The sequence below is a fragment of the Flavobacterium frigoris genome, from assembly GCF_900111075.1.
Classification (GTDB): domain Bacteria; phylum Bacteroidota; class Bacteroidia; order Flavobacteriales; family Flavobacteriaceae; genus Flavobacterium; species Flavobacterium frigoris.
The window spans coordinates 57672-173014 of sequence record NZ_FOFZ01000006.1 but is presented as its reverse complement, the minus strand read 5'-3'; the positions used below and the strand labels follow the sequence as shown (position 1 = coordinate 173014).

The 115343-nt window shown below is 34.1% G+C and carries 102 protein-coding genes, 1 tRNA gene and 1 pseudogene (2 of these 104 cut by a window edge); 58 read left to right on the top strand and 46 right to left on the bottom strand.

Going from position 1 to position 115343, the window contains the following annotated elements; all coding sequences use genetic code 11:
- The 6 genes from recQ to BMW63_RS10170 all read right to left on the bottom strand — a co-directional run.
- On the bottom strand, positions 1-1611 hold the 5' portion of the coding sequence (gene recQ / locus BMW63_RS10200) for a DNA helicase RecQ (protein ID WP_074723363.1). The gene continues 501 nt to the left of window position 1, outside the view; the window shows 1611 of its 2112 coding nt (coding positions 1-1611); it begins with the start codon at positions 1609-1611; its stop codon lies beyond the left edge, outside the window.
- Positions 1612-1726: 115 nt separating this feature from the next.
- A complete protein-coding gene (locus BMW63_RS18135) occupies positions 1727-2125 on the bottom strand; it encodes a DNA primase (RefSeq protein WP_074723362.1) in 399 nt (132 codons plus the stop codon).
- 9 nt (positions 2126-2134) lie between these two features.
- Positions 2135-3106 carry a deoxyhypusine synthase family protein gene (locus BMW63_RS10190; RefSeq protein WP_074723361.1) on the bottom strand — a complete coding sequence of 324 codons (972 nt, stop codon included), beginning with the start codon at positions 3104-3106 and terminating at the stop codon, positions 2135-2137.
- A 92-nt stretch (positions 3107-3198) separates the two neighbouring features.
- Complete coding sequence (locus BMW63_RS10185) at positions 3199-4599, bottom strand: type III PLP-dependent enzyme domain-containing protein (protein WP_074723360.1); 1401 nt, start codon at positions 4597-4599, stop codon at positions 3199-3201.
- 291 nt (positions 4600-4890) lie between these two features.
- Entirely contained in the window at positions 4891-5970 is a 1080-nt protein-coding gene (gene aroB / locus BMW63_RS10175) for a 3-dehydroquinate synthase (protein WP_074723358.1), read from the bottom strand.
- Positions 5971-6214: 244 nt separating this feature from the next.
- Positions 6215-8590, bottom strand: coding sequence for an O-antigen ligase family protein (locus BMW63_RS10170; RefSeq protein WP_074723357.1), 2376 nt, complete (start codon positions 8588-8590; stop codon positions 6215-6217).
- 157 nt (positions 8591-8747) lie between these two features.
- Between BMW63_RS10170 and BMW63_RS10165 the strand changes: the two genes are divergently transcribed.
- From BMW63_RS10165 to BMW63_RS10090, 16 genes are all read left to right on the top strand, one after another.
- Positions 8748-9917 (top strand): proline dehydrogenase family protein, encoded by a 1170-nt coding sequence (locus BMW63_RS10165; protein ID WP_074723356.1) that lies wholly within the window; start codon positions 8748-8750, stop codon positions 9915-9917.
- A 645-nt stretch (positions 9918-10562) separates the two neighbouring features.
- Positions 10563-11042 carry an RrF2 family transcriptional regulator gene (locus tag BMW63_RS10160; protein ID WP_074723355.1) on the top strand — a complete coding sequence of 160 codons (480 nt, stop codon included), beginning with the start codon at positions 10563-10565 and terminating at the stop codon, positions 11040-11042.
- A gap of 21 nt (positions 11043-11063) precedes the next feature.
- A complete protein-coding gene (locus BMW63_RS10155) occupies positions 11064-11390 on the top strand; it encodes a HesB/IscA family protein (protein WP_074723354.1) in 327 nt (108 codons plus the stop codon).
- Between the two features lie 77 nt (positions 11391-11467).
- Positions 11468-11821, top strand: a complete 354-nt coding sequence (locus BMW63_RS10150) for a 4Fe-4S binding protein (protein WP_074723353.1) — start codon at positions 11468-11470, stop codon at positions 11819-11821.
- Between the two features lie 65 nt (positions 11822-11886).
- Positions 11887-13335, top strand: coding sequence for a Fe-S cluster assembly protein SufB (gene sufB, locus BMW63_RS10145; RefSeq protein WP_074723352.1), 1449 nt, complete (start codon positions 11887-11889; stop codon positions 13333-13335).
- Positions 13336-13384: 49 nt separating this feature from the next.
- Positions 13385-14143, top strand: a complete 759-nt coding sequence (sufC, locus tag BMW63_RS10140) for a Fe-S cluster assembly ATPase SufC (protein ID WP_073351077.1) — start codon at positions 13385-13387, stop codon at positions 14141-14143.
- An 11-nt stretch (positions 14144-14154) separates the two neighbouring features.
- On the top strand, positions 14155-15456 hold the full coding sequence (sufD, locus tag BMW63_RS10135; protein ID WP_074723351.1) for a Fe-S cluster assembly protein SufD: 1302 nt from the start codon (positions 14155-14157) through the stop codon (positions 15454-15456).
- 5 nt (positions 15457-15461) lie between these two features.
- Positions 15462-15791 carry an iron-sulfur cluster assembly protein gene (locus BMW63_RS10130; protein WP_074723350.1) on the top strand — a complete coding sequence of 110 codons (330 nt, stop codon included), beginning with the start codon at positions 15462-15464 and terminating at the stop codon, positions 15789-15791.
- Between the two features lies 1 nt (position 15792).
- The gene (locus BMW63_RS10125) at positions 15793-16308 is read left to right on the top strand and encodes a DUF2480 family protein (protein ID WP_074723349.1); all 516 of its coding nucleotides are present in this window, start codon (positions 15793-15795) and stop codon (positions 16306-16308) included.
- A 345-nt stretch (positions 16309-16653) separates the two neighbouring features.
- Entirely contained in the window at positions 16654-17586 is a 933-nt protein-coding gene (locus BMW63_RS10120) for a WD40 repeat domain-containing protein (RefSeq protein WP_083380429.1), read from the top strand.
- Positions 17587-17619: 33 nt separating this feature from the next.
- The gene (locus BMW63_RS10115) at positions 17620-18714 is read left to right on the top strand and encodes an Mrp/NBP35 family ATP-binding protein (RefSeq protein WP_074723348.1); all 1095 of its coding nucleotides are present in this window, start codon (positions 17620-17622) and stop codon (positions 18712-18714) included.
- Positions 18715-18771: 57 nt separating this feature from the next.
- On the top strand, positions 18772-19350 hold the full coding sequence (locus tag BMW63_RS10110; RefSeq protein WP_074723347.1) for a NifU family protein: 579 nt from the start codon (positions 18772-18774) through the stop codon (positions 19348-19350).
- 187 nt (positions 19351-19537) lie between these two features.
- The gene (lipA, locus tag BMW63_RS10105; RefSeq protein WP_074723346.1) at positions 19538-20416 is read left to right on the top strand and encodes a lipoyl synthase; all 879 of its coding nucleotides are present in this window, start codon (positions 19538-19540) and stop codon (positions 20414-20416) included.
- A gap of 114 nt (positions 20417-20530) precedes the next feature.
- The gene (locus BMW63_RS10100; RefSeq protein WP_074723345.1) at positions 20531-20941 is read left to right on the top strand and encodes a BrxA/BrxB family bacilliredoxin; all 411 of its coding nucleotides are present in this window, start codon (positions 20531-20533) and stop codon (positions 20939-20941) included.
- A 186-nt stretch (positions 20942-21127) separates the two neighbouring features.
- Positions 21128-21460: a tetratricopeptide repeat protein gene (locus tag BMW63_RS10095; protein WP_073351316.1), complete on the top strand. Its 333-nt coding sequence runs from the start codon at positions 21128-21130 to the stop codon at positions 21458-21460.
- Between the two features lie 73 nt (positions 21461-21533).
- Positions 21534-22490 carry a PSP1 domain-containing protein gene (locus tag BMW63_RS10090; protein ID WP_074723344.1) on the top strand — a complete coding sequence of 319 codons (957 nt, stop codon included), beginning with the start codon at positions 21534-21536 and terminating at the stop codon, positions 22488-22490.
- 426 nt (positions 22491-22916) lie between these two features.
- On the opposite strand, the gene BMW63_RS10085 is transcribed toward BMW63_RS10090, so the two are convergent.
- Positions 22917-24704, bottom strand: coding sequence for an ABC transporter ATP-binding protein (locus BMW63_RS10085; protein ID WP_074723343.1), 1788 nt, complete (start codon positions 24702-24704; stop codon positions 22917-22919).
- Between the two features lie 215 nt (positions 24705-24919).
- Here BMW63_RS10085 and BMW63_RS10080 point away from each other — a divergent pair.
- From BMW63_RS10080 to BMW63_RS10030, 11 genes are all read left to right on the top strand, one after another.
- Positions 24920-24994, top strand: a tRNA-Val gene (locus BMW63_RS10080).
- A gap of 111 nt (positions 24995-25105) precedes the next feature.
- On the top strand, positions 25106-25684 hold the full coding sequence (pnuC, locus tag BMW63_RS10075; protein WP_074723342.1) for a nicotinamide riboside transporter PnuC: 579 nt from the start codon (positions 25106-25108) through the stop codon (positions 25682-25684).
- Positions 25668-26669: an AAA family ATPase gene (locus BMW63_RS10070; RefSeq protein WP_074723341.1), complete on the top strand. Its 1002-nt coding sequence runs from the start codon at positions 25668-25670 to the stop codon at positions 26667-26669. The genes pnuC and BMW63_RS10070 overlap by 17 nt, the downstream gene beginning before the upstream one ends.
- Before the next feature lie 20 nt (positions 26670-26689).
- Positions 26690-28282: an AAA family ATPase gene (locus BMW63_RS10065; protein ID WP_217643728.1), complete on the top strand. Its 1593-nt coding sequence runs from the start codon at positions 26690-26692 to the stop codon at positions 28280-28282.
- Positions 28270-29241 (top strand): hypothetical protein, encoded by a 972-nt coding sequence (locus tag BMW63_RS10060; protein ID WP_074723340.1) that lies wholly within the window; start codon positions 28270-28272, stop codon positions 29239-29241. The genes BMW63_RS10065 and BMW63_RS10060 overlap by 13 nt, the downstream gene beginning before the upstream one ends.
- The gene (locus BMW63_RS10055) at positions 29234-30988 is read left to right on the top strand and encodes a hypothetical protein (RefSeq protein ID WP_074723339.1); all 1755 of its coding nucleotides are present in this window, start codon (positions 29234-29236) and stop codon (positions 30986-30988) included. The genes BMW63_RS10060 and BMW63_RS10055 overlap by 8 nt, the downstream gene beginning before the upstream one ends.
- A complete protein-coding gene (locus BMW63_RS10050; protein WP_074723338.1) occupies positions 30981-31562 on the top strand; it encodes a hypothetical protein in 582 nt (193 codons plus the stop codon). Before BMW63_RS10055 ends, BMW63_RS10050 begins: the two co-directional genes overlap by 8 nt.
- Positions 31549-32904, top strand: coding sequence for an AMP-binding protein (locus tag BMW63_RS10045; RefSeq protein WP_074723337.1), 1356 nt, complete (start codon positions 31549-31551; stop codon positions 32902-32904). The genes BMW63_RS10050 and BMW63_RS10045 overlap by 14 nt, the downstream gene beginning before the upstream one ends.
- A gap of 556 nt (positions 32905-33460) precedes the next feature.
- Positions 33461-34357 (top strand): 3-hydroxyacyl-CoA dehydrogenase, encoded by an 897-nt coding sequence (locus BMW63_RS10040; protein WP_074723336.1) that lies wholly within the window; start codon positions 33461-33463, stop codon positions 34355-34357.
- Between the two features lie 238 nt (positions 34358-34595).
- Entirely contained in the window at positions 34596-34775 is a 180-nt protein-coding gene (locus BMW63_RS10035) for a transposase (RefSeq protein WP_083380427.1), read from the top strand.
- Between the two features lie 286 nt (positions 34776-35061).
- The gene (locus BMW63_RS10030) at positions 35062-35979 is read left to right on the top strand and encodes a bestrophin family protein (RefSeq protein ID WP_074723335.1); all 918 of its coding nucleotides are present in this window, start codon (positions 35062-35064) and stop codon (positions 35977-35979) included.
- Here the strand turns inward: BMW63_RS10030 and BMW63_RS10025 are convergent.
- On the bottom strand, positions 35976-38234 hold the full coding sequence (locus BMW63_RS10025) for an acyl-CoA dehydrogenase family protein (RefSeq protein ID WP_074723334.1): 2259 nt from the start codon (positions 38232-38234) through the stop codon (positions 35976-35978). The genes BMW63_RS10030 and BMW63_RS10025 overlap by 4 nt on opposite strands.
- A 196-nt stretch (positions 38235-38430) precedes the next feature.
- On the opposite strand from BMW63_RS10025, the gene BMW63_RS10020 reads away from it, so the two are divergent.
- Positions 38431-39432: an LLM class flavin-dependent oxidoreductase gene (locus BMW63_RS10020; protein ID WP_074723333.1), complete on the top strand. Its 1002-nt coding sequence runs from the start codon at positions 38431-38433 to the stop codon at positions 39430-39432.
- A 6-nt stretch (positions 39433-39438) separates the two neighbouring features.
- Here BMW63_RS10020 and BMW63_RS10015 read toward each other — a convergent pair whose 3' ends face one another.
- From BMW63_RS10015 to BMW63_RS10005, 3 genes are all read right to left on the bottom strand, one after another.
- On the bottom strand, positions 39439-40371 hold the full coding sequence (locus BMW63_RS10015; protein WP_074723332.1) for a transglutaminase-like domain-containing protein: 933 nt from the start codon (positions 40369-40371) through the stop codon (positions 39439-39441).
- A gap of 22 nt (positions 40372-40393) precedes the next feature.
- The gene (locus BMW63_RS10010; RefSeq protein ID WP_074723331.1) at positions 40394-41245 is read right to left on the bottom strand and encodes a substrate-binding domain-containing protein; all 852 of its coding nucleotides are present in this window, start codon (positions 41243-41245) and stop codon (positions 40394-40396) included.
- A 141-nt stretch (positions 41246-41386) separates the two neighbouring features.
- On the bottom strand, positions 41387-42904 hold the full coding sequence (locus BMW63_RS10005; protein ID WP_074723330.1) for a succinate CoA transferase: 1518 nt from the start codon (positions 42902-42904) through the stop codon (positions 41387-41389).
- A gap of 170 nt (positions 42905-43074) precedes the next feature.
- Between BMW63_RS10005 and BMW63_RS10000 the strand changes: the two genes are divergently transcribed.
- The gene (locus tag BMW63_RS10000) at positions 43075-43881 is read left to right on the top strand and encodes an AraC family transcriptional regulator (protein WP_074723329.1); all 807 of its coding nucleotides are present in this window, start codon (positions 43075-43077) and stop codon (positions 43879-43881) included.
- 342 nt (positions 43882-44223) lie between these two features.
- Here the strand turns inward: BMW63_RS10000 and BMW63_RS09995 are convergent, their stop codons facing one another.
- From BMW63_RS09995 to BMW63_RS09980, 4 genes are all read right to left on the bottom strand, one after another.
- Positions 44224-44772, bottom strand: coding sequence for a GNAT family N-acetyltransferase (locus BMW63_RS09995; protein WP_245744929.1), 549 nt, complete (start codon positions 44770-44772; stop codon positions 44224-44226).
- Positions 44773-44885: 113 nt separating this feature from the next.
- Positions 44886-45755: a nucleoside phosphorylase gene (locus BMW63_RS09990; protein ID WP_074723327.1), complete on the bottom strand. Its 870-nt coding sequence runs from the start codon at positions 45753-45755 to the stop codon at positions 44886-44888.
- A 105-nt stretch (positions 45756-45860) separates the two neighbouring features.
- Entirely contained in the window at positions 45861-46190 is a 330-nt protein-coding gene (locus tag BMW63_RS09985; RefSeq protein WP_074723326.1) for a translation initiation factor, read from the bottom strand.
- Between the two features lie 150 nt (positions 46191-46340).
- The gene (locus BMW63_RS09980) at positions 46341-47291 is read right to left on the bottom strand and encodes an isopenicillin N synthase family dioxygenase (protein ID WP_074723325.1); all 951 of its coding nucleotides are present in this window, start codon (positions 47289-47291) and stop codon (positions 46341-46343) included.
- 172 nt (positions 47292-47463) lie between these two features.
- On the opposite strand from BMW63_RS09980, the gene BMW63_RS09975 reads away from it, so the two are divergent.
- The 3 genes from BMW63_RS09975 (at position 47464) to BMW63_RS09965 (ending at position 51805) form a co-directional block, all read left to right on the top strand.
- Entirely contained in the window at positions 47464-49440 is a 1977-nt protein-coding gene (locus BMW63_RS09975) for an alpha-ketoacid dehydrogenase subunit alpha/beta (RefSeq protein ID WP_074723324.1), read from the top strand.
- Positions 49441-49508: 68 nt separating this feature from the next.
- The gene (locus BMW63_RS09970) at positions 49509-51257 is read left to right on the top strand and encodes a DUF885 domain-containing protein (protein WP_074723323.1); all 1749 of its coding nucleotides are present in this window, start codon (positions 49509-49511) and stop codon (positions 51255-51257) included.
- Positions 51258-51580: 323 nt separating this feature from the next.
- The gene (locus BMW63_RS09965; RefSeq protein WP_074723322.1) at positions 51581-51805 is read left to right on the top strand and encodes a hypothetical protein; all 225 of its coding nucleotides are present in this window, start codon (positions 51581-51583) and stop codon (positions 51803-51805) included.
- 86 nt (positions 51806-51891) lie between these two features.
- On the opposite strand, the gene BMW63_RS09960 is transcribed toward BMW63_RS09965, so the two are convergent.
- Positions 51892-53436, bottom strand: a complete 1545-nt coding sequence (locus tag BMW63_RS09960; RefSeq protein WP_074723321.1) for a hypothetical protein — start codon at positions 53434-53436, stop codon at positions 51892-51894.
- A 154-nt stretch (positions 53437-53590) separates the two neighbouring features.
- Here BMW63_RS09960 and BMW63_RS09955 point away from each other — a divergent pair, with 154 nt between their 5' ends.
- The 7 genes from BMW63_RS09955 (at position 53591) to acs (ending at position 63807) form a co-directional block, all read left to right on the top strand.
- Positions 53591-54766: a 2-isopropylmalate synthase gene (locus BMW63_RS09955; RefSeq protein WP_074723398.1), complete on the top strand. Its 1176-nt coding sequence runs from the start codon at positions 53591-53593 to the stop codon at positions 54764-54766.
- A 12-nt stretch (positions 54767-54778) separates the two neighbouring features.
- Positions 54779-55897, top strand: a complete 1119-nt coding sequence (gene leuB / locus BMW63_RS09950) for a 3-isopropylmalate dehydrogenase (RefSeq protein WP_074723320.1) — start codon at positions 54779-54781, stop codon at positions 55895-55897.
- 67 nt (positions 55898-55964) lie between these two features.
- A complete protein-coding gene (ilvD, locus tag BMW63_RS09945; protein ID WP_074723319.1) occupies positions 55965-57638 on the top strand; it encodes a dihydroxy-acid dehydratase in 1674 nt (557 codons plus the stop codon).
- A gap of 40 nt (positions 57639-57678) precedes the next feature.
- Positions 57679-59373, top strand: a complete 1695-nt coding sequence (gene ilvB, locus BMW63_RS09940) for a biosynthetic-type acetolactate synthase large subunit (protein ID WP_074723318.1) — start codon at positions 57679-57681, stop codon at positions 59371-59373.
- 4 nt (positions 59374-59377) lie between these two features.
- Complete coding sequence (ilvN, locus tag BMW63_RS09935) at positions 59378-59905, top strand: acetolactate synthase small subunit (protein ID WP_074723317.1); 528 nt, start codon at positions 59378-59380, stop codon at positions 59903-59905.
- Between the two features lie 10 nt (positions 59906-59915).
- Entirely contained in the window at positions 59916-61385 is a 1470-nt protein-coding gene (gene ilvC, locus BMW63_RS09930) for a ketol-acid reductoisomerase (RefSeq protein WP_074723316.1), read from the top strand.
- Positions 61386-61899: 514 nt separating this feature from the next.
- The gene (acs, locus tag BMW63_RS09925) at positions 61900-63807 is read left to right on the top strand and encodes an acetate--CoA ligase (protein ID WP_074723315.1); all 1908 of its coding nucleotides are present in this window, start codon (positions 61900-61902) and stop codon (positions 63805-63807) included.
- A 6-nt stretch (positions 63808-63813) separates the two neighbouring features.
- On the opposite strand, the gene BMW63_RS09920 is transcribed toward acs, so the two are convergent.
- Positions 63814-64536: a hypothetical protein gene (locus BMW63_RS09920; RefSeq protein ID WP_074723314.1), complete on the bottom strand. Its 723-nt coding sequence runs from the start codon at positions 64534-64536 to the stop codon at positions 63814-63816.
- A gap of 321 nt (positions 64537-64857) precedes the next feature.
- Here BMW63_RS09920 and BMW63_RS09915 point away from each other — a divergent pair, with 321 nt between their 5' ends.
- The 7 genes from BMW63_RS09915 to BMW63_RS09885 are packed head-to-tail and all read left to right on the top strand — an operon-like array spanning position 64858 to position 70269.
- Positions 64858-65985: an NAD(P)/FAD-dependent oxidoreductase gene (locus BMW63_RS09915; protein ID WP_074723313.1), complete on the top strand. Its 1128-nt coding sequence runs from the start codon at positions 64858-64860 to the stop codon at positions 65983-65985.
- Positions 65986-65991: 6 nt separating this feature from the next.
- Entirely contained in the window at positions 65992-66705 is a 714-nt protein-coding gene (locus BMW63_RS09910) for a methyltransferase domain-containing protein (RefSeq protein ID WP_074723312.1), read from the top strand.
- Positions 66702-67754 carry a type III polyketide synthase gene (locus BMW63_RS09905; protein WP_074723397.1) on the top strand — a complete coding sequence of 351 codons (1053 nt, stop codon included), beginning with the start codon at positions 66702-66704 and terminating at the stop codon, positions 67752-67754. The genes BMW63_RS09910 and BMW63_RS09905 overlap by 4 nt, the downstream gene beginning before the upstream one ends.
- 20 nt (positions 67755-67774) lie before the next feature.
- Positions 67775-68203, top strand: coding sequence for a 3-hydroxyacyl-ACP dehydratase FabZ family protein (locus tag BMW63_RS09900; protein ID WP_074723311.1), 429 nt, complete (start codon positions 67775-67777; stop codon positions 68201-68203).
- A gap of 37 nt (positions 68204-68240) precedes the next feature.
- Positions 68241-69515: a beta-ketoacyl-[acyl-carrier-protein] synthase family protein gene (locus BMW63_RS09895; RefSeq protein WP_074723310.1), complete on the top strand. Its 1275-nt coding sequence runs from the start codon at positions 68241-68243 to the stop codon at positions 69513-69515.
- An 11-nt stretch (positions 69516-69526) separates the two neighbouring features.
- Complete coding sequence (locus BMW63_RS09890) at positions 69527-69781, top strand: acyl carrier protein (RefSeq protein ID WP_074723396.1); 255 nt, start codon at positions 69527-69529, stop codon at positions 69779-69781.
- Entirely contained in the window at positions 69778-70269 is a 492-nt protein-coding gene (locus BMW63_RS09885; protein WP_074723309.1) for a 4'-phosphopantetheinyl transferase family protein, read from the top strand. The genes BMW63_RS09890 and BMW63_RS09885 overlap by 4 nt, the downstream gene beginning before the upstream one ends.
- Positions 70270-70278: 9 nt before the next feature.
- On the opposite strand, the gene BMW63_RS09880 is transcribed toward BMW63_RS09885, so the two are convergent.
- The 7 genes from BMW63_RS09880 to BMW63_RS09850 all read right to left on the bottom strand — a co-directional run bounded on the left by BMW63_RS09880 (position 70279) and on the right by BMW63_RS09850 (position 78862).
- Complete coding sequence (locus BMW63_RS09880; protein WP_074723308.1) at positions 70279-70875, bottom strand: 3'-5' exonuclease; 597 nt, start codon at positions 70873-70875, stop codon at positions 70279-70281.
- A 2-nt stretch (positions 70876-70877) separates the two neighbouring features.
- Complete coding sequence (locus BMW63_RS09875; protein ID WP_074723307.1) at positions 70878-72794, bottom strand: DUF294 nucleotidyltransferase-like domain-containing protein; 1917 nt, start codon at positions 72792-72794, stop codon at positions 70878-70880.
- Positions 72795-73193: 399 nt separating this feature from the next.
- Positions 73194-74249, bottom strand: coding sequence for an NAD(P)-dependent alcohol dehydrogenase (locus tag BMW63_RS09870; protein ID WP_074723306.1), 1056 nt, complete (start codon positions 74247-74249; stop codon positions 73194-73196).
- A gap of 50 nt (positions 74250-74299) precedes the next feature.
- Entirely contained in the window at positions 74300-75394 is a 1095-nt protein-coding gene (locus BMW63_RS09865; RefSeq protein WP_074723305.1) for an alkene reductase, read from the bottom strand.
- 136 nt (positions 75395-75530) lie between these two features.
- A complete protein-coding gene (locus BMW63_RS09860; protein ID WP_074723304.1) occupies positions 75531-75971 on the bottom strand; it encodes a TlpA family protein disulfide reductase in 441 nt (146 codons plus the stop codon).
- Between the two features lie 503 nt (positions 75972-76474).
- Complete coding sequence (locus tag BMW63_RS09855; RefSeq protein WP_074723303.1) at positions 76475-77149, bottom strand: NAD(P)H-dependent oxidoreductase; 675 nt, start codon at positions 77147-77149, stop codon at positions 76475-76477.
- A 345-nt stretch (positions 77150-77494) separates the two neighbouring features.
- On the bottom strand, positions 77495-78862 hold the full coding sequence (locus BMW63_RS09850) for an NAD-dependent succinate-semialdehyde dehydrogenase (RefSeq protein WP_074723302.1): 1368 nt from the start codon (positions 78860-78862) through the stop codon (positions 77495-77497).
- Positions 78863-79343: 481 nt separating this feature from the next.
- Between BMW63_RS09850 and BMW63_RS09845 the strand changes: the two genes are divergently transcribed.
- Positions 79344-79775: an FKBP-type peptidyl-prolyl cis-trans isomerase gene (locus tag BMW63_RS09845; RefSeq protein ID WP_074723301.1), complete on the top strand. Its 432-nt coding sequence runs from the start codon at positions 79344-79346 to the stop codon at positions 79773-79775.
- A 111-nt stretch (positions 79776-79886) separates the two neighbouring features.
- Here BMW63_RS09845 and BMW63_RS09840 read toward each other — a convergent pair whose 3' ends face one another.
- Positions 79887-80960: a type I restriction endonuclease gene (locus tag BMW63_RS09840; protein ID WP_074723300.1), complete on the bottom strand. Its 1074-nt coding sequence runs from the start codon at positions 80958-80960 to the stop codon at positions 79887-79889.
- Between the two features lie 208 nt (positions 80961-81168).
- Positions 81169-81855 (bottom strand): hypothetical protein, encoded by a 687-nt coding sequence (locus BMW63_RS09835; RefSeq protein WP_074723299.1) that lies wholly within the window; start codon positions 81853-81855, stop codon positions 81169-81171.
- 507 nt (positions 81856-82362) lie between these two features.
- Between BMW63_RS09835 and BMW63_RS09825 the strand changes: the two genes are divergently transcribed.
- Complete coding sequence (locus tag BMW63_RS09825) at positions 82363-83574, top strand: multidrug effflux MFS transporter (RefSeq protein ID WP_074723395.1); 1212 nt, start codon at positions 82363-82365, stop codon at positions 83572-83574.
- Positions 83575-84027: 453 nt separating this feature from the next.
- Here the strand turns inward: BMW63_RS09825 and BMW63_RS09820 are convergent, their stop codons facing one another.
- The gene (locus BMW63_RS09820; protein WP_074723297.1) at positions 84028-85302 is read right to left on the bottom strand and encodes an NAD(P)/FAD-dependent oxidoreductase; all 1275 of its coding nucleotides are present in this window, start codon (positions 85300-85302) and stop codon (positions 84028-84030) included.
- Positions 85303-85855: 553 nt separating this feature from the next.
- On the opposite strand from BMW63_RS09820, the gene BMW63_RS09815 reads away from it, so the two are divergent.
- The gene (locus tag BMW63_RS09815; protein ID WP_074723296.1) at positions 85856-86461 is read left to right on the top strand and encodes an outer membrane beta-barrel protein; all 606 of its coding nucleotides are present in this window, start codon (positions 85856-85858) and stop codon (positions 86459-86461) included.
- Between the two features lie 232 nt (positions 86462-86693).
- Here BMW63_RS09815 and BMW63_RS09810 read toward each other — a convergent pair whose 3' ends face one another.
- The 15 genes and pseudogenes from BMW63_RS09810 to BMW63_RS09740 form a co-directional block, all read right to left on the bottom strand.
- Entirely contained in the window at positions 86694-87191 is a 498-nt protein-coding gene (locus BMW63_RS09810; RefSeq protein ID WP_074723295.1) for a hypothetical protein, read from the bottom strand.
- 140 nt (positions 87192-87331) lie between these two features.
- Positions 87332-87655, bottom strand: a complete 324-nt coding sequence (locus tag BMW63_RS09805) for a LytR/AlgR family response regulator transcription factor (RefSeq protein WP_074723294.1) — start codon at positions 87653-87655, stop codon at positions 87332-87334.
- Positions 87656-87822: 167 nt separating this feature from the next.
- Complete coding sequence (locus BMW63_RS09800) at positions 87823-88221, bottom strand: response regulator (RefSeq protein WP_074723293.1); 399 nt, start codon at positions 88219-88221, stop codon at positions 87823-87825.
- An 18-nt stretch (positions 88222-88239) separates the two neighbouring features.
- Positions 88240-91641, bottom strand: a complete 3402-nt coding sequence (locus BMW63_RS09795) for a chemotaxis protein CheB (protein WP_074723292.1) — start codon at positions 91639-91641, stop codon at positions 88240-88242.
- Positions 91642-91656: 15 nt separating this feature from the next.
- Positions 91657-92067, bottom strand: a complete 411-nt coding sequence (locus BMW63_RS09790) for a response regulator (RefSeq protein WP_074723291.1) — start codon at positions 92065-92067, stop codon at positions 91657-91659.
- 472 nt (positions 92068-92539) lie between these two features.
- On the bottom strand, positions 92540-92965 hold the full coding sequence (locus BMW63_RS09785) for a response regulator (RefSeq protein ID WP_074723290.1): 426 nt from the start codon (positions 92963-92965) through the stop codon (positions 92540-92542).
- A 1258-nt stretch (positions 92966-94223) separates the two neighbouring features.
- A complete protein-coding gene (locus tag BMW63_RS09780; protein ID WP_074723289.1) occupies positions 94224-94838 on the bottom strand; it encodes a hypothetical protein in 615 nt (204 codons plus the stop codon).
- A gap of 247 nt (positions 94839-95085) precedes the next feature.
- The gene (locus BMW63_RS09775; RefSeq protein ID WP_074723288.1) at positions 95086-95751 is read right to left on the bottom strand and encodes a tetratricopeptide repeat protein; all 666 of its coding nucleotides are present in this window, start codon (positions 95749-95751) and stop codon (positions 95086-95088) included.
- Positions 95752-95924: 173 nt separating this feature from the next.
- Complete coding sequence (locus tag BMW63_RS09770; RefSeq protein WP_074723287.1) at positions 95925-97037, bottom strand: pyridoxal phosphate-dependent aminotransferase; 1113 nt, start codon at positions 97035-97037, stop codon at positions 95925-95927.
- A gap of 203 nt (positions 97038-97240) precedes the next feature.
- Positions 97241-98401 (bottom strand): alpha/beta fold hydrolase, encoded by a 1161-nt coding sequence (locus BMW63_RS09765; RefSeq protein ID WP_083380425.1) that lies wholly within the window; start codon positions 98399-98401, stop codon positions 97241-97243.
- A gap of 243 nt (positions 98402-98644) precedes the next feature.
- Positions 98645-98848: pseudogene (locus BMW63_RS18425) on the bottom strand (DEAD/DEAH box helicase); the annotation flags it as partial.
- Positions 98849-98955: 107 nt separating this feature from the next.
- Positions 98956-99657 carry a hypothetical protein gene (locus BMW63_RS09755; RefSeq protein WP_074723285.1) on the bottom strand — a complete coding sequence of 234 codons (702 nt, stop codon included), beginning with the start codon at positions 99655-99657 and terminating at the stop codon, positions 98956-98958.
- Positions 99658-99816: 159 nt separating this feature from the next.
- Positions 99817-101154 (bottom strand): DEAD/DEAH box helicase, encoded by a 1338-nt coding sequence (locus BMW63_RS09750; RefSeq protein ID WP_074723284.1) that lies wholly within the window; start codon positions 101152-101154, stop codon positions 99817-99819.
- A gap of 134 nt (positions 101155-101288) precedes the next feature.
- Complete coding sequence (locus BMW63_RS09745; protein ID WP_074723283.1) at positions 101289-102833, bottom strand: DEAD/DEAH box helicase; 1545 nt, start codon at positions 102831-102833, stop codon at positions 101289-101291.
- Between the two features lie 108 nt (positions 102834-102941).
- Entirely contained in the window at positions 102942-103472 is a 531-nt protein-coding gene (locus BMW63_RS09740; RefSeq protein ID WP_074723282.1) for a DUF6155 family protein, read from the bottom strand.
- 102 nt (positions 103473-103574) lie between these two features.
- Between BMW63_RS09740 and BMW63_RS09735 the strand changes: the two genes are divergently transcribed.
- From BMW63_RS09735 to BMW63_RS09725, 3 genes are read left to right on the top strand one after another with little or no spacing between them, the layout of a single operon-like run.
- Positions 103575-103859, top strand: coding sequence for a DUF3817 domain-containing protein (locus tag BMW63_RS09735; protein WP_074723281.1), 285 nt, complete (start codon positions 103575-103577; stop codon positions 103857-103859).
- Complete coding sequence (locus tag BMW63_RS09730; protein ID WP_074723280.1) at positions 103852-105108, top strand: mechanosensitive ion channel family protein; 1257 nt, start codon at positions 103852-103854, stop codon at positions 105106-105108. Before BMW63_RS09735 ends, BMW63_RS09730 begins: the two co-directional genes overlap by 8 nt.
- Before the next feature lie 26 nt (positions 105109-105134).
- Positions 105135-105683: a GNAT family N-acetyltransferase gene (locus BMW63_RS09725; protein WP_074723279.1), complete on the top strand. Its 549-nt coding sequence runs from the start codon at positions 105135-105137 to the stop codon at positions 105681-105683.
- 119 nt (positions 105684-105802) lie between these two features.
- Here BMW63_RS09725 and BMW63_RS09720 read toward each other — a convergent pair whose 3' ends face one another.
- On the bottom strand, positions 105803-106186 hold the full coding sequence (locus BMW63_RS09720) for an acyl-CoA thioesterase (RefSeq protein ID WP_074723278.1): 384 nt from the start codon (positions 106184-106186) through the stop codon (positions 105803-105805).
- Positions 106187-106254: 68 nt separating this feature from the next.
- Here BMW63_RS09720 and BMW63_RS09715 point away from each other — a divergent pair, with 68 nt between their 5' ends.
- The 6 genes from BMW63_RS09715 (at position 106255) to BMW63_RS09690 (ending at position 111939) form a co-directional block, all read left to right on the top strand.
- Positions 106255-106662, top strand: a complete 408-nt coding sequence (locus tag BMW63_RS09715) for a glyoxalase (RefSeq protein ID WP_074723277.1) — start codon at positions 106255-106257, stop codon at positions 106660-106662.
- Positions 106663-106895: 233 nt separating this feature from the next.
- On the top strand, positions 106896-107609 hold the full coding sequence (locus BMW63_RS09710) for an esterase family protein (RefSeq protein WP_074723276.1): 714 nt from the start codon (positions 106896-106898) through the stop codon (positions 107607-107609).
- A gap of 56 nt (positions 107610-107665) precedes the next feature.
- Complete coding sequence (locus BMW63_RS09705) at positions 107666-108613, top strand: ATP-grasp domain-containing protein (RefSeq protein ID WP_074723275.1); 948 nt, start codon at positions 107666-107668, stop codon at positions 108611-108613.
- A gap of 138 nt (positions 108614-108751) precedes the next feature.
- A complete protein-coding gene (locus tag BMW63_RS09700; protein ID WP_074723274.1) occupies positions 108752-109858 on the top strand; it encodes a carboxylate-amine ligase in 1107 nt (368 codons plus the stop codon).
- Positions 109859-109903: 45 nt separating this feature from the next.
- Complete coding sequence (locus tag BMW63_RS09695) at positions 109904-110734, top strand: type 1 glutamine amidotransferase (RefSeq protein ID WP_074723273.1); 831 nt, start codon at positions 109904-109906, stop codon at positions 110732-110734.
- A gap of 14 nt (positions 110735-110748) precedes the next feature.
- On the top strand, positions 110749-111939 hold the full coding sequence (locus BMW63_RS09690) for a hypothetical protein (RefSeq protein ID WP_074723272.1): 1191 nt from the start codon (positions 110749-110751) through the stop codon (positions 111937-111939).
- A gap of 5 nt (positions 111940-111944) precedes the next feature.
- Here BMW63_RS09690 and BMW63_RS09685 read toward each other — a convergent pair whose 3' ends face one another.
- The 3 genes in view from BMW63_RS09685 to BMW63_RS09675 are tightly spaced (at most 56 nt apart) and all read right to left on the bottom strand, a layout consistent with a single transcriptional unit that may run on beyond the window.
- Positions 111945-112634, bottom strand: coding sequence for a DUF4240 domain-containing protein (locus BMW63_RS09685; RefSeq protein ID WP_083380424.1), 690 nt, complete (start codon positions 112632-112634; stop codon positions 111945-111947).
- 56 nt (positions 112635-112690) lie between these two features.
- Positions 112691-114346 (bottom strand): M1 family metallopeptidase, encoded by a 1656-nt coding sequence (locus BMW63_RS09680; RefSeq protein WP_074723271.1) that lies wholly within the window; start codon positions 114344-114346, stop codon positions 112691-112693.
- Positions 114347-114396: 50 nt separating this feature from the next.
- A protein-coding gene (locus BMW63_RS09675; protein WP_074723393.1) for an ATP-grasp domain-containing protein crosses the window boundary here: on the bottom strand, positions 114397-115343 show its 3' portion. 268 nt of this gene lie beyond the right edge of the window; the window shows 947 of its 1215 coding nt (coding positions 269-1215); the start codon falls outside the window, past its right edge; its stop codon occupies positions 114397-114399.

The window sequence follows — 115343 nt, the reverse complement described above, 5'->3', positions numbered from 1 at the left end:
TTTAGAGATTTCATAACGCAATTTGCGGAGGGTTTCAAAAAGAGAGTTGGCTGCTGATTTACTTTTGGTTGCTTTAGTTTCTGTTTTTTCGGTGTTGACTTTTATAACTGTTGTCAATTGTACTTTGTCTCCTTCAAATAAAACTTCACGTGCTAATGCGGTCAAGCGAATTTTATTTTGTCGGTGAAAAGCAATTTCACACAAGCCTTGATTGATTAATTGAATAATATACTGATTCCAGTCGTACCACGATATATCACTCCCTACGGCGTAGGTTTTTAGGTTTTGATATTCATTTTCGAATATATAAGCATTCTTTGAACCTCTCAAAAAATCAATAATAACGGGCAGTGGCTCTGATTCTTTCAGACGAATAATGGCCGATAAGGCTTTCTGTGCGATGATCGTTCCGTCAAAAAATTCAGGTGGATTTTTACAAATGTCGCAGTTTCCACAATTTTCAGTTACTAGTTCGCCAAAATAAGACAGTAGTATTTTTCTCCGACAACTTAATGCGTCCGCATACTGTTTCATTCGTTCGAGCTTTGCCAGTTGTACTTCTGCATTTAATCCTTGGGAAGCAAATTTCTGTAATTGGATAACATCTCCATAACTTTCGAATAAAATAGTTTCAGAAGGTAGGCCATCGCGGCCAGCTCTTCCTATTTCCTGATAATAGCCTTCAATGTTTTTGGGCAAATTATAATGTATGACCCAGCGAACATTTGATTTGTCGATTCCCATACCAAAAGCAATAGTAGCACAAACAACTTGGCAATCATCATTAATAAAGTCGTCTTGAGTTTGCGATCGTACCATAATGTCTAAGCCGGCATGATATGCTTTTGCGTTGACTCCTGATTTTTTAAGTTTTGCTGCAAGTTCTTCTGTTGTCTTTCTGCTTAAGCAATAAATAATTCCTGATTCGGTAGGCTTATCACTGATGAAATCAATTATTTGTTTGACTCTGTCGAGTGCTGGGCGTACTTCTAAACTAAGGTTCTTTCGATCAAAAGAAGAGATAAACGATTTAGGATTTACTAAGTTTAATTGTTGGCTAATGTCCTTACGTGTAGCTTTATCTGCTGTGGCAGTTAAAGCTAAAATTGGAGTAGAAGGGAAGCGATTTTTTAAATATCCCAAGTTAGTATAAGCAGGTCTAAAGTCATGTCCCCAAGAAGAAATACAATGTGCTTCATCAATTGCGATAAGGCTTATGGTGATCTGGCTAAATGCATTTTCTAAATAAGACAAGCTTTCTGGAGCTACATAAACCATTTTGACTTTATTTTCTTTTAGGTTTTGAATGTGTAATTGCTGTTCTTCATTAGATTGACTACTGTTAATAAAACAAGCCTGAATTCCATTTGCTTTTAAACTATCTACTTGATCTTTCATTAAAGCAATTAGCGGTGATATTACTATTGTAATTCCCTGAAATAAAAGTGCAGGCAATTGAAAACAAATCGATTTTCCGCCGCCCGTAGGCATAATTGCTAGGGTATCTTGACCGGATAAAATAGTATTTATAATTTGCTCCTGGTTGGTTCTGAATTTTTCAAAACCAAAATTTTCTTTTAAAGAGTCATGTAATATTTGGGATGTGATCATTTAATGAATGGTGCCTTTGATTTTAATTCGATATAAATAATAAAAATACATATTTTATTAATCTGCTAAAAAAAAGGAACTCGATTAAGAGTTCCTTTTGTATTTTTAAGTGAAGTTAATCTTCATCATCGTCGTCCTCGTCATCAGAATAATCAGACTTGTCTGAATCTTCATCGTCTTCATCAACATCCGGTTTATCGCGATTGTCATCGTCATCATCGTCATCATCGTTGTCATCATCTAAATCAAGTCCTTTTATTGGAATGATTGGTTCGATTTCATCATCGATTTCATCATCTTCGTCATAGTTTTCAATTCGATCAGCTAACTTGGTACTTACTTTCACTAAATAATTAGTGTCATCTGTGTGTACTTCAACTGCTTCAATTAATTCATTTTTAGCGTTTCTAAAACGAACGATATTTGAATCATCATAACCATCAGGAAATTTTTCCACCAAAAGGTTTAAAATTTCATTGGTTAGCTTTGCGTAATCAACAATTACTCTTTTCATAAGGATACTCTATAAATCTAATAAATAAGCAAAAATAAGAGGGGCCACAATTGTAGCATCTGACTCAATAATAAACTTAGGTGTTTTTATATCTAATTTACCCCAAGTAATTTTTTCATTCGGTACTGCTCCAGAATACGAACCGTAACTGGTAGTTGAATCTGAAATCTGGCAGAAATAACTCCAAAAAGGTGTTTCTGGCATTTCCATATCTTGGTACAACATTGGAACCACGCAAATTGGGAAATCTCCAGCTATACCACCACCAATTTGGAAAAATCCTACTCCATTAGCGGAATTTTTAGGATACCAATCTGCTAAAAATGTCATGTATTCTATTCCAGATTTCATCGTAGAGACTTTTAAATCTCCTTTAATGACATAGGAAGCAAAAATATTTCCCATAGTACTATCTTCCCATCCTGGACAGATAATTGGTAAGTTTTTTTCTGCTGCAGCATACATCCAACTGTCTTTCAAATCAATTTCGTAATATTCTTCTAAAACGCCTGATAAAAGCATTTTGTACATAAATTCATGCGGTAAATAACGTTCTCCTTTGTCATCAGCGTCTTTCCAAATTTTGTAGATGTGTTTTTGCAAACGACGGAATGCTTCATGCTCAGGAATACAAGTATCTGTTACTCGATTTAACCCTCTTTCAAGTAAGTCCCATTCTTGTTCTGGAGTCAAATCACGGTAGTTTGGTACTCTTTCGTAATGTGAATGAGCTACCAAGTTCATGATATCTTCTTCTAAATTTGCACCTGTACAAGATATAATTTGTACTTTGTCTTGACGAATCATTTCTGCAAAAATCTTTCCAATTTCGGCAGTACTCATCGCTCCAGCAAGAGTTACCATCATTTTAGCTCCATTTGCTAGCTGTTGTTCATAGCCTTTTGCTGCATCTACTAAAGCCGCAGAATTGAAATGCAAATAATGCTTTTCTATAAACTGACTTATAGGTCCTTTACTCATTTTATTTGGTTTAAAGATTTAAAAATCAACTCATTGAATGGTTAGATTCAAATATAATAATTTTTAAATTGACTAATTGTGTATTTATTTGTTTATTTTTTGTCGTAACCTAAAATTTTTAATACGTCATCGGCTGTTTGTTGTTCTGAGAATACTTCGGTTGCTATGATTCCATTTTCATCTCTATTGATTAAGATGTGTTTGGGTTGTGGAATTAAACAGTGATGCAAACCTCCGTATCCGCCAATCGTTTCTTGATAGGCCCCTGTATTAAAAAATCCAATGTATAATGGTTTTTCCTTATTGTATTTTGGTAAATAGATGGCATTCATATTTTGCTCAGAATTGTAATAATCATCACTATCACAAGTTAAACCACCTAGTAAAACCCGTTCGTAAGTTTCATTCCAACGGTTGATTGCCAACATAATAAAACGTTTGTTGATTGCCCAAGTATCAGGTAAAGTAGTGATAAAAGAAGAATCAATCATGTTCCATTTTTCTCTATCATTTTGTTGCTTTTGATACAAAATTTGATAAATAGCGCCTCCGCTTTCTCCTACGGTAAAAGAACCAAATTCAGTAAAGATATTTGGAACGTCAACTTCAGCCTCATCACAGGCAATTTTAATCTGATTGATGATTTCATCAATCATGTATTGATAATCGTATTCAAACGCTAATGAATTTTTTATAGGAAATCCACCACCAATATTTAAACCATCCAATGTAGGACATTCTTTTTTTAATGCGATGTACACTTTAATACATTTCACTAATTCATTCCAGTAGTAAGCCGTATCGTTGATTCCTGTATTGATAAAAAAGTGCAACATTTTAAGTTCCAATTTATCATTATCCTGAATTTGTTTTTTGTAAAAACTAACAATGTTTTTATACCCAATTCCAAGACGGGAAGTATAGAACTCAAATTTTGGTTCTTCCTCGGCAGCAATACGAATTCCAATTTTGAACTTTCCGTTAATTTCTGCCTGAAGTAAATCCAGCTCTTCAAAATTATCAATAATAGGAATGGTATTTTTATGCCCGTTATTAATTAACCTTGCAATATTTTCGATGTATTGGTCTCTTTTGAAACCGTTACATATAACATAAGTGCTTTTGTTTATTTTTCCATTAGCCATCAAATTTTCAACAATATTAATATCGAAAGCAGAAGAAGTTTCAACATGAATATTATTTTTAAAAGCTTCATTCATAATGAATTCAAAATGGGAGCTTTTTGTACAATAGCAATAATAATACTTTGCCTCATATTTATTTTTCTCCATCGATTTACGAAACCAATTTTTGGCTTTGTTGATGTTATTTGAAATTTGAGGTAAATAGGTGAATTTTAATGGAGTACCATACTCTTCAACGAGTTTCATCAAATCAATATTGTGAAACTTTAGATTGTCTTTGTTTAAAGTAAATTCTTCTTGTGGAAAGTAATACGTTTGATTGATTAGATCGGAATATTTTGTATTCATGTAGCTTTTAGTATTGTAGATTAATTAAATTGGTATTAAGAATTAAACTAATTTTCAAACCCTAATGTTTGCATAAATAATCTGAAGTTTTTCGTGATCTACTTTTAAATGGTTAGACAGATCAAAACAAAAATATTCTTTGATCGAATAAAAACGCTTCAATATCCTTAAAAAAGATTTATTGTTTAGGTTCTCATTTGAACTGTAATTCTCTTGTTTTTGATTGTTTTTCATTGCGGCAAATGTAAAAAATAATATATACGTAATCCAATCCTTTTAACTAAAAAATATTTAAGATTTATAATCGTTAAATGCTTTAAGAATTAATTCATTTTCAACAGATTGATTTATTTTTATTCTACCAATGCCTTCTATCAAGGCAAATTGTATGGTACCATATTCATTTTTCTTGTCATGAATGAGTAATTCTAGAATGGGTTCGATGTCATTTTCAAGAAATACGATATCATCAAAGATAGACTTTATTGTAGTTTTAATTTGAATATACTCGCTTTCACTTATCAATTCTTTGTCGAAAGAGATATAACTTTCCAGAATCATTCCTACTGCAATGGCTTCTCCATGTAATAAGGTGGTTTTACTTTCACTCTCAAGAAAATAACTTTCAATCGCGTGACCCAGTGTATGACCAAAGTTTAATGATTTCCGGATATTTTTTTCAGTAGGGTCTAATGTTACTATTTCGTTCTTAATTGTAACGGAACGGTAAATTAGCTCGTCAAAATCGGCAAAGTCAATTGCTTTCAGATCTAAAAATTGTTCCCAATATGCTTTATCGAAGATCAAACCATGTTTTAGCATTTCGGCAAGACCGGAGCGCATTTCATTTCGCGCAAGCGTTTCTAGATATTGTGTATCTATAAGTACCATTATTGGCAAATTAAAAACACCTATTTGATTCTTTAAATTTCCTAAATCAACTCCGTTTTTTCCTCCTACAGAAGCATCAACCATTGAAAGCAAGGTTGTAGGAATATTGATAAAATCAATACCTCGTTTAAAGGTTGAGGCTACAAAGCCACCTAAATCAGTAACAACACCGCCACCAAGATTTATGACGAGGCTTTTTCTATCAGCGCCAAGTTCTGTTAGTACGTTCCATATTTGAACGCAAGTCTCAATATTTTTATTCTCTTCACCAGCCTCAAATTCGATAATTTCAATTATCAACTCTGTTTCTAAGTAGGGCAAAAAAATTGGCAAGCAAAATTCATTGGTATGAATGTCTACAATTACAAAAACTTTGGAATATTTATTTTGGTTTAAATGTAAATTTAAAGCTTCATATCCTTTTTCATTGAAATGAATAGGATGATTACTTGCTTCGATTGTTTTTAATAAATTTGACATGTTTTACTATTTTATATGCAATATCGAATATTACAACTTCAGTTCTTAGATAATTTTTTATACATCAATAATTAATTGGTATAATTTGCGAATTTAAGGTTTTTCTAAATAATATTTTATCAGATTCATTTTGAATTTAGTAAAATAACAAATTCCATTATTCTGTTTAATTATTGTAAATTAATTAATTTTTCTTTTACCAATGATTTATTTTTATCAGAAAATTTATCAAATGGATCGTTTATTATTTACAAAGTTTATTTAAAAGAACTTCTGTATTGGGATACTTTTTATCAAAAGCTATTGTCAAATATTTGCATCCGTTTTCTTTGTCCTTTAGATTCATATAACAACCAGCTAATAAATATTCAGTCTTTCCACTTTCTAAATTAGGATCATTCAAAGTTTGTTTTAAATACTTTATTGCTAAATCAATTTTATTTAATTTATAATAACAAATACCGATGTCCTGTAAAATAACTCTTTTTTCAGGATTTTCTTGAGATGCCATTTTATAGAATTCAATTGCTTTTTCAAATTTTAGTTGATCCCCCAATTTTTTTGCCTCAACCATATAATTTATCTTAGCCAAAGGTGAAACTGGATTATCTTGGGGTAGTAAATTATCGCTGTTTTTTACTCCTTTCAATCGTTCGGTTAATATTCTTTTTCGCTTTAAAAGGGCAGTGTCTTTTGGGAAAGAAAGTAATCCTTGATCAACAAATACTATAATTTTCTTTATTTTATAATTGGAATTATATAAGGCCGAAGCAGTATTTTTCCAGTTACTCGGCATTTTTCTATAGCTAGAAAATAAGTTATGAATTTTTAGTATTTCAAGTGTATCTTTTTTCTTTGAAGCCATAGTTAAAGCATCTAGGAAATAATTACTATTTCTAGGACGCATGTAAAAAGCATTTTTTGCATATTTATAGGCATCATCATTATTCCCTTTTGATTTTTCAATTTTATGTAAATACCAATCTGGTATGCCTAAATAAGGGTTAATGTTTTTGGCCACATTAAAGTACTCTGCGGCTTTTATATAATTATCTTCATTATAATAGGCAATTGCTAAATGTTCAGCAAAGGATTCAGCATAGATTCCAACATTAGGGAACTTCGGGAATCTGTCGTTAATTTCAGTCGAATTAATTTTACTGTATTTAATTTGATATTCAAGTTGATAAGTCCTTAAAGTTACAAAAGTAAAATATATTGTAAGTAGAGACAGAACTATAACTCCTATTGAAAAAAACGAATTTTCAGCTTCTTTGTTTTCTTCAACTTCCTTTTTTGAATCATTTAAGATTGTAAAAGCTAAAAGGACGGCAAAACTAAATTGCATTGTAGATCGATATAGCGGAAAATTGAAGAGTGCATCTATACCATAACTAACCAATACTAATGTTGTTACAATTGCAACATTTTTATTAGTTGAGTCGTTCTTCCTAACTATCTTTTTTAAATTCCTAACTAATAAAAGTATAAATAGCAAGAGATATACTAATCCGTTAAACACGCCCGTTTCTGCTGCAATTTCTAGAAAATCATTATGAGTATGTGACGAAATAAATGCATCATCTATATATGCTTTTTCATAGGTCAAACTTTCAATTTTCCAGTTGCCTATTCCAACACCTAACACGGGATTTTTTTTAATAATAGATAATGCGGTGTTCCAATAGGTTAATCGTGCATTTATTGAAGCTTCTTTTTTGTCAACGATTTGTGTAACTCTGCTTGTCACTGATTCAAAACGATCTTTACCATTATTGTATTTAAATACTGAATTTGTTATTATAAAAGATGCAATTAATGCTATACCTATATATACAACATTAATAAAACTGGACTTTTTTAACGTGTTTGTTTTTAAGTAATAAACTATGAATAGTAGGATTATAAAAAACATACTAATATATGCGGCTCTAGCACTTATTAGTAAAATAGTTAAAGCAGCTAAGAAGAGAGACAGGGTTAGAACCCATTTTTTTATTTTTGAAAAATGAGTAATTCCTATTAGTATGAATGGAATTTTTATACTCAAACTAGCGGCATAAACATTTATATTCCCAGTATTTCCCTTTAAATTAGAAATCGCAGTGAAAATAGCATTAGTTTTAATTTCTTTGAATAAATGAAAAAAGGTAAAGGATGTTTGAAGAAACACACTTATACCTACTATAAATGAAACTTTATAGATCAAATACAGTCTTTTATAAAATAGTACATATAAATTGAAGAACATAGTTAATACAACCAGAAGCTCGGTAAAACTGACTATAGCTATTGAAATGTTTTTTGCAGTAAATAATGTAATTCCGCAAAAGAATAGAAATACGATATAAGTTTTAAAGACCGAATCTTTTTTTAAAGCCCCAATCAAATTCTGCGAAAGCAAAGAAGGGTTTTTATATAAATAGACAACAATTATGCAGTTTAAAACAGATAAGTAAAAAAATTGAGTACCAATAATCTCTATACTTTTAAAATCAGGTAAGAAATCTAATACTAAATAACAACTAAAGAAAAATAAAGACATAAAATCATAATAAGTACTATTTGGAGAAACGGAATCTGATTTTATAGAAGTAGTAGAATTATTTTTCTTATTCATTTTTATTTTTTAAAATATTAGTACAAATCTATAAATTATTAATTTTAATAAGAAGTTTATTGAAAATATTGTCAAACAGGGATTGTATTTTTTATTATTATTAATTTGATAAATATTTATAAAACTCTCTTTATATTTGTGAAAAAAACATCGTTAAATGGACAAAATATTCAATAATACGCAAGTGGCCTTCGCTTTAAAAAGTGATACAGAACTAGATAGAGCTTACTTTCTTTTTAAAATGATATCCAACCAACCATTGGTACGAATAGGAGCAGCGGTTACTAATTTTGCATTAAATGTTAATCTTCCAGTGGAAGGTTTGATACGCGCTACCGTTTTCGATCATTTTTGTGGAGGAGTAAATGAAAATGACTGCCTTTCTGTTGTTGATAGAATGTATACCAAAGGAGTATCTTCGGTATTGGATTATTCAGTAGAAGGGAAAGAGGAAGAAGATCAATTTGACGCTGCCTTGGCGATGACTTTAAAAACTGTAGAATTTGCCAAAGAACGTCAGGCAATACCATTTGCGGTTTTTAAACCAACGGGCCTTGGTCGTTTTGAATTGTATGAAAAACTTGGAGCAAAACAAACATTAACTTCAAAAGAGCAAGAAGAGTGGGATCGAGTAGTGGCTCGTTTTGATTTGGTTTGCAGTGAAGCACATAAAAAAGATGTAGCGTTACTTATTGACGGAGAAGAAAGTTGGATGCAAGATGCGGCTGACGATTTAGTTACTGAGATGATGCGCAAATACAATAAAGAAAAAGCAATTGTTTTTAATACGCTACAAATGTATCGTTGGGATCGTTTGGATTATTTAAAAAAGTTGCATGATGTGGCAAAAAAAGAAGGCTTTTTTATCGGAATGAAGTTAGTTCGTGGTGCTTACATGGAAAAAGAAAACAACAGAGCTGAAGAAAAAGGATATCCAACACCCATTTGTTCGTCAAAGGAAGCTACAGACGCTAATTACGACGCAGCAGTGCATTATATGATCGATCATATAGACAACATGTCTGTTTTTGCTGGTACTCATAATGAAGAAAGTACTTATAATTTAATGTCGCTGATGGAAGCAAAGGGAATACCTACTAAGGATGACAGAATTTGGTTTGGTCAATTGTATGGTATGAGTGATAATATCAGTTATAACCTAGCGGATCATCATTATAACGTTGCCAAATATTTGCCCTTTGGTCCCGTAAAAGATGTTATGCCATACCTCATTCGTCGTGCAGAGGAAAATACTTCAGTAGCTGGTCAAACTAGTCGCGAGTTAGGACTAATAAAGACAGAACGCAAAAGAAGAAAAGACAAGTAGTTTTTAAATCTCTTTCATTAAAAAAAGCTCCAATTTTTCAAAATCGGAGCTTTTTTGTATATAATTACGTTTAATTACTAGCTCTTCTAAGTATAGTTATTAGTATATAAGTAGGAGATATTATCCTATTATATTGATGATTTTGAGTATAATGCATCACTTTTTTGTTTCATTTTTTTTATAATCGAAAGTACTTGCTTGTTTCATAGCTAATAAAAATAACGTAGTTCGTTTAATTATTTATCTATAATAGTTAGCACAATTCCTTTGCTTTTCTATTATTTTTTTAAGTCAAGTTCTTCTTTGGACAGTTGACTGTATCCTGAAAAAATAACCTTCAAGGTCAATTTAACTCTTTTTTTTACCGAGGTACTGAATTAAGGTTAATCGTATGATTAACAAAAGGTTATTTTCATAGATTAATAAGCGTTGTTAGTCATTTAACAGATTGCTCTTTGTTACAATAAAGAGGTTTCAAATGAAGAGATACTTTTTATAGTAGTTTTTACTAAACCTATCAATATACTTTTTAGTATAAATTAATATATACTTTTTAGTATATATTGAAAAACAACGTTTACATTTGTCTTATAGGTTTATTTTAAATATTAAAAATCCATTATTAAAACATAAAACTTTTAAACAATGAAAATAACAGCACAAGACGAATATGGCTTAAGACTATTAGTCCAGATTGCAAAATGTAATGATCAGTCCGGCTTGAGCATTCCTCAGCTCAGTGAAGCGGAAGGATTATCGCAACCTAATGTTTCTAAATTGACCCGAATCCTTCGTATGGAAGGTTTAATTAATAGTACCAAAGGACATGTTGGAGGATATGTATTAGCCAGACCTGCAAATATGATAACAGTAAACGACATTTTGAATGCCTTAGGCGGGCGGTTATTTGACGAACAATTTTGTGTTAATCATGTTGGCGTAATGAAAATATGCAGCAATTCGACAGATTGCTCCATTCGGTCGCTTTGGACCATAGTTCAATCTGCAATAGATAAGTTACTAGATACCATCACACTATCTGATTTGTCCCATGGTGAAAAAGAAGCTACAGTTACTTTTAAAAGTTTATTTGAAGAAATAAGTGGAGAAAATAAAGAATTATAATAATCATTAATTAGAAATAGAATGATAACAGTTTCAGAAAATGCAAAAGAACACGCATTAAGTTTAATAGCAAACGAAAACAGCCCAGAAGGAACCTTTATTAGAGTAGGTGTGGATGGTGGCGGATGTTCCGGTCTTACTTATAAACTCGTGTTTGACAATGTGATTACAGAGAGCGATAAGGTTTTTGAAGACAAAGGAATAAAGATTGCCGTTGACAAAAAAAGCTTCCTTTACTTAATAGGTACGGAGCTCGATTATGTGGGAGGCTTAAACGGAAAAGGATTTGTATTTGTTAATCCAAATGCAAGCAGAACTTGCGGTTGTGGAGAATCGTTTGGCGTTTAATATTAGATTTAAGGTTTAAAGCTTGTAAGTGTTTCTTGGAAAAGCTTTCGACTTTTCAACAATATAAAAAAAGAAAAATGGCAATTATAATTACAGACGAATGCATTAATTGTGGCGCTTGTGAACCAGAATGTCCGAATAATGCAATCTACGAAGGCGGCGATGAATGGCGCTTCGCGGATGGAACAGCCATAAAGGGAATGTTTACCTCAAAAAGCGGATTGACTGCCGATGCAAATGAACCGCAAGAACCTGTATCCAATGATGTTTATTACATAGTAGCCGATAAATGCACTGAATGTGTTGGTTTTCATGATGAGCCTCAATGTGCTGCAGTTTGTCCTGTTGATTGCTGTGTAGATGATGAAGATTGGCGCGAAAGCGAAGAAGAATTATTTGCCAAAAAAGATAGTTTGCATTTAATAATTTAATCAAAATGATTTTTGGGATTGGGAATTACCGATGAACAAAATAACAATAGTAAAATTTAAATAGTATGAACGAGGTTTTAGAACAAAAGCTCAGCACGGAATACAAATACGGGTTTGTTACCGATTTTGAAGCTGACAACGCACCAAAAGGATTGAATGAAGATATTATTCGTTTTATTTCTGCCAAAAAAAAGGAACCCGAATGGATGTTAGACTATCGCTTAACAGCTTTCCGTCATTGGATAACAATGAAGGAGCCAGACTGGGCTCATGTTTCTTACCAAAAACCAGATTTTCAAGATATCATATATTACTCAGCTCCAAAACCAAAAAAAGTACTAAACAGTTTAGATGAAGTAGATCCTGAATTATTGAAAACATTTCAGAAACTCGGTATTTCAATCTTAGAGCAAGAACGCCTTACAGGTGTGGAAAGTAGAATAGCGTTGGATATTATTGTGGACAGCGTTTCGGTCTCAACAACATATAAAGAAACATTAGCAGAAAAAGGAATTATTTTTTGTTCGTTTGGCGAAGCAATTCAGGAACATCCAGAATTGGTACAAAAATACATGAGCTCTGTTGTTCCCTACACCGATAATTTTTATGCAGCACTAAACTCCGCTGTATTTACAGATGGCACGTTTTGTTATATTCCAAAAGGAGTTCGTTGTCCGATGGAACTTTCCACTTATTTCAGAATAGAAGCGGCTGGAACTGGTCAGTTTGAACGCACCTTAATTATTGCTGATGAAGATTCATATGTGAGTTATCTTGAAGGCTGTACGGCACCGATGCGTGATGAAAATCAATTGCATGCAGCCGTTGTAGAGCTCGTGGCACATAAAGATGCACAGATAAAATACAGCACCGTACAAAACTGGTATCCAGGTGATAAAGACGGTAAAGGAGGTATTTTCAACTTTGTTACAAAACGTGGTATTTGTTTGGAAGAAAATTCTAAAATCTCTTGGACACAAGTAGAAACAGGTTCTGCAATTACATGGAAATACCCATCGGTGATTTTAAAAGGCGACAATTCGATAGGTGAATTCTATTCTGTTGCCCTGACCAATAACTATCAGCAAGCCGATACTGGAACAAAAATGATCCACATTGGTAAAAACACTAAAAGTACTATCATATCCAAAGGGATTTCGGCAGGTTACAGCAACAACAGTTACAGAGGGTTAGTCCGTATTGGAAAAGGTGCAGACAATGCCCGTAATTTTTCACAATGCGATAGTTTATTGATGACTGATCAATGCGGAGCACATACCTTTCCATACATCGAAATAAAAAACAACACCGCCATTGTCGAGCATGAAGCAACAACTTCAAAAATTGGTGAAGACCAATTATTTTATTGCAAACAAAGGGGTATTGATAATGAAAAAGCCATTGGTTTAATTGTAAATGGCTATTGCAAAGACGTATTAAGTCAATTGCCAATGGAGTTTGCTGTTGAAGCTCAAAAATTGTTGGAGGTTTCCTTGGAAGGCTCAGTAGGATAAGGAGAGATCTTTTATAACCTATAAATTTTAACTCATAAATTTTAAAAAAATGCTATCAATAAAAAATCTACACGCGTCAATTGACGGGAAAGAAATATTAAGAGGAATTAATCTAGAAATAAAAGCGGGAGAAGTACATGCTATTATGGGCCCTAACGGTTCTGGAAAAAGCACTTTATCTGCAGTACTTGCAGGGCGTTCCGAATACGAAGTTACAGAAGGTGAAATAATCTATAACGGTATAAATTTATTAGAACTAGAAGCCGAAGATAGAGCTAGAGAAGGCATATTTCTTGCGTTTCAATATCCCATTGAAATTCCGGGGGTAAGCAATATTAATTTTTTAAAAACAGCTATTGGCGAAATTCGCGCTTATAAAGGTTTGGAACCTCTGGCAGCAAAAGAGTTTTTAACTCTGATGAAAGAAAAGCAAAAGTTGGTTGAGATAGATAAAGCACTTATCAGTCGCTCTATAAACGAAGGTTTTAGCGGTGGTGAAAAAAAACGAAATGAAATATTTCAGATGGCGATGCTGGAGCCAAAACTTTCCATACTTGATGAAACCGATAGTGGACTTGATATTGATGCCTTACGAATTGTTGCTAACGGCGTGAATAAATTAAAATCGAAAGATAACGCAACCATTGTTATCACGCATTATCAAAGGTTGTTGGATTATATTATCCCCGATGTTGTTCACGTTTTATACAATGGAAAAATTGTGAAAACAGGGCCAAAAGAATTGGCTTTAGAACTAGAAGAAAAAGGATACGATTTTATTAAAGAAGTAGAAGAAGTAGAAGCTTAATTTAGTACAAAATGGAAACAGCAATTAAAACCAGTACGATAAAAGGAAAATTGATTTTTGAATTTGAGACATCAAAATTATTTTTATTCGGCAATACACAACTTCGTGATCAGGCTATGGAAAGCTTTTACAAACAAGGTATTCCAACCAGAAATCACGAAGAATATAAATATACTCCTATCAGTTCAATATTAAAAGGGGAATTTGATTTCTCGACCAATAAAAACTGTACCGATGAGCAAATTGAGCCGCTGAAATTTTTAAAAGAGGCTTATAATGTAATTATCGAAAACGGCATTTTTGTGGAAGGATTATCCAATTTAGAAAATCTTCCAAAAGGGGTAACGATTTGCAGTTTAGTAAATGCGGCAACTAGCAATTCTGCTCTTTTTGAAAAACATTATGCGCAATATGCAGATATTAAAACGGATCCATTCATAGCGTTAAATACCGCAATGACTAAAGATGGCGTGTTTATTCATATTGCAAAAAATGTGATAATTGAAAAACCGATACACGTCATTCACATTTCAACAGCATCCAAAAGTACCATTATTCATCCACGTAATTTAATCGTTGTGGATGAAAATGCGCAAGCAAAAATTATTGAATCGTTTGAAACGGTTGATTCTAAAGCCAAAACATTCAGTAATGCAGTAACAGAAATTGTAGTCGATAAGCACGCTATTCTTGATCATTATAAAATTCAGGATGAAAATGAGTTGGGTTATTTAATGAATACCACACAAGTAATTCAAAAGAAACAAAGCGTATTTTCTACCCATACTTTTACCTTGAGTGGCGCATTAGTTCGCAATAATTTAACTTTAGTGTTAGATGATGAACATATCGAATCGCATTTGAACGGATTGTATATAACTGCAGGAAATCAAGTAGTTGATAATCATACTGTCGTAGATCACCGCAAGCCAAACTGCAACAGCAACGAGCTTTACAAAGGTATTATTGACGGAAAGTCAACCGCTACTTTTAATGGAAAAATATTTGTTAGAAAAGATGCTCAAAAAACAAATGCATTTCAATCCAACAAAAATATTTTACTAAGCGAAGACGGAACAATCAATACAAAACCGCAATTAGAAATTTATGCCGATGATGTAAAATGTTCGCACGGGACATCCACCGGAAAATTAGATCAAGAAAAAATATTTTACCTACAGGCTCGTGGAATAGGTCTAACAAATGCTAAAAAATTATTGATGCACGCCTTCGCTTCGGAAGTTGTGAACACTGTAAAAATTGAGGCTTTGTGTGACTATATTGAAGGAAAGATTGCTAAAACATTTGAATAAAAGATATGGCAGCAGAAATTATTACACAAAATATGGAGCTTGCGCAAAAGGCTATCAATACCCTTAAAACTTGTTACGACCCGGAAATTCCAGTTGATATTTGGGAGTTAGGATTGATTTACGAACTCAATATTGATATAGAGAACAATCTTACTATTCTAATGACTTTAACATCACCATCCTGTCCTGTAGCTGAAACCTTGCCCCCTGAAACAGAACAAAAATTACGTGAAATAGAGGGAATTAAATCAGCAAAAATAACAATGACTTATAGCCCGCCTTGGGAAAAAGAAATGATGAACGAAGAGGCAGAACTCGAATTAGGATTTATGTAAAATGGAAAAAGAAATAATTAATAAAGTAGCATTAAGTGGCATCATCACCATTGACCTCGAAACGTTTTGCCCTCAAGGTAATCGTGCAGTATTGGATATAAAAGAGCATTTATTTCAAGGTTTAATATTGAAAGAAAAAGACTTTAGGGAATTTGTTAAGAATGAAGATTGGAGCAAATACACAGATAAGTATGTTGCCCTTATTTGCTCTGCCGATGCTGTTGTTCCAACTTGGGCTTATATGTTGTTAGCAATTCAATTAGAGCCTTACGTAAAAAAGGTAGTGTTTGGCGATTTAGAAACACTGGAAACCATTTTGTATAATGACATCCTTAACAAACTAAATTTCGATGAATATAAAGATGCTCGCATCGTGATCAAGGGTTGTGGCCATCTGCCAGTTCCTAAAGCGGCTTATGTCGAAATCACTAGGCTTTTACGACCAATTGCAAAAAGTGTTATGTATGGCGAAGCTTGTTCTATGGTGCCGTTATACAAGCAGCCCAAACAAATTTAAATTTGGAAAACGATTAAATACCATATTCTTTAAATAGGAATAGAATAGCTACTCAAAAATCAAAAAAACCATAATCTCCTTCCTGAATTTAGTAATAAAAGGAATTAAAAATGGAATAGTATTAAAAGAAATAAAAAAAGAGAGAGAGGAACTAATTATTGATAATCATTCCAAAATTATAATATGCTGGGATTATAACACAATAATAACCGTCAGAAGTAGCTATAGTTTCGAAATAACGAAATAAAAGTAGCCCGATACAAAAATAATTAATTAGAATTTCAATAATCCACTAGGTTACAGCTTTACAAATAAAATAGTGTGGGCATAATTTTTTAAAATAAAATGGAGACAATAAAAAAAATAAACATTGGTATAAAACATATCGCAACACTTACTGGCCATAGCGGCTGTGTATATGCGATGGATAAAGGCACATCTGAACATACTGTTTTTACAGCGGGTAGCGATATGTTTATCGCGTTATGGAATTTAGAAACTCTGCAAGCCGAAAAATTTTCAGCATCTTTACCTGCTGCTGTTTATGCTATTTGTCATATTCCTGAAAAAAAATTATTGCTTGCGGGAACAACAACCGGAAGTGTTCACATCCTTGATTTAGAGAAAAAGGAAGAAATAAAAATGCTGCAACATCATACGGCACCGATTTTTGATATCAAATATTCCTTAGAAACCAATTGCTTTTATACAGCTGGTGGCGATGGTAATTTTGCCGTTTGCTCACTCGATACTTTGTCATTGATTAAAATGAAAAAACTATCCAAGGAAAAAGTACGCAGCATTGATTTTAATTATACCACTTCCGAAATAGCGGTTGCACTAGGGGATTGTAATATTCTTGTATTTGATCTGCATACATTGGATTATAAAAAAGATTTTATTGGGCATGGACTTGCATCAAATGTTGTGCGTTACAGCCCTGATGGTAAATTTCTTTTGACTGGAGGAAGAGATGCACATTTAAACATATGGCAAGTAGGAAATTATGATTTACTAAAGTCAATTCCTGCACATAATTGGGCAATTTACGATATCGTATTTAGTCCCGATGCTACACTTTTTGCCACTGCCAGCCGTGATAAAACCATCAAAATTTGGGATGCAAAAACGTTTCAATTATTAAAACGCATCACCAAAGAAAATTTTGATACTCATACACACTCGGTAAATAAATTGATTTGGAGTACTTATAATAATTATTTGGTTTCTGTAGGTGATGATAGATTGGTTATGGTAAGAGAAGTAAATAGTTTTTAGAACAAAAAATTAAAGAAATAAAAGGAGGCCAAAATGAATATTACAAAAGAACAAGTTTTAGAAGCTTTAAAAAATGTCGAAGATCCTGATTTAAAAAAGGATTTGGTAACCCTTGGTATGATTAAGGATTTAGAAGTAGAGGGAAAAAACGTGAGTTTTACTGTAGTACTTACAACGCCTGCCTGCCCAATGAAAGAATTGATTCACAAGGCTTGTGTAAATTCGATTTTGCATTTTATAGATGAAGAAGCAAATGTAAATGTGAAAATGATTTCCGATGTTTCCTCTCGAAAAAGCGGTGGACCTTTGTTACCAAATGTTAAAAATATTATAGGAGTAGCATCTGGTAAAGGTGGTGTTGGGAAATCAACCGTGGCTTCAAATCTGGCTTTGGCTTTGGTAAAAATAGGTGCATCGGTTGGTTTGGTAGATGCTGATATTTATGGACCTTCACAAACCATTATGTTTGATGTGATGGATGCAAAGCCACAAATTAAAGCGATTAATGGTGTAAATAAAATGATTCCCGTAGAAAGTTTTGGTGTCAAATTATTATCAATCGGGTTTTTTGTAGATACTTCCCAAGCACTAGTCTGGCGTGGACCAATGGCATCAAAAGCGGTTGTCCAATTGTTTCAGGAAGCAGAATGGGGGGAATTAGATTATATGATTATTGATTTACCTCCCGGAACTGGCGACATTCATTTATCACTGGTTGGTACCGTTCCTTTGAACGGAGTTGTAATTGTAAGCACCCCTCAATTTGTGGCTTTGGCTGATGCCAAAAAAGGAGTTGGAATGTTTCAATTACCGTCGATAAATGTACCCGTTTTAGGTATTGTAGAAAATATGGCCTATTTCAGTCCGCCCGACGAGCCGGAGAAACGCTATTATATTTTTGGTAAAGACGGAGCAAAAAAACTTGCCGAAGAATTAGAAGTTCCGTTGTTGGGAGAAATACCATTAGTACAAAATATTTGTGAATCTGGTGATCTAGGTCGCCCCGCTGTGCTGCAGGAAAACACACCCCAAGCTATTGCCTACATGGAAATGGCACGTAAAGTGGCACAACAAGTGTCTATCCAAAATGCAAAAGCACCAGCTCAAGTGGCAGATGTTAAATGGTAAGATCACTAAAATAACACCTATCCTTTTTTCGATAAAAGGTTAAATAAATATAAAAAAATGAACGCACCAATCTCCATTTATACCGAAATGACGCCTAATCCCGTCACAATGAAATTTGTACTGACCTTTTTATTAATCGATGAGGAAGGAGAAAGTATTGAATTCCGCACAAAAGAAAAGGCAGCCATTTCTCCTCTTGCCACAAAAATATTTGAACTTCCTTATGTAAAAGGCGTTTTTATTACTTCCAATTTTATTACCGTAACCAAGGACGAAAGCTTTGAATGGTATGAGGTAATACCGGAAATTAAGGAGCTAATTAAAGCAAAGCTTGCCCTAAAAGAACCTCTTCTCAATGGCGAATTAATTGAAGAAAAATCAGAAGTACCGGTAAACATTTCTGGGGATATTGAACAAAAAATAATTTCAATTCTTGATGAATATATTCGGCCAGCCGTTGAAGGAGATGGTGGCGCCATTAATTTTAAATCTTTCGAAAACGGAACAGTAACCGTGATGCTCAAAGGTTCTTGTCACGGCTGTCCTTCGACCAATACTACTTTGAAAATGGGTGTCCAAAACATGCTGCGGGAAATGCTTCCCGAAGTGAAAAATGTAGTTACGGAAACCGCATAACAGCTATACCAAGGCAACAGTATTAGATATAGTATAAATTACGCGATTATCACTTAACAATATAAATGATGAACTAATATATTATACCGTTTTACCCTTTTTTTTAGTCTAGGATAGAACAAATGTTTAACCGGAACCAAAAATAAAAGGGTTGCTTTTATTTTAATAATTCCCAATTTTTTTAAAAATGTTACATAACGATATTAAAATAGTAGAAGAGCCAAGGTATAAAACCAAACCAGATTGGCTGAGAGTGAAACTGCCAATGGGCGAAGAATATAAAAAGGTTCGAGAAATCGTATCTACTCATAAATTACATACCATTTGCGAAAGCGGCAGTTGTCCTAATATGGGTGAATGTTGGGGAGCAGGTACCGCCACCTATATGATTCTAGGAAATATATGCACCCGTTCCTGCGGATTTTGTAATGTGGCTACCGGTCGTCCGTTGCCGGTTGATTTAAAAGAACCGGAGCGTGTAGCAGAATCCGTGCGACTAATGAATGTGAAACATTGCGTAATTACCTCGGTTAACCGTGATGATTTAAAAGATGGCGGCTCCATTATTTGGGTAGAAACGATTAATGCGATTCGCAGAGTGAGTCCTGAAACAAAATTTGAAACGCTTATCCCAGATTTTATGGGCAGTTGGGAAAACCTTCAACGTATTATAGATGCACATCCCGACATCGTTTCTCATAATACAGAAACGGTTCGCAGGTTAACAAAACAGGTTCGTGTGCAGGCAAAATATGATCGAAGCCTCGAGGTATTACAACGACTGAAAGAGGCCGGAATGAAAACTAAATCAGGAATTATGCTTGGATTAGGAGAAACCGAACAGGAGATTTATGAAACAATGGATGATTTACGTGCAGTAGGCTGCGATGTATTAACAATGGGGCAGTACTTGCAACCTTCACCAAAACATTTGCCGGTTGTAGAATTTATTCATCCTGAAGTATTTGCTAAATATAAGGTAATAGGTCTCGAAAAAGGGTTTCGTTATGTGGAAAGTGGCCCTATGATTCGTTCTTCCTATCATGCTGAAAAGCATATTTTTTAACCAATGTTTTTAAATTGATTATTCATTCGAATGATTCCTATTTTAAATTAAAAAAATCACAGAGTTTATTAGGGTTCTCTTTAAAACCTTGAATTTTATTTTAAATATCACACTATGTATCCAGAACAATTAGTAATACCAATGAAGGAAGAACTTACATCTGCTGGTTTTGAAGACCTGCGCAACGCTGAGCAAGTAGATGCTGCCATTAATTCAAAAGGTACCGTTTTAGTAGTTGTCAATTCAGTTTGTGGATGTGCTGCTGGTGCCGCACGACCGGGAGTAAAACTTTCGTTGGACGCAAGCAAGCGCCCTGACCGAATCACAACTGTATTTGCAGGTTTCGATACTGAAGCCACTGCAGAAGCACGCAAACATTTTTTCCCATTTCCTCCTTCATCACCTTGTGTAGGCCTATTCAAAGACGGAGAATTAGTCCATTTTGTAGAACGCCACCATATTGAAGGAAAGTCGGGAGCGATGATTGCCGAAAACCTAAAGGCCGCTTATGAGGAGTATTGTTAATCAACAAAGAAAAAAATTAGCTTCTAATTTTAACGCGATAATTACCGATTTATCGTTTGGCATTTTTAAAGATTAAATGTTATTTGGAATCTAATAAATAAGCAAATTGTATTCATCAACTGGGCTTGGAATTATTTTGCAAAAGATTTTTTATTGTGGTTACTACTTTCACCAAAAAAAAAAATAATGAATAATAGAATTGAACAATTACAGGAATTTTTAAAGGAAGATAGCAACGACTCTTTTCTGAAATACGCATTGGCATTAGAATATGTTTTGGTTAAAGAAAATGATACCGCTGTAAATTGCTTTTTGAAATTGATAAATGATGATGAAAATTATGTAGCGAGTTATTATCAATTGGGGAAATTATATGAGTCGCTGAATGAAGTAGACAAAGCAGCTGAAACTTATAAAAGAGGAATTGAGATTGCCAAAAAAATGGGGAATAAAAAAACGTTATTGGAATTACAAGAAGTTTACAATATGCTTCTAGGGATTGATGAAGACGAATTTTGATTATCTTTCTTTTATTAAACTGAAATTTCAAACTTTCAAACGCGCTCGAGAGGAAATTAATATATAAGTCAATATGAAAAATTATTCAACAGAAGGTCCTTCTGTTCTAAGTGGAATCAAAACTAGCGATTCATACTATTCTTATGGTCACAGCCAATCCGATGTATATGACTGGCTATCGGATATTGTTGTACCACTTGATGATAAAGTTTACACTATTATTGAGATAAAATTCAAAGGATCCCGAAAGGAATTTTATCTTAACCATCAAGACATAGATTTAAAAAATGGAGAATTAGTTGTAGTTGATGGCAATAAGGGTGGTTATGATGTTGGGCATGTTTCCTTAACTGGTGAACTGGTAAGCTTGCAGCTCAAGAAAAAAAATGTGAATAAGGAAGATATCTTTAAAAAAATTCAACGGAAAGCTACTCCCTATGATGCAACTAAATGGAAACGTGCCAAAGAGATGGAATTTGATACGATGCGTAAAGCACGCGTGATAGCCACAGAGCTCGGTTTATCAATGAAACTAACCGATGTAGATTATCAGGGTGATAAAGCTAAAGCCACATTTTATTACACTGCCGAAGGACGTGTGGATTATCGGGAGTTAATTAAATGCCTTTTCGAAGCCTTTCATGTGCGGATAGAGATGTGTCAAATTGGGTTACGTGAAGAAGCAAATCGAATTGGCGATATCGGTCCTTGTGGAAGCTATTTGTGTTGCCAAACCTGGTCAACTAATTTTAAAACCGATTCTCCTTGGGTAGGTCCTCACAAAAAAAAATCATTATATAAGCGACAAGGTGATAAATTTGAATGCTACATCAATGATGAAAGCGAAAATAATCAACTAATCAAATCGGATGCTTGGCAAAATGGCGCACAAACACAAAAAAAGCCTGAAGTTGCAAAGCCACTATCCTACGTAAATGTTGTAGGTCAGGATAGCATAACCCGTTTTGATACTAAAGGGAGTGAGCTTAAAAAAAACAATTTTAAGAACAAGAAACGCAAACCAGAATAATAAATTTAAAAAAATTACTGTGGCAGGACATAAAGTTAATTGAAGTTGGAAAAATGAGTCAGACAATTTATCTTTTAAAATTATGATCATACCCATCTACGACCAAAAACAACCTTTACGGGAAACAACATTCGAGATGAAATAATAATAAATGCAATACACCACTGTGCACACACCAAATGTTTTATTGCAAACTCGGTTTTAACAGGGATAATTATTGAACCAGTATTTTTATAAAATATAAATTATTAATACGATGTCACAAACCAATTATCAGTCAATTTTTTTTTAGTTTCACTTTCTAATTGCTACTTAAAATCAAAGGTATCGTATTTCTAATTGATTCTGATTTCCAGACTTATTAGCGTTTTTTGAATTTGGACTCTTGACAACTCACTCTCCTTTGTAGAGGGTTAGGGGAGAAGATTAAGAATTACTAAACTGTAAATTACTCAAATTTTTATATTTTCCGTTTTCTAAAGTCATTAATTCTTGATGCGTACCTTGTTCAGTTATTTCGCCATTGTCAAGTACTAATATTTGATCAGCAGTACGTATAGTAGAGAGACGGTGAGCGATAATTATACTTGTTCTTCCCTGCATTAAAATTTCTAAAGCTTCTTGCACTAATCTTTCACTTTCACTGTCCAGTGAAGACGTTGCTTCATCGAGGATCAATATACTTGGATTTTTAAGTAACGCTCTCGCAATTGCAATACGTTGTCTTTGACCTCCAGAAAGTTTAATTCCTCGTTCTCCCACAATGGTTTCAAATTTTTCAGGAAAACCTTCGATAAAATTGAAAGCATTGGCTTGCTTGGACGCCAAAAGAATTTCCTCTTCTGTAGCATCTGGTTTTCCGTAAGCAATATTTTCTTTTATTGTTCCTCCAAAAAGAATCACATCTTGGGGAACAATACTCATATTGCCTCGAAGATTTTCTAATTCGAAATCATAAATATTTTTTCCGTCAATTAGTATTTCACCAGAATCAATATCATAGAAACGCAATAATAAAGAGGCAATAGTTGATTTCCCCGTTCCACTAGGTCCAACGATGGCAATTTTTTGACCAAAATTTGCCGTAAAATTGACGTTCTTCAATACTTTTATTTCCTTTCTTGAAGGATAACTGAAGGCTACATTTTTAAAAGTAACATTTCCTTTTATTTTTTGAATCGAAGAGGTATTTTGTTTTGAGTTGATTTTTTCTGGAGTTTCCTCCAATAATTCAAAAACACGCTCGGTGGCACCAATCGCTTTTTGGATTTGCGCATACAATTCGGCAATTCCACCAAAAGAAGCTCCTACAAACGTAGAGTACAATACAAAGGAGATCAATTGTCCCACACTCATTTCTCCGCTGATGCTTAATCGAACACCAAACCAAACTACGGCTACGATAGCTCCAAAAAGACAGAATATAATAAAGGATGCAAAGTACCCTCTGTATTTTCCGCCTTTGATGGCTAACTTCACGACTTCTTTTATTTTTCCGTCATAACGGGCAATTTCGTACCACTCATTGGCAAAAGCCTTAACAATACTAATTCCTTGCATCGTTTCCTCAACGATAACTTGACTTTCAGCTACTTGGTCTTGAACGTTTTTTGAAAATTTTCGAATAAACCGACCAAAAACAACTGCAGCAACAGCCACTAAGGGAACAACTGACAACATTAATAGAGTTAGTTTGATACTTTCGGTGGCTAGTAACGCAACTCCACCCACAATTAAAATTAACTGTCTAAGGAATTCAGCAATGGTAGAAGTTAAAGTATCTTGAATTTGTGTAATATCGGAACTGATTCTACTATTTAATTCACCAACACGCTTTTGCGAAAAGAAAGACATCGGCAGTTTTACTAAGTTGCTGTATAAAGACAGTCTTAGGTTGGCCAAAGTATGTTCCGTAAAATTGATGAACAGGGATAATCTGAAAAACGAAAAAATGGATTGCATAAAAAGAATCCCAATCAGTAATAAAGCAATGTTATTGGCATCAGTATAGCTTTTATTCTTCACACTGTCAATCAACATACCCATTAATTTGGGGAAAGCCAATGCTGTGGCTCCTGTAAGTAATAAAAAAACTAATCCTACATAAAACTTCCAGCGGTGATTGTCTGCATATTTAAATATAAGAGTTGCTTTGTTGAGAGAACTTGCGGTAATTTTTGATTTTGGTAAATCATTTTCTTTGAACCTTGCCATTATTTGCTGTTTATAATACAAATGTAATACTATAGTGATTCATTACAAAGAAATAGTGATAAGGACTATTTGCATTAATGCGCTGTAAGTGAGTACGAAAGGGATTTTGGTAAAAATATTACTAATTTATTTTCATTTTTTGCTTGTAAATATAAAATCTAGGCTTATATTTGCACTCGCAATAAGGAACAAGAAATTATTCGAATTGTGAAATAGGGCGATTAGCTCAGTTGGTTCAGAGCACCTCGTTTACACCGAGGGGGTCGGGGGTTCGAACCCCTCATCGCCCACAAAACTTCTCAAGAAATTGAGAAGTTTTTTTTTGCTTTATATTTTCTTGTAACTTTTAGACTTGATCAATTATAAATTAATTTCATTCTCCTATCTTTATCGGATATAATATGAATACAACAATCGAAGTTTTAGGCGCAGTCTTTGGGTTTTTAGCTGTTTATTTTACAATCAGACAAAATATTTTGTGTTGGTACTTTGGCTTAGTTCAGGTAACATTATACTGTTTTGTTTTCTACACATCGAAATTGTATTCTGATATGATGTTGCATATTATTTATATATTTCTTCAATTTTTTGGTTGGTATAGTTGGAAGTATGGCGGGACTAATCAAAGTAAATTACGAGTTAAATCAATTACCAAAGCTACTTTATGGATCGTCGTAACGGTTTTAGGAACTCTAATTTTAGGATATATGATGCAATTGAATACGGATGCATCCTTTCCGTATGCTGATGCTTTTACAACGGTTGCGAGTCTAGTTGCTCAGTATTTGATGATAAAAAAAGTATTGGGGTCTTGGCTATTTTGGATCGTAGTTGATATAGTCGCCATTGGAATTTATGCCTACAAAGGTTTGTATTTTACAACTATATTATACGCAGTATTTTTAGTAATGGCGATTATCGGTTATTTTGAATGGAAAAAAGCATATCAAGAAGAGCTTACATATGAAGGACAATTATAAAGTTGGATTGACATTGGGTAAATTTGCGCCTTTTCATAAAGGGCATCAATTAATTATAGAAACTGCAATTAAGGAAACAGATGAATTAATAGTACTAATTTATGATGATCCTATAATTAATATTCCTTTAGCGACCCGAGCTGCTTGGATAAGGAATATATATCCCGAAATTGTAGTAATTGAAGGTGTGAACTCACCAAATGATAGTGGATATTCAACTGAAATTATGAAAATTCAAGAAGACTATGTCATGTCTGTTTTAAATAACCGCACTATTTCACATTTTTATTCGAGCGAGCCATACGGTGTACATATGAGTACTGCTTTGAATGCAATCAATCGACAGGTTGATTTAAGTAGAAATATTATTCCCATATCTGCTACAAAAATCAGAGGGAATTCATTTAAAAATAAAGAGTATATTCATCCTATAGTTTATAAAGATTTGATTACTAAAGTAGTATTGCTTGGTGCGCCGTCTACTGGAAAAACGACTTTAGCAGAAAAACTAGCAAAACATTTTGAAACCCAATGGATGCCTGAATATGGTAGAGAATATTGGGAAAACAATCAAATAAATAAAAGGTTGACCTTAGAAGATCTTTTAAAAATAGCTGAGATTCACATTGAAAAAGAAGATGCGTTGGTGTTACAATCCAATCAGTTTTTGTTCTCAGATACAAATGCAATTACGACCTATTTATTTTCAATGGATTACCATGGAAATGCCCTTGCAGGTTTAGAGAATTTAGCAAAAGTAGCTGAAAGTAGGCACGATATAATCTTTTTATGTGATACTGATATCCCTTATGAGGATACTTGGAATCGATCTGGTGATGTGAAAAGGAGTTTGTTTCAACAAAAAATAATCGAAGATTTGGACGCTAGAAATCTACGTTATTTTATGCTTAGTGGTACGGTTGACGAGAGAATTGAACAGGTCTCAAAAATTTTGTCTGCTGTAGAAAACAATAAATTTAACTAACTTACAACCAAAATAAAACCATGTCTGATTTATTAAACAAAACTATGGGTTTTTTTAAGAAAGTCCCAGAATCGCCTACCAATCCGCAAGATGTTACAAACAACAAAAAATTTCAAATAGAAGATCTTTATTCAAGTGATGATTCGCAAAATGAATCTATCGCTACCATTAGCCTAGATGAAAAATTACGTCAAGCCTATTTTTGGATTACCAATACGGCCATTATTAGTCCATATTATGATATAGAGTTTAACGATGGTGACCCTAAAAAGTTTTTATTTGGAGATAGTAAAGTCCCTGTTCATTTACCTACTGATCAAAGCTACTCCAGCTTCGTATTAATGCCTTTATTGAATTTAGCAGCAAGAGGTAAATGTCTCATTGTTGGTGGTCCTGGGCGTGGAAAAACAGCTACATCTGTGTTGATGGCTTTGTTGGCAGGATATGATAATAAGGATGTAATGCGTGCCATACAACACGGTCAACCGCAAATGACAATTTCTGATTTGCTAGGTCATCCGTTACCTTCGGATATGGTAAAGGCCGAAAAAACTTCAGATATTAGAATTGCTTGGCGAAAATGGTTGGGTATGCGTGTAAAAATTATTGATGAATATAATCGAATTCCTACTAGGACACAATCAGCTTTATTAACAGTTTTAGCAGATAATTATGCTGAGATTTTCGATCAGATTTATGAATGTCCTGACGGTGCATGGTATTTAACAGCTAATGATGATGCCGGAGGAGGGACTTATCAAGTTATCGAAGCCTTGAAAGATCGTATTGATATTGTAATTAGAGCCATGCATTTTAATACTCGTTTTATCGATGATTTATTGCAACGTATTGAGCTCCATTTTAAACCAGAGGAAATTATTCCAGAAGAAATTATTTTTACGGAAGAAGAGTTGGATACAATCAATAAACAGATTAGAGGAGTTCAAATTGAGCCTGCGTTACGAAAGCGTATTGAGTTTTTTTGTCGCCAATTTGAATTTTTTGAGCCCGCATCCAATCGTTTAGAATACATGACAAAGGACACCGCAAAATTGTCTGGAATGGATATGCGTTCTCTTTTTAGAAAAGAAACCGGAAAAGACCCGATTAAAGATTTAGGATCGCAAGCCAAAAATGGATTGTCAGTTCGAAAGATCATGACGCTATTGATGTTCTCTAAAGCATTGGCTTATTTTAGAGGGAATAACAAAGTAGAATTAGAAGATATAAGACAAATTTTGCCTTTCGTTTTGCACGATAGTTTGACACCACATTTAGAATCTCCTTTTTTTGATCAAATTGGTAATGAGGTTTATCGCGTAGATCGAATTGTATGGTTACGCAACTTGTTTGATTTGTCTTGTGATGAGTATGTTAGCCAAGATCTAGATAGAAATGATCCTGTTGATCAATTTGAAGCTGAATTTAAAAAAGGATTAGAAAATATTTCCTCTAAAGAAATTGATGGTAGGCTTTTAAATATTGAAAAGCAATTACAAAAATGGTCTGAAGAAAAAAAATTATACGGTTATAGAGCAGATGATATTTTAAAATTAAAGTACCTACATCAGCGTTATACCAATTATAAGAGATGGCTACAATGGAAAAAATAAGCCTCCCTCAACTTATTGTAGAGTTAAAAGACAATAGTGCATTGTACAACCAATGGTACAATGAGAACGAAATGAAGTATGGCAATTTACCCTCTCAAAACATCACCAGTTGGATGGTAGAAGTTGTGGAGCCAATTGTAGCGGCATTTGTAGCAGTAAACTCGGCTCCAGAAAAAATTCATGAAGTAGTGAAAGCGCTTTATATTGAATCGTTGAAGTTAATTGGAAGCGGGCAGGCTATTCGCTACAAGGATGAATACAAAAGCGCATGGTTGTTAATGGTTCATATGCCTAATTTGGTTCAGAGATTTCCAATAAAAATAATTTCATTACTAAATGAAGTACTCTTAAACATTCATACCTACGCATCCGAAAAATCGATTGATTGGTGTGACCTCATGCAGAAGACCTGCTCTGAAATCAAAACAATAGAAGATTTTAAAATTGTAGGACGTATATGTGCTTGGAAGTGTGGTTTGGCACATTTAAGAAGTCGATTAGAAAGTGATTTTGATGAGCTTTCAGAGGATCTACAGCAAATTATTACTGTAGCTATAGGTTTTGATAAAAATTCAAACCAAATATTTGAAACTATTTGGCCCAATAAGAGCGTCAATTTTCAAGGTGTGCAAGGTGGATTTATAGGGATGGATGGTTTTTTTGAAAACCCTCCAATGCTTGCCAAAATAGAGGAGCATGTTTTTGTTACCGATTCTAAAAGTAGCTACGCTCTTTTTGCAGACCAATATGGTAAGGTTTTAATTCCTGCCCATACAGTAGATTCGACCTATATTTTATCTAATTCTGAGCGATTAAAAAATTTAGAAAAGTGGCTTATAAAAAATAATATAGAAATAGATTCAGAGATTATTACATCGTCAGTAAAGACAAAAGACACTTTGTTTTATACCCTGCAAAATTCTTATTTTATATATCTATTTAGTATTGCAAATGTATAATCAATCCGAAATAGAAAAAACAGCAGCGGTATGGAAATCGCATTGGCAACAAGCTAAGCTAGAATGGAACCCTTTGTTGCGTTTGCAAGAGCCTATTTGGTGTTTGTCTAATCAAGAAGCCCAAAAGGAAGGGCTTACAGGTAGTTTTGCCATGATTCGATTAACAGATCATCGTATTGTTATTAATCTGGAAGAAATTGTAGCCCTTGGTATTTCTACTTATTTTATTGAAGTACTAGCTCATGAAATAGGGCATCATATTTTGGCACCGGCTAATTTATATGACAATGCTATTTTACTGAATCGTATTCGTTATGCTTTGCCTGGAATTGAGGATAGAGCACCAATGGTATCTAATTTGTACACTGATTTTTTGATCAATGATAAATTGCAACGCATCAATAAATTAAGAATATCAGAAGTTTATAAAGCGATAAATTCAGAGGATAATTTTTCGGAATTATGGACACTAATGATGCGAACCTATGAATATTTATGGAGATTGAATCGTGGTGAACTAGCTGTAAATTGGTCGTTTCATAGTAAAAAAATAGATGCTGATGCTTCATTATTAGCTTCATTAATTAGAAGTTATTCAAAAAACTGGATTCAAGGTGGCGGTCGTTTTGCGGTGTTGTTATATCCTTATTTAATGGATGACAAAACGTTTAATGACGCTCGTAAAAAGATTTTGATACTATTAGATGCTGAGGATGCGGGTTCTGGAGCTATTGAAATTTCGGGGATGACTAAACTCGATTTAGAAGGTTACGATGGCGTAATCGATATGCGGAAGGAAGCTATTGGTTTAAAAAATGATAAAGGGAATAAAGATAATTTAGGAATAGAAAAAAGCAAAGTTGGTGGATCTGGACCTAGAAATAGCTATATGGGACCTGGGAATTATATTGATTTGATGAAACAGGTTAATCCAAATGCTGATGAACAACGTTTGATTAATGCTTATTATAAAGAAATTGCTTTGTCTCATTTGATTGATTTTCCTGTAGAAATTTCAGAAAATGTATCTTTAGATCTACCCGAAGGATTAGAAACTTGGGATATTGGCGATCCAATTGAAGAGCTAGATTGGTTACAATCGTCCATAGCTTCACCAGTATTTCTCCCAGGAATAACTACTCAAAAACGAACCTACGGATCCGATTCTGATCATAATATTTCAGAGCATCCGTTAAATGTTTATATTGGTATCGATTGTTCTGGTTCGATGATGAATCCAAAGCTAAATTTCTCATGGCCAGTGCTTGCAGCTACAATTATAGGATTATCTGCTTTGCGTGCAGGAGCATCCGTTATGGGTTGTCTTTCAGGTGAACCTGGGACTTATTTAGAAACAGAGGGTTTTATTACTGATGAAACAGATTTACTCACCACGATAACGTCTTATTTAGGCACGGGTTATGCCTATGGAATGGAACGATTACGAAAACCATTTGAAACGGAACCGAATAAAAAATCACATATTGTAATTGTTACCGACAATGATATTTTTAGTATGTTAGATTCTGATACAGAAACAAATCAAACTCATTGGGAACTAGCTGAAATCGCTTTAAAAAATGCAGGTGGTCACGGAACAATGGTGTTACATTCGCAACCTGATTATCAAAAAGATATGGTAATCCGATTAAAAAAAATGGGTTGGAATGTTTATTACGTTACAAACGAAACAGAACTTTTGAAATTTGCATCAGATTTTTCACAACAAAATTATGCTTATGCCTAAATACGATCTTTTTGAACTGGTTACACATTTAAAAAAGTGTCCCGAAATTTTCTTAAAACCTTCCAATTTATTATCAAGGGATGGATTAGATTCTATTGCTCTGATTTCGGATACTTACAGAATGGTGAGTGCTATTTTTTTGAAAAAGGAGTTAAATGTACCTGCGAAGATTAATTTTAATAGTATTGATGATAACTATTGGAAGGCGATTCATATTTCTTGTTGGTTATTGTATCATCATAGTTTTAGAAATAAACCTGCTTTAGAAAATAAATTACGCCTTTTTTGGTTTGAAGGATTATACCATGTTACTCAATATGTAAAATATAAGGAATGGATTACTGATGAGGAACGTGCGGAAGAAATGGTTCGCTTGTTATTGCTTTGTTTTGAAATACTACCAAACGGAGAAAGTATTGCTGAGGCTGCAGATAAATTATCTTCTATAAGTAGCGTTGATCGTCAAAAAGTTTTAAGACAATCGTATGAAGCGCATGAAAGAATAATGAATATTAAAAGAGAAATGGCCGAGAAGAAAGCCCGTGAAGCAGCAAACACATATGGACGAGAGTAGTAATCCACAAATAGCATTAAATGATGAGGAACGATTTCCGTTGCTTGATGATTTAAGTTTTTTAAATAAACTTAGACAAGATGAGTTTGCTCCAAAATTTAATTTTAAAAGCGGCGACCGATTAAATGCGGCAAACCTCTTAAAAGTTAAAGCCCACAAAAAGAGCTATTACGATCAAAAAATATTTTGGACAGAAGGGAGCTCTCCGATATGGTTGTCAGACTATTTGCAATGGTGTGTTAAAACAGTTCCTTTTTATCAGAATAAAAATAATACCTTAGAATCTTTTTCAACTATTGCTAGAGAAGATATTAGAAAGCATCCTCATTTATTTGTTTCTAATGAAGCCAATTTAGCTGAATTATTGGTTTATTACACATCTGGTTCGACCGGACCGAAGTTAGATGTTCTTTTTGATACCGCTACCCAAGCGAAATGGCTTCCGCAAATAGAGTCTGTACTAGAAGATTTTCGTATTTCTATAAAAAAAGGTAAAAAAACGACTGCAATTGCGCTAATTTGTGCCCAAGAAAAAACATTAACCTATGCCTCTTTATCGACCTATTTGGAGGGAGCAGGTATTTTAAAAATAAATCTAAATCCTGCAGATTGGAATCAACCAGAAGATGCAAAGAAGTATCTTGAGAAATACAATCCACAAATCCTTACTGGTGATCCAATAGCATTTACAGCATTAATGGATTTAGAACCTAAATTATCTCCAAGTGCGATGATTTCTTCAGCAATGAAATTAACTAAAGTCACAAAAAATAAATTAGAGAGCTATTTCAGATGTCCCGTAATAGATCTTTATTCGATGACAGAATGCAGAAACATAGCTTATGCGACCGAAAAAGGACATAAAGTCATTCGACCCGACCTATACTTAGAAGTTTTTGATGAACATAAAGATATTCCACTACCTTATGGAGAAAGGGGGGAGCTGGTAGTTACTGGTGGGAGCAATCCTTTTTTGCCATTAATACGCTACAGGACAGGTGATTTTTGTAGTTTAATAATAGAAAATGGTGCTCCCTATCTAATAGATTTAGAAGCTCGAAATCCAGTAGTTTTTTTTACCAAATCAGCTTTAAAAATCAATAATATTGATATTTCCAATAGTATGTCTCAGTTTCCTTTGGCAGGTTTTAAAATGCACCAAAGAAAAGATAAGTTAATTCAGTTTGTAGGATATTCTAATGAGATAATCGCTGAAGAAATTATTGCTGTATTGAATGGAATTTTTAAAAATGATATTACTCTCGACGTAAACATTCAAAAAATTTCTCAAAATAATACTGTAGAAAAAACCCAGTATTCATCGGAGCTGATATCCAATTAAGAGCCATTAAAATTAAAGAAAGGACTGGATTAAAAAATTGATATGTTTTATAAAAATGATTAATTAAAAGCATTAGCAGTCAGTCTGTTTCTCTAGAGTTTATTTTTTTAAAGGTCAACGCAGTTGTAGTCAAGTAATACTTATCAAATTCTGCATGAAATGATTAGTAAACAGTTACTCATCGCAAAAAAAATCTCAAGAAATTGAGGGGTTTTTTTTGCTTTATATTTTCTTGTAACTTTTTATATTTGATCCGTTTTTATAACTGATTACAGTAGTGTAATACTAATTTTATTCTAAAAAATGATATTGCAATTCAGTAATTCTGAACTCTTTAAAAAATACCCTGATGCATTTTATTGTATTGGAGATTATTTTCAATTGATTAAGCTTAATTTTTTAGTAAATTTAGGGTACTCAATAGGATACTATTTTATTCATCTTGCAAAAAACAGCTGGTAAATAGCAAGCATGTTATTCCGTAAAAACTAACTTTTAAAATAAGTATCGTACTATATTTGATTAAAATATTATTAAAAAATTAAAAACTATAAATATGAATTATAAAAATATTACCGTTGCCGGAAGTGGTGTTTTAGGATACCAAATTGCGTTTCAAACAGCGTTTCATGGTTTTCATGTCATCGTTTACGATATTAATGATGATGTGTTAGAAAAAGCAAAAACAAAATTCAATAGTTTGAGTGAATCATATAAAAAAGATTTAAATGCAACACAAGAACAATTAGATAAAACCTTTCAAAACCTTAGTTACAATTCTGATTTAGCTGCAGCAGTTGCAAATGCAGACTTGCTAATTGAAGCGGTACCGGAAAGTCCAGCAATAAAAATTGATTTTTACCATAAATTGGCTAAAGTCGCCCCCGAAAAAACTGTTTTTGCTACAAACTCATCAACGCTTTTACCGAGTGAATTTGCAGATGCTACAGGAAGACCTTCAAAATTTTTAGCCTTACATTTTGCTAATACGATTTGGATTCATAACACGGCAGAAATCATGGGACACGCTACTACAGATCCAAAAGTTTTTGAAGATCTAGTTAATTTTGCCAAAGCTATTGGTATGCTGGCTTTACCGCTACATAAAGAGCAACCAGGTTACATACTTAATTCTTTATTAGTGCCTTTGTTAAGTGCGGCAACTAACTTGCTTGTGAATGAAGTTGCTGATCCACACACTATAGATAAAACTTGGATGAAAGCAACTGGAGCACCTCTAGGACCTTTTGCGATTCTAGATGTAGTAGGTATTACAACAGCTTATAATATTAATAAAATCGCAGTAGAGAAAAACCAAGATGAGTTAAAAATAAAAACAGTAAAATACTTAAAAGAGAATTTTATTGATAAAAATAAATTAGGTGTTTCAACTGGTGAAGGGTTTTATAAATACCCAAATCCAGCATATAAAGATCCTGATTTTTTAAAATAGCTTTTAGCTAACTTTATAGACTCTGATAAGGCTGTCCGAAAAGTAAATTTTGGGCAGTTTTTTTTGTTTACTATTTTGATTATTAGTTTATTTAAGTTAAAAAATTAAGGTTTATGTAGCCAGTTTTTAAACATCATTCTGTTCATCAACAAGAATTTTTTTGTAAAATTTAAATGATTTAATCTCAAAGGATCATGCTGCAAGATTAATTGATTCAGTTGTTGAGAAACTCGAGATTTTGAACATCTTTTCGAAATATAAAGGTGGTGGAACGTCAAGTTATCACCCTAAAATGGTACTTAAAATTCTATTTTATGGCTATTTAAACAATACTTATTCTTGTAGAAAAATCGCTAAAGGAGTAAAGGAAAATATTTATTTTATGTGGCTTTCAGGTGGGTTGCAAGCAGATTTATAACTATAAATTACTTTAGAGGGCAAAAATTAAAAGGTAGCATTGAAAATTTATTTCGACAATTAGTAGATATAATGGTTGATTTTGAATTAGTTAGTCTTTAAAAACAGTTTATATACTAAGTTTTTATAGATAACCTATATAAAGTGGTTCTGATTGCGCGTACAACTTCTCAAGAAATTGAGAAGTTTTTTTGATCTTAATTTTATTAAATATAAAAGGTGTTAATTTAAAATTAATCAAAGCTAAACTTAGCAAGGGAGTACGCATAAATCATTAAATTTACTGAATGATTACAAAGAAAAAAACAAACTGGTTCGGAATGTTGTTTGAATGGAACGGTTCAGTCCTTCCTCAATTATTACCCCGCTTATTTATACTTTTCCTATATACGATCGCTATTGTCTACTTTAGAGATTCTTTACTCGAATACCATCTTTATATCAACCCAGCAATTTTTACTCTCTTTGGAATTGCCTTAGCTATTTTTTTGGGTTTCAGAAATACTGTTAGTTACGATCGATTTTGGGAAGGTAGAAAGCTTTGGGGTGCACTATTAAATGATACGCGTTCACTTGCTCGTCAATCACATACGCTGGTAGACGGGGAGGATTATGAAAAACAGCGAACTCATTTCATACTAATGCTGATGGCTTTGGTTCATGCTTTAAAACATCAATTAAGAGAAACAAATCCTGATGCTGATATGAAACGCCTATTAGCAAATTATTATGATCAAAAACTACAAACAGCTGTTTTTAAACCCATTGTTATTTTAAAAAACTTGGGACTTTGGGTAAATAAAGCCAAAAATGATGGGAAATTAGACAGTATAACACAGGTCGCTTTTGATGAAAATCTCAATAAATTATCAGATATTATAGGAGGTTGCGAAAGGATTGCCAGCACTCCTATACCTTATACTTACAGTGTTTTATTACATCGTACAGTCTATATTTATTGCTTTTTACTTCCTTTTGGTTTTGGGGAAAGTATGTTGTGGACTTTGCCTTTTGTGATCGTTTTTATTGCCTATACCTTTGTGGCTCTTGAAGCGATTGCAGATGAGTTAGAAGATCCATTTGGTATCGAACCTAATGACTTAGCCTTAGACGCTATGTCTGCTATGATTGAAAATACACTATCTGAGATTGATAATAAACATATTGAACCTAGTAAAAGCGCTAAGGGTTACTATATCACTTAGAATGCAATAGGCGCAGCAAGGCAACTGTCAGGAATATCAAATGCATTTACCAAGGAAACAGCATCTGGTCTAATTTCCCAGCACAACTGATTGACCATCTTGCGTATGGCTTTTGTTTTTACAGCTTCCATATAACCATCCTCAAGATACCATCCTTTATTTTTTTCAATCTGCGAAAGTGCATACAATTGATATAATTTCAACATGACTTCTTTGCAATTTTTGTCTTCAATTACTTGTATGGCCTCTTGAAACTGCTCCAATACAACTCGTTCAAGATAGGCCTGAGCGACATCAATCATTTGATGCTGCACAATATTAAAAGCATCATAAGGATCAAGTCCGCTATCAATTAGTTTTTTTATTCGCTTTGCTGCAGATGCCAAAGTCGTTTTTTCCCTGTATTGAAAAGCTTGTAAATGAAACTCCTCATCAATTAAATGGGAATCATCCGTTTTTCTGGTTACTATTGGATTCTTTTCAGAAATAGCCGTTTTAGCATTCTCATAAACATAATTAATCATTCCCATTGCATCCATTTTGCCAAATGATTTTCTAAATTCTGATAAACGATTTTTGGCAACTAGTTGCATTAATACGGTATTGTCGCCTTCAAAAGTGGTATAGATTTCAGTATCATTTTTTAAAGCATCAATACGATTTTCGGATAAATAAGCTTTGCCGCCGCAAGCCTCGCGACATTCCTGTAAAATAGCAGTGGTGCTCCAAGTAGAGTAGGCCTTCATACCCGCGGCAAGGGCTTCAATCTCCTGCATTTCAGATTCGCTTTTAGTAACGAAACGATTCGTAACGTATTGCAATGCAAAATGGATTGCATATGTTTTTGCCAGCAATGGAAGAAGTCGTCGTTGATGGATACGGTAATTTAATATTGGAACTTCTGAGCCTCCTTCGGGCCCAAATTGTCTGCGCTTATTGCTATATCTAATTGCAATTGTTAAACCAGATTTGGCTGCAGCCAATGCAGATCTCGGAATTCCAATTCGGCCACCAACCAAAGTTCCTAGCATGGTAAAAAATCGTCTATTATCACTTGGAATTGGGCTTTCAAATTCTCCCTTTTCATTTATCGAGGCAAAGCGATCTAGCATATTCTCTTTTGGAATCACTACATTATCAAAACGAATAGTTCCATTATCGACTCCATTAAGTCCCATTTTAAGTCCACAATCACCTATAGTAATTCCTTTTAAAATTGTACTGTTGGTATCTCGAAGCGGAACGATAAAGGCATTCACCCCATAATCAGTTTCACCAATAATTAATTTTGCAAAAACAGTAGCCATTTGTCCGTGTACAGCAGCGTTTCCAATGTATTCTTTTTGTGCCTTTTCATGCGGTGTATGAATGGTAAATGTTTGGTTTTTATGATTATAGGTCGCCGTTGTTTCCATTCCTTTGACATTTGAACCGTGATTCGTTTCTGTCATTGCAAAACAGCCAGGGAGTTGTAGTGAGCCAATATCTTTTAAGTACTTACTGTAATGTTTTTCTGTGCCAAGTGATTGAATGCTCATTCCCCAGAGTCCAAATTGTACGCCAAACTTTATTACTAAGCTTAAATCATGGTAACTTAATGTTTCCATGATTGCAAAATAATCTTGAATGTTTCCGCCACCGCCATATTGTTTTGGATAACCCATATTACCTAGATTTTCATCTGCGAGTATTTTACACCACTCATAGACTTTTTCACGATAAACAGCAGTGTCTGTAGGAGTTTCATATGCAAACTCAGGTCTGCTGATAACAGATTTTACTTTTTTAATAATTTCGGCTTGTTTTCCATCCAGAATTTGAGTTAGTTTTTCTATTTCAAATCTATTGCTGGTCTGATAATTTGAAGTAAAGGTATTTGCAATTGTTTCGAAATCCGCCATTGCTTCTTCGCCTGATATCCCTAAATCATTTTCGAGTTTTACAAAAGCAGGTTTAAGATCGCTGATGGTTCTATCATTTTCAGAAAGTAAAATTGAAATATCAAAAAGGGATCTTGTTAAAGGGTTTTTCTGAAGAATAATTTCAATTTCAGATTTCCAATTAGCCACGACTTCTCTAGATGGTGGAGATGACACAGCAATTTTTGAAAGGAGAGATTCCTGTTCCTCTTTCGAAAGCCAGCTCTGGGAAACGATAAACTTTTGTAAAGTCAAGAATTCTTTTTGACTCAAGAGATCATCAGACCATACGAGATAAAAAAGAGGTATAAAGGCTTTGAGTTTTAAATTTTCCATAATGAATTTGAATTACGTTTTTAAACTTCTTCAATATAGCGAAATTTAACTATCGAACATGAAAACTAGAAAGAAAATAGATGACCTTCAAAAGTTAAGTTTAAGATACCCTTTTTTAACTTCCTATTAGTATTTGTTTGTGCCAAAACAAATAATACAATCCTTACTTTTGTAGTTACGATAAGAAAATAAATCCATGAATATAAATAATCACTCCCATACAAAAATATCAGTTCTAGACCTTGCAATAGTTAGGGAAGGTGGTAGTGCTTCCGATACTTTTAAGAACAGTCTTGATCTTGCCCAGCATGTCGAAAAGTGGGGGTATAATCGATATTGGTTAGCAGAACATCATAATATGCCAGGGATTGCCAGTAGCGCAACTTCTATTTTAATTGGATATGTTGCTTCAGGAACAACTACTTTAAGAGTGGGTTCAGGGGGCATTATGCTACCTAATCACGCACCGTTAATCGTAGCAGAACAATTTGGAACCCTTGCCACACTTTTTCCTGACCGAATTGATTTAGGATTAGGTCGTGCTCCAGGAACAGATCAATTTACGGCAGCAGCCTTGAAAAGAGATGAACATGCGGCTCAGGAATTCCCAGCTAATGTGGAAGAATTGCAACTGTATTTTTCTGAGGGAAATAAAAAAGGGCGAGTTCGCGCTATTCCCGGAGAAGGGGTAAACGTCCCAATCTGGATTTTAGGTTCGAGTACTGACAGTGCTTATTTAGCCGCCGCAAAAGGATTGCCTTATGCTTTTGCTAGTCATTTTGCCCCTGCTCAACTACTTACCGCCATAGCAATATACCGTAATAATTTTCAACCTTCAGAGCAATTACAAGAACCTTATGTTATTGCTTGCATTAATGTAATTGCAGCCGATTCTGATGATGAAGCGGAGCGATTAGCGACTTCTTTTAAGAGATTGTTCCTCGGAATTATAACAGGAAACAGACAGCAGCTTAAAGAAGCGGTTGATCCTGGGGAAGGTTTTATGGATCCAATGGAAGAAGCGGCATTGCAACAAATGATTGCCTATACCTTCATAGGGGGATCCGAAAAAGTAAAAAGAGAATTAGACTATTTTCTTGAAAAAACCAAAGTCGATGAATTGATGGTAGCCTCTGCTATTTATGAGCATGAAGCCAGACTTCATTCCTACGAAATTTTAGGACAATTAGAAATCTAATTACACTTAGTAGAGCGTCAGGGCACCCAGTATTTCTTCTGATAGGAAAGGCCCTCCAGGGTATTTAGCGGTATAATCAAGGTTAAGCCAAACTTGACCACGTTCATCTATATGGTAGTGCAGTTGCTTTTTATAGCTTTCCTTTTCAAAAAGCACATTTTTAATCAAATAATTGACAGTTTCCAGATCATTCAAGGTACCTATGAGAATTTCCGGGTAAATATGCCCTTTAGTGTGAATTAGTCGAGGAGTTCCTCCAATGGCTCGTACAGCAGCAGCCATCAAAATAGAATGGTCGTCACAATCTCCAGAGAAATAGTTCAAGGACTCACTAGCAGTTGCAATATAGTCTCCGTCTTTTGGGTCACTTACATAATTCCAACGACTATTTATTTCTTTAAACACTGCAAAGCATTGAATTATGGTTCTATAATCAGAGTAGCCTTTTATATTTTTGAAGTGTTCTGAAGTAGCCATTACAGCAAAATTCCTTACTCTGGGATTTTCATACTCAATGGCATTAATAATTTTTGATTTATTGGGAAATGGCAACAGTTTCGCAATGATAATATCTTGCGGGTTTGGATTATCAGACATGGTGTATAACATCGAATCATAATCTTCATAAACACTGTTGAAACCATAATTTCCAGATGCTGTACCGTAAAACAAAACTAAAATATATAAGAAAATACATATTATAATAATGGTTCTTAAAAGTCGTAAAACCAACTGTATTGCAACGATTATTAGCAAGAACAAGAGGATACGGTCAATATTAAAAAACCAGTTTAACTCAATTAAATTCTCATGGGCAATAATGAAAAGAGGAATCGCAATTAAAATATTCATAACAAAAATGATAACGTCATCCCAAGGTTTTTTAACCCGAAGTTTTTGTATATAATATTTAAAAGGAATGTTTTTAATGTTTACCATAATGAACCCAAAAATCAAAAAACTAGATTAGTTCTACAATTTCATCAAAAGTACCTATTTTATCAATGATTTTCAGTTGAAATAGTTGATTTTGAACATTGTTTAACATTTCGGTTGTTAATGGTTTTTCTGACCATTCTGTTAATGATAGCCATTCCTGAATATCTTCTATTTTTTGATTGTAATTAACGGCTAGCATTCTGTCTATATTTGGAATGTCTTTGAAACTTTTGGTGGATTTATTGATAGTACTCAAGATGCTTTTAATCACATCAGGGTTATTTTCTACTATTTCATTACGAACAGCAATTACGAAGCAAGGCCAAGGCGTTGGGCAGTCCCCAATTCTTCTAAATACTCCTTTGTCTACTAAGGGTTTAGTCATAAAACGTTCCCACATAAAATAATCTGCACTGCCATTGCTTAAGGCTTCAACGGCTCCATCGATGGTATTTACAATTTCAAACTGAAGGTTATCTACTTTCCAGCCTTGCTTATTTGCATTTACGTAAGCCATTAATTGAGAACCAGAACCCAAACGGGAAATAGCTACTTTTGTATTTTCTAAATCAGAAAGGCTTTTGTATTTTGACTTAGCTGCTACGTGAATTCCCCAAATTAAAGGGGATTGCACATAAATTTGTACAATCTTACTATGATTGCCGGCAACGATATCTTTTACAATACCTTCCGTTAGAATTACCGCAATATCAGTCTCCCCATCGCGCAGCATCTGACACATTTTTCCTGTTCCCTCAGGAACATCGGTCCACTGTAAATCAATATTATTAGCTTCAAAATCGCCTTTTTCTATGGATAAGTGCCAAGGTAAATTAAAATGTTCCGGTACTCCCGCAATTTTTATTGTTTTCATTTTACAAATTTATTGCTAAGGTAGTAAGAGATAAGAGGATTTCAAATAAAAGAAATACTTATAAATTGAAATAAAAAAATTCCCTAAACATCGGCAAAATGAATAGGGAATCAACAAATGTAAAACTAAAAAAAACTATATTTAAGAAGATAATTCAACTGATTTTTTTTGCTTCATACTTCCTGTTTTTGCTAATCGGTTATAAAAAGAAAAAGCTTCTTCAAGTAGGTGAGGCGTTTGTCCGCCACCTAAACAAGCACGATTGTAATAATCAGATAGTTCCTCTTTGTAATCTGGATGGGCACAATTTTCAATAATTACTTTTACGCGTTCTCTTGGAGCCAATCCTCTCAAATCGGCCAGTCCTTGTTCAGTTACTAAAATATCTACATCATGTTCAGTATGGTCTACATGAGGAACCATGGGTACCACATGAGAGATTGCATCGAATTCTTTAGATGCTGACTGTGTGACAAAAATGCTCAAAAAACTATTTCTAGCAAAATCTCCAGATCCACCAATGCCATTCATCATTTTAGTCCCTGAAATATGTGTTGAATTTACATTGCCATAAATATCAAATTCGATAGCGGTATTAATAGCTATAATTCCCAATCTTCTAATCACTTCTGCGGAATTACTTATGTTTTGAGGACGAAGAATCATTTTGTCTTTATATTCATCAAAATTTTCTAAGACATGTTTGTAGCAGGCCTCCGAAACGGTAATCGATGATGCCGAAGCAAAATCCATTTTTCCGGAATCGAATAATTCAAAAGTGCTGTCTTGCAATACTTCAGAATACATGACTAAATTTTCGAAATTTCCTCTTGAAAATCCTGACATCACTGCATTGGCAACTTTTCCAATACCAACTTGTAATGGCATTAATGATTTTGTCAGTCTGCCAACTTTGATTTCATTTTCAAAAAAAGCAAGCAAATGATCAGCAATCGCAGTTGTTTTTTTATCCGGAGCACTAACCAAAGCAGCACTATCTGGGAGTTCTGTAAATACAATTCCGACTACTTTTTTCGGGTCAATAGTTATATAATCGACTCCAATTCTATCATCGGAAGATTTGATATTGATAACATCTCGATTTGGATATTTTTCATGCATAAAAATATCGTGTAATCCTTTGAAATTTAAAGGTATGGAAGTATTTATTTCGATAATAATTTTATCTGCTAAATGAGCGAAAGTGGCCGAATTTCCCACCGAAGTCGTAGGTATAATATTTCCTTTTTCGTCAATATAAGTAGCTTCAAGAATAGCAAAATCTAGTTTAGGTAGATGTTTATTTTCCAATAATTCAGCGGTCTCACTTAGGTGTTGGTCAATGAAGAGGACATTTCCTTCATTGATTTTTAGCCTCAGAGAACTGTCAGCCTGAAAAGGCATCCTTTTGTATAATGCATTATTTTTGGCTAAATCAGCATCAGTGTTATGTCCTAACGAGGCGCCAGTAATAAGTGTAATAGCGACATTTTCGAATTCTGCTTTTTTGGCAAAGGCAGGAAGTACCGCTTTGCTATCACCAGCTTTTGTAAATCCACTTGTACCAACTACCATTTTATCTTTTAAAAAATCGGCAGCTTCTTGTGCAGAAATTACTTTGTCTTTGTAACTTTGAAATCGAATTCGCTCTAAGTGCATAATTTATATTTTTAGTACGGAATTTAATAATAATCCGTATGTTTTATTAATGAATTAAAAACAATTGACATTTTAAATTATTAATATTACAATATTACTGAAATTTATAATTGACAAAATATCTTAAAAAGACAAATATGTATTCATTTCGGACACTCTAAGATCGATAAATGATAGAAGAAAAATATTATATAAATAAAGTTGACACTGATAAAAAGAGCATTTATTGCCATCATGATTTGATGGGCGAATTGCTAATTCCAACCCATAAACATGACAAAGCTCAGATGTTATATACTGAAGGCGGTATTGTTTATGTGATTACACAAACCAATACTTATTTCTTGCCAGCCCGCCATTTTATGTGGATTCCGAAAGGTGTAGAGCACAGTATTCATACCAATTCTCAAAATATAATAATGCGGAATTTATATTTTCCGGTTAAAAAGAATGAGCATACTTTTTATGAAAGCGAAGGGATTTATCCAATCAATGATTTGCTACTTCAAATGATGCTTTTTACCAATAGATGGGATGGAAATTTAATAAAAGGAAGTAGAAATTATGATATAACCAAAGCAATTAAAGCAATCTTACCTACAATTTGTTTGAATAACTTGCCACTATCCTTGCCTTTTTCTAAAGACGTCCGGCTAACAAAAATAGTAAAGTACTTAGATGATAATTTAGGGGAAAGCATTTTATTTTCTAAAATAGCTGTTCAATTCGGATTTAGTGAGCGCTCACTGTATCGATTGTTTCAAAAAGATTTAGGGATGTCATTCATACAATACCTCACTATTCGAAGAATTTTAAAAGCAATCGAATTATTGTTAGAAAAACACCTTACCGTCAATGAAGTGGCGCAAGCTGTAGGCTATAATAGTGTGCCAACTTTTAGTAATACTTTCTACAAAATCCTTAGACAGCGACCGTCAGACTATATAAATGGAGAGCGAATTCTAAAAAAAAATTAGCAATTTGATTTGCTAACTTCTTTAATTTTTTCCAATATTCAATTTAAAGTACTTCGCTAATTTATCTAAAGTATAATCAATCAGTTCGTCTGCCGCTTTGTATGTATCAGGGTTAAAAGTTCCCGAAGCATGATTAGCAATAATAGCATCCAGCGATAAGGCATTGTGCCTTACAAGCGTCGAAGGTCAATGTGCTGCAGCAGTTTCGAATTCTTTGTAATATTCCACCAAGGGTTTAGTCATAATATGTTCTTAAGTAAAATAATCGGCACAGCCATTGCTTAAGGCTTCAACAACCTCTTCTATGGTTTCTACAATTTCCAACTAAAGGTTGTCTATTCTTCAACCTTGATTATTTGCATTTAATTCATACCAAAGACAAGCAATCCCTTTCCAATCAAACTCGTTTTTTTGTTGCATTCCTAGTTTCTCTAGAATCCTACGCGAACCAACATTTTCAATATTTGCGGACGCATACATTGTTTTTATGTCCATAGTAGTGAATCCGTAATCGAGCCAGGCCTTTGCCGATTCGTAACCAAATCCTTGTCCCCAATAATTTTCAATAAATCGATAACCTATTTCGTAGAAGTTAACATGACCATTTTCTGGTTCAGTAATGAATTTTATGCCGCACCAACCTATAAAAGTATTTGTTTCTTTCAGAATAACCGCATAGCGACCTATTCCGTTTTCAAGGTATTGGTTTCTGATATTGGCGATATATTTCCTGCTTTCTTCTATTGAAATAACGGGATGATTACCCAGAAACTCATGTACATTTGGATTTGAATCCAAAAGAAACATTCCTTCCGCATCGGAAGGAATAATTTTTCTTAGTGTTAAACGATCAGTTTCGATAGTAGCATTCATGTTACAGTGAGTTGGCATTTGTACTATATATTTTCGGCCGAATGGAACCGGAAATCTTTTTTTGAGGTTTTCATCAAAAAAAAGATTGTAATCTCGTCTTTGGACGAGACGGGAAATAGCTGCTAAATCAATTAATAATTAGCTAATTTGTCTAAAGTATACGCAATCAACTCGTCTACTGCTTTGTATGGATCTGCACTAAAAGTTCCTGTAGCACGATTTGCAATAATGGCATTTAATGATAACGCATGGTGTCCTAAAAGTGCGGAAAGACCATATATTGCAGCAGTTTCCATTTCGAGATTAGTGATTCTATTATCTTCAAATTTGAAATTATCCATTTTAGAATTTAAACTTTCGTCTTGAATATTCAAACGCAATATACGACCTTGAGGCCCATAAAAACCTCCAGCAGTTGCTGTAATTCCTTTGTGCATTTTGTCGCTTTCAATGATTTTTTCCAGTTTTTCTGAACAGGCAATTACGTAAGGTTTTCCTTTGCGCACATCCCAATTAGTATGTTTTACAAAAGCATCTTCCATCCCTAGGATTGACACTTCATCAATAAGATAGGAGCGAAGCATGTTATCGAGTCCTAATCCAAATTTAGCCATCACAAAACTATCCACAGGAATATCAGCGTGTAAAGAGCCTGAAGTTCCAATTCGGATGATATTTAGCGAAGTCAGCTTTTCTTTTGGTTTGCGGGTTTCTAGATCAATATTTACTAAGGCATCTAATTCGTTGATTACGATATCAATATTATCAGGGCCTATTCCTGTTGACATTACCGATATTCGTTTACCTCTGAACATTCCCGTTTGAGTTTTGAATTCTCTTTTTTGTGTAGAAAATTCGATGCTGTCAAAGAATTGCGTAATTTTTTCCACACGGTTTTGATCACCCACAAAGATGATGTCGTGAGCAATATGTTCCGGTTTTAGATTCAAGTGATAAACACTTCCGTCTGGGTTTAATATTAATTCTGATGATTGTATCATATGTTTTTATGTTTTGCCCTAAAGGCGCTAGGTGATTTTTGTATTTGAAAAATTATTAAGTTATTTTAGACTGAATACTAAAAACTGATCACTGATCACTTTTTATTAACCTCCCACACGTTTTACTTTAAAGCCTTTCACCTTTAGTATTTCCATAATTTTATCGCGGTAGTCTCCTTGAATGATAATGGAATCATCTTTAAAAGTGCCGCCAACGCTTAACTTGGTTTTAATTTCTTTAGCAAGAATTTTAAAATCTTCGTCTGAACCTTCGTATCCTTCAATTATGGTAGTGGCTTTTCCTTTTCTTTTTTCGAATTTGCAAATCATAGGTTCTTTTTGAACGTATAATTCATGGGCAACTTCTTCCTCAGCTTCCACTGGAGCTGGTTCGTGATCTGGAAACAGATTTTTTAATTGGTCTTGTAAGTCCATGTTTTATTAATTATATATTTATAAGCCATTATGGTTTTAAGAAAATTACGCTTCTTTACAGAATTAAACGTTATTTTCTTAATGGTAAAAAAGGAAAAAGACATTAAGAATACACCTAATGTCTTTTTACAGATAGGATAAATTTAAAGATTATTTTTTAATTAATCCTAAATCTACTAAACGTTCGTATAAATAGTCACCAGCGGTAATATCTTCAAACTGTTTCGGGTTATCTGCATCAATACAGTTTTCTAAACAATTTAACGGCATATCACTAACAGGGTGCATAAAAAACGGCACTGAATATCTTGAAGTTCCCCATAATTCTCTCGGTGGGTTAACCACTTGGTGAATTGTAGATTTCAATTTATTGTTAGTATGACGCGATAACATATCGCCCACATTAATTACTAATTCATCCGGTTGAGCAATGGCATCAATCCATTCGCCTTTGTGGTTTTGAACTTGTAATCCTTTTCCTTGAGCTCCCATCAATAGGGTTATCAAGTTGATATCACCATGAGCAGCGGCGCGAAGGGCGTTTGCGGGTTCTGAGGTAATAGGTGGGTAATGAATAGGTCTTAAAATCGAATTTCCGTCTTTGGCATAATTGTCAAAGTAAAATTCGTCCAGACCTAAACGCAAAGCTAAAGCTCTCAATACATAAACACCGGTTTTTTCCAGCATTTGGTAAGCTTCTTTACCTACAGCGTTGAAACGGGGTAATTCTTTAACTTCTACATTTTCTGGGTATTCTGAAGCGTATTTTGAATTTTCGCTCACATACTGACCAAAATGCCAAAATTCTTTCAAATCTCCCTCTTTTCTTCCTTTGGCATGTTCTGTTCCAAAAGAAACATAGCCTCTTTGCCCTCCAATTCCTGGGATTTCATAGCTATGTTTAGTTTCTAATGGTAAAGCGAAAAAATTTCGTATTTCACCGTACAATTCTTCTACCAATTGATCATCTAAGAAGTGACCTTTTAGTGCTACGAAGCCAATATCTTCAAATGCACTTCCGATTTCATTTACAAATTTTTGTTTACGTTCCGGGTCGTCCGAAAGGAAATCACGCAAGTCAACACTAGGAATGTTTTGCATATAATACTTATTTTTTAATAACTTAGAAGGCGTTTAAAACCTAACAAATACAAATATATTAAATAATTTTATAATAGAATTTTAAATGATTGAAACAAGATAAAAAATATAACAATTTTAACCAAAACTGTTATATTTTTTTATCTTTGAATCGCGTACTAAAGCCAATACAATGAACTTTGACAGAAAAAACCTTACTGAAGAAACTTTAATTGATCTATATAAACGAATCCTTAAACCAAGGCTTATTGAAGAAAAGATGCTTATCCTTATTCGGCAAGGAAAAGTATCCAAATGGTTTTCAGGAATTGGACAAGAGGCCATTTCGGTGGGAGTGACGGCAGTTTTGGATAAGGATGAATACATCTTGCCAATGCACCGAAACTTAGGGGTATTTACCGGTCGTGATATTCCATTGTACCGTTTGTTCTCCCAATGGCAAGGAAAAGCCAATGGTTTTACTAAAGGACGGGATAGAAGTTTTCATTTTGGAACACAACAATATAAAATTATCGGGATGATTTCGCATCTTGGGCCACAGCTGGGCGTTGCTGACGGAATCGCATTAGGCAATAAACTAAAGAAAAACGGGAAAATTACCGCAGTTTTTACCGGTGAAGGTGCTACCAGTGAGGGAGATTTTCATGAAGCTTTGAATATTGCTTCGGTTTGGGAATTGCCTGTGATGTTTGTTATTGAGAATAATGGATACGGCCTTTCGACACCCACAAACGAGCAATACCGTTGTGAAAACCTTGCAGACAAAGGAAAAGGATATGGGATGGAAAGTCATATTATTGACGGAAATAACATTCTGGAAATATATAATTTACTCTCAGAATTGAAAATTTCGATGATTGAAAGACCGCGCCCAGTTTTATTGGAATTTAAAACTTTTAGAATGCGGGGCCATGAAGAGGCGAGTGGTACTAAATATGTTCCTCAAGAATTAATGGATGTGTGGGCCGCAAAAGATCCTGTCGAAAATTATCGAAATTTTTTAATTGAAAACGGAATCATTACGGACGATTTTGATACCACATTAAGAAGCGAAATCAAAAAAGAGATCGATGAAAATCTGGCTATTGCCAATGCAGAACCAGAAATAGAGGCGATATTAAGTGAAGAATTAAATGATGTTTTTCAATCATTTAACCCTGAAGTAATTAATCCTTCAGAAGATGCAGAAAAAATAAGATTTATAGACGCCATTTCTAATAGTTTAAGGCAGTCGATGGAGCGTCATAATAACTTGGTTATCATGGGTCAGGATGTTGCTGAATATGGAGGTGCTTTTAAAATCACCGATGGATTTGTAGCACAATTTGGAAAAGAACGCGTAATCAATACACCTATATGTGAGAGTGCTGTAGTATCTGCCGGAATGGGATTGTCCATCAACGGATACAAGGCGATTGTCGAAATGCAGTTTGCTGATTTTGTTTCGACAGGATTCAATCCTATCGTGAATTTATTAGCGAAGTCACATTACCGTTGGTTAGAAAATGCAGATGTTGTGGTTCGAATGCCTTGTGGTGGCGGAACACAAGCTGGGCCTTTTCATTCACAGACCAATGAAGCTTGGTTTACTAAAACTCCTGGATTAAAAGTGGTGTATCCTGCTTTTCCTTATGATGCAAAAGGATTACTAAGCGCTTCTATTAATGACCCAAATCCAGTACTATTCTTTGAACACAAACAATTATACCGTAGCGTGTATCAAGAAGTCCCGAAAGACTATTACACCTTACCATTAGGCAAAGCTGCTTTATTAAAAAAAGGAAACGATGTTACGATTATCGCTTTTGGAGCTGCCGTACATTGGGCATTAGAAACTTTAGATAAAAATTCAACAATTTCAGCCGATTTATTAGATTTAAGAACTTTACAACCTTTGGATACTGAAGCTATTTTTGCTTCCGTTAAGAAAACGGGGAAAGTAATTATTTATCAGGAAGACAGCATGTTTGGTGGTATTGCCAGCGATATATCGGCGATGATTATGGAGGAATGCTTTAAATATCTAGATGCTCCTGTCAGAAGAGTAGCGAGTTTAGATACGCCCATTCCGTTTACAAAAGCACTGGAAGATCAATATTTGCCGAAAGGCCGATTTGAAAAGGATTTATTGACGCTTTTAGCGTATTAATTATAGATTTTAAAATGCTGTTCGTTGAATAGCATTTTTTTTTATCTTTAAAATCTCAAAAACAACCAATGAAAAAAAATATTATCTCCATTCTGTTCCTAGTTTTACTGTTTTCATGTCAGAAGAAAGAAGAAACAAAAGCTCCAATCGATTCAAATAAAGCTTTCGAAAAATACAAAGAAAATTTTGTTACTTCTCTTTGGGAATTGTATCCGGATTGGGCTGCCAGTCAAGGATATCATCAATTGGATAGTGTTTTGGTAGTTTCGGATAACGTGTACAAAAAAAGACAATTAGATTTTGCTCATGCGCAATTGGACTCCTTGCAAAATTATCCTTTGGAAAACCTTTCAGACAATAATATCATTGATTTTTACATGATTCAAAATCAATTGAAAAGCTCTATTTTTTCAATTGATAAGCTAAAATCATACGAATGGAATCCAGCAGAATATAATGTTTGTGGCGCTTTCGCAGAAATATTAAATGGAAAATATGATGCTTTAGAGGTACGTCTACACAGTTTTAATATTAAGATGGATGCCATTCCAGTTTATTATGAAGCAGCAAAAGCAAATATTAAAAACCCAACATTAGAGCATACCGCCCTTGCTATTTCTCAGAATTTAGGAGGAGTATCTGTTTTTGAAAAAGATTTGATTTCTGCTTTAGGAAAAAGTAAACTATCCAATACCGAGAAAAAAGAAATTAGAGATAAAGCAAAAACAGCGGTTCATGCCATTGTAGTTTATGCCAATTGGTTAAAGGATTTGAACAATAAAACGCCGCGCTCTTTTAGGTTAGGTGAGAAATTGTACGCTGAGAAATTTGATTTAGACATTCAGTCTAGCTATAGTGCCGATACTATTTTTGCAAAGGCAGTAAATCATAAAAAGGAACTGCACGAAAAGATGTTCGTTTTGGCCGATTCCTTGTGGCCAAAATACATGAAATCAATACCTAAGCCAGATGATAAGTTGCAATTGATCAAAATGGTAATAGACAAAATTTCGCTACAACATACTACACCTTCTAAATTTCAGTCGGAGATAGAGAAACAAATACCTGAACTCGTTGCGTATGTAAAAGCCAAAGATTTACTTTATATAGATCCTTCAAAGCCGCTGGTTGTGCGCAAGGAACCGAGTTATATGGCTGGAGTTGCAGGAGCATCGATTTCGGCACCTGGACCATATGATAAAAATGCCAACACCTATTATAATGTAGGAAGCATGTCAGGCTGGAGTGCAGTAAAATCAGAGAGTTACTTAAGGGAATACAATGATTATATTTTGCAAATCCTAAACATTCATGAGGCAATACCGGGACATTATACTCAATTGGTGTATAGCAATCAGTCGCCAAGTCTCATTAAAGCGATTTTTGGAAATGGAGCGATGGTAGAAGGCTGGGCAGTTTATGCCGAAAGAATGATGCTGGAAAGCGGATACAAAAATTCACCTGAAATGTGGCTGATGTATTATAAGTGGAATTTAAGGACGACTTCTAATGCAATTTTAGATTATAGGGTGCATACTAAAAACATGAGTAAGGAAGAAGCCATGAATTTATTAGTTACTGAAGCTTTTCAGCAGCAAGCGGAAGCAGAGGGAAAATGGAATCGCGTTAGTTTATCTCAGGTTCAACTATGTTCTTACTTTACGGGCTACACTGAAATTTATGATTTTAGGGAAATGCTTAAAAAAGAAGAAGGTGCTACATTTAACCTAAAACAATTCCACGAGAAATTTTTGAGCTATGGTAGCGCTCCTGTAAAATACATTAAGGAATTAATGATGAAAGAGAGAAAAAAGTAACTAAAATCTACTGCGTTCTAAAATTTACCCAGAATGTAGTAGATGATTATAAACATAATGACTGTTCCTACGCACCCACAGCCCATTTTTTTAGCTCCGTAACCGGCGATAATTGTTTTAAAAAATCCGTTCATCTTTTTTAGCTTTTGTTATTTCTATAAAAATAGTGATTTAATTAATGCTAAAAAGGAAAAAGTGTATTTTCAAAATAGTTAATGGTGCTGTTAGAAATAATTAGAAAAACTCGTTTTATTATAATTTGGCCACTCTACTTTGATAGTGTAATTTTGTCAAAAATTAGAATCTAAAAATTGATTTCAAAGATGAAGCCTTTAAATGAAAAATTAATACTGAAAGACGCTACAATAAATAAAGTGCAATTTGATAAAGAATGGTTTTATAAATTGGACGATATCGCATTTTATTTAAAAGAAGATCTATCAGAAGTAGAATTCATCTTTTTACCCATCGTAATCGATGGAGAGCAAGAGTTTGTAAAATGTTGCTCTTTTGATGACATAATTAGGGCGAGAAAAGAATATAAGTAATGAAGCCAAAATAAGGAGTCCGTCTAAAATCTAAGTTTAGGCGGACTCTTTTTATAGGACAAATTGATGCTAGGTTACTTGATTCACTACCGGTTATTTAGTTTTGCTTTCTCTCTTATTATATCGGCAATTTTTCTATTTTCTATTTTACTTTCTAGCCATGAGATGATATCTAAATAATTGAAAGCTCTTTTTTCATAGGTGTTTTTTTCCAATTCAATAAATCGTTCTCTCATTTTTATGAACTCCTTCTTAATGTCACTTGGATAAAACGAATTTAAGTTTTTCATGAATCGAATGATTTCTTTCTGCACTTCATGCATGTCATTCATTTTTAATAAGAATTTGTATGTGCTTTTTAATTGGGATTCTAAATTAAAATCTTTCCCCATTTCGTAATGCTCGATTAGATAAAGCAGACGAGCAAAACACATCAAATCCTCACGCATTGTAAGGTTTTTGTTGTTTATGATCTTCTCCAGATAGTAGATGGATTCGGCATACTTTTCAGTACCAAAATAAATACAGGCTATTTTATAGTAAAACATCATTTCGTGATGTTCATCAAGATGTTCGCTATGCAGTTTAATCTTTTCTAACACTTCTGGAATCAGATACTCACTTTCTTCAAAAGTGCCTTCTAGGATATGGTAATTTAATTTATTGTTATACAGATATAAGAAAGACAAGGAAGCAATATTGTCATTCACCGGAAAACGAGGGTCTTGTATAGTCTCTTCTAGTTTTAGTAAGTATTTTTTAAATTTAGATTTGTATTTCAACATGAATAAGGACTCGAGTAAATAGTGATTCCCTTTTATGAAAAATACCGGATTCAAATAAATCATATTTGGATTGTCATAAAATAGAGTAACCCATTTATAGGCGTATTTATAACTTGCTAAAAAGTCCTGAACCAAAAAACTACGCCAAAGGTTAGCATTGTAAAACCAATATTTTTCACGAAATCCAAATTTACTTTCATCAAATTTAGTAATATGTTTGTGAAAATAGTCGTCGATATAATGGTACTCTTCATCACTTTTTACATAACCAGTTTTCAACATCATACCATAGAGTTGAAGGGATAAATTAGATAACTTACTGGAAATGGTGTTTTTATAGTTTAATTCTTTGGCTTGAATTACTAGTTCATCTGCTCTTCCTTGAATACTTCGGGTGATGTATTGGGACTCGATTAATTTCTCAAATTCGACAATTTCAAAAGCCATGTACTTTTCATCGTTTTCTAATGCTTGGATTTTTGTCTTATCCAGTAATTTTAAGCTCTGCTTGTACAATCCTTTATTGTATAGGATGCTAGCAAAGTCAATTTGCTCTCTTAACTGATAGCGAATGTTTTGGCTTGGAATATTCAATCGAATACTCACTAGAATCTGTTTGTACAAATACGATTTTAAATTCGATAATTGTACTTTCTTGATGATGCCGCTTTTCAATATAAGTTTTTCATCATAGACTTCCGATTTGTCCAAAATATTAAACAGCTCGATAAATTTTGTATTCGAACTGGTCTCAAGTCGACTTGCAAAAATCTTAAATTGTCTTTTTTCTGATTTCGATAAGGATTTTATTAGTACGAATAAAAAATCTTTTTGATGGTTAGCCATTGTATAATATAGGAGCTTAATTGTATGTAAATCAATATTTTAAAAAGTATTTGCTGTCTTTATAAACAGTATATTTCATTAAATTGGATTTTATTTTACTGTAATGAAATCTAACTTTGTTATCGAGATGTGAAATTACATTAAATAAATGAAAATGAATAGAGAGAAAGTCCAAATATTTGATACTACTTTAAGAGATGGAGAACAGGTTCCCGGATGTAAATTAGATACCAAACAAAAACTCGTTATAGCAAATCGATTGGATGAAATGGGTGTTGATATAATCGAAGCTGGATTTCCTGTTTCTAGTCCTGGAGATTTTTTATCCGTTTCTGAAATTAGTAAAATTGTAAAAAATGCGACTGTTTGTGGATTAACCAGAGCGGTGAAAAATGATATAGATGTTGCAGCAGCAGCTTTAAAATATGCTAAAAGACCACGCATTCATACAGGAATAGGTACCTCTGAATCACATATTGTTCATAAATTAAATACGACAAGAGAAGATATTATTGTTAGAGCAAAGTTTGCAGTTGCTCATGCTAAATCCTATGTGGAAGATGTGGAGTTTTATGCTGAAGATGCTGGAAGAACTGATAATGAATTTTTAGCTCGAGTCTGTGAGGAAGCAATAAAATCAGGAGCAACGGTATTAAATATACCGGATACGACAGGATACTGCCTGCCAGAGGAATACGGAGCAAAAATTAAATATTTACGTGAAAATGTAAAAGGAATCGAAAACGTTATTCTTTCCTGCCATTGTCATAATGATTTAGGAATGGCGACTGCCAATTCTATTTCAGGAGCTGTTAACGGAGCCCGACAAATTGAATGTACTATTAATGGAATAGGAGAAAGAGCTGGAAATACAGCGCTTGAAGAAGTGGTAATGATTTTCAAACAACACCCTTATTTAAATTTATATACTGATATTGATGCCAAACAATTGAACGAAATGAGTCGTTTGGTTTCTGAAAGTATGGGAATGATGGTACAGCCTAATAAAGCCATAGTAGGAGCAAATGCTTTTGCACACAGTTCAGGAATTCATCAGGATGGTGTGATTAAAAATAGAGCTACGTATGAGATTATGGATCCTTTAGATGTAGGTGTTAATGAGTCTTTAATCGTTCTTACAGCCAGAAGTGGTAGAGCTGCATTAGCTTATAGAGCAAAAAAAGTAGGTTATGAACTTACAAAAGTACAATTAGATAGAGTTTACATAGAGTTTTTGAGATTCGCAGATGTAAAAAAAGAAGTGGTTGATGATGATATACATCAGATTATCGAAGCCTGTAAAATAGAAAGTGATTTAATAAGAAATTAATAACCGGAAGCCATGAATTTAAAAATAGCAGTATTATCAGGAGATGGTATAGGTCCTGAGGTGATCTTACAAGCAAAAAAAGCATTATATGCTGTTGGAGTTGTATACGACCATGAATTTGTTTTTGAAGACGCACTCATTGGCGCTATTGCTATAGATAAAACAGGAAGCGCGCTTCCTGAGCAAACACTAAACCTTTGTCTTAATACAGATGCAGTGTTGTTTGGCGCTATCGGTGATCCAAAATACGATAATAATCCAGACGCAAAAGTTCGTCCAGAGCAAGGATTATTGAGGCTGAGAAAGGAATTAGGTCTTTTTGCAAACATTCGACCAATAAAACCATATGCAGCATTATTAGACGCTTCTCCTTTGAAAAAGGAAATAATTGAAGGTGCTGATTTTACTATTTTTAGAGAATTGACAGGCGGTTCTTATTTTGGAGAGAAAAAACTAAACGAATCAGGAACTGTAGCTTCTGATTTATGTGAATACTCAGAAGAAGAAATTACAAGAATCGCACATTTGGCTTTTAAATCGGCACAAAATAGAAGAAAAAAAGTAACAATGGTTGATAAAGCCAATGTTCTTGAAACATCTCGTTTATGGAGAAGAGTGGTAAAAACGGTTAGCGAAAGTTACCCAGATGTAGCTTTAGACTTCTTGTTTGTAGATAATGCAGCCATGCAAATTATTCTTAATCCAAGAAAGTTTGATGTTATTTTGACTGAAAACTTGTTCGGTGATATCTTATCAGATGAAGCTAGCGTAATAACAGGCTCTATTGGATTATTAGCCTCAGCATCTTTAGGAACTACTAATGCATTATTTGAACCAATACACGGATCTTATCCGCAAGCTAAAGGGAAAAATATTGCAAACCCAGTTGCCTGTATCTTGTCTGCTGCTATGTTATTAGAACATTTTGGACTTCATGAAGAAGCTAAAAAGATTTATGACGGAGTCGAAATTGCTATTGGATACGGAGTGGTAACTACCGATTTGAATCCAGATTCTAAATATGGAACAGACGATATTGGGGAGTTTATCTCTAATTTTATTTTGAGCAAAGATGACTTAATGTACTTTAATAGTAATAATGTCACTATTGGGCAATCAACTATTGTTTAAAAAAAGAAATATAGTATACTTTTTAATTTTTCGAATTAAATAAAAAAATACAGATACATCACAATAAATGGAATTAAATAAATATAGCAAGACCATAACTCAAGACGAAACACAACCTGCGGCGCAAGCCATGTTGTACGGAATTGGTCTGACTGAAGAAGATTTAAAGAAAGCACAAATTGGCATTGTTAGTATGGGTTACGAAGGCAATACCTGTAATATGCACTTGAATGGACTGGCTAAAGAAATTAGAAAAGGGGTCTGGAAAGAAGATTTAGTAGGATTAATTTTTAATACTATTGGGGTAAGTGACGGTATTTCTAATGGAACTGACGGAATGCGTTTTTCTTTGGTTTCTCGAGATGTCATTGCAGATTCTATCGAAACAGTAATGGGAGCTCAATGGTATGACGGTTTAATCGCTGTTCCCGGTTGTGATAAAAATATGCCAGGATCTGTAATTGCTATGGGGAGAGTAAATCGTCCATCGATTATGGTTTATGGAGGTTCAATTCATTCCGGTAAATGGAAAGGAGAATCTTTAAACATTGTTTCTGCATTTGAAGCATTAGGAAAAAAATTCAACAACACGATTGAACCTGAGGATTTCAAGGGAGTAATTCAAAATGCGTGTCCTGGAGCAGGAGCTTGTGGCGGAATGTATACCGCAAACACTATGTCTTCGGCGATTGAAGCTTTAGGGATGAGTTTACCTTTTAGTTCTTCTAATCCTGCATTAAGCGAAGAGAAAAAACAAGAATGTATCGATGCTGGAAAAGCAATCAGAATCTTGTTAGAAAAAGATATCAAACCTAGAGATATCATGACACGTAAAGCTTTTGAAAATGCAATTACGATGGTAGCCGTTTTAGGTGGTTCTACCAATGCGGTAATGCATTTAATTGCGATGGCACATGCGGTGGACATCGAAATTACACTTAAAGATTTCCAAGATATTAGTGATAAAACACCATTGCTTGCAGATTTGAAACCAAGTGGTAAATATCTTATGGAAGACCTGCATGAAGCTGGTGGAGTTCCTGCAGTAATGAAATATTTATTAAAACAAGGACTGTTGCACGGAGACTGTTTAACGGTAACCGGAAAAACATTAGCGGAGAACTTAGCTGTTGTTCCGGATTTGAATGATGGACAAGAAGTAATACACGAAATTCAGAAAGCATTAAAAGCAACAGGAAATATCCAAATTCTATACGGGAATCTTGCCGAAGAAGGTTGTGTTGCAAAAATTAGCGGTAACGAAGGAGAATACTTCGAAGGTGACGCAATTGTTTATGAAAACGAGCATGATGTGATAACTGGAGTGCGTGGTGGTGAAGTAAAACCAGGTAATGTAGTCGTCATTCGATACTGTGGACCTAAAGGTGGGCCAGGAATGCCGGAAATGCTTAAACCTACATCAGCCATTATGGGTGCTGGATTAGGAAAAAGTGTAGCTTTAATTACTGACGGTAGATTTTCTGGTGGTTCACATGGCTTTGTTGTTGGTCACGTTACGCCAGAGGCTTTTGATGGTGGTGGAATTGCATTAGTCAAAAATGGAGATATTATCACTATTGATGCGGTCAAAAACACTATTAACCTGAAAATTTCTGACGAAGAGTTTGCAACAAGGCGCGCCAATTGGGTTCAGCCTGATTTAAAAGTAAAAAAAGGAGTATTACTAAAATATGTACGATCAGTTTCTAGTGCCTCAACAGGTTGTGTTACTGACAAATAAAGCCTAGAGCCTTTGCGCTGAAGCGAATAAATAAATACCGATGGGAACAAAAAAAATATCTGGTGCAGAAGCTGTAATTAGATGCTTATTAGAAGAAGGAGTAGATTTGGTTTACGGTTATCCAGGTGGAGCAATCATGCCAGTTTATGACGAGTTATATAAATTTAAAGATCAATTGCACCATGTTTTAGTACGTCATGAGCAAGGCGCTACACATGCAGCGCAAGGATTTGCAAGAGCTACTGGAAAAGTAGGAGTAGCGATTGCAACTTCAGGTCCAGGAGCTACAAACTTGGTAACGGGAATTGCAGATGCGCAAATTGATTCGACACCTATGGTTTGTATCACAGGTCAGGTAGGGAAACATCTACTGGGTTCTGATGCCTTTCAGGAAACTGATATTATTGGAATTTCAACTCCAGTAACCAAATGGAATTACCAAATTACCGAAGCTTCTGAGATTCCAGAAATCATGGCAAAGGCTTTCTATATCGCCAGATCAGGACGTCCAGGACCCGTTTTAGTAGATATTACTAAAAACGCACAATTTGATGAATTCGAATTCAGTTATAAAAAGTGTACGGGAATTAGAAGCTACAATCCAAAACCTACTTTGAATATTGAAAAAGTAAAAGAAGCGGCGGAATTAATTAACAAGGCTAAAAAACCATTTATTGTTTTTGGTCAAGGGATTATTCTTGGTCAAGCCGAAGAGTTATTGAAAGCATTTGTTGAAAAATCAGGAATACCTGCTGCTTGGACAATTTTAGGACTTTCTGCATTGCCTACAGAGTACCCTTTAAACGTTGGGATGTTAGGAATGCACGGAAATTATGCACCTAATATTTTAACCAATGAATGTGATGTTTTAATTGCGCTAGGAATGCGTTTTGATGACCGTGTAACCGGAAATTTAGAAACGTATGCAAAACAAGCCAAAGTAATTCACTTTGAAATTGATGCAGCTGAGATAGACAAAAATGTAAAAACAGAAGTGGCTGTTTTAGCTGACGTTAAAGAAGCGCTAGCAGCTTTGCTTCCTTTTATCGAAAATAATGCACATGAATCTTGGCACAATGAGTTCAAAGAATTATATAAAATTGAATTAGAGGCTGTGATCAATGATGAATTGAAACCTAAGAAAGAAGGAATTTCTATGGGTGAAACAATCGAAATGATTAACAAACATTCTAAAGGAGATGCAATAATGGTCTCGGATGTGGGCCAACACCAAATGTTTACGTGCAGGTATGCTAAATTCAACTCGACTAAAAGTAATGTTACTTCTGGAGGATTAGGAACAATGGGCTTTGCATTGCCGGCGGCGATTGGTGCTAAGATGGGGATGCCAGATAGGGAAGTGGTTGCTATTATAGGTGATGGCGGATTTCAAATGACCATTCAAGAATTAGGAACTATTTTTCAGACGAAAGTCCCGGTTAAAATTGTAATACTAAACAATGAATTTTTAGGAATGGTGCGCCAGTGGCAGCAATTATTTTTTGATAGGCGATATGCTTCTACTGAAATGACCAACCCTAATTTTGTTGCTATTGCAGAAGGCTATTATATCAAAGCTAAAAAAGTAACCAAAAGAGAAGATTTAGATGCTGCTGTTGCCGAAATGATGGCTTCAAAAGAATCTTATTTCCTTGAGGTTATGGTAGAAAAAGAAAATAATGTATTCCCTATGATTCCAACAGGAGCTTCTGTTTCTGATATCAGATTAAGTTAATATTATGGAAAATCAAACATTCACCATTTCTGTTTATTCAGAAAACAACGTTGGTCTCTTAAATAGAATATCAGGTATATTCTTAAAGCGACACATTAATATACTGAGTTTAAATGTTTCAGAATCAGAGATCGAAAACGTTTCTAGATTTGTAATTGTGGTACATACTACAGAAAAATGGGTGCAAAATATTGTAGGCCAAATCGAAAAACAAATTGAGGTTATAAAAGCCTTTTATCATATTGATGAGGAAACTATTTTCTTGGAAAATGCCTTATTCAAAATAGAATCGGGATTACTATTCGACGAAAAGCTAATTCAAAATATAATAAAAGAAAGCAACTCAGAAATAGTTACCGTATCTAGAGACTTTTTTGTGATTTCAAAATCGGGAAGACGTTCTGACATTGAGGAACTATACAATAAATTAAAACCTTTCGGAATCATGCAGTTTGTACGTTCAGGAAGAATATCAGTTTCCAAAGAGAAAATGGAAATATCAACACTATTAGAAGAACTAAAAAATAAATAAAAATTAGACAATGGCAAATTATTTCAATTCATTACCACTTAGATTACAATTAGAACAATTAGGCGTTTGCGAATTCATGGACCAATCCGAATTTGCTGATGGTATAGCAGCTTTAAAAGGAAAAAAAGTAGTTATTGTTGGTTGTGGAGCACAAGGATTAAACCAGGGTTTAAACATGAGAGATTCAGGTTTAGACATTTCTTATGCGCTAAGAGCCGAAGCAATTACACAAAAGAGAGCCTCTTTTATGAATGCTGCTGATAATGGTTTTACGGTGGGAACGTATGAAGATTTAATCCCTACAGCTGATTTAGTTTGTAACCTTACGCCAGACAAGCAGCATACTGCGGTAGTTACTGCAATTATGCCATTGATGAAGAAAGGTTCAACATTAGCTTATTCTCACGGATTTAATATTGTAGAAGAAGGAATGCAAATACGTAAAGACATTACTGTTATTATGTGTGCTCCAAAATGTCCTGGATCTGAGGTTCGTGAAGAGTATAAAAGAGGTTTTGGTGTACCTACCTTAATAGCTGTACATCCTGAAAATGATCCTGAGAATGTTGGTTTTGCTCAAGCAAAAGCGTATGCTGTTGCTACAGGAGGTCATAAAGCAGGAGTTCTGAACTCTTCTTTTGTTGCCGAAGTAAAATCGGATTTAATGGGAGAGCAAACAATTCTTTGCGGAATGCTACAAACCGGATCTATTTTATGTTTTGATAAAATGGTCGAAAAAGGAATTGAACCAGCGTATGCTTCAAAATTAATCCAATACGGTTGGGAAACTGTAACTGAAGCTTTGAAACATGGCGGAATTACCAATATGATGGATCGTTTGAATAATCCTTCAAAAGTAGAAGCTTATCGGTTAGCTGATGAGTTAAAAGACATTATGCGTCCTTTATTTCAAAAACATATGGATGATATCATTTCAGGTGAATTTTCAAAAAATATGATGATTGACTGGGCTAATGATGATGTTAACTTATTGACTTGGAGAGCAGCAACTGCCGAAACTAATTTTGAGAAGACAGCAGCTACTTCGGCTACTATTTCTGAACAAGAATACTTTGATAATGGAGTATTGATGATTGCAATGGTCAAAGCAGGTGTAGAATTGGCTTTTGAAACGATGACGGAGACAGGAATTATTGAAGAGTCAGCTTATTATGAGTCCCTTCATGAATTGCCATTGATTGCCAATACAGTAGCTAGAAAAAAATTATATGAAATGAATAGAATTATTTCTGATACTGCAGAATATGGTTGTTATTTATTTGATCATGCATGTAAACCTTTATTGGCTGATTTTATGAAAACTATTGAAACAAATGTGATTGGCAAACCTTTCTCTAATTCAAATAGCACAGAAAATTCTGTTTTGATTGCTGTTAATAAAAGTATCCGTCAACATCCTATTGAAGAAACAGGCGAGTGGCTTAGAGAGTCCATGACTGCAATGAAAAAAATTGGATAACTAAAAAATAGGAATTGCCACACAGGAGGGTGTGCTGTAATTTGCTCTGTATTATTTGTTTTCCACTATTTTGGATTAGTAAACAAGATATTAAAACAGTAATAATGGATATGGAAGCTTATTACATTCACTTAACTTCTACCGAGCTAAAAGTTAAGTGAAGTAGTTCCTTTACAAATAGTAAATTTTTTAAAATCAAAAAATTGGGTTTTAAGTACTGAATATTAAAATAGTATTATTGAAGTTTTTTACGCTATGATTTTTGGTTAATCAATGGTGTCTATTCAATATTAAATTAATTGTTATAAATATTGTTAATGAAAAAAGACGGGGTAGAAAATCTACTTCGTCTTTTTTGCGTTCTATCAAATTGTACAAAAACAACATGTTATTAAGAAATATTTGTTTATGCCGTTGTATTATTATGGAGTATTTAATTTATCAGGGGAATTTATAAATTTTTTTGTTTTTGGAATAGAGAGAATTTTAATACTTTTATAAAAAATAAATAAGCATGAGCTACTATAAGATTCAAAACTTCGAACAATACTTCAAACATTATAACAAATCTGTCCGTGAACCCCGAAAATTTTGGGGTAAAATCGCAGAAGAGAATTTTACTTGGTACCAGCAATGGGATAAAGTGGTTGAATTTGATATGGCCGAAGCTGAAATTAAGTGGTTCACCGAAGCAAAAGTAAATATGGCTAAAAACTGTATTGACAGACACCTTAATAAAAGAGGAGAAAAGACGGCAATCATTTTTGAACCCAATAACCCAAATGAGGAAGCTTTACATATTTCCTATAACGTACTGCATCAGCGCGTTTGTAAAATGGCAAACGTTTTGCGCGAAAAAGGCATTGCCAAAGGAGACCGAGTTTGTATTTATCTACCAATGATCCCCGAATTAGCGGTTTCAATTTTAGCCTGTGCGAGAATTGGGGCTATTCATTCCGTAGTTTTTGCAGGATTTTCAGCTTCTGCCGTGGCTACACGAATAATGGACAGTGAATGTAAGATGGTGATCACATCAGATGGTGGCTATCGTGGAAATAAAACAATCGAATTAAAAGAAATAATTGACGAAGCCTTAGAAAAATGTACGTCAGTAGAAAAGGTATTGGTTGTGAAAAGAACCGGTACCGGAATTACCATGAAAGAAGGTAGAGATATTTGGTTACAGCCTTTATTAGATGAAGCTTCAGACAATAGTGTTGCTGAAATAATGGATTCTGAGGATCCTTTGTTTATTCTGTACACTTCTGGTTCGACAGGAAAACCAAAAGGAATGGTACATACGACGGCAGGATATATGGTTTATACCGCTTATACTTTTAAAAATGTCTTCAATTACGAAGAAAACGACATCTTTTGGTGTACTGCTGATATTGGTTGGATAACGGGACATTCCTATTCTTTATATGGCCCTTTATTGAATGGAGCTACAACTGTAATTTTTGAAGGTGTTCCTTCGTATCCAGATTTTAGTCGTTTCTGGGAAATTATCGAAAAACATAAAATTACGCAATTTTATACTGCGCCAACAGCCATTCGTGCTTTGGCCAAAGAAAATTTAGAATATGTTCAAAAACATCATTTAAAAACCTTAAAAGTAATTGGTTCGGTTGGAGAGCCCATTAACGAAGAAGCATGGCACTGGTATAATGACCATGTAGGACAAAAAAAATGCCCTGTAGTGGACACCTGGTGGCAAACTGAAACTGGAGGTATTATGATTTCTCCAATTGCATTTGTAACGCCAACTAAACCTACTTATGCGACTTTACCCTTACCGGGAATCCAGCCGGTATTAATGGATGAAAACCGTAATGAAATAGAAGGAAATCAAGTCGTAGGAAGTTTGTGTATTAAGTTTCCTTGGCCCGGAATTGCAAGAACAATTTGGGGTAATCATCAGCGTTATAAAGACACTTATTTTTCGGCCTTTCCAGGGACTTATTTCACTGGTGATGGTGCTTTACGTGATGAAGTGGGCTATTATAGAATAACGGGTCGTGTGGACGATGTCGTTATTGTTTCAGGACATAATCTGGGTACTGCTCCCATTGAAGATGCTATAAATGAACATCCTGCAGTTGCAGAGAGTGCTATTGTTGGCTTTCCTCATGACATAAAAGGGAATGCACTTTATGGTTATGTGATTTTAAAAGAAACTGGAGAAATCAGGAAAAAAGAAAATTTGTTTAAAGAAATAAATCAATACATTTCAGATCATGTAGGACCGATAGCCAAACTAGATAAAATACAGTTTGTTTCTGGTTTACCCAAAACGCGTTCAGGTAAAATTATGCGAAGAATTCTTAGGAAAATTGCAGAAGGTGATTTTTCTAATTTCGGAGATACTTCTACTTTACTGAATCCTGAAATTGTGGACGAAATTAAAGATAATAAAGTATAATAAAGTTTAAGGTTGAGAATCTGTCGAAAGATTTTCAACCTTTTTTTTATCAGTTATAGCAAACAGGTAAATTAGATAAAACGAAGTAAAATGCAATACTCTATCAAAGGTGTTTAAAACTACATCTTGAATAAAATAAGTTCCAATAGCGGCAAAAACATCGTTAAAAATTAAAGCAAAAGCACCAAAAAAGTAATAGTATGCTTTTTTATTTCCAAATTTTCCCAGATATAAAACGGCTGTAACACCCAGAAAAACAGCGACTACTGCATTAAAAATTAAAATGATGTTAAGATAACTATCACTAATAACAGACATTAAAATATATAAGATTGCTATTAAAAACACACAATTTATGGTTAATATAAAAAGTGAAAATCCTTGCGGTAGAGTGTAAAGTTTTTTGTTTTTAATTGAATTATAGCCTAAATTTATTAGTGCTAAATAACAAAAAAAGGATGCTACTAATGCAGTTCTAAATAGTAGTATTGAATCTTCCCAAAACAAAATTAGTATCTCATTTACATAAAAGAAAATAACGTATAAATAATAATTTAGAGTAAGTTTCTCAAAATTATTAATTACCGCATAAATTATAAAAGTTGGAATTATAAAAGGTTTAATATAAATAGCATTAGCCGGATTAAAAAAAATTCCAGCACAAAAATAAACTACTAATAGAGTTATAGGTATAAATATTAATGATCTCTTACTATTGATTGTATCCATAGGTAAACAAATCTAATACTTAATTGTTTTATAACAAAAAATATCTAAAAATTGTGAAACAATTTGTTGAACTAAATAAGTCAATACGTTTCAGATGATGTAGATCAGATAGCCAAACTTGATAAAATACAGGTTGTTTTTTCTCTAATTTATAAGATGCTCGTACTTAACTGAATTATGAAGTTGTGGATGAAATATAAAACGAAATAAAATATGAAGTCTTTTTATAATTTTATAAAGAAAGCTGCTTCAGCATTGGAAGTTTTATTTTTTAATTTTAAGCTGTTTTTTTCGCAGGAAATAACCTAAATTAGCTAAACTATGGAAAAGACTGCGTCTGTTATAATTGTTGGTGGAGGATTAGCGGGACTTACGTCAGCTATTCATTTATCTAAAATAGGTGTCCCCGTTATTTTAATAGAAAAAAATGAATTTCCAAAACATAAAGTTTGTGGAGAATACATTTCAAACGAAGTGTTACCTTATCTAGAATGGCTGGATATCAGTGTTGTTAAATTACATCCTACAAACATTAGTCAACTGCAATTTTCGACAGAAAAAGGAAAATCAATAACTATTGAATTGCCACTTGGAGGTTTTGGGATCAGTCGATACGCACTGGACGAATTGTTGTATCATAAAGCGCTGGAAAATGGTTGTAGCATCATACAAGACACTGTTGAAAGTATTAATTTTAAAGAGAATCAATTCACAGTAATAACTTCAGATAGTACAATTCTAAAGGCAGAAATTGTAATTGGCGCTTTTGGGAAACGTTCTAATATTGATCAGAAATTGAATAGAAGTTTTATTCAGAAAAAATCATCCTGGCTAGCGGTAAAAGCACATTATTCAGGAAATTTTCCAAGTGATTTGGTTGGATTGCATAATTTTAAAGGAGGTTATTGTGGTGTTTCTAAAGTGGAAAATGACGCAATTAATATTTGCTATTTAGCGGATTATACTACTTTTAAAAAACACAAAAATATCCAAGAGTATCAGCAAGACGTGGTATCCAAAAATCCGCACTTAAAAGTAATTTTGGATACCAGTACGATGATTTTTGAAAAGCCGTTAACGATAAGCCAGATTTCTTTCGAGGAAAAAAGCGCAGTAGAAAATAGTATTCTTATGATAGGCGATACTGCTGGGCTCATACATCCTTTGTGTGGTAATGGAATGGCGATGGCTATTCATAGTGCTAAAATCGCTTCCGATTTAGTTGGTGCTTATTGTAAAGGCGAAATTAAATCTAGGACTTCATTAGAAAAAAAATATTTGGAACAATGGAATCACAATTTTAGTAATAGATTAAAAATGGGGCGAATATTATCGAAAATTTTACAGAAAGAAAAACTTTCAGAGTTTCTTATGCGTATAATAGTTAGATTCCCATTCATTTTAAGAATAATTATAAGAAAAACCCATGGTAAACCCATTATACTTTAATCAGATATGTTGTTAAATACTAAATACAGAACTGATGAACCAGAGATCATGGATGATTTTGCTTTAGAAGGCGAAATTTTGCGTGAAGCTTTAGATAAAATTGCTAAAATAAATCAGCTATTAGGTGGAAACAAGTTAACTTTACTAGGAGTGAAGAAGTTGATTGCCAAAAGTCCTAAAACAACTGAAATCACGATTGTTGATGTGGGTTGTGGTAACGGCGATATGTTGAGAACACTTGCCGATTATGGCATACAGCATAATTTAAAATTTAACCTAATTGGGGTTGACGCAAACAATTTTACGGTAAATCATGCTATTGACTTATCAAAAAAATATCCAAATATAGCGTATCGCTGTGAAGATATATTTGATAAACCTTTTAAAGAGCTAAAGTACGATATTATATTGTGCACCTTGACTTTACATCATTTTAAGGAAGATGAAATTATCAAAATAATGACCACGTTTTATGAAAATGCTAGCCTTGGTGTGGTAATTAATGATTTACATAGAAGTGCTGTCGCTTACCGGTTGTTTCAATCCTTGTGTTTTGTTTTTCAATTGAATGCTATGTCAAGGGAAGATGGTTTGGTTTCGATATTAAGAGGATTTAAAAAAGAAGAGTTACTTCGTTTTTCGAAAAAATTAAATTTTAGCAACTATAAAATCCAATGGAAATGGGCTTTTAGATACCAATGGATAATTTCAAAGATATGAGTGTAAAAATAAATACAGTTACAAAACAACTACCAAAGTATTCCAGAACTACAGAAGAAATTATTCCGTTTCTGGACGCTTGGCTCACGGGACAAGACGAACGTTTTATTAGAAAAGTAAAAAAAATATTTGAGGGTGCGGCAGTAGATAAACGCTATTCCATTATGGATCCTATTGAAGTTTTTACAAAAACATCATTTGAAGAAAGAAATGATATTTATGTTCGTGAAGTCATCGATTTAGGCGAAAAAGTACTACAAAAGGCATTGTTGAAATCGGGATGGAAGCCGGAAGATTTAGATTATATCATCACAGTAAGTTGTACCGGCATCATGATTCCTTCGTTAGACGCCTATTTAATAAATAAGCTAAAACTACGTCAGGATATTGTAAGGCTGCCTGTAACTGAAATGGGATGTGCCGCTGGTGTTTCAGGTATTATTTATGCCAAAAACTTCCTGCAGTCCAATCCTGGTAAACGCGCAGCAGTAATCGCAGTAGAAAGTCCAACAGCAACATTTCAATTGAATGATTTTTCGATGGCTAATATTGTAAGTGCCGCCATTTTTGGAGATGGAGCTGCCTGCGTTTTACTTTCGTCCCACGAAGACGATGAAGGCCCCGAAATTCTGGCAGAAGAAATGTATCATTTTTATGAAAATGAGCATATGATGGGTTTTAAACTAACGAATACCGGTTTACAAATGATTTTAGATATTGAAGTACCAAATACCATTGCGTCTCATTTTCCGACAATTATCCATCCTTTTTTAGAAAAAAACAATCTAAAAATTGATGATATGGATCATTTAATTTTTCATCCTGGCGGAAAAAAAATAGTACAAACAGTCGAAGCCTTATTTTCAGATTTAGGTAAAAATATCGATGATACTAAAGAAGTTTTGCGTTTGTATGGTAATATGTCAAGCGCAACCGTTTTGTATGTTTTAGAGCGATTCATGGACAATAGGCCACCAAAAGGGGATCTTGGATTGATGTTAAGTTTTGGTCCCGGATTTTCGGCACAAAGAGTATTGTTGCAGTTTTAGTCAAAGAAGAGAGAAAAACGATGAAAAGTCAAGAGATTATATCAAGATTACCGTATTCGAAGCCCTTTTTGTTTGTTGATGAAATCACTAAAATCGATGAAAGTGAAGTAGAAGGTAACTTTACTTTCGATGAAAACTTAGATTTTTATAAAGGCCATTTTGAAAACTATCCAGTGACGCCCGGTGTGATTTTAACAGAAACTATGGCTCAAATTGGATTAGTTTGCTTAGGTATTTTTTTACTAAATAATGACTTTAATAAAGACATTTCAATAGCTTTAACATCAGCTAATATGGAATTTTTAAAACCTGTATTTCCAAATGAGAAAGTTACGGTTGTTTCAGAAAAAATGTTCTTCAGATTCGGTAAATTAAAGTGCAAAGTGAATATGACAAATGCGAATGGTATTGTTGTTTGTACTGGTGAGATTGCAGGAATGATAGTTTGATGCAGCGATTATAATAGAGTAGTTTAAAAAAAATTCCATGAGTAGAAGAGTAGTAATAACAGGACTTGGTATAGTGGCTCCAAACGGAGTAGGGCTTGATGCCTTTACCCATGCAATTAAAAATGGGATTTCTGGTATCAGGAAAGACCCAGATTTGGAACGCCTACAATTCTCGTGTCAAATTTCAGGGAAACCGGAAATTTCTGAGGAATTGTCATTGCATTATTTCACAGAATTAGAACTGAGAAACTTTAACTCCTCGGGTATTTTATATGGAGTAATTGCAGGAATGGATGCGTGGAAGGATGCTGAGTTGCCAATTATGAGCAATGAAGAACCAGATTGGGGCAGTGGAACTATTTTTGGTACAGGAACCTCGGGTATCGATAAATTTCGCGAAAGCATTTATAAAATTGATGATCTACAAACCCGTAGACTAGGAAGTACTGCTGTAGCTCAGACAATGAATAGTGGTGTTAGTGCTTATTTAGGTGGGAAATTAGGCTTAGGAAATCAGGTGACCACTAATTCTTCTGCCTGTACCACTGGGGCAGAAAGTATGTTAATGGCCTATGAGCGTATTAAATCAGGACTGGCTAACAGAATACTAGCGGGAAGTACCAGTGACAGCGGCCCTTATATCTGGGGTGGTTTTGATGCGTTGCGTGTCTGTACTTTTAAGCACAATGAAAGCCCAGAAAAGGGTTCGAGACCTATGAGTGCTAGTGCATCCGGATTTGTGCCGGGAAGCGGAGCAGGAGCTTTCGTACTAGAAGAACTTGAAACAGCGCTTGCACGCGGGGTACGAATCTATGCTGAAGTATTAGGTGGAAATGTAAATTCAGGCGGACAGCGTGGATTGGGAACTATGACGGCTCCAAATCCTATAGCAGTTCAAAAGTGTATCAAAGATGCGATGACTAATGCGGGAATCCAAGCGGATGCAATCGATGCTATCAACGGACATCTAACTGCTACGACTAAAGACAGTTTAGAAATAGAGAATTGGAGTGAAGCTTTAGGACGAAGCGGCATTGATTTTCCCTACATTAACTCTCTTAAATCGATGGTAGGTCATTGTTTGTCGGCTGCTGGGAGTATCGAAAGTGTCGCTGCGATATTGCAATTGCATGAAGGATTTATTTTTCCCAATATTAATTGTGAAGACCTAAATCCTGAAATTGAAAGCATAATTGATGTCTCAAGAATTCCGCAAAAAGTGATTGAAACAGAATTAAATATTATAGCCAAAGCCAGTTTTGGTTTTGGAGATGTTAACGGTTGCCTCATTTTAAAAAAATATACCGTTTAAAAAAATTAAACATGAACAGAGAAGAGACTTTAGTACAATTAAGAAATATCGTAAAGCCCTACATTAATAATGAAGAAGCTTTTGAGAATTTCACAGAGAATACAGACTTCATAACGGATTTGAATATCAATTCAGCTAATCTGGTGGATATCATTTTAGATGTTGAAGATTATTTTAAAATCCATATCGATAATGAATCCATGGAAAAAATGGTTGATGTGAAATCAACATTGGAGATAATAGAAACCAAATTAGCTAAGAAGTGATTGGAAACGACATTGTAGATTTGGCTTTAGCCCGATTCGAAAGTAATTGGAAACGACCGGGCTATCTGGATAAAATATTTACTCCAGATGAACAATTGCTTATTTCAACTGCAGCGAATCCAGATACGATGGTATGGAACCTATGGAGTAGAAAGGAAGCAGCTTATAAAATCTACAATAGAGCAACGGGTATACGAGGTTATTTTCCTTTGAAGTTAGTGTGTGTGTATGAAAATGCCAATAACGGATTTGTGTTATGCAACGGTCATACTTTCTATACAAAAACTAAAATAGTAAAGGATAAAATACATACTGTTGCGGTAACTGATATTATGGATTTTAAACTGGTGACAGAGCTAGAACCTGAAATAAAAATAATAAAAAGGAAGGGAATCCCATTTCTAATCGAGGATATAACTAATTCTCTAAATCCCGTTTCAGTAAGCCACCATGGCCGTTTCAGTGCTTTTGTTGGCTTAAAACAATAAAAAAACACTTTACTTAATCCCTAATCTTGACTTTAATTTTAGAAATAATAAAGCTGTTTTATAGGCATCTTCGGTTGATGACTTTCTATCGTTTTGTGGGATTTTATAAATTTCAGATAATTGTTCTAATGTAAATTCCTTATCTGTAATTTCATTTAGTTTGCGATGCATCATATCGATATCCAAGGCTTCATTTTTCAATCGGCCACATTCTAATTTCTCCAAGGCTGCATTGATCATTTCGACATCAAAATCAATTTGGTGTCCCACTAAAACAGAATTACCAATAAATTCAATAAAGGATTTTATAGCATCTGCTTCCCCTAATTTAGTCATCTTACTTTCGATAATAAACCCATTTGAAAGTTTATTGTCATGAAGGTATTTATATTGCAATAATATAGTTTCAAAACTATCGCCTATAAGTATGCTATCATCCACAACGGCAAAAGCGCTAATAGTCAAGATAACATCTTTATCCAGATTCAGTCCAGTCCTTTCAGTAGAGACAACAACATAGCGATTCGATTTTTTATCGAATTTAGCTAGGTATGTTCTCCAGAATTCCGGATATACCTTGTTGATATATTTTAGCCAATCAAGCATAACTAGGAAAATTGAGTCAGTTGAAACTTGTTTTTAATTAATTCTTCTAATTCTCTCATTGGAGCGAGAGCATTTTTTAGCTTTTCTTTATCAATTTTTGATAATTCCTCCAAATTTATAAACTGACCAGTATTTTCATTTTTTAAGCCCTCTACAGTTCTTAATTTTGATAAAGTTAAGAAAGCTTCGGCACAATTCAGATAAATTTCTGAATATTTAGGATCCTCAATCGCTAATTGTTTAAAACGAGTATAGGTATTATTAATTCCTTTAATTCCATGACTGAGTGTAAATAAACGGGCGCCATCTATAAGAGGCATTAAAGCACGAGTCTTTATGTCAAACTTATCTTTATTAGGGCCAGTTTCTTCAAGAATTAATTTTTTGAAAAAACTTAAAGGAGAATTTTTTCGTAATGCATCATTTCCTAAAAAGTCAAAGAACAAGGTATTGTTATTTGCGTTTTTGAAAACAACATTATTAATCGCATCTTCAATTTTTTGCTCGCCAAAAACAAGTTCATAATCAAAAAATACACTACTCAAATTATTATTGCTTTCACCTGGCGTATTCATCCAATTGTCATATTGTTTTATCCAGTCTGTTAATGACTTACACCACGACATATTACTTGCCATGTGCCCATTAGGGCATAATTCATAGCCTATTTCTTGTAGTGTAAGCGTCGTTTTTTTTCCTAAATTAAGAAAATAATCTTTTACTTCTCTATACTTTTCTGTAGCTACATCTTCAAAAACTAAAATACTGTCTTGGTCTGTAAGAAGCAATTGTTCTTTCCTTCCCTGGCTACCAATACTTAACCAAGCAAACCGAGCAGGAGGGGAGCCCATTTCAAGAATCGAAAGTTCGATTGCACGCTTTAAAAGTGCAAAATTAATCTCAGATGTAATATTTGAAATATGGGTAAGAGGAATGTTTTTGTATATCGAAGTTTGAATAAGATCTGTCAATCGTACCCTAATTTGTTTTAGTTCTTTCGCATTTTGAGCGCGCTTAATTTCTTTAATTAGGACACCGGGATTACTGGCTTGCGCAACAATCAGATCGTGCTCTGAAATAACGCCTTTGACATTCGATTTATTTGTACCATCTAAAGTGACACATAAATGAGTGACATTATTTTTTAACATTAGTAATTGTGCTTCTGCTAGCGAAACGTTCTCCAGTACTGTTATTACTGGTGATGACATGATTTTATCCACTGAAGCAGTAATTGGAAATCGGCCTGTAGCAATTTTAGAAGACATATCCATATCAGTTACAATTCCGATAGGAAGTGAAGCATCACAAATAACAGCACTAGTAATTCGCATTTCAGCCATAAGCTGAGCTACTTCGCTGACAATGCTGTTTGCAGTAGTTATTAGCGGCGTATTGTTGTAGGATAACGTTTGGAAATACTGCATTTCAGATTGTTTGTCCGTATAAAATAGGGAATCTGAAATCTGGCTGCTACGTGAATTTTCGTTATCCGTGGAACTAGGTGTATTTGTGGCAAAATTCTCCAGTAAATAATTTAAAACTTCGGTATTATTTGCTACAAATGGTCTGAAAACAGCAATTGGAATAGCATAAACTACGCTTTCTTCACGTGCTTTTGCAGTCATTCTATAGTTGTTTTTTGCAAAAAAAGGGCGTAAACCAAAAATTGCACCTTCGTGACATTTATTTAAAATCGTTTCTTCAGCGTCTGCTATAACCGATAAATGAATCACGCCGGAAGCAACAACATAAAAACTATCGTGCAATACATCATTGTACTGAAACAATGTTTTGTTTTTTTCTAAATTTACGACACGAATATTGGCAGCAATTTCAGATAACTCTGCAAATGTCAAATGATCAAATGGCGAGTATTCTTTTAAAAAATCAGCAATCCGTGTTATAATCGTGTTCATATTTTTATGATAATTTTGTTGGGTAAAATTAATAAAATATTTATTTATTTGTTTGATTATCTCATGTTAAATCTTGGTTTTATTAATTAGTTAATTGTATTGTTTGTAGTAGAGATAGCAGCGTTTAAAATATGATTGTTGTTGACTTTTAAAAGAGTATAGACTTTTTAATACAATTCCTATTTTACATAATATAAATTATAGTTCAAAATATAATAATCTAAATCTTTATAAAAAGGGATGTTTATTGGTCGAATTATATCTAAGAATGTTATTTTAAATTATAATTTGTGACAAGCTGGTTATACTAATTTAACTCGGTACTTTACTAAAACAAAAAACAGCATCTAAAACTACTTTAGATGCTGTTTTTTCAAAAACTATATAAAAAAACTATTTTTATTTAAGCGATTTCATATCAATTACAAATCTATATTTTACATCATTACTTGTAACACGGTCATAAGCTGCATTTATATCTTGTATATTGATAAGCTCGATATCACTAGTAATATTATGTTTTCCACAGAAATCTAACATCTCTTGTGTTTCTTTAATTCCTCCAATTAGAGAACCAGCAATACGCTTACGTCCCATAATAATATTTCCTCCAGAAAATGGCTTTAAAGGTTCTATTGCACCAACTAAAACCATCGTTGCATCAATTTTAAGTAATCCTAAATAAGGATCCATTTCATGACCTACAGGAATGGTATTTAAAATGAAATCAAAACTATTTTGGTGTTTTTTCATCTCTTCTGCATCTTTAGATACTAAAACTTCATGAGCACCTAAACGTTTAGCATCTTTTCCTTTTTCTGGAGATGTCGTAATCATAACCACATGAGCACCTAATGCATTGGCAAATTTAACGCCCATATGACCTAATCCTCCTAAACCTACCACACCTACTTTGTCTCCTTTTTTTACTTTCCAGTGACTTAATGGCGACCATGTTGTAACTCCTGCACATAATAAAGGTGCAGCTGCAGCTTCGTCTAAATTTTCCGGGATACGTAATACAAATTTTTCATCAACAACTACCGAAGTTGAATAACCTCCATAAGTTTGTTTGTCTTCAATATGTTTATCTGGACTATTGTAAGTAAATGTTGCTCCATTTTCGCAAAATTGCTCTAAATCCTGCTTGCAAGAGGAACATGTTTGGCAAGAATCTACCATACAGCCAACTCCTACTAAATCACCTACTTTGTATTTATTAACAGCATTTCCAACCTCCACTACTCGACCAATAATCTCGTGTCCTGGTACTACTGGATAAGTTGATCCATTCCATTCGTTTCTTGCGGTATGTATGTCACTATGACAGACACCGCAATAGGTAATATCAATTTTTACATCGTCCTTTCCTACAGCTCTTCTTTCGATGTCTAAAGGTTTTAAATCTGCTGTTGATGCCGTAGCACCATATGCTTTTACTGTTGTAGTTGCCATAATTATGTGTCTTTTAAAGTTATTTTTAATTCTGTTGCTGTATTGCTATGTTATTTCGAAGCTTTTGGATAATCTGTATACCCTTTTGCTCCTGTTGTATAAAACGTATCTTGATCCCATTCTGCTAAATCCAAGTTGTTTTCAAAACGTTCTACTAAATCCGGATTAGATATATATGGCTTGCCATAAGCTACTAAATCTGCATAACCCTCTTCAATTACTTTATTCCCTTTTTCTTGATCAAATGCTGAATTAATCATTAATGTTCCATTATATAAAGGACGGAAATGTTTAGCGATTTCTGTCACAGCAAAAGGTATTTCTGAAACATCTGTAAAGGGTTCAGAAAGATGCACGTATGCTAAATTATAATCGTTTAATTTTTTAATAATGTATTCAAACGTTGGGATTGTGTCTTCATCCATAGTCATACCAAATGGACCATTCAATGAAGGATTAAAACGGGCTCCAATTTTTTCTTGTGGAATCACTTCTTTAATCGCATCTAAAACTTCAAAAAAGAAACGCGTTTTGTTTTCAATACTTCCACCGTAGTCATCTGTTCTTTTATTAGACGTTCCATTAAAGAACTGATGAAATAAATAACCATTAGAGGAATGTATTTCTACGCCATCAAAACCTGCTTTTACTGCATTTGCAGCTGCATTTTGAAAATCTTTTACTGTAGTTTTAATATCTTCGATAGTCATTGCCTTAGGCGTAACAGTATCTTTAAACCCTTCTGGAGTAAATGATTTAGCGTGCGGATTTATAGCTGAAGCGGATAACGGTAATGCTCCATTATGAAAATCGGGATGCGACATACGTCCTACATGCCATAATTGAATAAATATTTTTCCCCCTTTATCATGTACACGCTTGGTTACATTTTTCCAACCTTCTACTTGCTCATCTGTGTAGATTCCTGGAGTATTAATGTATCCTACCGCTTCTGTAGATACTTGAGAACCCTCTGTAATAATTAAACCTGCTGATGCACGTTGTTCGTAATACAAACCGTGTAGATCATCAGTTGGCACATGGCCTTCGTTATCTGCTCTACTGCGCGTCATAGGTGCCACGACGACTCTGTTATTGAGGTTAATGTTTTTACTATATGATGTTAATAAATGCTGTTTGCTCATGTTCTTTTTTATAAATTATTACTACCTACAAAGTTACATTACTAAAGCAACAATAGCGTTGACCTATATCAATTATGATAGATTTAACTCTTTTCTAACTTAGCTTAAGTTTTCTAGAGAGACTCTGAAGACTATTTTAATCGAGTTGCTGAAGAGCATAAAATAAACGATTTTGCGCCCCTTCCTGAGAGCCAAATATCGAACGAGATAAAACTCCCTCTTTTGTAATTAAAATCCATTGCGGAGTTCCTGCGGAATCAAATTGGTCGTAAACCATATGTCCTTCATCCAAAAAGATAGGAAAAGGAAGTTCCTCAATGGTAAAAATGCTTTTAATATCACTTTCAGTTACTGGTGTAGTATTAAAGCTGGTATGAATTCCTACTACTTGCACCTCTTCATTTTCCTTCTGTAATTGGTATGCCAAAGGAATCGCACGCCCAGTACATCCCAAACACTGATTGTTATAGATTATAGCCAAAATCGCTTTTCCTTGGTATTCTTTTATAAGATCGATTGGGTTGCCGTTAAAATCCTGAACTAGAATGGAATCAACAGCTGCATTTTCTTTATTCATTTATTGCGATTTTGATTTAAGATTGCTATTGCAAAATTGATGAAACGAAGCTATCCATTAGTGCAATTAGTTTTTTGTGATAATTGTATCTAGAACAAGAAAAATTACATTAAAAACGTCTATTGGAGTGTTTTTTGTAATTACATCCAGCGCATTAACAAAGTTATGATTTAATATGATCTAGCGGAAGATTTTCTTTAGACTCTATCACTTTTCTCTTATTTAAATTAAAAAAGTTCCAAAGTTGCAACGCTTTGGAACTAATAATTAGTTGTTTGGACTAAACCACTATGGACTTAAAGTCCATAGATTTGGTTATCAGACTTAAAGTCTGCATGTTGTATTGCTAATATTTACCGCAGATTCGCAAATTATTTTATATCAATTATTTTAAAATTTGCGAATCTGCGGTGTTAACATTTTTTAGAAGCTAAAGCGAGATGCACTGAAAGTACATAGTTTTAAACTCTATTTGAGACCAATAAAATTAAAACTTTTATAAATTACATCCAAGTAACTATATCTTCTATATTTCTTCTTGATTTAGGGTTTGCTGGATTGGCTTTTCTGTATCCAAAAGCAACCATAAAGGACAAACCATATTTGTCTGTATCCACACCAAACTTTTCTCTCAATAAAGCCTCTGCTTTTTCTTGGTGAAAACCTTCAATAGGACAACTATCAATACCTACCAAAGCGGCAGATGTCATCATATTACCCAAAGCAATGTACGTTTGTTTAGATGACCAATCGAATAATTTTTTATCCGTATCTAAATTAAAGTCGCTTTCTTGAAATTCTCTATAGAATTTAGAATACATTTCTATGGTCTCTGCCGGCCATTGTTTAACGTCTTTCATCATGGACATGATGTAATCAGAATCCCATTTTACCATGGGTGCTTTCATTGATAAACCTAAGACAAAATGACTTGCGGTATCTAATTTTAAAGGCGCTCCCCAAGCTACTGGTTTTATCAACTCACGCAATGCTGCATCTTGAACCACGATAAAATGCCAAGGCTCAAAACCAAAAGAACTTGGCGATAAATGAGCTGTTTCTAAAATAAATTCCATATTTTCATCTGAAATAGTTTTAGTAGCATCAAATTCTTTGGTGGCGTGTCTAAATTCAAATGCATTGATAATATCTTCTTTTGCTATGTTAGGTGTGCTCATGTTCTATTTTATAAATTATTATTGGCTACAAAGTTACACTACCATAGCAGAAACTTCCTTGACCTATATCAAGTACGATAGATTTGACTTTTTCATAATTACGTACGTTTCTAGTTTAACTCTTACGTTTTTTAAATGGCTCCATTAAATGAGGGGCTTCTAAAAGATTGGTTTATTTTCGTCGAAATCTAGAAGTTAAAACGGCTAGTTTAGATTATTATTTAAAAGTTGCATTTGATTGGGTTTGTTTCCACGTTCAATTCGGAAAGTAGAATAAGCCTCCCTCCTACATTGTTGATTAAAAAGTGTTCTACTGACAATGTAGAAGGGAAATTTATTTACCTCTTAATCAATCCAAATCGTTTTTGTATTTACAAACTCACGAATACCATAAGCAGCTAATTCTCTTCCGTAACCACTGTTTTTGATTCCGCCAAAAGGCAATCTTGGATCAGAAACGACTAGTTTATTTACAAAACTACTTCCTGCTTCCAGTTGTAGTGCTAACTTTTCTCCGCGTTGTATATCTTTAGTGAATACTCCTGAACCCAAACCAAATTGCGAATTATTAGCCAATTCCACAGCATGAGCGTCATCTTTTGCTCGTATCACCGAGGCCACAGGGCCGAATAATTCGTTGTCAAAGGCTTCCATACCTGGTTTTAGATCAACCAATATGCTTGCAGGATAATAGGCGCCTTTTCCTTCTGGGATTGTTCCTCCAAGAACCAAACGCCCGCCTTGTTGTATTGTTTTTTGTACTTGTTGGTGCAATTCATCTCTTAAATCGAGCCTTGCCATCGGTCCGTAGTAGGAATCGGCGCTGGTTGGATCCCCCATTTTGGCCGCTTTCATTTTCTTAGTGAATAAAGCCACGAAATCATCATAAATTGCATCATGAACAATAAATCGTTTGGCAGCGATACAAGTTTGTCCGTTGTTTTGTAGTCGGCCCAAAGTAGCTAAATCAGTTGCTTTTTCTAAATCTACGTCGTCCAGAACTATGTAGGCATCACTACCTCCCAGTTCCATTACCGTTTTCTTTAAGTTTTGTCCCGCAATTGAAGCTATGGAACGTCCAGCAGCATCACTACCAGTAAGTGTAATGGCAGCAATATTTTTGTCTTCGATCAATGTTTTTACGTCTTTAGAATCTACATTCAAATTCGTAAAGACGCCTTTTGGAAATCCTGCCTTGATGAAAGCGTCTTCGATGGCAAAAGCACAGCCCTGAACATTTGAAGCGTGTTTTAAAACTCCAGTATTCCCAGCCATTAATGAAGGAGCAGCAAACCGAATCGCTTGATAGAAAGGAAAGTTCCACGGCATTACTGCTAGAATTACTCCAATAGGTTGAAACGTAACATAACTTTTTACAGCCTCTGTTTTTACAGTTTCATTGGCTAATAATGTGCTTGTATGTTCTGCATAATAGCGGCAGATCCATGCACATTTTTCAACCTCTTTGCGGGCTTGACCAATCACTTTTCCCATTTCTCGGGTGGCTAGTTGTGCGTATTCCTCCTTGTTCGCATCAAGAACATCGGCTAATGCGTACATTAGTTTGGCTCTTTCTTCAAATGTTTTTTGTTTCCAAAGATGGAATTCTTTTTTTGAGGCTGCTATTATTTCGAGTGCTTCAGTGCTTGTAATTCGATCGTATTCACTTATTTTTTCGTCCGTTGCCGGATTGATGCTTATCGTCTTTGTCATTGCTTTTATTTTTAAGTATGTACCGCTGTTTGTTAGCGTAAAGTATAAAAGTACTAAAAAGAAGACGGAAATTTAATCGCTTTTGGTTTAATTTGGCAAAGAGCTTCGCTGATTTTCTTATCGCAGATGGAAAAAATAATATTTGCAAATCGCTACTAAGGGAATTGCTTATAACGCACTAACTTTTAAAGAGTAAGTTGGATATTTAATGCCAAATCGAAATACTGACAGCATTGTCATGATTTTTAAGATAGTAAAGCGACAGGACTCTACTTTTAAATTTTCAATAATTTTCATAAATAGTTGGTTAATCTATTGATTTTATAGGAATAAGTTGCCAAATTAGTCATTTTTACAAACTATTTCTATTTACGGGCTCTTTGGCGTGGTTTTGGCGCCTAAGCAGATGTAAGTTTAAATTTAAATACGCAGCGGGTAAAAATTACACAAAACGTATTTTTAGAATTAAAAAAACAATTTTATGATTCAAGTTAGAGAGAACAACACGGTTAAGGTACATTACGTTGGAAAATTATCAGATGGTCAAGTATTTGATAGTTCAGAAGGAAAACAACCTTTAGAGTTTACTTTAGGACAAGGAAAATTGATTCCCGGATTTGAAAAAGGGTTGATCGATATGAAATTAAATGAGAAAAAAACAATTACTATTTCGCAAGAAGATGCTTATGGTGAAGCCCGCCAAGATCTAATTCAAGAAGTAGATAAAAGCCAACTTCCTGAGGATATTACTCCTGAAGTGGGAATGGGATTAGTTTCTAAATCTTCTGATGGAAACGAAATGAATTTACTTATCGTTGAAGTTAAAGAAGCGACTATCGTCATTGACGGTAACCATCCTTTGGCAGGAAAAGAACTAATTTTTGATCTTGAAGTAGTTGATATTCAAGGATAATTAGTACAGTATTTTATTATAAACGGGACGGTAGTTTTTGAAACTATTGTCCCGTTTTTTTGTAATTTTAGGTTTTACAAGTAAACGTTATTTAGAATTTCTACAAGTTGGTTATTCGTAATTTTTAATTGTTGATAATAGTTCCGCTTTGAAATTATAAATCTCTTCAAGTGAATTAATTAATTTCTTTTCGCCATTGTCTTTACCATTGTTAAAAAGTTCAATATATTTATTTGCAGAGTTAAAATGTAGTCTACATAATGGTTTGCGATTGTTGTCATCCAATAAAATTCCAAAATAAGATTGAGTATCTCTAAATGCAATTCTTGATGCCGAAAGTGATTCTCTTAAAATGGCTTTAATGATCTGTGAACCTTCTATTTCTTCCTCGGTGGTTATGAATTTTGGTTCTTCAACATTTTCATCTATAAGGTTAATTTGTGCTGTCACGTTCGAAGAAACATTTTCATGAATGTCTAAAGCATTCTTCAATCTAAAATTTATAGAATCATTTATAGAGTTCGATATGGCTTTTTTAGTATATTCTTTGAACGTTGCCAATCTAGTAGCGGTAATTGGTTTTTGAAAAAATCGATTTACCAAAAGTTTAATTAATTCATCTGATGGTTCTTGCAGTTCCTTTTCAAATTCTGTTCTTATAGCTTTGATATATTTTAATCCTTCAGCTGAATCTAAAATGTCGATAAGATTATATCCGTTTTTAGAAAATTTTTCAAGAATCTTTAAACTAGTATCTTTAATATTGGACAAATCTAGAGTAAAAAATGGTTTGTCATCCATTATGTTTGGTTTCTCTAAATCTGCATAAAAATTGTATGTATGACCATTTGTTAGTACACCAAATCTAGATTTAGAAACATGATAATATCTATGTAATTGAGAATTATGAGCATCTACATTTTCTTTCCAGTGTTTGCATTCAATAATTAAAATTGGTTCTCCGTCGCGCATTATAACGTAATCAATTTTTTCTCCTTTTTTAGTTCCAATGTCACAAATATACTCTGGAATTACTTCAGTTGGATTAAAAATATCATAGCCTAAAATTTGAATGAAAGGCATCACGAACGCATTTTTAGTTGCTTCTTCTGTCTTAATTTGTTCTTTTAATGAATCAACTCTATGATGTAATTGTTCTAATTTTTGTTTAAGGTCAGCTTCCATATAGTATTTTTTGTTTTATTATTAATTAGATTTTTCTTTTTATCCAAATTATCAAAACGGGTTAGACTACGTTTTGTAGCTTTAATATAGGGTGTGGTTCGTAACCTTTCAATTTTCGGCTTTACAGAAAATATGATGCGAAACTGTAATTTCACTAAAACCCAGCTATATCAAAACAGCTGTTGGCGAATCGGTTTTATATTTGTTGTTAATTTAAATTACGTTGGTAATTCCATATTAAATTATCAAGTTTTTTAGGTGTAATATCAAATCCATTCTTTTGGAGTTTTTTTGCAACTTCGGCAAGAATAATTTGACAATCGGATAAACTTACATTTTCCTCTGAAATACTTTCTAAAAAGCGAATAATCATCCTATCTGGTTTAATCAAATCGTCTGAGCCTGCAAGCATAAAAAAATACGTTAAAGAAATTCCGCTTTTTTGACCAGGAATTTGTTTAATGTCTATTTCAAACTCTTTACTTGAAATAATTTTATAGAGATCACTCAATTTGTTTACCTCATGTTTTTGCAAAATTTTCAAGAATTTAATTACTGCTTCAGATTTTAAAATTCCACTTCTTGTTGAAGTTCTTTGACGATTTTTGTATATGCTTTCCGTTAATTCTGTGATGGATTTTTGTTCCATTAAATTCAAAAAAAACGATGTTGATAATTCGGCAGATTTTGAAAATTTATCTATTTTATTATGTGCACAAAATCTATTGATGGTGTTTTGGACGATTTCATATTTGACTCCAATTGAAAAAACGGAATCGATTACGCATAACGGAAGATGACTATAATTGAATTCATCTGGGAGAATGTAATTTTTTTTGTCTGCAAAAATTTCAATACAAAAACTTGTAGTTTTTTCAATAATTTTGGAATTCATTATTTATGGTCTTATTTGTTAAGATTATGTGTGGTTTCAACTAAACTGTTCGCTACATTGAATATCCTCGCCACTCAATAGCGACTATACACCTTATTTAGGGTAGATACCCGCTATTCCATAGCGTTTATCTCCATATTCAAATATATACTATTTTTACGAATATTCTGATAAAAAAAACTCGTTCTGAGTACCTTTTCAAATATAGCTTCTTAATAGATAGTTACTTTACGGAAAAACGTAAACGGGATTCGTTTGCACTAAATATTTTAGCCTTGATAGCAGTGAAAAGCCTTTATGGACTGAAACTACTTTTTTCTTGTTGTGACAGAGCGACCAAAGGAAGCTCCTGCCACGACTTAGAAAAAGGGTTGAAGCCAGAAAGCTTAAAACAGATAGCGAGAAAAGCTCCTAAAAATAATATTTTAAAGCTGAATTATATAAGGAGCTGCGGTGGTTTTTTAGGATTTTAATTTTTTACCTTTGCAAAAAAATAAAAAAGCAATTTTGAGTACTACAACACATAGATCTAAATTAAAATATTTCCAGCTCGTTTTAATTTTAGGTTTCCTTACCGCACTTGGTCCGTTTTCAATTGATATGTATTTGCCTGGTTTTTCTGGAATTGCAGCAGACTTAAATACTACCGTGGCCAAAGTTGCCATGAGCTTATCAAGTTATTTCATCGGGATTTCGGCGGGGCAATTGCTCTACGGCCCTTTGTTAGACCGCTATGGTAGAAAAAAGCCATTGTTTATAGGACTGCTGGTTTACATTTTGGCATCCTTGGGTTGCGCATTTGTTACTGATATTGATACGTTTATTGGTTTGCGATTCATACAAGCCGTGGGAAGTTGTGCTGCTACGGTAGCTTCGATTGCTATGGTTCGGGACTTATTTCCTGTCAAAGAGATTCCAAAAGTACTTTCTCTATTGATGTTAGTCGTTGGACTTTCGCCAATGCTAGCCCCAACAATTGGGGGTTATGTAACGGCAGCCTACGGATGGCACGTTGTGTTTTTAATTTTAATGGGGATTGGGATGGTGGTTCTTTTGGCCGCTCAGTTTGGGTTGCCGCATACTCACGAACCAGATACTTCCATCTCGTTGAAACCAAAACCAATTATTCTTAATTTTTGGAGTGTGGTGAGAGAGCCTCAGTTTTATACGTATGCGTTTACAGGAGGAATAGCCTTCTCTGGTTTGTTTACTTATGTTGCCGCCTCCCCTATTCTATTCATGGATATTTTTAAAGTGGATGCCAAAACCTATGGTTGGATTTTTGCTTTTATGTCGTTGAGTTTTATCAGTGCCAGTCAGTTAAATTCCTTGTTACTGAGGAAATTTAGCAGTGAGCAAATGATCTTTGGCGCTTTGATTACACAATCAGTTATTAGTATTGCTTTTTTAATCGCTGCTATGAACGGTCTTTTGGGATTGTATGAAACCATAGGGATGCTGTTTATATTCCTGGCTTGTTTGGGGATTTCAAACCCTAATACTGCCGCCTTGACATTGGCTCCATTTGCAAAAAATGCGGGTAGTGCGTCGGCATTAATGGGCGCGATTCAATTGGGATTAGGTGCGTTTGCTTCATTTGCAGTAGGTGTTTTTGTAAAAGATTCTATGGTACCGATGGTCGTGATTATGATGGTTAGTACGATTGTGGCGTTAGTGGTTTTAAGTTTTGGTAAACGAAAGATTATAGTAAAACATTAAGTTGCTGCTTTTTTTTAACATATAAGTCCTATAAGTTAAAGGAGCCAGTGGATTAGTGGACACGAGACTTTTTTTTTAACCACATAGAGACATAGATTTTTTTGTCTTTAAAAAGAAAGCTCCGCTTTGAGATAGAAATCAGAGAGGTTGTGGAAATTGATTATTCATTCGAAACTATAAAAGAAAACTTATATGACTTATACGTTTATAATAAAACTACTCATCGCTTCAGATTAGTAAATTCTCTGTTTCTATGTGTTTAGATTTTTAAAATTATGTAACGAAACTTATAATGACTTATATGGTAAAAAAAAACATAAGCCATACAAGAAAACTTATATGACTTATATGGTTTTAAAAAAATACTTATTTTAGTTTATTAAATCCTATATTTCTATGTATTTAATTTTTAAAATTATACAAAGAAACTTATATGACTTATATGTTTAAAAATTAATTGCTAGTTTTTTTTCTCGTCTTATCAGGTCTGATTATCATTCGTAACGATTGATCTTGAGAGAAATAAGCAATCATCCAGTTGAAGAAGGTTTGTATCCTATTGCGGTATGTTATTAAGGAGATTAGGTGAATGAATAGCCATATCAGCCAAGCAAAAAAGCCATTGAAATGCATTTTGGGTTTTGGTAAGTCAACTACAGCTTTATTTTTACCTATAATCGCCATCGAACCTTTATCGTTGTATTTAAAAGGGATTAAAGGTTTATTACGGGTCATTAACTTGAAATTTTCTGCCAAATTTAGTCCTTGCTGAATTGCAACTTGCGCCACTTGTGGATGTCCGCCAGGAAAAGCGGTATCGGTGAGTTGAATACAGGTATCTCCGATGGCGTAAATGTTCTCCGTTCCGTTTACTTTATTGAACGCATCGGTGGCCATTCGTCTTCCTCTACCGTAACTTTCGGCAGGAATGCCATCAAATACCATAGCGGATACGCCAGCAGCCCAAATCAGGTTCTTAGTTTGAATCGTTTTTCCAGTAGACAAAAACACGGTATCATCGACATAATCAACAACCTGTGTATTCAATTGTACTACCACTCCCAATTTAGTTAGCGCTTCAAGCGTACCTTCCTGCGAGGCTTTACTCATTGGGGCCAGTAAAGCAGGACCTCCGTCGATTAAATAGATATTACTTGCCGAGGTTCCTAGTTCTGGGTATTCTTTTTGGAAAATACTCTTTCTCATTTCAGCATACATTCCGGAAACTTCCACTCCGGTTGGCCCTCCTCCGGCCACAACGATGGTCAAGAGTTTTCGACGTTCTCTGGTGTCCTTGCAAATTGCCGCTTTTTCTAAATTTTTTAATATGGTATTGCGCATTTCAATGGCATCATTGAGCGTTTTCATTGGAATGGCATTTTTCTTTACGTTTTCCATTCCGAAATAGCTCGTTTCGGCACCGGTTGCAAAAACCAGATGGTCGTAACTTAATTCGCCATTGTGCAGTATAATTTTATTTTCGGATGGCACTACTTTTAGAAGTTTTCCGAGACGAAACTTCAGATTCTTCTTTCCTGCAAAAAATTTACGGAACGGGTAACTAATACTAGAAGGTTCTAAAAAAGCGGTAGCTACCTGATATATAAGTGGCGGAAAGAAATTGTAATTGTTTTTGTCAACAAGAGTTACCTGAATCCCTTTTTGGTTTAAAAGTTCTTTGGCAAGGTTAATCCCCGCAAATCCTCCGCCTATTATTACAATATTCATATGCTCTTATTTAATGGTTTTAATAAAAAAATCTCCCATAAAGATACATTATTTATGAGAGGCTATTTAATTTTCAAATAGTAAAAAACTATGATAGGATAATTTTAGTAATACTTCCTCTGCTTTTCATGTCCTGAAAATAATTTATAATTTTATTTCGTAGTTCTTTCTGATTGATTTTGGTGAAATGAATTACTCTAAATAGATGTTGTGGTAAATATAACAAGTCTAAAAACCTCATTATCAATATTTTTAAAAATAATAATGATATTAATTTTCCTGATCGAATGGATTTTATCTCAATTTGTACCCAAAACGAAATGAGTCATGGAATTTTCGATTATTTGATAGGATAATTTTGCTTTTCAGCTAAGTTTAGTTGTTTTTTTTAGATAAAAAAAGTTAAAAAGTTAATAGAAATGTAAATATTTTAAACAATAGTTAATGAATAACCAGTATAAACAGAGAAACATGATTTATATCAGTTTTTAAGCGCAAGGATGCGACTAATTTTGACTCATAATAAAAAAACAATATTAAAATAAAAAACAAAATGAAAACAATTTTACTAGTAGCGGCTGTGGCAATTATGAGTCTAACCGTTAATGCACAAGAAAAAAGTAAAGGTTTACAAGGAATTTGGTGGGCTGCTGGCCAAGTGTCTTTTGGTTCATCGGAAACCGGAACAGCAAAATCTACTAACAATATGATTTTACCAATTGTTGGTACATTTATCTCTCCTTCAGTAACTGTTGCGCTTGGAATAGGTAACATCAATTCAAAAACAAAAGACGGATCAACAACTCTTGCTGAATCTAATACTTTTGTGATTAAACCTTTAGCTAGAAAATACTGGAATGTTTCTGGTGGTTTATTTTTCTTCGGACAAGCTGCTTTGCCAGTTATGATGGGTAAAGATAAAATTACCGATGATAAAACATCATCTGTCGCTTTAGAATTAGCTCCTGGTTTTGATTATGTAATCAATAAATGGTTAACTGTTGAAACTTCTTTCACAGTTTTTAATGTTGGTTCAAGTACTACAACTCCAAAAGTTGGTGAGAAAACAACTAATTTCAACTTCAACGCTAATCCGATGAACTCTGTTGGAGACAGAAAAATTGGAGACTTACAAGTTGGTGTAAAGTTTTTGTTCTAATAAAAGATAAGTTTTTGTTTAGTAACTGATTGATAATCGGTCGAAAAAGCCGCTATACTTAATTGTATAGCGGCTTTTTTAGCGACTAGTGAATTATACTTTCGACTTTAAACAGTTAGAAATAAACTTGGGATGTGCTTTGGTCATAGCTTGTAATTCATAGTTACCTCCCTCCTAGGGTTTATAAAATCTACAAAACCTTAGTTTTTATTAGGCGTTTTTCTTATGCTTTTTATTTAGGATCAAAAGGTTGTGGAATTCTATTGTTTTCGGTTTCTCTGTCAAAAACTAAAGAAATAATTTCCCATTTGTTATTTGCGTAAAAAAGCTGAACGCTATTTATGCCGCGTCTTGCAACAAATCCATTTTTTTCTAATCGAGTTTCATAAGTACTCCAAACGTTTGCAATATTTCCGAATACTTTTACTTCTCGATTAATTTCAGTTTCATAAAATGCCGAATTTACAACCATATCGTCGGTTTCTTTGTGAAAGTCTTTCACTGTTAAAGTTACTTGTTTAAATTCTCCGTTTGCATTTGACATATAAGAGTAAATCGCATTTGGATTGTGAATGGAAAAATCTCTTTCCCATTGTCTTTTTTCCCCAGCTTCGCCCGAAACTACCTCATAAAATGTTTTCATTAATCCATCTATTGTTGCAACATCTTCGATTAACGGAAAATTTTTTTTTGTTTTTACCTGTTGCAAATTTCCTTTTTTAATTGCCATAATTACAAAATTAGTTTAAAATTATTCGTGTCATATTATATGATTTGAAAACAAACTAACTACGTTTATTTAGGTTAGAAAAGTTATTTATGTACTCTTGTGGGTTTTCTATGCAAACGGCTTCAAATTCTATTTGGTTGTTAAAGCAGAAACTTATTAATAGCAGCATTTAGACATTCCCGATAACTTTTTGAAACCGAAATTTTAGTTCCCTTTAAAACAATATGATTGTCTTCAAAAGAATCGATATTTATTAAATTCACGATATACGAATTATGGACTCGCATAAATTCATTTGGCAAATTGTCGATCAGTTCTTTTAAAGATTTATAGTAAATGTGTTTTTTATTTTCAACCGTTAGGATTTCAACGTAATTACCTAACCCTTTGATGATTAATATTTCATCAAAGCGAAGTTTAATTAATTTTTTATCTGTTTTTATGAAAGCAAAATTATCTATCATTTACTTGATTTTGTTGCATCGGCGAGACTATTTTGTTTGAGAATACTTTGCTGATCTACTTTACTTCGCTCACGGCGAATGCTGTTTTCTGCAATCAAATTTATATGAATGTCTAGAACAAGTTGTTGATGGAAACTTGCAACTATGTTAACGCATTAGTGACATCATTAAGAGAGTATTTTAGGTCTTTCGATTGCTTCAAGAACTTGAGCGGGAAGTTGATTAATATCCGCTGGTTTATTGAGAAACCGTGATGCCCCAAGTTCGTATAGTTCTTTTATAGTATCTTCTGAAAAAGAAGTGGAATACATAATTACTGGAATATTTTTTAGTTTTTGATCGCTTTTTAGTTGCTTCAAGCATTCACGCCCGTCCATGTGGGGCATATTTAAATCGAGGAATATAAAATGCGGCAGCTGCTCTGCCTTTCTCAATAGTTCAAGCGCTTCTATACCGCCATTTGCACCTAAACATTTTACAGAAGAAAGCATTTTTGTTAGTGCTTCTTTGAAAAAGAACCTGTCGTCTTTATCATCGTCTATTATCATAAAAATCATTTCCTCCATAGTTTCTGGTTTTGTAATTTATTGCGGTTGTATAAGAGGTAGTATTACATGAAAGAATGCACCTTCATTTTCTTTTGAATTTGAAAAAATTTCTCCGTGATGGTTTTCAATAATTTTTTTACACAATGCTAAACCAATACCTGTGCCAATGTAAGTTTCTTTATCATGCAGACGTTGGAAGATAATGAATATTTGTTTTGCATATTGTTGTTCAAAGCCGATGCCATTGTCCTTGAAAATTATTTCGACATAAGGAATCGAAGGATTAAAGGAGGGATATTTTTCAACTTCTTTTTCTGAAAGTATTCGTGATGTAATGTTAATAACAGGCGGAACATCTGTTTTAGAAAATTTAAGAGCGTTGCTAATGAGGTTGTAAAAAAGCTGGTTCATTTGCACAGGGACCGCATCAACCATAGGTAGATAATCAATCGTTATTTTTGCTTTCTTTTCTTCTATTAATAAGTCAAAATCATTTAAAACGTTTTTCACTGTTTCGTTTAGGTCAGTCGTTGAAAATATTTTTTCGTGTTGGAGCAGTCGCGAATAATTGAGCAGGTCTTGTATAAGTGTTCTCATGCGGCTGGATGCACCTTGTATTTTGTTGAGATAGTAGAGTACTTCTGTGCTCATCTCGTTTTGGTGTTTATCTTGCAAGCGGTTGGAAAAGGTTAAAATTTTTCTCAACGGCTCTTGCAAATCGTGACTAGCTACATTAGCAAACTGGTCTAAATGACTATTACTTTGCTTTAATTCCTCGTTTGATTTATGGAGTGCTGCGGTTCGCTCTTTTACCTGTTTTTCTAATTCTTCGGCAAATGTTTTTAATTTTTGCTCAGCTAATTTCCGTTCCGTTATATCTTCAATGGCAAGGAGAATTAACTTCTCTGAATTTTTTTCATTTATAATTTGCAGTGCGTTCAGCAGCAAAGTACGTTTACCGATGGAAGGAAAATTGAGACTGATTTCAAAGTCGGTAAGGCGTTCACGTTCTGGAAGAATTTTTTCAAGCAAGGAGCGCATCAAATTATCATCCCATTGATGATTTTGAATTTCGTAAAATAATTTTCCTTCTGTATCTTGCTCTTCTGTATTAAATTTTTTGTAAAAGGATGCATTGGCTGTTTTGATACAGAGTCTTTTATCAAGTACGATAAGCGGTTCGCGGATTGTAGTCACAATGCTTTCAGCATAGTAGCGAGCGGTATTGAACTGTTCCTGCTTGTCGAGTAATTCTTGATTTACGATGATAAGTTCTTCGTTTGTTGATTGCAGTTCCTCTTTGGATGTTTCTAACTCTTCATTCAAACTTTGCATTTCCTCATTACTGCTTTGCAATTCTTCGTTGGCACTTTGCAATTCTTCGTTAGAGGCTTCCATGTCTTCTGTAATGGATCGCATGTCTTCGCGGATGTGGGCCAATTCTTTTTCTAATTGCTCATTGTGTTTTTCTGCTAGGTCTATTTTTGTTTTTCCTGATAAGGATAATTTTTCTTCTTGATGCGCAGGAATGGCGGTTTTCTCAAATCGAATTAAGTAATGTCGTTCCACGGTATCAGTGAGCGGAATGATTTCTATCGCCACCAAAAATTGCTTTTCCCGCCCCACTTCGTCATTCATGGTAGCGTTAGTTTTTACAGGAATATCTAATTTGGTAATTGTTATTTGTTCCTTGGAGGCTTTGTGAATGGCGTTTCGCAATTCAAACCCTAAGCCTTCTCGTGCCATTTTCACTAGATTGTGAGTGGGTTTACCCTGCGGTACTTGAAGAAAAGGTGTAATATCTCCGTGAATATGCACAATGTCCAATTGCTCATTCACTATTACGCTTGCAGGTGATCTGGAAATCATGATCGCCTCTGCACTTTTTCGGAAATCAGTTTGCTTCACTTCAATTTTGGTTGCGGATTTATCTTTTGTTGTCATCCTTTCGTCTTTGCGTTCGGTGGGAACATGCGTGAACCGACCCGGAGTTGGCTTGCGCGAATAAATTTTTTCATTCTTCTCCACTTGAGTAAACAAATCGGAGGATGCACCTACTGTTTCAGATTTACCGAGAAGAAGAAATCCGTTTTCTTTCAGCGCGTAATGAAAGGTGGCAAATGCTTTCTTCTGCAAAAAAGTATCCATGTAGATAAGCACATTGCGGCAACTGATTAAATCCATTTTTGCAAATGGAGGGTCTTTTAAAAAATTGTGAGGAGCAATCACGCACATATCACGAATGTGTTTGCTCACTTCATAACCGTCCCCATTTTTTGTGAAATAATTTTGGATTCGTGACGCAGAAAGTATTTCAACATCAGCTTTAGTATAAACTCCTGCGCGTGCTATTTTAATTGCTTTTTCAGAAATATCTGAAGCGAAGATTTGAATTTTTTTATTCTGTGCTTTCTCTCCCAAAAATTCGTCTAGGCAGATGGCGATTGAATATGCTTCTTCGCCTGTAGAACATCCCGAAATCCATATACGTATAGGTGCATCATCATTTTTATTTTTTAGAAAAGTAGGGAAAACTGTTTCTGTTAATGCCTGAAAAGTTTTCGGATCACGAAAAAAAGAAGTAACTGGAATTAGAACATCTTGAAAAAGTGCATCTTGTTCAGCTGTATTGGAGCTCAAAAATTCTAAATAGCTGGTAATATTTTTCTTTTTTACAAGAGCACTTCTCCTCGCTATGCGCCGCTGTAAGGTTTGTTGCTTATAGTAAGCAAAATCAACACCGCTTCGCTGGCGAAGCAACAAAATAATTTGTTTGAAAATATCATCATCTTTAACAAGTTGCTTTTCTACTTTGTAAACCTGGCTTGTGTTATACGCGCTGTTAATTTGCAAAAGCTGCTCGGGTATTTTTTCGGGAGCTAAAATAAAATCAACTACTCCCGCATGGATAGCACTTTGTGGCATACTATCATACGCGGCTGATTCCTTGTCCTGTGCAATGCAGATGCCTCCGTATTCTTTGATGGCTTTCAAACCTTGTGTTCCATCGCTGCCTGTACCTGATAATACAACACCAACTGCAAATTTTTTGTGCACTTCGGCCAATGAAGTAAAAAAAATATCAATGGAGAAATTAGTAGTCTTCTTGTTTCTGGGAGAAAGTTGGAGTACCCCATCGGTTGATATTAAAATTTTGTTGGAAGGAATGATGTAGATATTGTTAGGTGCAAGATGAATGTCTTCAGTAATCTCAAATACGGGAATTTTAGTAACGCGTTGTAAGATCTCAGGTAAAAAACTTTCGTGTGACGGGTCAAGATGCTGCACCAACACATACGCCATTCCAGAACTTTCTGGTATAACAGTAAGTAATCGCTTAAATGCATCAAGCCCTCCTGCTGATGCACCGATTCCTACTACAGGAAAGTTCTGCACGGTGGCAGACGGTTGAGTCTTAATTTTTTTTGGTGCTGCCATTGAAACTAAAAATAATTATTGATGATGTATGTTTTGCTTCGCCTGCTCCATTGCTAAAATTATTAGCTGCGGAAGTTTTTTTAGATCTACTGGCTTGGTGATAAAAGAGGATGCACCAAGTTCGCGGGTATAATCACTATTCTTGTGGTATTGGGATGCGGTGTAAATAATCACGGGAATATTTTTTAGTTGTTCATCTTCCTTTAATTTTTCCAAACAGTCTAATCCGTTCATCACTGGCATGTTGATGTCAATAAAAATAAAATCAGGTAGTTTTTTTGCCTTGTGCAATAGTTCCAACGCCTGTGCTCCGTTCCATGCTCCAATACACTCATTGGACGCATTGATTTCCTTCGCGGCATTACTAAAATAAAGACGGTCGTCCACGTCATCCTCTACGATCATTAAAACTTTATGAGTTGTCATTTTTTCTGTGATTAGAAGAGTCTAAAGGTAAAGCAATAACTGCGCCTTTGATAGTATTATTTGAGTTTTTTATTCTCTTCTCTTCTATTCAAATTTAGCCAGTCACTTTCTACGAAGTGGCCAGACCAGATAAAACAAAAAGAGTAGCATTTTTTTATTTTGCACAAGCGGAGGCAAATTGAATTTACTGCTTCTACTTTATTGATTGGTGATTTCTTTCATCAATGGTTGCTTATCCTTAAAGAGTTGTGCACTACGTTTTTGATCTTTGCATTCTGGCGGGATTTTCAATCACAAAACCGCTAATACTTACTGGAGTTAAATATAAGCTACCAGCTACAAGTTTACATATCAGCCTCCCCGATGAAAAATGCATGTTTGGGTGCCGCTCTCCCTCGGAAGATGTGTTGTTCAAATAGAGCGTAAACTGTCCTTTGAATTTAGGACTAACCAATCTGTTTCACGATTCAAGTTATTTAACATAATTTGGAGATTCGCACTTTTGCCAATACTCCACGATTGTCTTTATTATACTTTTTAAATCTTGAAAACGAGAAGGCTTGATAAAAAATCCTTGAATAGATTTTGAGTAAGCGTCGACAACAGCTTCTTGTTCAGCACTTGTTGTAAAAAACAAGTACGGGATCGTTTTTAATCGTACATCTTCGTTTTCATGAATTTTATTTCTCAACTCCATGCCACTTAACTTTGGCATATTAATATCAGAAAAAACAATGAAAGGCTCACTGGTTTTTGCGGTCAAATAGCTAAGCGCTTCTTGGCCATCATTAAAAAAAATAAGTTCGTTTTTATAATTGAGTTCTTTAAATACTTCAATAAACATCTCTTGATCATCAGTGTCATCTTCAACGATAATAATTGCTCCGTTCTTATTCATTTTATTTTGTTTAAAAGCTTTTTATACAAATGTACAATTTCTTTTCTTGCAGAAAGCATCAAATTAGTAGTCTATCCAAGCACAACGTTGGATTCTGCTTTGTTTTTTTTTGTCTTATAACAGCATCAAGTGCCTTACAGAACCGTACGAGAATCTCGCTTCATACGGCTCTTGTCATACAAATCAAATCGTTTTAAAAAGTTACCAATGATAAAACATTGTTGCATATCGGTCACTAATGGTCGGGATGCCTAATTTGTGCTGACCTCCGTCTGTTTTAGGAATATTAACCTCCTTGAACGCTTGCCGAAAGTAACTTCCAGAGCTCATTCCCTTCCAAATTTTGTACAGATTCTTTAATAAATTTTATTGAAATTCTTTCACGCTTTCTTCATCTACTCCTGCACTAACTTTGATAGAATTGACCTTTCGGTATGTTTCCCTTACCATCTTTTGGTTATCGGAATTTGTTTTGATTCTGTCATAAATAAATTAGTCATCCTTAATTTGATTAAGTTGTTAATATACCATTAACTGTATAACTAATGTTCTTCGCTTCACTTTCATTACAAAAGCTTCATCACTACTATAACACCATCCGTCATCCTTATGAACTTTGATACTTTAAGCCTTGCGGGTACTGCCCACTTGTGCCGTTCTCTTGACATTTCATAAGGACTTCCTGAGTTCCGTATAAGAGTCTAAGTAAGGGTCATGCCTTCTTTATTGCGTTTGCGTTATAGCCAGTAAGCAAGTGGTTACTATAATTATCACCTATTCTCGGGTAAATAGACTGGTGACAAAATGTTCCAATGTCTCACAACTTCATCGCAGGTTTACTTGGGTTCATTTCTCTTATTCTCACCTGATTAATCTAGTTAGCCTTTTCCCCTTTCCGTTCAATACCTATCCATTACTTTCAAAGCACCAGGGGGCTCGTTGAAACCTCTGCTTGCACAGCGATTGTGGAAGACCTACTCCCTCCTCTTATAAGACATTGACTAATGATCGCAGCCATTAGTTATTCACGGCACACTCCCAGCGATCTGGTTAGTCGTTTATGCGAGAGTTCACTCCCCGAAGAAACTTTAAACGGGTGTGGCTTTTAGCGCTAGCCATCTAACACTAAATTTTCAGGATGCCAGAGTATTGCGTAGCGATAGCCATAAAAAAAGGGCCGTTGATACGTTTTCAACAGCCCTTTTTTAAATTTTCTATTATTGTTTGATGCAACCTTAGGTTTTCAAAGTTTTGGCTTTTACCCACGAGGTTGAGCCGCGCCGAATTCTTTTTTCTTTTTATTCAATTCATCCTGTAGTCTGCGCATTGCTTTCTGTTCGCGTTCCAAGGCTTTTTCTTTATAGATTTCAAATTCTTTTTCAGACTGTTGTAACGCCAGTTTACTTTCTACGGTTATAATATTACTCTGTTTAAATTTAAAAATAAAAAACACTAATGTAGCAATCAATCCAATGACAATAAGGAAAAATAATGTTTTAAAAAACGTTTTTTCTAATTGAATACCCAAAAGTGAAATACTATCCTTTTGCGATCTTAGGTTGGAAACGACAGTTTCTGAGGCAGTTGATTTGGCTTGTAAGTTGTCAATAACTCGTTTTTGGGAATTAAGAAAGGCTACATTAGCTAAAACTTTGTTTTTTGAAACTTTGAGAGAATCAAGGACATTCGATTGTAACTTAAGTATGGACGTTTTCTTAATGACTTTGTAATCCTGAAAACTATTTGATTTATCAATAAGATTCTGAAACTGACCTTCTACGGTAGCTAAATTGACAATTTTGTTTGGAGTTTGACTAAAAATGTTTGTTGTAAAAAGTAATAGGGCAATTACCGTAATTGTAATGTGTTTCATGACTAAAAATTCTTTGAATTCGTAATTAAGTATAAAAACTAGTTATTGTTAGATAACGTAACGACCCATAAAACTAGTTATTGCCGCTAAAATAGATTTCGAGCACATTTAACTAAAGTTATTGTGGTTTTTCATACAATAAGGAATATTGAAATGAACTTCTGCCCTATCGATGTGTTGATATATTCGACCAATCTGATTAACGAAAACCTGATGCTTTACATAGGAACCGTTGTTGTAAGCCATTTTACTTTTTAGATGCAATTTTCCTTACTGCAGGATCAATAAATTTAGGATTTAGCTTATCAGTAATTTTCATATATTTCCTCAGACTATCTTTTTGCATAAAATATGCATATGCACTTGTTAATGAACCATAATATTTTGCATTATTTGGATCAAGTTTAATTGCACTTTTTAAACTCTTGATTGTTAAGTCAAGATATTCTATTTTTTTAGTTTCGTAAAATAGCTGACCGTAACTTGTAGACATACTTTCGTAAACTTTTGCATTATTTGGATTCAATTTTATTGATTTTTCAAACAATGGGATGGATTGTTTTATTTCGTGCCTCATTCCCATTAGATTACCAAAGCCCCAATAAATTTCCGCGTTATCTTTGTCGAGTAACCAAGCTTGATTAAATCTTTTCATCGATGTATTAGCATCATTGTTATAAAAATATCCCCAAGCTTTTTCAATATACTTTTGGGAAGCTTCTTTTCGATTTTTAAATTCTTTATCGCAATCTGCAAGAAATTCACTATCGCTTTTGAGTTGCTCATCACATTTTTTTACTTCGCCATACATCGGAAGCAAATTAATTCCTTCAGGACAATCTTGCTTATATGAGCAGTTCAATAAAATTATTGTAGAAAATAATATCGTATTCCTCAAAACATTTTTAATCATAATTCTTGTTTAGTTCAATGTTGGACAAAATGGCTTATAACTTATTGGCGCATGGCGAGGTTGGGGACTTCATAACCGATATTTTTCTGCTAAGATAAAATTTATTGCAAAAGATAAACGTGAATTTTGCACATATTTCGCAATCTTGCAAAACCGCTATTGGTGGCATTTATTTATTGTATTGCTTTAATAAATTTTTTCATTTCGCTCATTTTACCCACTGTAATCCTTGTCCATTTACCTTGCTCTTCATATATTCTTCCCCCTTGAATATTATTGTTTTCTAATTGCTTGAAATAGTCCTTGTTGTATTTTGCAAGTGAAAAATAGATAAAATTTGTATTAGAAGAAATGCACTCACAATTTAATTTTTTGAGTTCGTTGATAGTATATTGTCTTACATTTTCATTTAGCAAGTAGCAATTTGAAACAAATTTATCATCTTTCAACGAAGCTATAGCAGCAAGTTTTGATAATACACTAACACTATTATTTGTATTGGATTGCAAATTATCCAAATTATCAATTATTGTTTTGTTCGCAATTGCATACCCAATCCGTGCTCCAGCCAAACCATACATTTTGGAAAATGTTTTGGTGATAATAATATTATTGTGGTCATTTACGATATTGCTAAGGGATTGCTGTTTAGTAAAGTCCAAATATGCCTCATCAATTAATACAATTGTATTTTGTGAAATCTTAGTTACAAATTCTACCAAAGCTTCTCTTTCACAAATTGTTCCTGTTGGGTTATTTGGATTACAGATATAAACAAGTTTTGTATCTTGGTTTACAACTTCCAACATAGCTTGCAAATTAATTTTTTTGTCGGTTGTAAGTAGTACTTTATTTTTCGTTAAACCAAAATTATCTAATGTAACTGTCCAATAATCATAGCTTGGGTCTGCGATTACATAATTTCCTTTGTCTAGTGATACAAATTTTGCAACCAAATCTAATATTTCAGTTGAACCAGCTCCCAACAATATGTTTTCCTCTTTAACACTATCTCTTTTTGCAAGGTCAGAAATCAGTTGTGTCGCAACATCCCAATTATATCGATTACTAATATTCGCATTGTCTACAAATGCTTTTCTTGCTAATGGAGATGGACCATAGGGGTTTTCATTTGAGCGTAAAAAAATTAAGTTATTATGATTTTCTAAATTGTCAAAAAAGTCTTCTGACATAACTGGAGATGCATAAGATTTTACATTTGCCAATCCAATGCCTGCAATTCCTAATCCAATTTGTTTTAACCAAAGTCTTCTTCTGTTTTCCATAATTCCTTTTTTTTATTAGACTTTAAAAAAAATAATATGTTACAACCGCGGAGAGTTAAAATTGCCAGCTACGGAAGGCGGCTTTGCGATTGTGTGTACATCGTAACCACTTATTTTTCGGCTTAACGAAAACTTGATGCGAAACGATAATTCCATTAAACTCTAGCTATATCAAAACAGCTGTTGTGCGTTCGTTTTTTTATTTACGATTGTTTTAAAAGTTCTTCTAAAACTCTTTTGCCATTTTCATTTTCGGGGTTTAATTCAACAGATTTTTTATACATTTTAGTTGCTTCTTCTTTTTTATTTATTTTCAATAGTATTTCCCCATAACTATCATAAGTATTTCCGCTTGTAGGATTTAATAATACGTTTAATTTGAAAATTTCTAAAGCTTTTTCATTTTCGTTCTTGTTTAAATATTCATAACCTAAATTATTCAGGTTGTCTTCCGAATGTATGTAAGCACTATTTTCTTTTTTCACATTGTTTGATGAACTAATGGCATAATTCAGAGCACGTTCATAAACTTCCGTTTTCTGTTTTTCATGTAATGTTTCTGCATAACTTTTCGCTATTGTTGTTATTACCAAACTTGGGTTATCAAACCAAATTCCGTGTCCACATTCAAATGCGGTAATACCGATACTTTTTGGATGACTGGCAACAAACTTTTTATGACATTCTTTCCAATGTTCTACTTTTTCAGTTTCTTTAAAAGATGGAATTCCACTAACTAAATCTACAACTGGAATATTCTGAGGAATTGAAATTTTACTCATCATTTTTACAGTTTCACGAATATTTGCAGCCATATAATAGATAGCAAGTTTGTTTTTTTTCCATTCTGGAATAAGTAGTTCTTGCTTTTTTAAATCGCTTTCTACAAACTTTTCCATAAAATGATGGTTTACATCAATTAATACAATCGATTTTACACGATTTGGATTCCTTACTGAATATAAAGTTGAAAAGTAACCGCCAAAAGAATGAGAAACTAACATAATTTGTTTATTATACCCCAATTTTTTTAATCCAGTTTCTAAATCCAAAATACTATTTAACATTCCGTGTTTTGAGTCTTCAGTTTCTAAAGTATTTATAGTGCTTTTACCTAAACCTTCTCTGTCGTATGTTATTATTGTTGATCCAGTTATTTCTGCAATTGGTTTCAAAATAGAATTCCAAACTCTTCCATCGCTTCCTGCACCAGCTTCAAAAAGAATGGGAATTCCTGAACCTTTTATAATGTTGAAATGTAGTTTATGATTTCCAACATCCACTAAAGTATCAATTGTTTGAGATTGACTTTTCATAGAACTAAAAAGTGTAAAAAAGATAATAACTTTTAGGAATAATTTCATTTTAAAATTTTAAGTTTTTGTTTTTCGTTTTTCGGTTCGGTCTGCTAAAATGACGCACAAATAGTACATAACATCAAATATACACCTCTTTTTGATGCTTTTTCAATAAATAATTTATCTTTTTCCTGCATTTTACTCTGTTTACGAATTAACGGATTACATGAACTGCATGAAAACAAAAAAACCATTGCATCGCTTTTACAAGCATTGCAATGGTTTTTCAATTGTAAAACAGAAAATTTACTATTTCATTTTTTGTCTTTTAACGGGTTTTTCTAGCGGTTCGTTTTTGTTTTGCAACAAATAATTAGCCAATAGTTTCTCGATTAATTCGTCCTTAGTCAGATGATGAAAAACAGTTTTTATTTTTGTTTTCAATTCCACATCCACTTCATGGTTGGGTTTGGTTTTGAATATTTGTTTGGCCCATAAAAGAGTGTTGTTCTCTTAGATGCTTAGTGCGCTTGGTTTATACAATTGTTTATTGAAGCCTTGCAGGCACAAACGGCATGGTTGTACCTACAGAGAATTAAATAGTAAATTACACTTTACTTTTATACTTTATTAGAAAGTATTTTTATTTTCTCGATAGTTATTGCAATTATTCCGTTGATATATTCGTCAAATAATTCCCAAAAATCTAAAATAAATTCTTTGTCCGTAAGTGTAATCCAACCTAATTTGCTTATTTCAATTCCCTTCATTTTTGATAACTCTTTTATTGTTTCTGTTTCAGAGCTATTTAATTTACCATTGTTGTGTACTATTTTATTTCTTATTCGTTGATATTTGGTTATTTCTCTCCATGTTGAGTTCATTTTTTCGAGATTAATATCTATCACCTTTTCTAAATATTGTTTTGATTTATTTATATAGTTGTTTCCGTTTAAGTCGTCTATTACAACTTTCATCTCATAGTACTTAGTATAAATTTCAATAAATGATTTTAAATAATGTTCGAAAAGCGAATAAGAACTTAAAAAAGTACTTTCTAATTTTAATTTTTTAAAATTAGAATTATAGTTTGTGTACTCATCTATGTAATATTCCACTCCAGAATATTTATGTTCTTTCTCAGAATTTTCCCATTCAAAGATTTTATCTTGAATTTCAGTTGTTTTTTCCTTTAAGTATTTATCAAAGTCTGTTAGATAATCTTTGATTACATCGATTTTATATGCTTTTATCATATACAAGCTATAGTTTAGTTCGTCGATAAACATTTCTGATTCTTTTTGATTTCTAATTCTTGACATTTAATTTTTACTATTTATTTTAAATTACAAATAACTTGAAGTTATAATCAAATATATACAACTTTTCTGATATTTAAATTATATAAAAAACATAAAAAAACCATTACCCTACTTCTTCAAGCATAGCAATGGTTTTTCCTTTATAAAACAGCAAAAGTACTATTTCATTTTTTGTCTTTTAACCGGTTTTTCTAATGGTTCGTTTTTGTTTTGCAACAAATAATTAGCTAATAGTTTTTCGATTAATTCGTCCTTAGTCAGATGATGAAAAACAGTTTTTATTTTTGTTTTCAATTCCGCATCCACTTCATGGTTGGGTTTGGTTTTGAATATTTGTTTTGCCCATAAAAGAGTGTTGTTCTCTTCGATACTTAATGTGCTCGGTTTCTTGAATTCAGTGAATTTGATTCCCAGTTCTTTTTCGAAGTCGGCTATTTCTTTTACCTCTTCTTCTTGTAGCACTGTTAATGAAAGTCCCTTTGCTCCTGCTCTGGCTGTTCTTCCGCTACGGTGTACATAAGCTTCGTAAACATCAGGCAAATGGTAATTAACCACATACGAAATTTCCTTTACGTCAATTCCTCTAGCAGCTAAATCTGTCGCTACTAATATATTGATGTGTCCTTCACGAAATTGCTCCATGATACGGTCTCTAATTCCTTGTGACAAACTACCGTGCAAGGCTCCCGATGAAAAACGGTTGATTGCTAAGTTTTTAGCTAGTTTATTCACCGCTGCTTTAGTCTTGCAAAATATGATGCCACGTTCTCCTTCTTTTGAATTCAGGAAATGCATTAAAACATCTAGTTTTTCAATAGGATCTACTACGATATACTCGTGATCAATCCCCTGATTCCCTACTGTTTCCATATTAGCACTCACCTGAACTACGTTTTTATTCAAGTAGTTTTGGATGAGCTGTTTTATAGTTCCCGGCATAGTAGCTGAGAACAATAATGTTTTGTGTTCCTTTGGCAATTCGGCAATAATTTCATCCAGGCTTTCTTTCAAGATGGTCACCATTTCATCGGCTTCATCTAAGACAAGAAATTTAGTTTCCTTAAGATTTATTGCTTTGCGCTGTATTAAGTCAATTAAACGACCTGGTGTGGCTACCACAATATGTGTGGGTGCAGCTAGACGCTCGATTTGAGGTTTTATTGGGATTCCACCGCAGGTTGCTGCAATAGAAACTTCTGGAAGGTATTTTGCAAAATCTTCTAAGGTTCTAAAAATCTGATGCCCTAATTCCCTTGTAGGAACCAGAATTAGTGCCTGTACCGTAGGCAAAGAGGTATCTATTAATTGTAAAAGAGGCAATCCAAAAGCGGCTGTTTTTCCGGTACCTGTTTTAGAAAGTCCAACTAGATCAGTGGTGTTTGCTAAAAGTAGCGGAATTGCTTTAAGCTGAATTTCTGTGGGTTCAACAATATTCAATTCGGAAATTGCTTTTAGAATTGGTGCTGAAATCCCTAAATCAGAGAATTGTTTTGGCATTTTTTTGGATTTATTATTTTATAAAAAATAGTTATTTTGTATGCTGGATTTCTAGCCCTGATAGAAGTAAAAATCCTCTTGTGCCGGTGTTCGGCACAAGAGATTGAAACGAATAGCAGGATTAGCTCCTTGTATTAATCTTCATCAGGTTCGTTCATGATTTTCTCACGATACTTCTTCCCGATCATTAATGTCATTTTTAATTTGTAATCATCAACTAGCCATTCGCGGTAGTTTTTACTACACTGGCTCAAACATTTAGAATAGCGTTTGATACGGCATTCAATATCGTCGTCCAGTTCGCGTGACAATGATTTCGCTTCCTGCAATGTTTCTGTATTATCGACACACATCGAAGAATGTTGCTCTAGCGATTTGTCTAAAACTACTTTTGAACGCAGGTTTTGGGCAATGATTAGTTTGTGCTCTTCATCGACATCAAATCCTACTTCGGCAGTTTTACTAAACTTTGCGCGCAATTCTGGTGGCATAGAATACTTGAAATACAATTCTATCTCGGTATCATCACGTAAATTTTCTAAGTAAAACTCGGGTGATTTAAAGATATGTTGCCAGTTTACAGGCTCACTCCACAAACCGAAACGGGCTGCATTATTTCCTAAATCGATTACCGTAAACATATCCTTGTTAGGCAGTTTTCTAGAACCACGACCAATCATTTGATAGTATAAAGTCAACGATTTTGTTGCTCTGTTTAAAATAATGGTATCCACGGTAGGCTCATCAAAACCAGTGGTCAGGATCCCAACCGAAGTCAAAATCGCATCTGGGGTTTTCTTGAACCACTGTAGAATATCTTTACGTTCTTCAGCGCTGCTGGTATTGTCAAGATGACGAATAGGATAGCCTGCTTCTCTAAACGTTTCATAAACGTATAGGGACGTATTAATTCCATTATTGAAAATCAGCGTTTTTTTACCTAATGATTTCTCTGTATAGGCATGCAATAATTTCTCTTGCATGGCCATATTAGTATACAAATCATCAGATGATTTCACGGTGTAATCTCCGTTAATACCAACTTTCAAAGAAGTTAGACCTACATCATAACTGTAGGTTGTTGCTTTTGCCAGGAAACCATTTTCTATTAAGGAATTGATGGTGTCTCCTACGATTAATTCATCGTAGCTTTCGTGCATTGGCAGTTTTATATTTGAACTCAAAGGGGTTGCTGTAACTCCTAGAATAAAGGCATTTGTAAACGAACTCAATAATTTTCTAAATGAGTTGTAATGCGCCTCATCAATAATAACCAAGCCTACATTATCTAAATGTAGTTTCTCGTCGTTGATACGGTTTTTAAGCGTTTCTACCATGGCCACAAAACAAGAATATTCGTTTTGGTCTGGAAGATCTTTTACCTTACTATTGATGATTTTGTTTTTTACGCCAAAACCTTTTAACATCTTAGAGGTTTGTTTACACAACTCAATTCTGTGTGTTAAAACAACTACTTTATTGTCACTTTTAGATAAATAGCGACGAACGATTTCAGAGAATACAACCGTTTTACCACCACCGGTAGGCAGTTGATACAACAGGTGATGTTGCTTTGGTGCATTGTCTATCCGTTCAAAGATGGAATCAATATCCCCTTTTTGGTATCCATAGAGTTCTTTTCTGTCTTCTTTTTCTATTTCTATAGTATTTTCAAACATTGTTTTTTGTTGGGTTTTTGCAAAAATACACCTAAAAAACAGTTATTATGTTATATTTATTTAAAAATATAGGAATGGATTGAGGAAATTTCTGTTATGAGAGAAGTATTAATACTCGAATCTCTCGATGATTGCGTCAAATTCTGGTTCGTTTTTCCATTTTTGTGTAATGGTTTCTTGATGAATAGTATTGATTCTGGTTTTGAATTCGTTAAGAATCCCATTTGCAATCATAAAAACCACTGCTTGTTCAAAGGAATTGAACATACTTTTAAAAAAGAGTTCTTGTTTGATCGTATTTTCAGAGGAGAAAGCTTGTGCGATTTCTATATTATACAGCATTACATCTGCTATTATAAATGGGTCTACGCCCAAAGTGATAAAGTGCTTGATGTACTTCTGGGCAACGGAACGGCGCATTTTTGGCTTTTTACGTTTCTTAGCAGTCGTTTGAATTGGGAAATATTCATTGGAAATTTTAAGCTTGCATTCCTGTAGCAGCGTTTCTTCCTTTGGATTAAACACAAAATTATAATACACTTTTACAGGGCTGAATTTCTCATATAATTCGAGAATCTGCTCTTCAAGCTGCTCTTTTGTCAGTTGGTTCAAGTATTTTTTTAAATCGCGTTTGCTCATTTTAAAAGTTTCAGATTACAAAAGTAAAAGAGTTTAAGATGGAATACCTATAAAATCAATCATATTACTTAATTTTGCCCTTTAATACTAAAAATAAAGTAGATGCTCAAATTTTTTAAGGTGGTAGCGATTCTGGAAGGAATCTCTTATTTGGTTTTATTTTCGAATATGTTATTTATCAAACCTAATAATTTTGAATTATATCATCGTTTGTTGTATCCTATAGGAATGAGTCATGGTGTATTGTTTATAGGCTATGTAATCTTGGCTTTTTTATTAAGAAAGCCTCAAAATTGGGATTTTAAAACTTTTTCTATTATCCAATTAGCTTCTCTTGTCCCATTTGGTACTTTTTATATAGAGAAGAAATACTGTGTAAATGCTTAAATTCATCGAAAAAACATTCACTTTTTTTTATCCGATACTCCGTAAATGGGGCATGGGATACAGTTTTGCATCCTATCTAAGTCTGTTTCTTAATATAGCCTTGCTTTGTATTGTGGCCTACAGTATCTATGTGGTGTTCCGACTTTTGTTGGTGACCATCATGATTTTTATAGCGCGCAAAACCAGAACAAAATTTGATGATTTATTGGTCACTAATAAAACGGCTAAATACATAGCGCATTTAATTCCGTTGTTGTTCATCTACAAGTCAGTTCCTGTTATTTTGGAGCGTTATGAATATTGGGAAGGTGTTTTTGGAAAATTAGTGGGAATTTATATCGTTATTTTAGTACTTTGGATTATTCGTACCATTTTTAATGCCTTACGGGATTATCTAAAACTAAAACCCCGATACAGCGATAAACCCATCGATAGTTTTATTCAGGTAATCATGATTCTGTTATGGATTGTGGGGATTATTATTATTATATCTAGAGTATTCGAAATTGGTCATACAGAGCTTTTAACGACTTTTGGAGCCGTATCTGCTTTGATTATATTAATTTTTAGGGATATTATTTTGGGTTTTGTAGCTAGTGTCCAAGTGTCTATAAACGATATGATTCGAATAGGTGACTGGATTACCATGGCTAAATTTGGTGCTGACGGAGATGTAATCGAAATCAACCTAACCACGGTAAAAGTTCGAAATTTTGATAATACTACTACTACCATTCCAACGTATAGTTTGAGTTCTGACTCTTTTCAAAACTGGCGTGGGATGCTTCATTCTGATGGGCGACGTATAAAAAGACATATTCTGATTAAAACCAGTAGCATCCATTTTTTAAAGAATGATGAGTTAAAAGAACTAAAGAAAATCACACTCATTAGTGACTATATTGATAGCCGTATGGCCGAGGTTGATCAATATAATTTTGATAATTCTATCGATAAATCACTCGCTATAAATGGTCGGAATGTCACTAATTTAGGGTTGTTTAGAAAATATATTACACAATATCTTAGCAATCATCCAGCCATAAACAAAGACTTGCTTCTACTCTGCCGTCAACTGCAATCGACAGCACAGGGTGTTCCTTTAGAGGTCTATGCTTTTACAAGTGACAAACAGTGGCAAAACTATGAATATATTATGTCTGATATCTTTGATCATATTATAGCCTCAGTGCCTTATTTTGGTTTGGAATTATATGAATTGCCTTCTAACAGTGACTTTCTTCAATAGATAATATTATTAATCCTTTTGCCAAAATGATGGAACTCTATAGCTCACGATTAAAACTAAGGTTGATTGACAGCGCCGATTTAAATGCGATTCATATTTTGCATTCTTTAGCGGAAACCGATGAATTTAATGCGCTGGGAATTCCTGAAGATATTGGCGAAACCAGCCGTACAATCGATCCCTGGATAGTAGCAAATAAAGAAGCAGAAATTCAAAGCTATACCTTTGCAATTGAAGAAAGTAACACGAATCAATTCATTGGTTTATTTGGACTTAAATTAGGAGCCAAAAAGTACCGAAGAGGAGAAGTTTGGTACAAATTACATTTAGATCATTGGGGAAAAGGATTTGGAACAGAAGCGTTAAATAGGGTTCTCGATTTTGGTTTTGATGATTTAAATTTGCATCGAATACAGGCAGGTTGTGCCGTAGATAACATGGGTTCCATCAAAGTGCTGGAAAAGGCTGGAATGCTAAGAGAAGGACGGGGAAGACAACTACTACCATTGAAATCTGGTTGGTCTGATAATTTTGAGTATGCCATCTTAGAAACTGACGAACGAAAAAAAGCCTAGGACTGCCACAGATTCACAGATTAAAAATATGATTTTTGAAAATGGATGAATCTAGTTACTATTTAAGGAATAACTTTGGGCTCTCCACTACTTAATTTTTTGCGTTTTCGTCGAATAAACTACAGCCGATTTTTTATAAATTCAATCTCTGTTTTTCCATGTGCTTTAGGCTTTCCGTCTGCTCCTAAGTTGACCATTGTGGTACTGGCTATTGAAATAATCGTTTCACGGGTCATCATGTTCCGAACCTCACATTTTAGCGTAAGGGAACTGTTTCCAAACTTTACCACATCAATACCAATTTCGATGATATCTCCCTGCTTTGCGGAGCTTCTAAAATTAATTTCCGACATGTGTTTGGTAACCACTCTTTGGTTTTCTAATTGAATAATAGAATATAAAGCTAATTCTTCATCTATCCAAGCTAACAATTGACCCCCAAATAAAGTTCCGTTTGGATTGAGGTCTTCTGGTTTTATCCATTTTCTGGTATGAAATCGCATATTTTTTATTTAATAATGCGAAAGTAACCTATCTCCGTCGATTTTTTTATAATTTTAAAGAAAAAAAGATGGACTCAAGAGATGTTTTTTTAAAAGAATTCCGTGGAGGAACAATTGGAAGTGTTAGTATGCAATCCTCTTCAGAGGAAATGTTCCAAAATGAGGTACTACGACCAATCTTAAAGCTGCAAAATGATTTATTTATTGCTTCTTTCAGAAATTATTCAACGAAATATAAGGGGGATTTTTATTCTCAAACCACCGAGAAAAAGCTGGCTACAATCGAAAATGCAATTCAAAAAGATATTAAATACCGAAATGCATTAAAAGGTATGGTAATAGGACTATTCACTGTAGAGGAATACTTGTTTTACATCAAGAACTCATCAAATCTCAACAAAAGAATTATGAGCATGCTTATCGAAAGATTAAAAAGTCAGATTCAATTATTTGAAGTCGATTCTACAGAGAAATAGAGTCTGTAAAACATTGATTTTATAGAAATTAGCTTTTTTTAATCTAAATTCACGAAGTGCTCTGGTTTGTTTTATTTTCAGATTCTCATAAAAATCAAGCTTTAAGTTGATAATTATCAAAATGTAGAATACTTTATATATTCACGCTATTTTATATGTAAAAAAAGGAATTTTATAAGTAATTTCTACTATTTGCATAAATATTTTCGTTATTATTGTTAAAAGCAAAGTATATGAAAGAAGAATATTTCAAGTGGTATTCTCCACACCTAAATAGAGAGATTGAGATGCTAGTTTTTGGACATTCCGGGTACCCAGTGGTCTTACTTCCCACTTCAATGGGAAGTTATCATGAAAATAAAGACATGGGCTTGATTGAGTCAGCTAAATGGTATATCGAGCAAGGATTAATACAAATATTTTGTCCAGATAGTATTGATAAAGACAGTTTCTATAACAAACAAATTCACCCCATTCATCGCATCGAAAACCATGTTCGCTACGACAAAATGATCTGTCACGAAATTGTGGAAAAAGTTAAAAACAATTCGCCGTCAGGCAAGGTTGCTTTAGCCGGTTGCAGCTTTGGGGGATATCATGCCGCTAATTTTGCTTTTAGACATCCCGGTTATGTTAGCCATATGTTTTCGATGAGTGGAGCTTTTGATATAAAAAGTTTTCTAGATGGTTTTCATAATGACGATGTTTTTTATAACAGTCCTGAGGATTATTTATATGGATTAGACGACCCTGAAGTATGGAAAATGGACATTGTTCTGGGAAGCTCTAATTGGGATATTTGTTTTGATTCTAATTTAAAATTAAGCAAAGTTTTAAGCGAAAGAAATGTACACCACTGGCTTGATATTCGTCAGGATAAAAAACATGATTGGCCTTTATGGAAGGAAATGTTTGCACATTACTTATCCCGAATCAATTTTTTTTAGAAACAGAAATTAAATGTAAAAAGCACAATTATATTAATAAGGTAAAATAGATAAAAATGAAAAAAATTGGAATTTTATTTCGAATGGAAGATACCTATCCTCAAGCATTTATAGACCGTGTTAATTCAAAAAACGAAAAAGGAATTGTTGCAGAAGCAGTTTCTATTGACAAAGTAGTTCAAAATAAAGATGGAGAATATGCGGTCATCATTGACCGTATTTCTCAAGATGTTCCTTTCTATCGTGCGTATCTAAAAAATGCCGCTTTAACCGGTACAAATGTCATCAACAACCCTTTCTGGTGGAGTGCCGATGATAAGTTTTTCAATAACGCATTAGCCGATACGCTTGGAGTACCCTTACCCAATACGGTTTTGTTACCTTCTGCAGAACACCCAACAGACACGACAGCTAAATCGTTCAGAAACTTACAATACCCAATGGACTGGGAAGGAATATTTGATTATATAAAGTTTCCTGCTTACATGAAACCCTACGCTGGTGGTGGTTGGAAAAATGTCTATCGTCTTGAAAATAAAGAGGAATTCTGGGAGAAACATCAGGAAACCAAACAACTGGTGATGATGCTTCAAGAAGAAATAGTATTCACTGAATATTTTAGAGTGTATTGCTTAGGCGGTAAAGCGGTTAGAATCATGCAATATGAACCAAGAAATGCTCCTCACCTCCGTTATGTAATTGACGGGCCTCTGGTGGATAAAAAATTACTTGCAACTGTAAAAGACTACACATTAAAACTTTGTAAAGGTTTAGGGTATGATTTTAATACTGTCGAGTTTGCAGTGCGTGACGGTATTCCTTATGCTATCGATTTTGGTAATCCAGCACCTGATGCAGAGTTAACCTCAGTAGGTGTAGATAATTTTGAATGGGTAGTAGAAGAGTCGGCTAAAATGGCTATTGCTGCTGCAAAAAAACAAAAGTCTGGAAAGATGAATCTGACTTGGGGAACATTTATGAAAGACGCGGTTGCGGGCAAATAAATTTCTCAGGAACCGGAAGTCCTAGCCCAGATAGCAGCCAAAATCCCAGCTCGTTTTTTAACGAGACGGATTGTATCGAATAGCTGGACACGAGCGAAGCGAACTGACGAAGTAAATTGCTCTTAAAAAAGCTCGAAAATGAAAAAACTACCTGCTTTTACCCTTGGTGTTGAAGAAGAATATCAAATTATAGATCCTGAAACAAGAGATCTGCGCTCGCATTTGTCTAAAATTGTTGATGGAGCTAAGATTATATTGAACGAACAAGTAAAAGCAGAAATGCACCAGTCTGTCGTGGAAGTTGGTACCAATATTTGTACGAATGTAAAAGAAGCCGAGAAAGAAGTTAAATTCCTGCGAACAAAAATTGTTGAATTAGCAGATAAACAGGGATTGATTGTAGGTGGAGCTGGAACACATCCTTTTTCGAAATGGCAAGATCAACCTATCACAGATGATCCACGGTACCATACCATTGTGAATGAATTGCAGGATGCGGCACGTTCCAATTTAATTTTCGGGATGCATTGCCATGTAGGAATCGAAAACCGCGAAATAGGCTTGAAATTAATGAATCAAGCCTGCTATTTTTTGCCTCACATATTTGCGCTTTCTACCAATTCTCCTTTTTGGGAAGGCCGGCAAACGGGTTATAAATCCTTTCGAACAAAAGTTTTTGATAAATTCCCAAGGACCGGATTACCAGAATATTTTGATTCAGTAGCATCTTATGATAATTTCCTAGAAACTTTGGTAAACACCAATTGCATTGATAACCCAAAGAAAATTTGGTGGGATTTGCGTTTGCATCCCTTTTACGATACCATTGAATTTCGTATTTGTGACATGAGTTTAACCGTTGAGGAGACCATGTGTATTGTCGCGGTCATACAGGCGGTTGTGGCTAAGTTGTATAAGCTAAACCAACAAAACATGAGTTTCAATATTTATAGAATTGCACTCATAAAAGAAAATAAATTCAGGGCTTCACGGTACGGAATCGAGGGGCATATGATTGATTTCGGACTTCAGAAAGAAGTAGAAACAAGAGTGCTGATTCTTGAATTACTAGATTTTGTAGATGATGTGGTGGATGAGTTAGGAAGCCGTGAGCAGATTAATTATGTACATCAGATTTTGAAAAATGGAACTGGAGCTGCCAAACAATTAGCGGTATTTGAGAAAACGAATGACCTAGCAAAGGTGGTTGATTTCATAACTGATGAATTCACTAAGGGCTTGTAAATTATTAGATTATCTTTGTAGCCTACTTATAATAAAGATTAGTCCATGAATAAGAAAAAAATAACAATTGCTCTCTTGGATATGTACGACGGAGTGCCCAATCAAGGAATGCGCTGTATAATTGACATAATAAATAGATTTAATCCTTTGGTAAGTTTTAAAATTTATGATGTTAGAGGAAAATGCGAATTGCCCGAAATTGATCAGTACGATATTTATATTTCTACAGGAGGCCCGGGAAATCCATTAATTGGTGACGGAGCCTGGGATACAAAATACTATGCTTTTATTGATGCCTTAACAAAATGGAACCTTGAAAATCCAGTAAAAAAGCATGTCTTGTTCATTTGTCATTCCTTTCAGATGGCTTGTAAACATTTTGGACTTGCTGAAATCACCAAAAGGAATGATACTTCGTTCGGTGTTATGACAATCCATAAAACGAAAGAAGGTCAAACTGATCCGCTTTTTGAAGGCTTAAGCGATCCTTTCTATGCTATTGATTCCAGAGATTATCAGGTGGTACAGCCTAATTTAAGTGTTTTTAAGAAAAAGGGTGCTAAAATCATTTCCTTGGAAAAAATTAGAGACCATGTGCAATACGAACGCGCGATTATGGCCGTCCGATTTACGGATTATTTTGTGGGTACACAATTTCATCCTGAAGCAGATCCAATAAGCTTTGTTTCTCATCTGAGAAATAAGGAGGCCAAAGAAAAAATAAAAGAGATGAAAGGGAAAAGAAAGTTTAGAAATATGCTGGAAGATTTATTGGATGATGACAAGATCTACAGAACAAATGAAACTTTGATTCCGAATTTTCTACGCGCTGCTATAAATGACTTGATGAAAACAAAAAAGATGATGTCTAATTAATTCCTTTAACTTGTATGATTTCAAAATATCGAAAACTATTCAATGAGCAATTCACAGAAAATAAATATCAGCAATTAAAAGATGATATCGCTTCTGACTTTGATTACGAACCGACTTTTCGAATTGCGGAAACTCCATTTTTTATATCTAACGAGCTAAAAGAACAATTAATAGAAGGTTGTAACGAAGTTGTAGCTTTAATTCAAGACGTTAACTTTAAGTCGTTAACAAATAAAGCATTAGGATTAAACAATAAAGTGCCCAATGAAGATGAGCATACTACTTTTTTGGCCATCGACTTTGGAATCTGTGAGGAGAACGGAGCTGTAGTCCCGAAACTGATTGAAGTACAAGGTTTTCCTTCTTTATATAATTATCAGACTAATTTATGCGATAAGTTTATTAATCAGTATCCCTTTCTTTACGAGTTAACTCCCTTTTTTAATGGTATTAATCCGGATGAATACTTGAAGATTATAGAAGATGTGATCTGCAATCATCATCCTAAGGAAAACGTCATTTTACTCGAAATAGAACCGGAAAAGCAAAACACAAAAATTGATTTTTACTACTGTAAAAGAGATATTGGAATACCGATTGTTTGCGTAACAGAACTAATTAAAAAAGGAAGACAGCTGTTTTATAAAAATGAAAATAACGAAGAGGTACTTGTAAAGCGTATTTACAACAGAGTCATCTTTGACGAATTGGACTTGCGTACAGATTTAAAATTAGATTTTAGTTTCTCTGATGATTTGGAGGTCGAATGGGTAGGACACCCCAATTGGTTTTTCAGAATTAGTAAATTCATCTTGCCTTTCTTAAAAGGGAAATATTTCATCGAGACGACACTTTTGAGCGAGTTAATTGAAATTCCCGACGATTTAGAAAATTATGTTTTAAAACCTCTATTTTCTTTTTCAGGAACTGGAGTTATTTTTCATGTTAAAAAAGAAGACATTGACGCTGTCGTGGAAAAGGAACTATACATTCTGCAAAAAAAGGTAAACTACATTCCCATAGTACAATCTCCGGATGGCAAGGTAAAAGCAGAAGTCCGGGTACTTTGTGTTTGGAAAAAAGAGGATGCTGCTCCTACTCTATTGTGTAATCTAGTGCGATTGAGCCGCGGTGAAATGATTGGGGTTAAATTCAATAAAGACAAAGACTGGGTGGGTGGAACTATCGGTTTGTTTGAAAGATAATTTATTTATTTCCACAGTTTTTGAAATAGAACGGGACAAACTTTCTCCATAGTTGCAGGTTCATCTGGATTCCAATTAAATTTTAGTAATGGATAATTTTCGTCATTGGTTACGAAGGCATCATAGTCAATATAAGAATATAAATCTTCACCCGTGCTATTCTTAAACGCATTCATTGCTACATACCAAAAACCTTCAAATTCATAAGATTCCCTGCCTTCAACCACTTCATTAACTAAAGCGTCAGGGTTGGATTTAACTCTGTAAAACACCTCTTTTCCCTGAGAAATTAACCAACATCTAAAATATTCAAATCCACCATCAGAGCATCCACCACTTACAATATATGCGGCACACCACAATTCTGGATTATAGCTGTCGTAAAGGAGTTGGTCTGTTCGCAAACGAAAGCCTATCATTTCTTGGGGAGTCAATTTCTCAATTTCGGAAACTAAAAAAAGCTCTTGATCTTCTTGGTTTGTAGTTTCCTTTAATGAATTTTCAATTAGTGCCCAATAAGCCTCTTCCTCTAACATTTCACTTGATTTTGGAAGTGAAATTGAATCGAGATTAATTCGAGGTGTAATTTCTAGATTTTCAATACTTTCCAATGGCTCTTCTTGAGTTTGCGCATTATTTTGAGCAAAAACAGTAATGCTAAAGAATAAAGAAAATAATACAATTGAATTTTTCATAAAACAAAAGGAATTTTACAATGTGTTTTTTAATACCTCCGTAAAATTAGCTAATTTTATTCTGTAATATCAAATTCGGCTACATAAAAATTAGCATCAATTTTAAGTTGAGGATTTTCTACAGTAACGGCATTAGTTACCCAGTCGGTAGTTGGTTTAATCCATTTTTCTTCGCCGCTCAGGGTTACTTTTACTGGCATATTGAAACCTGTGACACAATTAGTCCAGCGAAATCCTAGTTTTTTATCTTTAAAAAAATATTCTAAAGTTGGTATTCTAGTGTCCCTTAAATACTGATTAAAAACGGACGATAAATCAATTCCAACGGAAGTCGATAAATAATCTTCTATTTGCTTCGTAGTTACTGTTTGATGATAAAAAGTACTGTTTAAACCTCTTAAAATAGTTCTCCATTTTTCATCGTCATTTACAATTTGACGAATCGTATGCAGCATATTAGCCCCTTTATAGTACATATCGCTCGAACCTTCACTGTTTACGTCATAGTGGCCAATGATTGGTTTGTCATTTTCAATATTTTTTCGAATTCCTCTCACGTACTCATAACCGGCCTCTTTTCCGTAATAATACTCCACAAAAAGACTCTCTGAATAGTTGGTAAAACTCTCGTGAATCCACATATCTGCGATATCTTTATCTGTGATGTTATTCGCAAACCATTCATGCCCAGATTCATGGATAATAATGAAATCGAATTTAAGTCCCCAGCCTGTTCCGCTCAAATCTCTACCTCTATATCCATTTTTGAAGCCATTCCCATAAGTAACTGAACTCTGATGTTCCATTCCTAAATAAGGAGCTTCTACCAGTTTGTAACTGTCTTCATAAAACGGATAAGGTCCAAACCAATGTTCAAAAGCTTTAAGCATGCGAGGAACATCTTTAAATTGTTCTTTGGCTTTTGCCAAATTATCTCTCAAAACATAATAGCTACAATCTAAATCGCCTTTTTCTCCTTTGTATTTTTCAGAGAAAGAAACATAATCCCCAATATTTATATTTACACCGTAATTATTGATGGGATTAGAAACATACCAGTTAAACGTTTTGGTTCCGTCTTTTAGTTTTTTAACGCTAAGCAATCGTCCATTAGAGACATCGGTAAGGTTTCCGGGAACATTTACACTAATCAGCATACTTTCTACTTCATCGTACATATGATCCTTATTTGGCCACCATACACTAGCGCCCAATCCCTGACAGGAAGAGGCTATAAATGGATTGCCATTGCTGTCCTTTTTCCAAGTAATACCGCCATCCCATGGCGGATTCACGGCAACTTTTGGTTTTCCGCCGTAGAAAACGGTAAGTTCTTTTACAGTACCCAGTTTTTGAAGGGCAACCAATTCAATAAAAAAAGCATTTCCTTCTCGTTTATATTTTAATTCAACGCCATCTTGAATTACTTTATATATCTCTAAAGGATTTTGCAGATCAATTTGCATGCGGTTGTATTCTTGTACTACTTGATATTTAATAGTATTGGAACCTGTTATAGTACTGTCTTTGGGATTTACTTTAATATCCAAATGATAATACTTCACGTCCCACCACGCTCTTTCTTTAGTAATGCTTCCTCTGAGACTGTCTTGTTTGGTAAATACTACTTCAGATTTACCCAAAAGCCCTTGGGCAAAACTACTATTCGAAATAAATACTACGGCACAAATAATAACAAAAATTTTTTTCATGAATGCGGAATCTTTTAATACAATTCTATTTTTAAATCGGAACTATTCTATTAATGTAGTTTTGAGACTGTTTCTTGGGGTACCACTACAGTAAAATCAGCGACTAAGCGATCTACATATTCAGTTAGTAGCTCTAAAACTCTTTCGCTTTTATCAGACTGAACCACTAATCCGGCATGGTAATCTAGAGGAACTCTAAAGCAAACCTCAGGGTCAGAAAAAGAAGACAGATCAGGATTTTGATATTTAGACAAAGTCAATACAATTCCTGCATAGCCTTTTTTTACTTTTGGTAACTTATATTTTTGATCTCTTACCAATGCATCTTCAATGGCGGCCCATTCTTTCCAAAGATTTATATTTGAAGCAGCTTCGACCATTTCTGCTAGATGCGCTCCACCTACGCGAGATGATGTTTCTAAAAAGTAAATTTTTCCATCTTCATCGCTTTTAATAAATTCAGTATGTGCAGCGCCATGTTTTAATCCGAAATCTTTCATGACTTGCTCATTTACCTTTTTTATCGCTTTATCGTCTTCCGAATTATAAGGAATATTGGAGCTACGAAAAACACCACCACCTTGTGATATTTCCATCGGAGTGACCAAGTATTTTGAAGTCAAGCTAAAAATGACTTTGCGATCTGAAATCAAACTATCACAATGATATACTGCACCTAGTTTGAATTGTTCCAGTAAATATTTGAAACGGTTGTTTCCCATTTCATTAATATGAATCCATAAGGTTTCTTTATCGTATACTTTTATAATACCGTTCGCCGAGGCTTCTGACCGTGGTTTTAAAACCCATGGAGGAGACACAGTATCGGCAAACGTATTAATGTCGTGATCGTTAAATAAAGAACAAAAAGCCGGAATAGAAATGCCACAACTCTTTGCTCTCATGCGCATCGCCAGTTTATCTCTAAAATAACGTCCCGTAGTTTGTCCCATACCATCAATTCGCAGGTTTTCTCTCAGATAGGTTGCTTTTTCTA

Excerpts from the sequence above, each read along its gene's own strand:
- BMW63_RS09890 (WP_074723396.1), top strand. The coding sequence starts at position 69,527 with ATGAACAGAGAAGAGACTTTAGTACAATTAAGAAATATCGTAAAGCCC.
- BMW63_RS10160 (WP_074723355.1), top strand. The coding sequence starts at position 10,563 with ATGAAAATAACAGCACAAGACGAATATGGCTTAAGACTATTAGTCCAG.
- BMW63_RS09780 (WP_074723289.1), bottom strand. The coding sequence starts at position 94,838 with ATGAAACACATTACAATTACGGTAATTGCCCTATTACTTTTTACAACA.
- BMW63_RS09820 (WP_074723297.1), bottom strand. The coding sequence starts at position 85,302 with ATGAATATTGTAATAATAGGCGGAGGATTTGCGGGGATTAACCTTGCC.
- BMW63_RS09715 (WP_074723277.1), top strand. The coding sequence starts at position 106,255 with ATGGACTCAAGAGATGTTTTTTTAAAAGAATTCCGTGGAGGAACAATT.
- BMW63_RS09920 (WP_074723314.1), bottom strand. The coding sequence starts at position 64,536 with ATGGATACAATCAATAGTAAGAGATCATTAATATTTATACCTATAACT.
- BMW63_RS09745 (WP_074723283.1), bottom strand. The coding sequence starts at position 102,833 with ATGTTTGAAAATACTATAGAAATAGAAAAAGAAGACAGAAAAGAACTC.
- BMW63_RS09870 (WP_074723306.1), bottom strand. The coding sequence starts at position 74,249 with ATGGCAACTACAACAGTAAAAGCATATGGTGCTACGGCATCAACAGCA.
- sufB (WP_074723352.1), top strand. The coding sequence starts at position 11,887 with ATGAACGAGGTTTTAGAACAAAAGCTCAGCACGGAATACAAATACGGG.
- BMW63_RS09865 (WP_074723305.1), bottom strand. The coding sequence starts at position 75,394 with ATGAGCAAACAGCATTTATTAACATCATATAGTAAAAACATTAACCTC.
- sufD (WP_074723351.1), top strand. The coding sequence starts at position 14,155 with ATGGAAACAGCAATTAAAACCAGTACGATAAAAGGAAAATTGATTTTT.
- BMW63_RS10085 (WP_074723343.1), bottom strand. The coding sequence starts at position 24,704 with ATGGCAAGGTTCAAAGAAAATGATTTACCAAAATCAAAAATTACCGCA.
- BMW63_RS10120 (WP_083380429.1), top strand. The coding sequence starts at position 16,654 with ATGGAGACAATAAAAAAAATAAACATTGGTATAAAACATATCGCAACA.
- BMW63_RS09915 (WP_074723313.1), top strand. The coding sequence starts at position 64,858 with ATGGAAAAGACTGCGTCTGTTATAATTGTTGGTGGAGGATTAGCGGGA.
- BMW63_RS09995 (WP_245744929.1), bottom strand. The coding sequence starts at position 44,772 with ATGCCAACTCACTGTAACATGAATGCTACTATCGAAACTGATCGTTTA.
- BMW63_RS09980 (WP_074723325.1), bottom strand. The coding sequence starts at position 47,291 with ATGCAAAACATTCCTAGTGTTGACTTGCGTGATTTCCTTTCGGACGAC.
- BMW63_RS09860 (WP_074723304.1), bottom strand. The coding sequence starts at position 75,971 with ATGAATAAAGAAAATGCAGCTGTTGATTCCATTCTAGTTCAGGATTTT.
- BMW63_RS10130 (WP_074723350.1), top strand. The coding sequence starts at position 15,462 with ATGGCAGCAGAAATTATTACACAAAATATGGAGCTTGCGCAAAAGGCT.
- BMW63_RS09680 (WP_074723271.1), bottom strand. The coding sequence starts at position 114,346 with ATGAAAAAAATTTTTGTTATTATTTGTGCCGTAGTATTTATTTCGAAT.
- BMW63_RS09710 (WP_074723276.1), top strand. The coding sequence starts at position 106,896 with ATGAAAGAAGAATATTTCAAGTGGTATTCTCCACACCTAAATAGAGAG.
- BMW63_RS09775 (WP_074723288.1), bottom strand. The coding sequence starts at position 95,751 with ATGATTAAAAATGTTTTGAGGAATACGATATTATTTTCTACAATAATT.
- pnuC (WP_074723342.1), top strand. The coding sequence starts at position 25,106 with ATGAATACAACAATCGAAGTTTTAGGCGCAGTCTTTGGGTTTTTAGCT.
- ilvD (WP_074723319.1), top strand. The coding sequence starts at position 55,965 with ATGGAATTAAATAAATATAGCAAGACCATAACTCAAGACGAAACACAA.
- BMW63_RS10040 (WP_074723336.1), top strand. The coding sequence starts at position 33,461 with ATGAATTATAAAAATATTACCGTTGCCGGAAGTGGTGTTTTAGGATAC.
- BMW63_RS10185 (WP_074723360.1), bottom strand. The coding sequence starts at position 4,599 with ATGAATACAAAATATTCCGATCTAATCAATCAAACGTATTACTTTCCA.
- BMW63_RS09795 (WP_074723292.1), bottom strand. The coding sequence starts at position 91,641 with ATGGCAGCACCAAAAAAAATTAAGACTCAACCGTCTGCCACCGTGCAG.
- BMW63_RS10190 (WP_074723361.1), bottom strand. The coding sequence starts at position 3,106 with ATGAGTAAAGGACCTATAAGTCAGTTTATAGAAAAGCATTATTTGCAT.
- leuB (WP_074723320.1), top strand. The coding sequence starts at position 54,779 with ATGAATTTAAAAATAGCAGTATTATCAGGAGATGGTATAGGTCCTGAG.
- BMW63_RS09840 (WP_074723300.1), bottom strand. The coding sequence starts at position 80,960 with ATGGAAGCTGACCTTAAACAAAAATTAGAACAATTACATCATAGAGTT.
- BMW63_RS09810 (WP_074723295.1), bottom strand. The coding sequence starts at position 87,191 with ATGGCAATTAAAAAAGGAAATTTGCAACAGGTAAAAACAAAAAAAAAT.
- BMW63_RS10065 (WP_217643728.1), top strand. The coding sequence starts at position 26,690 with ATGTCTGATTTATTAAACAAAACTATGGGTTTTTTTAAGAAAGTCCCA.
- BMW63_RS10055 (WP_074723339.1), top strand. The coding sequence starts at position 29,234 with ATGTATAATCAATCCGAAATAGAAAAAACAGCAGCGGTATGGAAATCG.
- BMW63_RS09855 (WP_074723303.1), bottom strand. The coding sequence starts at position 77,149 with ATGAGCACACCTAACATAGCAAAAGAAGATATTATCAATGCATTTGAA.
- BMW63_RS09900 (WP_074723311.1), top strand. The coding sequence starts at position 67,775 with ATGAAAAGTCAAGAGATTATATCAAGATTACCGTATTCGAAGCCCTTT.
- BMW63_RS18135 (WP_074723362.1), bottom strand. The coding sequence starts at position 2,125 with ATGAAAAGAGTAATTGTTGATTACGCAAAGCTAACCAATGAAATTTTA.
- BMW63_RS10150 (WP_074723353.1), top strand. The coding sequence starts at position 11,468 with ATGGCAATTATAATTACAGACGAATGCATTAATTGTGGCGCTTGTGAA.
- BMW63_RS09815 (WP_074723296.1), top strand. The coding sequence starts at position 85,856 with ATGAAAACAATTTTACTAGTAGCGGCTGTGGCAATTATGAGTCTAACC.
- BMW63_RS09800 (WP_074723293.1), bottom strand. The coding sequence starts at position 88,221 with ATGGAGGAAATGATTTTTATGATAATAGACGATGATAAAGACGACAGG.
- BMW63_RS10070 (WP_074723341.1), top strand. The coding sequence starts at position 25,668 with ATGAAGGACAATTATAAAGTTGGATTGACATTGGGTAAATTTGCGCCT.
- BMW63_RS09740 (WP_074723282.1), bottom strand. The coding sequence starts at position 103,472 with ATGAGCAAACGCGATTTAAAAAAATACTTGAACCAACTGACAAAAGAG.
- sufC (WP_073351077.1), top strand. The coding sequence starts at position 13,385 with ATGCTATCAATAAAAAATCTACACGCGTCAATTGACGGGAAAGAAATA.
- BMW63_RS09690 (WP_074723272.1), top strand. The coding sequence starts at position 110,749 with ATGATTTCAAAATATCGAAAACTATTCAATGAGCAATTCACAGAAAAT.
- BMW63_RS09960 (WP_074723321.1), bottom strand. The coding sequence starts at position 53,436 with ATGGCTAACCATCAAAAAGATTTTTTATTCGTACTAATAAAATCCTTA.
- ilvC (WP_074723316.1), top strand. The coding sequence starts at position 59,916 with ATGGCAAATTATTTCAATTCATTACCACTTAGATTACAATTAGAACAA.
- BMW63_RS09805 (WP_074723294.1), bottom strand. The coding sequence starts at position 87,655 with ATGATAGATAATTTTGCTTTCATAAAAACAGATAAAAAATTAATTAAA.
- BMW63_RS10155 (WP_074723354.1), top strand. The coding sequence starts at position 11,064 with ATGATAACAGTTTCAGAAAATGCAAAAGAACACGCATTAAGTTTAATA.
- BMW63_RS09905 (WP_074723397.1), top strand. The coding sequence starts at position 66,702 with ATGAGTGTAAAAATAAATACAGTTACAAAACAACTACCAAAGTATTCC.
- BMW63_RS10025 (WP_074723334.1), bottom strand. The coding sequence starts at position 38,234 with ATGGAAAATTTAAAACTCAAAGCCTTTATACCTCTTTTTTATCTCGTA.
- BMW63_RS10010 (WP_074723331.1), bottom strand. The coding sequence starts at position 41,245 with ATGAAAACAATAAAAATTGCGGGAGTACCGGAACATTTTAATTTACCT.
- BMW63_RS09755 (WP_074723285.1), bottom strand. The coding sequence starts at position 99,657 with ATGTCAAGAATTAGAAATCAAAAAGAATCAGAAATGTTTATCGACGAA.
- BMW63_RS10020 (WP_074723333.1), top strand. The coding sequence starts at position 38,431 with ATGAATATAAATAATCACTCCCATACAAAAATATCAGTTCTAGACCTT.
- BMW63_RS09875 (WP_074723307.1), bottom strand. The coding sequence starts at position 72,794 with ATGAACACGATTATAACACGGATTGCTGATTTTTTAAAAGAATACTCG.
- aroB (WP_074723358.1), bottom strand. The coding sequence starts at position 5,970 with ATGTCAAATTTATTAAAAACAATCGAAGCAAGTAATCATCCTATTCAT.
- BMW63_RS10095 (WP_073351316.1), top strand. The coding sequence starts at position 21,128 with ATGAATAATAGAATTGAACAATTACAGGAATTTTTAAAGGAAGATAGC.
- BMW63_RS10015 (WP_074723332.1), bottom strand. The coding sequence starts at position 40,371 with ATGGTAAACATTAAAAACATTCCTTTTAAATATTATATACAAAAACTT.
- BMW63_RS10050 (WP_074723338.1), top strand. The coding sequence starts at position 30,981 with ATGCCTAAATACGATCTTTTTGAACTGGTTACACATTTAAAAAAGTGT.
- BMW63_RS09695 (WP_074723273.1), top strand. The coding sequence starts at position 109,904 with ATGAATAAGAAAAAAATAACAATTGCTCTCTTGGATATGTACGACGGA.
- BMW63_RS09705 (WP_074723275.1), top strand. The coding sequence starts at position 107,666 with ATGAAAAAAATTGGAATTTTATTTCGAATGGAAGATACCTATCCTCAA.
- BMW63_RS09735 (WP_074723281.1), top strand. The coding sequence starts at position 103,575 with ATGCTCAAATTTTTTAAGGTGGTAGCGATTCTGGAAGGAATCTCTTAT.
- BMW63_RS10060 (WP_074723340.1), top strand. The coding sequence starts at position 28,270 with ATGGAAAAAATAAGCCTCCCTCAACTTATTGTAGAGTTAAAAGACAAT.
- BMW63_RS10170 (WP_074723357.1), bottom strand. The coding sequence starts at position 8,590 with ATGAATAAGAAAAATAATTCTACTACTTCTATAAAATCAGATTCCGTT.
- lipA (WP_074723346.1), top strand. The coding sequence starts at position 19,538 with ATGTTACATAACGATATTAAAATAGTAGAAGAGCCAAGGTATAAAACC.
- BMW63_RS10115 (WP_074723348.1), top strand. The coding sequence starts at position 17,620 with ATGAATATTACAAAAGAACAAGTTTTAGAAGCTTTAAAAAATGTCGAA.
- BMW63_RS10110 (WP_074723347.1), top strand. The coding sequence starts at position 18,772 with ATGAACGCACCAATCTCCATTTATACCGAAATGACGCCTAATCCCGTC.
- BMW63_RS09765 (WP_083380425.1), bottom strand. The coding sequence starts at position 98,401 with ATGAAATTATTCCTAAAAGTTATTATCTTTTTTACACTTTTTAGTTCT.
- BMW63_RS10005 (WP_074723330.1), bottom strand. The coding sequence starts at position 42,904 with ATGCACTTAGAGCGAATTCGATTTCAAAGTTACAAAGACAAAGTAATT.
- BMW63_RS09850 (WP_074723302.1), bottom strand. The coding sequence starts at position 78,862 with ATGACAAAGACGATAAGCATCAATCCGGCAACGGACGAAAAAATAAGT.
- BMW63_RS09750 (WP_074723284.1), bottom strand. The coding sequence starts at position 101,154 with ATGCCAAAACAATTCTCTGATTTAGGGATTTCAGCACCAATTCTAAAA.
- BMW63_RS09965 (WP_074723322.1), top strand. The coding sequence starts at position 51,581 with ATGAAGCCTTTAAATGAAAAATTAATACTGAAAGACGCTACAATAAAT.
- BMW63_RS09790 (WP_074723291.1), bottom strand. The coding sequence starts at position 92,067 with ATGACAACTCATAAAGTTTTAATGATCGTAGAGGATGACGTGGACGAC.
- BMW63_RS09990 (WP_074723327.1), bottom strand. The coding sequence starts at position 45,755 with ATGATACAATCATCAGAATTAATATTAAACCCAGACGGAAGTGTTTAT.
- BMW63_RS09910 (WP_074723312.1), top strand. The coding sequence starts at position 65,992 with ATGTTGTTAAATACTAAATACAGAACTGATGAACCAGAGATCATGGAT.
- BMW63_RS09985 (WP_074723326.1), bottom strand. The coding sequence starts at position 46,190 with ATGGACTTACAAGACCAATTAAAAAATCTGTTTCCAGATCACGAACCA.
- BMW63_RS09685 (WP_083380424.1), bottom strand. The coding sequence starts at position 112,634 with ATGAAAAATTCAATTGTATTATTTTCTTTATTCTTTAGCATTACTGTT.
- BMW63_RS09770 (WP_074723287.1), bottom strand. The coding sequence starts at position 97,037 with ATGGAAAACAGAAGAAGACTTTGGTTAAAACAAATTGGATTAGGAATT.
- BMW63_RS10165 (WP_074723356.1), top strand. The coding sequence starts at position 8,748 with ATGGACAAAATATTCAATAATACGCAAGTGGCCTTCGCTTTAAAAAGT.
- ilvN (WP_074723317.1), top strand. The coding sequence starts at position 59,378 with ATGGAAAATCAAACATTCACCATTTCTGTTTATTCAGAAAACAACGTT.
- BMW63_RS09720 (WP_074723278.1), bottom strand. The coding sequence starts at position 106,186 with ATGCGATTTCATACCAGAAAATGGATAAAACCAGAAGACCTCAATCCA.
- BMW63_RS09975 (WP_074723324.1), top strand. The coding sequence starts at position 47,464 with ATGAACTTTGACAGAAAAAACCTTACTGAAGAAACTTTAATTGATCTA.
- BMW63_RS10000 (WP_074723329.1), top strand. The coding sequence starts at position 43,075 with ATGATAGAAGAAAAATATTATATAAATAAAGTTGACACTGATAAAAAG.
- acs (WP_074723315.1), top strand. The coding sequence starts at position 61,900 with ATGAGCTACTATAAGATTCAAAACTTCGAACAATACTTCAAACATTAT.
- BMW63_RS09700 (WP_074723274.1), top strand. The coding sequence starts at position 108,752 with ATGAAAAAACTACCTGCTTTTACCCTTGGTGTTGAAGAAGAATATCAA.
- ilvB (WP_074723318.1), top strand. The coding sequence starts at position 57,679 with ATGGGAACAAAAAAAATATCTGGTGCAGAAGCTGTAATTAGATGCTTA.
- BMW63_RS09970 (WP_074723323.1), top strand. The coding sequence starts at position 49,509 with ATGAAAAAAAATATTATCTCCATTCTGTTCCTAGTTTTACTGTTTTCA.
- BMW63_RS09845 (WP_074723301.1), top strand. The coding sequence starts at position 79,344 with ATGATTCAAGTTAGAGAGAACAACACGGTTAAGGTACATTACGTTGGA.
- BMW63_RS09955 (WP_074723398.1), top strand. The coding sequence starts at position 53,591 with ATGAATAGAGAGAAAGTCCAAATATTTGATACTACTTTAAGAGATGGA.
- BMW63_RS09730 (WP_074723280.1), top strand. The coding sequence starts at position 103,852 with ATGCTTAAATTCATCGAAAAAACATTCACTTTTTTTTATCCGATACTC.
- BMW63_RS09785 (WP_074723290.1), bottom strand. The coding sequence starts at position 92,965 with ATGAATAAGAACGGAGCAATTATTATCGTTGAAGATGACACTGATGAT.
- BMW63_RS09835 (WP_074723299.1), bottom strand. The coding sequence starts at position 81,855 with ATGAATTCCAAAATTATTGAAAAAACTACAAGTTTTTGTATTGAAATT.
- BMW63_RS10030 (WP_074723335.1), top strand. The coding sequence starts at position 35,062 with ATGATTACAAAGAAAAAAACAAACTGGTTCGGAATGTTGTTTGAATGG.
- BMW63_RS09895 (WP_074723310.1), top strand. The coding sequence starts at position 68,241 with ATGAGTAGAAGAGTAGTAATAACAGGACTTGGTATAGTGGCTCCAAAC.
- BMW63_RS09880 (WP_074723308.1), bottom strand. The coding sequence starts at position 70,875 with ATGCTTGATTGGCTAAAATATATCAACAAGGTATATCCGGAATTCTGG.
- BMW63_RS10100 (WP_074723345.1), top strand. The coding sequence starts at position 20,531 with ATGTATCCAGAACAATTAGTAATACCAATGAAGGAAGAACTTACATCT.
- BMW63_RS10045 (WP_074723337.1), top strand. The coding sequence starts at position 31,549 with ATGGACGAGAGTAGTAATCCACAAATAGCATTAAATGATGAGGAACGA.
- BMW63_RS09725 (WP_074723279.1), top strand. The coding sequence starts at position 105,135 with ATGATGGAACTCTATAGCTCACGATTAAAACTAAGGTTGATTGACAGC.
- BMW63_RS10125 (WP_074723349.1), top strand. The coding sequence starts at position 15,793 with ATGGAAAAAGAAATAATTAATAAAGTAGCATTAAGTGGCATCATCACC.
- BMW63_RS10090 (WP_074723344.1), top strand. The coding sequence starts at position 21,534 with ATGAAAAATTATTCAACAGAAGGTCCTTCTGTTCTAAGTGGAATCAAA.